We start from the raw sequence: 111,783 nt of genomic DNA, 5'->3' as shown, positions 1-111,783 counted from the left end.
TCGGCTTCTTGGAGGTCTGCGTGACGCGCCATCCCCAACTCGACCAGGACAGAATCTCGATGCCCTTTTCGGAAATCTTGTTGGCCAGCATGGTGCCGACCTCGCCGTCGATGACCTTCTCGGCGGCTTTCTCGTCCGAGAACATGAAGGGTAACCCGAGAACCCCGAGCTCGGGTACCATGCCTTCCGACATTGACGCCCCGCTGACGGTCATATCAATCGTGCCGGTTTGCAATCCGGTCAGAGCATTCGCGATCGTTCCGAGCTGACCGTCGGGGAAGATTCGAACCTTGATCGCGCCAGAGGTCCGCTGATCCACCAGATCAGCGAATTTCGTCATGATCACGTGATTGGGGTGGGTCGCGGAGTCGGGCGTTGCGATGCGCAAGGTGGTGGTCGCCGCGCGGGCGATGCCCGGAGTAAAGATGCCTGCCGAGGCCATAGCGGCCGTACCGGCGAGTGCCTTCCGACGTGTGATCGTTGCCATGTTTCGTCTCCCTCGATGTTTATTTTTGATTTGATTGCCGAGCTTAAGCTTCGGGTCGAATTACTGCGCGGCGGTCATCGCCTCCAACCCAGCGCCTTCCTTGCTAGCCGGCGCTTCCTGCAGATGCTCGCGCAAGGTGGCGCCGGCATAATCTCGACGCACCAGCCCGCGCGCTTGCAGGATCGGGACTACGTGGTCGACGAACTCCTCGATCATACCGGGTTTGGTCGGGGCGCTGAGGTTGAAACCCAACCCGCCGCTTTCACGCCAGTAACGCTCAAGCTCATCGGCGATCCGTTCCGGAGAACCCACGATCTGGGGCAGGCCGACCGTCAGGCCCATCTGAATGGCCGCTTCGCGGACGGTCACCTTCTTGCCCTTGTCTCCACCGATCTGGTTCATCGCCTCCATCATTCCGCGCGAGGCCTGGGTCGGGACCTCTTCCAGCGGCTGATCCGGATCGAGCTTGCTGCAATCGATACCGAGCGGCGCGGAGAGACGGCTGAGACCTGCCTCCAGCGGAACACGTTCGCGGAGCCGCTCCAGGCGCTTTTGGGCTTCTTCATCGGTGCTGCCGATGACATACTGGGTGCCGAAGAGGATGCCGACCGGATCACGACCGGCGGCACGGGCGCCGTCGTCGAAACGCGAGCGAAAAGCCTTCATTGCTGCCAGATGCGGCTGGATGGCAAAGATGGCGTCAGCGTGCTTCAGAGCAAATTGCATACCTCGCCCTGAGGAGCCGGCCTGAAAAATCACCGGCCGATTGCCCTGTGGCGACGGCAATGTCGAGGAGACGGCCTGGCAGCGGAAGTACTTCCCCTGATGGTCAATACGCCTGACTTTTTCAGGCACTGCCATGATGCCGGACTTCTTATCCATCGGCAGCGCGCCCGGGGCAAAACTATCCCAAAGCGCATAGCACACGTCCATGAACTCATCGGCGAAGTCGTATCGCTCGTCGTGCTCCATCAGCGCCTGGCCAATGGCACGATGCTCCGCTCGCATATGACCGGTCACGACATTCCAGGCGACACGCCCGCGGCTCAGATAATCGAGTGAGGAAATCCGTCGGTGAGCCAGGTACGGCGGCGTGCCGTTGACGGACAGCGTCACGCCGATACCGAGGCGCTCCGTTGCTGCGGCCATAGCAGCCACGATCGGCATTGGGTCGTGCGTTGGCCAAACGACTCCGTAACGCAGTGGTGTATCTTGGCTGTCCCGGAACTGATCGGATGCGGCCGGCGTATCCGCAAAGAAAGCGGCATCGAACCGTCCGCGCTCCAGCGTGCGGGCGATATGCTGCCAGTAGGCGAAATCACCCAGTCCTTCGAGCTGATGGTCGTCCTCGCTCGCCCAGCTCAGCGCGGTATGCGTGATCGGTGAAGGAAAGAACATGTGAACGAGATGCATGTGTGACATGGCGGCGTGTCCCGTGTCCTTGTCTGCTGATCTCAGCCGTTTCCGGCCGACCATTCCGCATCGACGATCCGCACACCCGCAGCGTCGAGCGTCTTCTGCATGTTGAGGATTTCAAACAGCGAACGGCCGGATCGAATCTGACGGCGGACATCAACCTCCGTCTCATTGCGCTTTCGAGCGAGGCGAACTGCGTCAGCCGCCAAAGTTACGGGGATGACCAGCACGGCATCGTCGTCCGCAACGATGATATCACCGGGCACGACCCGCACCCCGTCGCACACCACGGGGATATTGACGGCGCCGGGGCCGCGCTTCTCCGGATGAGAAGGGGAAACGATTGTCGACCAGACCGAACAACCCATTTCTCTGAGAGCAGCGGTGTCGCGGACCGGGCCGTCGACGACGATGCCTTCGATCCCTTTCTCAGCTGCGAAGGTCGCCGCTACATCGCCCCAAAGAGCGCCTTGCGGAAGACCGCCATTGCTGAGAACGAGTACATCGCCACGCTGCGCGACGTTCAGCGCAGCATGGATCATGAGATTGTCGCCAGGATAGTTGTTGGACGTCACAGCTGGGCCGACGATCCGCTGGCCATTGGCGATCGGACGCATCCGGGGGGTCATCAAATGGGCCCGCCCGTCCATGGCGCCCATTGCTTCGTGCAGGTCCGAAACAGGAAACTGCCGGATCTCTTCAATCAGAGACTGGGGACAGCGTGGGATGCGGGTATAGACGGTTGGCTGCATCACACGCCCTCGACCGCTTCGAAGCCGTAGAGCGCGGCCGGATTTGTGACCAAGAGTTGCCGACGCTTATCCACCTCGGGAACCCAGTCCAGCAGAGGATCGAGGAGCTCGGCGTATGCCGGAAGCGGACCGGAGAACGCAGGGTGGGGCCAGTCGCTTCCCCAAACGGCCCGATCGGGAGCCAAGTTCATCAAGGAAGTCACGAATGGCTTCAGATCGGAATAGGGCGCGGCTTGCTTCGAAACTCGATAGAATCCGGAAACCTTCACATAGCAGCGCCCGCCCCGAAGCAGGCGCAGCAATGTTTGAAACGCTGCCTGCGAAACGCCAGCAGCGGGATCAATAAGAGCGAGGTGATCGAATACGACCGGGCTGCGGAGCCTTCCGAGCAACTCTTCGTGCTCAATCAAATGCTCCGGCTTTGCAAGCAGCTGAAGATGCCAGCCGAGCTCGGAAATGCGCGCGGCCAAGCGTTCTAGATCAGCAAGGTTATCGAGGGACAACTGTTGCGGAAGGATTCGCCGGATTCCGCAGGCATTTTGAGCTTGTAGCTTGACCAGCTCCGAGTCGGACACATCGGTATCGATAACCGCGATCAGCCTCGTCGGAATCGGAAGTTCGCCAAGTGCATCAAGGTGTCGTCGATTATCGGTCCCGTAGACGCTTGGCTGGACTAAAACCGCACGGTCGACACCCGCTTGGCGAAAAACCTCTGCAATCGTGCTTGGGAGCGCGTCGTCGGGTGTGAAGCCGCGTGCCGGATCGTATGGATACCGGCTGACCGGCCCAAATACGTGAATGTGAGAATCTACCGTGCCTGCCGGCAATTGAAAACGCGGAATCCGCAGGCCGTCCGACTCCGCCTGGAGCATCTCGTTCAAACTATTTCCTCCCGCCTCACCAGCGGCTTCTGGTCCTCGCCGCCTCGTCATTCCGCCGAAGCGGACGCGGGAGCGATGGGTTGGGTACCAGCGACTGGCGCTACCAACTGCAAGCAGCTTGGCATGGGGAAGGTATCGGGTGAATGCGCTATATTATGATTGGACCTAACACATTATGCGATAGCTCCTTATGCTTGGATCATTGCCTCTAGCGGGTAAGGTATTGATTTTACGTCATCTTCTGGTTGAATGAAGACATCACGATAGTGTGTGATCCGGCTGCGAAGGTAGCCGATGAGCCATTCGCTGAGTCGGTCCATGGGCTGACTTTGCAGATGAACGAAGTAGAGCGGTAAACTAAAGGCCATTCCACTAGAAACCTCAAGATTCAATACTTTAAGATCACCGCGCTCAACCTGATTTTTAACAAAATGAAGCGGAGCGAACGACCACCCAAAACCGCTCTGAACATATTCAAGTCTGCTGTGTTGGTCGGCAAACATCCAATACCGAGAACTCAACACTAACCCCATGACGGCTTGAGCGCGATCGGTGAGCATGAGCTGAACATGCCGGCGGAGCTCCTTCCGGCTGATCGGCCCATCCTTTTTTGCGAGCGGATGCGAGCTGGCGACGACCGGTACGATCCGCACCTTCGCGAGGAACTCAACCCTCAAGTCCTTCGAGTCCGATAAGAGCGGCGAATAGATTGCGAGCCGCGCCTGATCGTTGCGCAGTCTTTGTTCTGTGGCACCAAGCCCCTCTGTAAATAGCGCCACCGGGACTCGGGGGAACCTCTCGCTGAATGATCGTAGGCCTTCCATCAGGAGCTCACTCGGAAAAACCTGATCTACGGCTAACGCTAATTGCGCGGGCAGCCCCTCCGCTAGCGTTTCAGCACGCTTCTTCAGCGCTTCGACATCTCCCACGATGTCGCTCGCATCGCGAAGCAGCGCAGCTCCGGCGGCTGTAATCTGGGGCGCCCGTCCTGATCGCTCGAATAGCTCCAAACGTAGCGCCTCTTCCATTGATCTGATCGATTGACTGATTCCTGATTGCACTCGGCCGAGACGCCGCGCGGTGGCTGAAAAGCTACCCGTTTCCGCGACAGTCAGGAAAATCCGAAGTTGATCTAGCGTGAGTGAGTCGAGCATATCGCACTCCCTTTGACCGCGGTCTTCACTTGCCGTCGGGCACGACCGACAAGCTGCGCTTCAGACACCGCAGCGCAAAACACGACCTCGTATGTCTGACGCCGGGAATTTTGTAGAGCTTGTCGCGCAAGAACTCCTCATACCCGCGCGTCCCGCTAACAGCGACTTTGATGAAGTAGTCGTACTCCCCGGTGGTCAGATAAGCCTCCAGAACTTCTGGGAACTCGGAGAGAGCAGCGCCGAAGCGCGCCAGAACGTCATCGTCGTGGTGCTCCAGGTTCACCTCGATTATGACGGTCTCGGAAAGCCCAAGCAGCGATTGGTCCAGGATGGCCGCGTATCCCTGGATGTATCCATCTTCCTCAAGTCGCTTGACCCTCTGCCAGCACTGACTGGCCGACAGGTGAACCTTTTCCGAAAGTTGGCTGCTCGTCAGCTTCGCATTTCCCAGCAATTCCCTCAGAATTTTTCGATCGATGGAATCAATTTCTCGTCTCACGTAACCCTCTCTCGCACAAATCGCCTATGCGGACTCTCGCATCATTGGCCGAGCATTGTATGGAAATCGATGCCACTGACAAAACGATTGCTTGAAAATCCGCGACAGCACCGACTTTTTCCGGAACATGTTTTGTCGGATCCCCACTATGATGCCGCCACAGTGGGAGAAGCGCGTATGTACCGAGCTGAGTTTGCGTCGAGCGATCCTCTAAACGACCTTCCTCGTGTTCTGGACGCGATGCGTAAGATGGGATTTCAGCTATGCCGAGCCTCAGTTGAGGCGCAGTTTGGAGACGCCGCCCATGTCAGCATTCAATTCTTGCCGCGTGGGCAACTTTCGGTAGCGACATTCATCGAGCGCATCAGCCTTCTGCCTGGTATCGAGAGCGTGACGCACAGCGCCATCGATCAGGCTGCAGCGGCGTGAGCCTGCAGCTTCATGAAAGCTTCGCAGCGCGCGTTAATAGCCAGCCTCGATCGCGAGAAATCCGAACGCCTCATGGCCGCTGGACGCCTGCAATATACTGCACGGCAGCGGCGCTGTTTTTCCCGCGGCTAGTGGGTTTGCACGTCAACTCAAAGCGTGGGTCACCGAATTCGGCCGGCGCTCGCCTTGCTATAGGGCGACTGCTTCTCGCTGCACGCAGGGGCGATGAGTTGGCCTACGTCGGCTGGGTCGGCACTGGCTTGAATCACACCAGCGGGTCCGCTCTGCGCAAGCAGATGGATATCCGAAACGTGCTCGCTATCAAGCCGAAGCCGCTTCGCTGAGATCAATCCGATAGCGTCCACCTGGTCGAGGCGCGGCACGCGTGCGGGGCCGCCGGTCTCGTCGAAGGCGGAGAACGGTTGTTGATGATGTCGCCCCGGCTCGAAGGACTGATATTGCAATCCTAGAATCGATAGAGGAATCTTGCCCAGTGCCAAGGATCAGCCGGGCTGAGTTTGGCGAAGTGGCGGTCGCCCGCAGGTGTCGATGTCTGATCCGATAGCATCAAAGCGCGTTCAGAAAGGGGCTCGCCCCACGGCTTCGCTAGCGCAGAATCTTGATCAGGATCCTTGTACCAACGAATGGAATTACAGCAGCGGTATCAGACTCTTTCATTTTGGCGATGGGCAGCCACCGCCACTGACGGCGACCGGCTTTCTCCCAATGCCCCCTGATCGCCAGCTTGCAGGCTGCGTGTGCCAAGCAGCACGGGCCCTTCTGGATGTCACTCAAGCTTGGTTGTGGCAAAACGCGAAAGTGTCGCGCAAGACCATAAACGACTTTGAAAACGGGTATGCTCGTCCCAAGGCGGCTCTCAATTTAAGAATGAGGCGAGCGCTGGAGCGTGCGGGTGCGCAGTTCGTCTACGGAGAGAACGTTGTCGGTGTGATCGTTTACAAAGCGAAGCCGGCCTCTGCCGCCCCATCCCATCAGCCGGCAAAAAGCGGCCCCGTTAACCATAATTGAGTCAAATTGTAGCGAATTTTTTATATCTGAGATATATTAGTTAACGTTCAGCTTGGGCAATGGCGACCCGAGTTGATCGCGACCAGCGGCAGAGAGTGCCGAGGATCGTAGGCGGCCTCCCATATCCTGGCCGGTTTCCCGCCCTCTTCCAGTCAAACGCAAAACTGCCCGTGCGCCTGGCGCATCTCGTTGTCGTCAATCATGGAGCCGCAAATGGCAATCCAGAGACACTTCGGCTTGGCCTATCGAGGATTCTACACATCTGCGGCGGGCATAAGCCGTATCGTCGACATCCATACCAGGGCCCGTCCTATGGCTGTGCGCTCGCACATGTGCCCTTTCGGAGATGATCCGGCCTCCGCCTTGCTGGACGAGGAATTCGACGACCTCTCCTGCGACCCTGGCGTTCTCTTGCAGCTAGCCAATCAGGCCTGATGCTCCTGAGCCGTCGTCGGCTCTCCACAGCGTACCGACCAAATCTCCGCCGAGGCCTATCCCTGATCGCGCTCCGTTGCGATGTCGTCCGATTCCTTGGGAGCTTTCATGCCGCAAAGAAAGCCGATCACCGGAGCGAAGAAACTCGCCCCGATGCCCCCCGACCTGCTAGCGCGCGCCTATCTCGATATCCTCGCCCGGGAGGCAGGAGCGAAGACCAGGCCGATGCTCCCTGGGGCGTACTCAGACGCAGCGTTAGAGCGTCTGATCGACGACCTCGAGGACTACGCGCGGGACACCGCCAGCGCCCGTCTCCGGCCGGATCTGGCAGCCGTGGCGATCTTGATGGCTCGGGCGATCGAAGCAGAGCCTGGTCTGGCAGGACAGCTCCGCCGTGACGCTCCCGTCGTCGTCATGACCATACACAGCCCCAACCTGGCCGAGACGGCAAAGGAAGTCGCGCAGGAATGCGTGCTCCCCCAGCACTCACGCGTTTTGGATGTTGAGAGCTCGACGTTGGTGAGTCCTCAGACGCGGGGGATTCTGCTGGTTCGCGACGGCACCGCCAAGCCAGATCGTCGCGACAAGGGGAGCAGGGAGGTCACCTCAGCGCTGCAGTATCGGATTCCCATCATGGGAATCGCTCCCGATCCCTTGCGACACCTGCCTCAAGCTCTGATCCGAACGGCCGCTTTCAAGCTCACGCTGCCCTCGCTCGACCAGGCAGGCGTTGCCTTGATCGTTGAAGCTGTCACGGGCCTCGCGCCGACGCGCGCGATGGATCCGAACCTCGTTCGCATGCTGGACATCGACGATCTCCCGCTGGCGTTCAGGTTCGGCCTGCGGGGAGACGAATGCCTCTCCGCCATCGAAGATGTTGTGAGGAAGCGCGGCGATTATCTCTTCGAAGGCCCGTCGCTTGAAGAGCTCACCGGCTATGGCGCAGCCAAGGATTGGGGGCTTCAGCTGGCCGACGACCTGACGGAATACCGTGCCGGTCGCCTCAGTTGGGCAGACGTCGATCACAAGGGCCTCTTGCTCTCCGGTCCGCCAGGAACGGGCAAAACGCAGTTTGCGCGGGCTCTGGCGAAGACAGCGCGGGTGCCGCTTGTCTCGACCTCGGTCGCGGAATGGAATTCCGCTTCATACCTTTCGGGCACGCTGCAGGCGATCCGGGACGCGTTCTCACGAGCTCGCCGCCAAGCTCCCTGCATCCTGTTCATCGATGAGGTGGACGGAATTTCGGATCGCGCGAAGCTTGGCGGGGACTACATCGAATATTGGACCCAGATCGTGAATCTGCTGCTGGAGCAGCTGGCCGCGATCGAGGAGCGCGCTGGGGTTGTTGTCGTCGCCGCGACCAACCACCCGGACCGCATTGACGCGGCCGTCAAACGCGCTGGCCGACTTGATCGGGAAATCCAGATCGAGAAGCCTGATACGCGCGAGCTGGTTGAGATATTCCGCTTCTATCTAGGCTCGCAGACCTTGAAGGATGCGGACCTCGTTCCTCTGGCTATGGCCTCACGCGGAGCGACTGGGGCCGACGTCGAGGCTGTGGTTCGGCGTGCAAAGGGCACTGCCCGACGCGCTCGTCGCGAGCTTACGATCGATGATCTTTTGGCCGTGCGGAATGGCGATGTTCCTGCATTGTCGCCGGAGGCCAGGTGGCGCATCGCGGTCCATGAGGCGGGGCACGCACTTGCTGCGATCGCCCTGGAGGCCGGGCATGTTGGTGGGGTCTCGATCCATCCTGCCGGCGGCTTTATGGAGTTCCGAAGCGATCTCTCGGGGTCTTCGACCTACGAGCGGCTGTTGACGGAGATGGCGGTCCTCATGGCTGGTAGGGCCGCGGAACGCTTGATCCTCGGAGATGTCGGCGCCGGGGCCGGAATGGCCCGTGAATCGGATCTTGGCCGTGCAACAGCGCTCGCGTTGCTGATTGAGGCCCAGTGCGGGCTCGGGCACTCAGGCGAAGCTTACATCGGGGATATCAAGGAGCTCGTCTACGCCCCGGCGCTGCATCTAGCCGTCAATCTGCAGCTCAAGGACGCTGAGGCTAAAGCGTCGCTCACGCTCGATCAAAAGCGCGGCCGGCTAGAGGCGCTCGCGAACGCGCTCAATCAGGAGGGATATCTGTCGGGCGATGAGATCCGTTCGATCGTCTGCGTCGCGCCTATCGACTTGAACGAAGCCGAAGAGGAATTCGCATGACCGAAGCTAATCACACCGCGCGCAAAGATCGGAAGTCCAGATCTCTCTCTGAGATCGAGGGGCGCCTCCTGGAGGCCACGCACGACCTCGCCGGCACACTCGGTGTTGAGCCTCACCAGGCGATTCGCGCGCTTGCGACTGTCGTGCAGCGCCGCGCTGACTTCGAGCGAATGCGACGCGATGCGAACCTCGGTGAGCCTTTAGTCAGCCCCTGACAGTATCCCGCCGCACGAACGGATCGGTCCGGTCTCGGCCGGACGGGTCCTGCCTGCCTTTATCGCAGCGAAGGGTGAGGCCATGCAGGAACTGGTTGAACGCATCAAGTTGGCTAGCGCCGATCTAGAGCGGCTGGAGCAGGGGTGGAGGCCTTCTGCCCTGGATCTGGCGGACGCGGTATCCCTCGACAACTGGATCATTGGCATCCAGCCCAACACGAACCAAACCGTCTTTTGGGGTGAAGCTGTCGGGCATCCGATCCTGGGCAATAGACATATCGTCACGAGCCCAGTCCTTTGGGTCAGCAAGGATCGTCAGATCGCGCGCACGTTGAGCCGCTGGTATCGCTTGGGCGAGCCGGCAGCGCTATCGCTTGACCCCTCATGTCGATCTGACGATTCAAACCTAGACGGCGGCCTCGAACCCTGAAGCGCAGAGCCCATCGACGCGGCTGTCATAGCTTGTTCTCGTCGCAATATAGCGCCGAGCGCCGGGTCGATGAATTGCTCCCTTGCGCCTTCCTTGTTTGAGGGATCCGGCTCTCAGTCCTTGGATGCGCGATGCACCCATCACCGAACACCCTGATTTTTCCTACGTTGGCCACGCTGCAGACCGGACGCGGTTGCCTGGCCCAACCGGCTATCGAGCCGCAGCTGTAAGGAATGCGAAACGATACCTTTGACTCGCGTCGCTCGCTCGCAAGTTGCAGCGACGCCATTAAGGATTCCGGCACATTCGAGATGATAGGCAACTATCAAAAGAACGGGAGCCGATCTTGAATACAAATGGCGCTCAACTCCGAAATACCAGACCGATTTCGGCCACTCACACGCTGATGCGAAATTTATCCGCTTCATGATGAGCCGATAAATCCAAAGACTGCTTCAGCAATCAACCCCAATCAGCGATGACGTAACGTAATTACCCTACAAATGGCGCGGGTGAAACGCGTGGCTAAAAAATCTGCTAGAAAAAGGAATGTCATTCCTTACAGCCGCGATGGATACCGCGGCGAGCATCCGGTCGGAAGATCGGGAGGCAAACTCGTGCAATGCGAGTCCTTGCTGGAACTCGATGCGCTGATGATGCTCGATGCGTTCGATCGGGCCATCACGAACGTCGAAAGCCAGCCATTCAAAGTGGAGTATCGGCACGACGGCAAGTTCCGGAATTGGACGCCCGATTTTCTTGTCGAGCGAACCGGCGTCCGGCCCGAACTCGTCGAAGTGAAGACGTTAGAGCGCCTCTATCCCGCGGACCCGCTCGCCCGTGCTGATGCTATTCACCGCTTCAGAGCCCTCCAGGACGCCACGGAACGAAAGGGCTTCAAGTTTCGACTTCTGTCTGAGGCGGAGATTCGGGTTCAGCCAGCCCTCTACAACGCAAAATTGCTCTGCCGTCACTCGCCTCTTCGGAACAATCCGGCTCTCGTCCTGCGCGGACGAATGGCTCTGCTAAAACTCAATCAGCACACAATCGACGCCTTCCAGGAAGAAATCGGCCCTGATGTCGATGGCTTCGCCATGGCCGTCGCTATGGATTGGCTGGGCCATGCCCAGTTGGATCGGCGATCGCGCTTTTCTCGCGCATCGACGTTTCGTCCCCTCTGATTTCATGGGTGTATGATGGACATTGCACTGCGTATGCAGTCCGGCGCACCTGTTCGGATCGATGGCCGCGCGTTCATCGTCGGGCCAATCGAGGAACATGGTCGCGTCTTTACCGAGAAAGCGACCGGTCACCAGATCAGGTTGCCCAACGCCGCGCAGCTTCGCATGGCGCGGGAGTCGCGCCTAACCAGCGAGGCTTCTTTCCGAGCGATCGAGGAAGACCGTCGGGAACTCCTGGAGACGGACTGGGGAACCTTCACCGCTGCGGAGCGGCAAATCGCGGAAGAGCGCCAGCGGTTAGTCGCAGCTTTGGATAAGGTGGTCGAAAGAGACCGATCCAAAAAGGCCGTCATTAAGGACGTCATCGCGGAGGTCGCCCGCACCAGGTCGTTCAACGGCGGGACTCCGTCGCCCAGAAGCGTCCGGGAATGGTACCGCAATTGGGTGATAGCCGGGCGGGACATCAGAGTGCTGGTTGCGCTCAACTTCAAGAAGGGCCGTCGGGAGCAACGCCGTCCGAAATGGATGGAAGAAGAGATCAATCGCGCGATCGACGAGGTCTATGCCGTAGGTACTCGTGGATCGGAAGCCGAAACGCGCCGGCGCGCCACCGATCGTATTCGGGCGCGTGCAACGCGCGACGGGCTTGTTGTTCCAGACCTCGGCCAGAAGAATATCGTCGGCAAGAATGCCATCAGCAAGGCGCTCAAGCGCCGGGAGCAATATGATCTGCTCAGCCGTCGGTATTCTCGCGAGGACGCTGATCGTATCCTTGCCGCAGTCGGCATCGGACCCCAAGGCGATTATCCGCTCGCCGAGGTCGAAATCGATCACACACCACTCGATGTTCAAGTCGTCGAGGACGAGGTCCTGCTCGGTCGACCTTGGTTAAGCGCTCTCATTGACCGATACAGCCGATGCATCCTCGGCTTCTCGCTGACCTTTCACCCGCCATCTTGGACCAGCACGATGATGGCCTTGCAACACGCCGTCATGCCTAAGGACCAAGCTCTCCAGGATTTGGGCGGCATCAACGAAACATGGGACTGCCAAGGCGTTCCTGACAAGCTGTTCACCGACGGCGGGAAGGATTTTCTCTCGGAATCAATGCGGGCCACCGAAGCCGCTCTGAATATGACCCTAGTACCGCTTCCTCGCAGGCGACCGCAGCTCAAGGGCAAGATCGAGCGTTGGTTCGGGAAGTTGGAGCATGAGGTTATCCATACACTTCCCGGGACGACCTTTTCGAACGTCATCCAGCGTAAGGGTTACAATTCCGGGGAAGAGGCAATCTTGTCGCTAAACGAGGTCAATTGGATCGTAACCAAGTGGATCGTCGATATCTATCACCAGGAACAGCACTCAGCCACGGGTGAAGCTCCAATGGAACGATGGAGACGCGGCATGAGTGCATGCGGCGTCAAGCTACCGCCGCCCCGCGAACTTCTCGCACCGCTAACAGGCGTTGTCGTCCCACGAACGCTTGATAGGCAAGGGATCCGCTTCAAGAATCTGCGTTGGAACTCGAAAGAGTTCTCGGCCTTGCGCAACCGACTAGGCGCGAACCTCGATGTCCGGGTCAGGCTCGATCCGCTCGCCATCCGAGAGATCTACGTTTTTGATCCCATGAACAGAAAGTGGGTCGCGGGGCAGCTCGACGGCGCTTATGACGACGACGTCACTCTCCATCAGTGGGAAGTCATCAAGAAGCGCGCGGATGAAATTCGCGAGGCCGATGAAAAGCAGCGAGATGCAATTTCGCGGGCGCGGCGCGAGCTTTTCGACTTCGTTAAAAAGCTGGTGAAAGAGAGAAAGAAGTCAAAAGCCACCAAAAACGTCGGCCGGTTCATGAAGGATGGCAGGAAGCCCTCAGCGCACCTTGCCCCGGAGCGGGTCGACTTAGACGCGAGCGAGCTCGGTATCGGTGGGCATATCCATGGGGAAGGCGCCCCTCCGCAGTCCAATCAGAAGCTTCCGCGAGCCCAGCGGCAATCCGCAGAGGATGCCCATAAAGAACAGTCTGACCGAGCGCTCCTGGCGGCATTGTCCATGGCTAGAACGAATGATCCAGATGAAGACACCACACACAAATTAGTGGTGCGAACGCGAATTACGGGAAAGTGAACGATGCCGAAATCAGATGCCTCGCGCGAAGATCGACTTTTGTCGATTAGCAACATGCTGGTGGTTACTAAGCCATTCCAAGAGGCGACCGACCTTATCAGTCGGACCTACAAAAACTGGAAAACGCGCCCCGAGGGAACTTGCGCGTTCGTAGTCGGAGAGTCTGGCGCGGGAAAGACCACGGTAGCGGACGATTTTCTTGCTGTCACAGCCCAGGATCTGGGGGCAGAATACATCGCGGAGACAAACCCCGACGAGAAGGGCCGGTGGGGCCTTATCAAGGAAACAGAGACCGGCTTCATACGTCCTGTTGTTAAAGTCTTTGCTGCCCCCCGTGTCACCCGCAAGGGGCTGTACTTCGATCTCCTTTTTGCCCTCGGCATAAGGCCTAAAAGGACCGCAACCGAAACCGAACTAATGGCGTTGGCCATGCGTCACCTCAACGCGCAGCAGGTCAAGCTCATCATCTTTGACGAGACCCATCACATCATCGACGGTCACCGGAGCGCCACCGCGGGCGAGGCAGCTGACCTGCTGAAGATGCTCCTGATCAAGGCTAGGGTGCAGGTTGTCTGCCTTGGATTGCCTCATACGACCGAAATTCTAACGTCCACGGAGCAGATCGGCCGTCGTTGTATTGGGCAGTACGAAATCCCGCCGTTTCGCGACAACGTTCACACGCAAGCCGGCGATTTCATGCAGTTCTGCAAGGCATTGGAGGGGGCTTTACCGTTCGACTTACCGTCCGAACTGGATCGACCCGAGATGGCACTGAGACTGCATGGCGCAGGGGCCGGTTATATCGGGCGGATCACACACATCGCTCTCACCGCTACGGAACTAGCCATCGACCGCGGCGTAGCCCGTCTTACCCAAGCCCTGCTGGGCGAAGCATACAAGAACATCAGCGATATTACCGACGATGAGAATCCATTCTTCGTTGAAGAGTTTAATCCAGAGCAATTCGCAATCATTCGAGCCAAGCTCGAAGCCAAGAACGCTCAGGATGCCATGGAAACCCGCCGGCGGGGGCGTAGGATTCCTGAACCGGACTTCACGAAATGAACATACCGGATATTGATGTTCTTGGCGTCCCCCTCTGGGACAAGCCGAAGCAGGAGGAACCTGCCCATGGGCTATTCCTGCGCCTTATCGAGATTAATGGCTACGACGTTTCAAAGGCCTTGGGTTTCTCGCTTGCAAGCCTCAGGCGTGGCGAAAACGTAGGTAAGCTGGCCGCCCTTATTCGCGCGGACGAAGCGGAGCTCCTTGAGAATTCATTCGCGTTCTCAGCAGGTGAAAAAGTCACAATCCGCGGGGAGCAAATTGGTCTTCGTGATCTGATGGCAGGCGCCCGCAGAGTTTGTCACCAGTGCATAGAATCGTCGCCCTATCATCGGTTCTGGTGGGACATCGACTTCATCGATTGCTGCCCGCACCACGAGGTAATGCTGACCGATAGGTGCTCCTGCGAACATGGAGGTCGCCTATCGTGGAGCGACAGCGCAGTCGGCAATTGCCTACGCTGCGACGATCCCGGGTCGGAGAATACGGTGGAGAAAATTGAGCCGCCGAACTCGTATATGCTGCAGGCTAACCGATACTTCCTTGGTCGACTTGGAGTATGCGGAAAAGAGGTATCTCCGGTACTGGATGCGCTCCCGCTTGACGAGGCCGTGGACACGACCGTCAAGGTCGGAGCGCTATTTCTCAAAGGATATTCGCTCAATTGGCCTCAACTTTCGGCTGCTGAAACACAGCATTGCCGAGCGTTGGGACACTTTATTTTGCAGAACGGCATTTTAGACAAATGCCTTCGTGGGATTTTTGATTCATTCATGGAATCGGCCCCCGACAAGGATGCATTTAACCCGAGCCGAGGGCGCTCATTTGGCTGGTTTTATCATTGGCTAAACGGAAAAGGCGGAGAGAAATACTCCCCTTCAATCGCATCGATTTTCGAGAAAGTCGCTCAAGAAACGGTCGACCGCATTTCTTGGGACCCTCCGTCGCGGCAGAACGTCGAGATAGAGGATTTTTACATGAATTTGAGCGAAGCCGCACTCGAATGCCGCCAAGGAAAGACAACGATGCGGCGCATATTGAGGCAATTTGGCAAAGATCGGAGCTTGCCGCGGCAAGGGGTACCTTTTCGATTAGAGCCTGCAGTGATTTCAGACTTGCGCAGCGTGCTTGAGGAACGATGCAACTACGCCGAGGTCAGGGGCATTCTGGGCACTGGTCATCTGATGGTTAGACGCTTTATTGAGCGCGGCTTCTTCTCTCCTGTCGTAAAAGGGGGTTGTGACCGGCATGAGTACGCTTTCCGTCGCGAGGACGTTGAGAAATTTCTCGAACTGCTCGGAAGGGACACGCCGGAATTGGACGCCTGCCCTGACGATGCTCTTCCGCTACAACAGGCAGCTCGGACCTACGCCGCCCCCCTGGACATGTTGTGCATGAGCATCCTCATCGGCCATTCGCAACTAGCCGGACGCCTCCAAGGCAAGTCGGGGCTGGCACAGTTTGCCATCTCGCGCGATGCCACCCGAACATTCAGGCGTTGGTACGTTGAAGAGGGAGAGAGCTATCTCCTGCAGGGTATGTTCCAGTTTCAGCGCATGAGGCAAATGAAAATCGATTTCGACGACAACGCCACCCAATCGGCTGCCTAGGCCGGAACATAGCTGGCGCTTCAAATGCAGAGGAACGAGTGCGGCAGACGCAAATTCAGCCGCCATCTGCACTGTTTGGGCCCGAAGCCTCTATGCCTCCGTTCGAAACAGGAGACTCGCTTTCCAGCGGTCAGATGTTAGCGTGAAGATGTTGGGTTGTGTAGCGATGAGGTGTTGTGATGCCGAACGCCGACGCCGTGACGATTTCGTCGTATCCACAGAGGAAAGCTGCGGTTCTGCGAGCCGCTCAGCTCCTCTCGTCCTCGCGGGGCTCAGACAGCGAGCGGGAGTTCGAGGAGCTAACCGAGGCTATGGCGAATTTCGATATCCGCGAGGAAGCGCTCGGCTACATTGAGATACCAAGAGCTTTCGCGCTGCTCCTCTCCAGCCGCCATCATGGCGGGCTCTCGACCAGTTTGCGCTAGGCCGGCTGTCGTTTGAATGTCGCGTGCCACTCTCTCGTCTTTCTGGCTGCACGCATCGGCGGCCGCTTGAGGTAACAGGAAATCGCTGCGTTACCTGTTACCCACTACCCAAAGTGCTGATACCCTTCCAGAAGCCTGAAAGCCGCGCGATCCGGCTCCTTCACAAAAAACCTCCTGTGCTTCGCCCTGGTCGTCATTCGACTGGAGAGAACACTCGCGTTCAGATTTTCATGACGCGCGACCGCCTCATCGAGAAGATGCTGCGGGAGATAAATCACCAGCTCAGCTGGGAGGAATGCCTCCTGCCTTTCCTGCGACAGACGTAGCATCAGAGCCTGAATCTCAATCATCACGCGATCCCAGAACTCGTTCGCCGCGCGACGCCTCGCCGCGGCATCAAGCGTTTTGCGCTCGTTGCTGTTACCTTCCGCCGCCTCCTCGGGTGCCTTGCTCGCTTCAGGCACAACTTCGCGATCGCTGAGTTGAAGCTCTGTAGAGCTGCCGCTGGTAACACCATTTCGGCCAGTTAATTGCTCGATTTTTGCGCGGGCCACGGCCAACTCGCACGCCAACTGCTCAGCTCGACGCTCTGCATCCTGAATGCGCGCCTCGGCAAGATCCGCGATGACAAGGCCCTCATCCCGCAGCCGTTCGTTTTCTGACCGGATACCTTCGATGCGGCTTCGCTCGGAATTGAATTGCCGAGCCGCCTCCTTCACTGCCTCGTCCCAAAGTGTCTTGCCCAACGTCGCCAACTGACGTCGCAGGGCCTCCGGAAGCTCGGGGGTCTCCAGAGCTGGCTGATAGCAGCGCTCGATCTTCCAATCGGCAAGGTGCTCCCCGATTGAGCGGTAGGAGCCGCCGTTCGTCAGCCTCTTTCGAACACTTCGGATCGAAATCCTCACCGCTTCCTTTCGCATCTCATCGGCGACACGGAAAACGTCTTCTCTCGTAGGCATAGGCTCCTCCAAAGCGAGCAATCGATGCCATCAAAATGTGAAGGCGGGATTGATCAGCTGTGGAGTGGGCGCCTTATAGCGCGATTAGCAGCCCATTTTCGTCGCGCTGGCGCGCTCGCTTCGGATTGAATCTGAGCTTACGCCTTATGGGGTGCAAATCCCAGTCGGTTTCGCCCTTTTGGGGTGTAATGCGACAAAGTTATGAGCGTAAGTGGCGACCAAATATCAATGACTTAGACGGTTAGCGCTGCTCACTTATGGGGTGCGGCACAGCAGCTGTATGCCTAGCCACCGGGGGCGTTTGTCGTATGCCCGCCTTCACCTGCCGGCTGCTTGAGGAATTGACTCAACAGATCCACCGGCAGCGGGAACACCACCGTCGAGGAGCGCTCGCCCGCGATGTCATGCAGGGCCTCGAAATAGCGCAGCTGCATGGCTTGCGGCTCCGCTGCCAGCATGTGGCCGGCTTCGACCAGTTTTGCCGCGGCCTGCTGCTCCCCGTCGGCGTTGATGACCTTGGCGCGCCGCAGCCGCTCCGCCTCGGCCTGCTTGGCGATGGCGCGGACCATGCTTTCGTTGAGGTCGACATGCTTGATCTCGACATTGGATACCTTGATGCCCCAGGCATCGGTGCGCTGGTCGAGAATCTCCTGGATGTCGCTGTTGAGCCTGTCGCGCTCGGCCAGCATCTCGTCGAGTTCGTGCTTGCCGAGCACCGAGCGCAGCGTGGTCTGGGCCAGCTGGTTGGTGGCGGTCATGAAATCCTCGACCTGGATGATCGCGCGCTCGGCATCGACGATGCGGAAATAGAGCACGGCATTGACCTTCACCGAGACGTTGTCGCGTGAGATGACGTCTTGCGGAGGCACGTCCTGCACCACGACGCGCAGGTCCACGCGCACCATCTGCTGGACGAAAGGCACGAGGATGATGAGGCCCGGCCCCATGACCCCCGTGAAGCGACCGAGCGTGAAGACCACGCCGCGCTCATATTCTCTCAGGATGCGGATCGCCGCCGACAGAAAGAAGGCCGCCAGCAGCGCAATGATCAGATAGGCCACGTAACCGACCATCGTCGTCATCGTCGTGCTCCATCGTTCGCCGCATCGCGCCGCCGGACGGTCAGGACGAGGTCGCGGACCGCGGTCACCTCGGCGCTGTCCCCGGGCGTGATGGGCTCGTTCGCTCTCGCCCGCCAGCGTTCGCCGAGCGCCAGCACATGGCCTTCGCGGCCGTCCCAGTCGAGGATGTCCACGGCAAGCCCGCGCATCGCCTCGCCGCCGACGCGGGGCGGGTTGCGCCGCGCCGCCCAGACATAGGTGCCGGCCAGCAGCGCGAGCCCCAGCGTCACCGCCGCAGCGGGGCCGATGATCGCCCAGGATATGGCGAAGCCCGGACCCTCGACCTGGAGCAGCATGGTCGCACCGAACAGAAAGGCGGCCGCGCCACCGAGCCCGAGCACGGCCGTCGGATTGAAGGCTTCCATGATGAGAAGGGCGACGCCGAGCAGCATCAGCGCGAGCCCGGTATAGTTGATCGGCAGCAGATCGAGCGCGTAGAGGCCAAGCAGCAGGCAGGTGGCGCCGACCACGCCCGGCGCCACCGCGCCGGGGCTGATGAACTCGAAGACGAGACCGTAGACGCCGACCAGCATCAGGACGACGGCGATGTTCGGATTGGTGATGACGGAGAGAAGCTGGGTGAACCAGTCCGGCTCGAGCGTCTCGACGGCTAGGCCCTTGGTGGCCAGCACTTCCTTCTTGCCGGCAACGTCGACGGTGCGGCCATCGGCCAGTTGCAGAAGCTCGGTCGTGTCGCGAGCGACGAAGTCGATGACATGCTGGTCGAGCGCCGCGCTGGCCGACAGGCTCGCCGCCTCGCGCACGGCCTTTTCGCCCCAATCGCCGTTGCGTCCGCGCAATTCGGCGAGCGAGCGGATCAGCGCCACCGCGTCATTGGTCACCTTGGCGAGCATCGCGTCGCCGGCCGGTCGCCCGCCAGCGTCCTTCCCGTTGCCGCCCGGGCCGTTATCCTTCTCGCCGCCGGGGAGCGAGGGTAGCCCGCCCATCTCCACCGGGGTGGCAGCCCCGATATTGGTGCCGGGCGCCATCGCCGCGACATGGGTGGCGTAGAGGATATAGGTCCCCGCACTCGCCGCATGGCCGCCCGCCGGCGCGACATAGCCGATGACGGGAACGGGCGAGGCCAGGATGTCGGCGATCATCTCGCGCATCGACGTGACCAGGCCGCCGGGCGTGTCCAATTGGAGGATGAGGACTTCGGCATTGCGCCTGGCCGCAACGCTCAGCGCTTCCTTGAGCTGGCGCGCGCTTCCCGGACCGATCGCGCCGTCGATCGAGATGCTCAACGCGACCCGTTCCGCCGCCGTTCGGGCCGGCGAAAAGGAAGAAGGAACCGCTGCGGCTAAGACGGCCGCTGCAAAAAGGGCCACCCGCACGAGTCTCACGGTCAGAACTCCGTGGAATCTATATGGGCTCGATTCCAGCGAAGTCCATGACGTCGGCGACAGCGGCGGAGATCACGACCTCTCCTGCCAGGAGATTGCGCCCTTGGACACCTTCGCCCATTCGGCTCGCGACCGCGGGCGAGTGACCGGCGCCCGATTCGCAAGGATCTAGCAGATCGAGCGGAGCGATCTAGGGAGCGCCGACCGCCTTGCCGCGCAGCAGCCCGAAGATTGCGAGCGCGAACAGCCCGGCCGAGACGAGCGCATTCCAGCCCGCAAGCGACAGGCCGAGGAAACGCCATGCCGCTTCCGAGCAGGCGACGATCCGGGCCGTCTGCAGTTGCTTCATGAAATCCTGCATCCCCGCTGCGGCTGGCGCCGCGCCCCCGCAATCATTCGGCCCGACGAACCAGCCCCATTCGACACCCGCGTGATAAACGCCGAGCCCTGTGCTCCAGGCCATCAGGCCCGCAAGTCCCAGCAGAGCAATCCACTGCAGCAGCGGCGAACGCGCGAGCACCAGCGCGGCCAGCGCCAGGCCGATGGCGGCATAGTGCGGCACGCGTTGCTCGAGGCATAGTTTGCAGGGCTGCAGATGGATGACCAGCTCGAAGAACCAGGCTCCTCCGATCAGGGCAAGGCTCGCAAGCCCGATCAGCGCGATCAGCCGCGGCAGGGTGAGCAACCGGCGGGGATCGGGGGACGCAATGGCTGAAGAGGCGGTCATGGCAGGGCTCAGCAGGAAAGCAGCTGGCCCGAACCTGCAACGAGCTTGAGGCCGAAATAAAGCACGATCAGCACGGCGGCGCCGAGGACCGCGATCACTTTCAGGCGACGTTCGATGAAGTGCCGGATCGAGACGCCATAACGACGCAGCAACAACGCCAAGGCGAAGAAGCGCGCCCCGCGCGCCAGCACGCAGGAGATGACGAAGAAGGCGAGGCCGATATGGACCGCGCCGGCCAGGATCGTCACGACCTTGATCGGCGGCAGATGCGCCAGACCCGAGGTCGTCAGCAGGATGAGCGTCATGTCCGGGCCTGCGCAGGCGCGCAGGGTCTCGAAGGCGTCAAGCTTGCCGTAGAAAGCGAGCACCGGCTTCGCCAGCGCCTCGAAGGCGTAGTACCCCAGCGCATAACCGGCGATGCCGCCGAGCACCGAGAACAGCGTCGCGATGAAGGCCAGCCGGTAGGCCCGCTGCGGCCGCGCCAGAGCCATCGGCACGAACAGCACATCGGCCGGGATCAGGAAGAACGAGCTCTCGACGAAGGCGACGATGGCCAGCCAGAGCTCGGCGCGCGGCCGGGCCGCGAGCGACATGGTCCATTCGTAGAGGCGCTTGAGCATGGCGCTCTAGACCATGGGGCGGCGCGTGACGCAACGGCCCGCGCGCTCCGGGAGGATTGTCGCGGCACCGGTGTGCCATCCTTGCAAGAGCCGTGCGTGAAACACTCCGCGACCTTCAGAGCACAGCGCACTGAAACCTGTCGCTGCTGCCGTTCCACCGATTGACCGGCATCGGCCGATCGGTATAGTCCGCCCGCCTGCATGGGCCCCTGTGGCGGAATTGGTAGACGCGCTCGACTCAAAATCGAGTTCCGCAAGGAGTGCTGGTTCGATCCCGGCCAGGGGCACCAAAAATCTGCTTCGCAGACAATCGAAAAGCGCTTCGACCCGCCGGTTTGGCGGGCCTTTGGCTTTTCCGGCCTTCTCTGGCGTTCGTCGATGGGCGCGAGAAGATGTTGGCCTCTGATGAGCACAGGCCAGCATCTGCCGCCGAGACGGGTTCGTGCCGCGTATGGATCGTCATCTCGACGGGCCCCGGCTCGATCAACTGATGCGGATGCCTTGGGCGGCTAGGGCGCTAGCTCCGATCCAAGTCGCCCCGGCCAATACAGAGTTCCCTCCGTCGGCGATCTTCAATTCACGTTCTTCGCGCCCGGCCCTAGCGAGAGTATTGTGGTTCGCTGACGACGCTGCGGGATCTGCGAGGCCATGTCGTTCGTTATGGCCATGCAGAGCGTCACAGCCGGAACTCAGGGCCGGCTCTGAGGAGAGAAGGCGATGTCGGGACATGCTCTTTTGACCGCACAGACGGTCGAGGACTGTATCATCGACCAGGGCTGGGAGCGGTACACCCCCGAGGACCACGCGATCTGGCGCATGCTGTTCGAGCGCCAGCAGCGCACCCTGAGAGGCCATGTGTGCCAGGAATATCTCGACGGCCTCGCCGCGCTGGGCATCGGCCCCGAGGGCGTGCCGAATTTCGCGCGCATGAACGAGCGGCTGCGGCGATTGACCGGATGGGAGGTGGTGGCGGTGCCGGGGCTCATCCCGTCGCGTCCCTTCTTCCAGATGCTGGCCAACCGCCAGTTTCCGGCCGGCACCTTCATCCGCAGCCGCGAGCAGCTCGACTATCTGGAGGAGCCCGACATCTTCCACGATGTCTTCGGCCACGTGCCGCTGCTGACCAATCCCGCCTATGCCGACTACATGAACGAATATGGCCGCATCGGGCTCGTCGCCGTCGAGACCAAGGGCGTGAAGTTCCTCGCGCGCCTCAACTGGTACACCATCGAATTCGGGCTGATCCGCAAGCCCGAGGGCGTCCGCATCTACGGCGCCGGCATCGTCTCGTCCTTCGGCGAGGCGAAATATGTGGTGGACGACCCTTCCGCCCACCAGCTGGCCTTCGATCTCGAGCGCGTGCTGCGCACCGGCTATTACATCGACGATTTCCAGGCGACCTATTTCGTCATCGACCGCTTCGAGGATCTGTTCGAGCTGCTCAGGAGCGAGGATTTCACCACCCGTTTCGAGGAGCTGCGCGCCCTGCCGGCCCATACGCCCTTCGAAATCCTGCCGCAGGATGTGGTCCTCCGACAGGGGACCGGCCATTTCTGGCGCGAATTCCCGGCCACGAAGACCAAGCTGAAGTGAGTTTGGGCTTGTCGCTGTCGAGAGAATGCAGCATCAGCCATTGCGCCTCGCACGGAGGACCGCAGGGGCCGGCCAATCCGATCGTCGTCACCATTCGCACGCGCCCCTTTGCCCGGACAACGCCGCGCAGTGCGAGCGACGGGCGAGCGTCCTGCCTGGCGTAGCGTTCGCAGCGCCGACGGGCCTTCGTTCGAGCGGCTTCCGCCTCGCACGACAACAGACGGCTCTTGCGCGGGAAACCGCGCTCCTTCATGGCATGGATGAGGCGTTACCGATGAGACTTGCCCTCTCGCCGGAGCGCGCTCTGCCGCTTCGAAAATCGGGAACCAGTCGCTTTGCGCATTCTCGTGATCAATCCCAACACGATGCCGGAAATGACGGCCCTGGTCGCGCGGGTCATCGAGCCCTATCTGCCGCCGGATACGACGATGGTGCCGGTGACCGGACGCTTCGGCGCGCATTACATTGCCAGCCGCAGCGCCAGCGTCGTGGCGGCCCATGCCGCGCTCGAGGCCTTCGCCGAGCACGGCCATGGCTGCGATGGTGTCTACCTCGCCTGCTTCGGCGATCCCGGCCTACTCGCGCTCAAGGAGATGGCGCGCGTTCCCGTCATCGGCATGGCCGAAGCCAGCAGCCGCCTCGCGGCGCAGAAGGCCGAGCGCTTCGCCATCGTCACCGGCGGGGAGCGCTGGGGGCCGATGCTGCGGGAGTTCGTCGGCTCGATCGGCCTCGGCGGGCGCCTTGCCGCCGTCGAGACCGTCGCGCCCACCGGCGCCGACATCGCCCGCGACCCGGACGGCTCCATCGCCATGCTGGCCGAGGCCTGCCGCCTTGTGGCGCGGCGTGATGGCGCCGGCGCGGTCATCCTCGGCGGCGCCGGCCTCGCCGGTCTTGCCGCACGGGTGCAGCCGCATGTCGACATCCCCGTGATCTGCTCGGCCGAAGCGGGCGTCCGGACGCTATTGGACGCGCTGGAGCAGCCCTTGCGCAAGCCCGGGAGCGGCGACCTCGCCTTGCCCGCCCCCGTCGCCAGCACCGGCCTGTCCGACGGCCTGGCCCGCCTGCTGGCGCAGCCCTGACACCCGATCGAGGCGCCCGCACAATCCCCGGACGCCCCGTTGTCCTCGCTCAACCCTTGCCGGCAAGCGAGACACCGTTGAGCCCGGCGATCCAGTCGGAGAGCATCGGCACATAGTCCTCCCCGTGCCCGCTCGCCACCGCCGCCGCATAGCTGTTCTTGACGGCGTTGCCGATCGGGTTGGCGATGCCTGCATCGTTGGCCACGCTCTCCAGATAGCGCACATCCTTCAGGGCGTTGCTGAGTGTGAACTTGTGGGCGTCGCGGTCGCGCTCCAGCACGTATTTCATGAAGGTCTGGTAGAAGCCGCAATCCATGCGGCTGCCGCGCAGCACGCTGTCGAAGGTCTGCGGCGTGATCCCGATTTTCTGGCCGAGCGTCAGCGCCTCCGCGTAGATCGCCGCATAGCCCAGCGAGAGGAAGTTGTTGATCAGCTTCATCTTGTGCCCGTCGCCGACAGGCCCGAGATGCACGATTTTCTGCGCCCAGGCCTCGCAGGCGGGCTTGATCCGGGCGAAGATCTCCGGCGCGGCGCCGACCATCGCAGAAAGCTGTCCCTGTGCCGCCTGAGCCGGGGTGCCGCCGAGGGGCGCATCGGCGAGATGCAAGCCCTTCGCCTCCAGCTCAGCAGCAAGCCGCACCGTCACCGTTGGGTCAGATGTCGAGCAATCGACGATCACGGTGCCCGGCTTGGCCCCCGCCATGATGCCGTTATCGCCCTTCACCACCGCCTCGACCTGGGCCGAGCCTGTGACGCACAGGAAGATGATGGAGGAGCGCGCAGCGAGCTCCTTCGGCGTCTTCGCCTCCACTGCACCGGCCGCGACCAGTTCCTCGACCGGCTTGCGGTTGCGGTGCCCGATCACGGTGAGCGGGAAGCCCTTGTCGACCAGATTGCGGGCCATGCCCTGCCCCATCAGGCCGACGCCGATGAAGCCCACCGACTCTTTGGTTGCAGTCATCTTCAAATTCTCCCGCTGATATGGTTGAGATGAAACGGAACGTGAAGAAAACGGCCCGACTCGCCGGCGATCGCGAGGTCAGCACTCACAGTGGACGAGACATGACTGCCGACGGCCCGCCCGAGACCAGCCGGACCAGAAGCCCCAACCCGGCGGGCATGGCCGGTCGCAGCCGTGTCACCCTGCAGAGCATCGCCGACCACCTCTCGGTCTCGACCGCGACGGTCTCGCTGGCTCTGCGCGGCTCGCCGCTTGTCGCCGAGGCAACGCGCGAGCGCGTACGCGAGATCGCCCGCTCGATGGGCTACAGCTACAACCGCAGCGCCGCCTCGCTGCGCACCGACCGGACCAACATCATCGGCGTCGTCTTTCACGACATCACCAACCCCTATTTCGCCGAACTGCTGGCTGCGATCGAGGAAACGGCAGGCCGCCATGGCCGCTCGATCCTGCTCGGCACCTATGCGGAAGATATCGAGAAACAGGCGCGCGTGCTCGGCAGCCTCGCCGAATACCGCCCCGACGGCATGATCCTCTGCTCGGCCGGCGGCAGCACGGCCGAGAGTCTGGCGCCGCTGATCGATGCCGGCGTCCCGATCGTGCAGCTCTCGCGCGAGGTTGCCGGGATCGATCTCGATTTCGTCGGCTCCGACGACCGGCACGGCACCACCCTGGCGATGGAACATCTCATCGGCCTCGGCCACCGCCGCATCGCCTTCCTCTGCGCGAATGAGAGCATCTCGACCGGGCGCAACCGCTACGCCGGCTATCGCGAGGCATTGGCCCGTGCCGGCCTGCCGCTTGATCCGGCGCTGGTCCATTTCGACTTCGGCACCCGCGAAACCGGCCATCAGGGCATCCTCAAGGTGCTCGACGCCGCTAACCCGCCGAGCGCGGCGGTCTGCATGAACGACCTCGCCGCCTTCGGCGCCATGCTCGGCCTGCGTCATCGCGGGCTCGAAGCCGGGCGTGATTTCTCGATCGTCGGCTGCGACGACGTGAAGGAGGCGGCGCAGTGGTTCCCCGCTCTCACAACTGTCTTCAATTTCCAGAACGACATGGGCGCCAAATCGGCGGAGTTCCTGCTGAACCGCATCGCCGATCCCGCTGCGCCGACCCAGCGCCTGCTGCTGACCCCGGCGCTGATCGTCCGCGGTACGACCTGCCCACCGCGCTAGGTCCTCCCCCCTCGAGCCCTCACTCCGAGGAGCGCTTCGCAGAAGCGCGTCTCGAAGGATGGGCGAGATGTCTCCAGAGCCTCCCGGAGCATCCCTCGAGACGCCGCTGCGAGGCTCCTCAGGATGAGGGCTGAAGTCTTCGACCACCGGATCAACACCGTTCAGGCATCGTTGGCAGGTTTGGCGTTGAGCGCGCGATAGGCTCTGACCACCTGCGAATCGTCGCGCCCGCCATGGCCGAGGCCGGAGGCCGCGAGGAACATCTGATGCGCGGCGGCCGCGAGCGGCAGCGCCGTCTTGGCCGCGCGCCCGGCATCGAGCACGATGCCGAGATCCTTGACGAAGATGTCGACGGCGCTGGCGACGGCCGGATCGGGCTCGTGCATGCGCGGCCCGCGATCCCGGAGCATCCAGGAGGAGGCTGCCGAGCCACCCATGATCTCGAACAGCAGCCGCCCGTCGATGCCGGCCTTCTCGGCCAGCGACAGCGCCTCGGCCGCCACCGCGATATGGACGCCGCAGAGGAGCTGGTTGACGGTCTTCACCGTCGCGCCCTGCCCCGGCTTGTCACCGACATGGAAGACCTTGTCGCCGAGCGCATCGAGCACCGGCTTGGCCCGCGCGAAGCCTTCGGGCGCCGCGCCGACCATGATCGTCAGCGTCCCGCCCTGCGCGCCTTTGACGCCGCCGGAGACCGGTGCATCGATGAAATGTCGGCCGGTCTTCGTGACCTCTGCCGCAATTGCTTCCGCCTCGCCCGGCGGGCAGGTCGCCATCAGGATCACCGTCGCATCCGGCGCCAGCGCCGCGAGCGCCCCGGCCTCGAACAGCACGGAACGCGCCTGAGCGGCATTGACCACCATGAGCACGAGCGCATCGGCACCTTTGGCTGCGTCGGCTGCACTCTCCGCGGCCTGCCCCCCAGCCGCGGCAAGCGCCTCCCGGGCCGCGTCCCGCATGTCGAAGCCGGTCACGCGGAACTGCCGCTTGACCAGGTTCTCGGCCATCGGTGCGCCCATCGCGCCGAGCCCGATGAAGGCGATGCTGGAAATCGTCATAACAATCCTCTGGTGGGCTCCACCGTCATGCTCGCCCTTGTGGCGAGCATCCACGTCTTGAACACCGGCCTCGCCGAAGAACGACGTGGATAGTCGGGACAAGCCCGACCATGACGGCCAGCCAGGGCGTGACCCGATCCTGATTCTACAGAGCCTATTCCTTCACCGCACCGGTCATCGACGCAACGTAGTAGTCGACGAAGAAGGAATAGAGGATCGCCACGGGAATCGAGCCGAGCAGCGCACCGGCCATCAGCGAGCCCCAATGGTAGACGTCGCCCTCGACGAGCTGAGTCAAAACCGCGACCGGCACCGTCTTCTTCTCCGCCGACTGGATGAAGGCGAGCGCATAGATGAACTCGTTCCAGGACAGGGTGAAGGCGAAGATGCCGGCCGAGATCAGGCCGGGCATGGCGAGCGGCAAGGTGATGCGCCACAAGGTCTGCAACCGCGTCGCCCCGTCGATCATCGCGCATTCCTCAAGCTCGTAGGGGATCGACTTGAAATAGCCGATCAGGAGCCAGGTGCAGAACGGAATCAGGAAGGTCGGATAGGTCAGGATCAGCGCGAGGGGCGAGTCGAACAGGCCGAACTGGAAGATCAAAGTCGCGAGCGGGATGAACAGGATCGAGGGCGGCACGAGATAGGCGAGATAGATCGCCAAGCCCACATATTGCGAACCCCTGAACCGCAGCCGCTGGATCGCATAGGCGGCAAGCACGCTGGAGAACAGCGAGAGCGCCGTCGCCACCGCCGCGACCATCATCGTGGTCCAGAGCCACTGCGGATAATCGGTCTGGAACAGCAACCTGTTGATGTTCTCGAGCGTCGGCGACTTCACCCAGAACGGGTTGTTGTTCTTGTAGTCGAGCAGCTCCGCGTTCGGTTTGATCGCGGTGATCGCCATCCAGTAGAACGGGAACAGCAACACCAGCAGGAAGAGCGACAGCGGCAAATAGAGCATGATGAAGCGCCGCGGGCCGGACGACCAGTCGATGACGCCTTCACGCTCCTTGTCCTTGAGCTGCGGACGCGCGCCGAGGGCTTGATCAGTCATTGTCTTCCCCCTGCTGCCACTTGCGCCGGGCAAGGCCGAAATAGCTGAACAGCGTCGCCATCACGAGGAACGGGATCATCGCCACCGCGATCGCCGCGCCCTCGCCTAGCTGGCCGCCGGGGATGCCGCGCTGGAAGGCGAGCGTCGCCATCAGATGCGTGGCGTTGACCGGCCCGCCGCGGGTGATGGCGTAGACGAGCTGGAAATCGGTGAAGGTGAACAGCACCGAGAAGGTAAGCACGATCGCCAGGATTGGCATCAGCATCGGGAAGGTCACGTGCCGGAAGCGCTGCCAGGCATTGGCGCCGTCGAGCATCGCCGCCTCGTACAGCGCCGGCGAAATGGTCTGCAGGCCGGCGAGAAGCGAGATCGCGACGAAGGGGATGCCGCGCCAGATATTCGCGGCGATCAGCGAGAACCGCGCCGGCCAGGGCTGGCCGAGGAAGTCGATATAGGTGTCGCGCCAGCCGAGCACGTCGACCAGCACATAGGAGATGATCGAGAACTGCGGATCGTAGATCCACCAGAAGGCGATGGCCGAGAGCACCGTCGGCACGATCCACGGAATCAGGATGATCGCCCGCAGCAGCGACTTCATCGGCAGATGGTTGTTGAGCAGCAGCGCCAGCCACAGGCCGAGCGCGAATTTCCCGATCGTCGCCACCCCCGTATAGAGCAGCGTATTCCAGACCGCGGTGATGAACACCCGGTCGTACCAGAGCGATTGGAAATTCTCGAAGCCGATGAAATGGCCGGCGCGGCCGATGCGCGTATCGGTGAAGGCGAGCCAGATGCCCAGCCCCAGCGGGTAGCTCAGGAAGACGAGCAGGAACCCGGCCGCGGGCAGCAGGCAGAGGAAGATCAGGAACGGTTTGTAGTCGAACAGACGCACCAGCCAGTTTTGCTGCAGGCTGTGGACGGTTCGCGATTCGGCGGCAGCTATGGCCATGGCGCCCTCGCGTTCGGGTCGGCAGTTGCATCGACCGAAAAGGGGAATCCACTCTTCGGAAACATCCGATGCGATAAGAACTCAAGAGGCCGTCGCTGTCGCCGATCGGACGCGCGACGATCCCGTCGGCCGCCGGACGAGCCGGCGGCCTTGAGAGGGCCGGATCAGGTCCGGTAGTAGCGCTTGGCGCGGCGCTCGGCTTCCGCGGCGGCTTCCTCAGGCGTCGCCTGGCCGGCGCAGACGGAGGCGACCATCTGGACGACGACATATTCGGCGTTGACCGTGCCGGCGGCCTCGTTGATCGAGCCCTTGTAGCCGCTCCACAGCGCCCGTTCCCAGGTGTCGCGATAGACCAGGATCTTGGGATCGGCCGACCAGACCTTGCTCTCGGCATAAGCCTTCAGCGGCTGCGTCCAGTAGCCGTAGCAGCCGGTCAGCCACTTGTCGTACTGCTCCTTCTCCATCATGAAGCGGAGATATTCCTTGGCCGCGTTCGGGAATTTGGTGTGCTTGAACGCCATGGCGTTGATCACCAGCGCCGGCTCAGACGGACGCCCGAACGGGCCGACCGGCATGGTCGCGTGGTTCAGATCCTTGGCGATCGCGGCGGTCTTCTCGTCCTTCGAGTTCTTGATCGAGAAATAGAGCGAGACGCCGTTCTGGGTGACGCCGATCTCGCCCGCCGTCAGCGCCTTGTTGTTGCTGATGTCGAGCCAGGAGAGCGTGCCGGGGATGAAGGTCTCGTAGAGAGCCTTGGCATATTTCAGCGCCGCGATCGTCTCCTTCGAATTGATTGCGACCTTGTTGTTCTCGTCGACCATGTAGCCGCCATGGGTCCAGACGAGCCAGTTGCAGAAGGCGTTGCCGTCACCCACCGCGTTGCCGAGCGCGAAGCCGGCGGGATGGCCGTTCGCCTTGAGCTTGCGGCAGAGATTGAGGAAGCCGTCGAGATCCTTCGGGAAGGTGTCGAAGCCCGCTTCCTTGACCCAGGATTCACGATAGACCGCCGGCGCGCCGGAAGCACCCATCGGGATCGAGATCCACTGGTTGGTCTTGTCCTTCTTGCCGTATTTCTCGGCGATCGGGTACCAGCCGCCATATTTCTTGCCGAGATCCTCGGCGATGCCAGTGAGGTCGATCAGCTTGTCCGAGAAGATGTGCGGGTCGTCGGCCCAGCCGACCACGACGTCGGGGCCGGCGCCGGTATTGGCGGTCACCGCGGTCTGCGGGCGCAAATCCTCCCAGCCGGCATAGTCGACGCGGACGGGCACGCCCGTCGCCTTGGTGAAGGCTTCGGTATTCTCGTTGAAGATCGCCTGGTCGGGATCGACGAATTTGGTGGGGCGCAGCACGCGCAGCGTCGCCCCCTGCTCGATATTGGCCTGCGCGATCGCCGGCGCGAGCGGCAGCGTTGCCCCGGCTGCAAGCCCGGCGCCGCCGATCAATACGTCTCTTCTGGAAATGCTCATGAAACCGTCTCCTCCGTGGGTGCGGCGGAGGCCTACATGGGACCTCCGTCCTGCATCGATTATGGGCACTGAACAGCCATTATCCACCGCCCGATCCAATGGGCGGCGAATTTCTGAGAGGCGGCACCGGCCGGAGCGCGTCAGCCTGCCCGGCGCCGGCTCTGAACGCGTGCCAGAGGACGCGTGGTCCGCCCGGGCCGTTGCGCGGCCCGAATGGCGCGAACTCTAGAGGCGCTTGCCGGTCGCAGCGTCGAAGAGATGCGTCACGCTGGTATCGGGCGTGATCCCGATGGTTTCGCCCGGTTTGGCTGTGATGCGCTCACGGAAGATGCAGGTCAGATCCTGCCCGCCGCAGCGGACGACGACCTGCGTCTCCGACCCCATCGGTTCGACAACCGCGACCTCGGCCTTCAGGCCATTCGGGTCGAGCTGGAAGTGCTCCGGGCGGATGCCCAAAACAGCCGCGCGCCCGTCGGAATTCGCCGGATGCTGGCCGATCGGCCAGACGACTCCGCCTTCGGTCTCGAAGCCATTGCCCGTGATCTTGCCCTTGAGCAGGTTCATCGACGGCGAGCCGATGAAAGCCGCGACGAACAGGTTCGCCGGATTGTCGTAGAGATCGAGCGGCGCGCCCATCTGCTCGACGATACCGTCATGCATCACCACGATCTTGTCGGCCATGGTCATGGCCTCGATCTGGTCGTGCGTGACGTAGACCGTCGTGGTCTTGAGGCGCTGATGCAGCTCCTTGATCTCGGTGCGCATCTGAACGCGAAGCTTGGCGTCGAGGTTCGAGAGCGGCTCGTCGAACAGGAAGACCTGCGGGTCGCGGACGATGGCGCGGCCCATGGCGACGCGCTGCCGCTGACCGCCCGAGAGCTGGCGCGGATAACGGTCCAGCAACTTGTTCAGGCCAAGGATCTGGGCAGCCTTGTTGACGCGCTCGTCGATCTCGCTCTTCGGCGCCTTCCGGAGCTTCATCGAGAAGGCCATGTTGTCGGCGACCGTCATATGCGGATAGAGCGCATAGTTCTGGAACACCATGGCGATGTCGCGCTCCTTCGGGGGCACGTCGTTCACCACGCGCGGTCCGATCCGGATCTCGCCGCCCGAAATATTCTCGAGTCCCGCGATCATGCGCAGCAGCGTCGACTTTCCGCAGCCCGAGGGGCCGACAAGGATGACGAATTCGCCGTCGTTGATGTCGATGTCGACGCCGTGGATGACCTGCGTCGACCCGTAGGCCTTGCGTACATCGGCGATCTGGACTGAAGCCATGCCGTCCTTCCCTGCTTTCCGTTCCCTCGTCGCACAGCCCGTCGTCCAGGCGTCACGACCACAATCGGCTTCTGATGACCGAATGATGAAAGCGGACCTCGCCTGCTTCGGGCGATTGTGTCCGCTCCAGTCTGCGATAAAGTCATACGATAGAAGCGGGCGTGTCAAGCGCCGCCATGGTCAGCGCCGTGCCTCGGAAGCGAGGCTGCGGCGAGACTGCAAAGGGAGGCCCTGACATGCGCGTGCGCGACTTCTCGCGTCCGACGACGCTTAACCCGGACCGGCTCTTCGGCCAGGTCGCGCAGAAGCTCGCGGTCGCTGTCATCACCGGCCGCATCAAGGCTGGCGAGGTCCTGCCCAACGAGGATGACCTGCGCTCGGACATCTCGGTTTCCCGCACCGCCTATCGCGAGGCGGTCAAGATCCTGACCGCCAAGGGACTGGTCGAGGCGCGCCCGAAGAGCGGCACCCGCGCCGCGCCGCGCGAGCGCTGGAATCTGCTCGACCCCGATGTCCTGTCCTGGCATTTCGAAGCGGACCCGAACGAGCGTTTCATTCGCGATCTCTTCGAGTTGCGCCGCTTCGTCGAGCCCAGCGCGGCCCGCCTCGCCGCCCAGCGCCGGACCTCCGCCGACATCGCCCGGATCGAGGCCGCCTATCGCGGCATGGTCGACGGCCGGCCCTATGCCGAGGCGACCATCCGCGCCGACCTGGCCTTCCACGAAGCGATCTTTGCAGCCGCACAGAATGCCCCGCTGCAATGCCTCGCCAGCGCCGTCATCGCGACGCTGCAATGGTCGATGCTGCTCAAGACCGGCGACGAGCAAGCCTATATCGAGTCGCTCCCCGACCACGAACATGTCCTGCTCGCCATCATCGACCGCGACGGCGACCTCGCCTCCGCCCGGATGGCCGGGCTCGTCATCGATAGCCTGAACACGACTCTCGCCTCGCTCGGCACGCATTACGCCACCGAGACGGGAAAAATCATGCGAATAAAGCATACTAAATAAGCGCCTCGCGCTCCGGCGCGAGGCGTCATCGGGTACCGCTCATGCAAAGGCGTCGCTACAATGCAACGCCGGGCAGCGTAGTCTCATTTTAATCGATTCAGAAGCAGCGAATCAACATTCCTTCCAGCCCTACGGACAATGTGACGATGACAGTCTCCTCCAAGCCCGAAATCATCCAGACGGGCCCGCTGATGGCCTATGCTGCCGATCAGTTGAAGGCCCGCTTCACCGTCCATGAGCTGTGGAATGCGTCTGATCGCGCCGCTCTGCTCCGCGAGGTTTCCGGCCGCGTACGCGGCGTCGCGGCCGGCGGCGGCCATAACCGCGTCGATGGCGCGCTGTTCGATGCGCTTCCCAAGCTCGAGATCGCCTCGAGCTTCGGCGTCGGCTACGACCATGTCGACGCAGCCGAGGCCGGCCGCCGCGGCCTTGTCGTCACCAACACGCCCGACGTGCTGACCGACGAGGTCGCCGATCTCGCGATCGGCCTCCTGCTCTCGACCGTGCGTCAGCTCCCGCAGGTCGATCGCTATCTGCGCGAGGGCAAATGGCTGAAGGGCAACTATCCGCTCACGACGTCGCTGCGCGGACGCAAGGTCGGCATCGTCGGCCTCGGCCGTATCGGCAAGGCCGTGGCGCATCGCATCGAAGCCTTCGGCCTGCCGGTCGTCTATCACGGCCGCTCGCGCCAGGAGGATGTGCCCTATCGCTACTATCCTTCGCTGGTGGAGATGGCAGCTGACGTCGACACGCTGATCTCGGTCGCGCCAGGGGGCACCTCGACGCATCACATCATCAATGCCGAGGTACTGAAGGCGCTGGGTCCCAACGGCATCGTCGTCAATGTCGGCCGCGGCACCGTCATCGACGAGCAGGCCCTGATCAAGGCGCTGCAGGACAAGACCATCCTCTCCGCTGGCCTCGACGTCTTCGAGGACGAGCCGCGTGTGCCGGCCGAGCTGATCGCGATCGAGCATGCCGTGCTGCTGCCCCATGTCGGCTCGGCCTCTGTCCATACCCGTGAGGCCATGGGCCAGCTTCTGGTCGACAATCTCGTTTCATGGTTCGATGGCAAGGGTCCGCTGACGCCCGTGCCGGAGACCCCATGGAAAAAGGCCTGATTCGCCGGCTTCTGCCGCTATTCCTCCTTGGCGCCGGCGCCCTGCCGGCCGCCGCCCAGCCGGCGCCGCTTCCGCGCGGCGCCGGCAAAGCCCCGGACGCGATCCGCCGCTGGCTCGGCGCCTGGGACCTTGAACTGGCCGGCGCGACCCGTAGCTGCACGATCACGCTCGGTGCGGACGCCTCCGGCAACGCGCGCCAGCTGCGCTTCCCGGCCACCTGCCGGCGCGCTCTGCCGATTCTAGACGATGCAAGGGGATGGGCATTGGCGGCGAACGGCCAGCCACAGCTGCTCGACGCCGGCGGCAAGGAACTCGTCGGTTTCCAGAAGGGCTCCCCCGAAGCAGGACTCGACGGGAAGGGCGGCGACGGCAAGGCCTATCGGCTGCTCTCCAAGGACCATCCGCGCGTAGCAGCCGCCGCGCCCGCCAATTCCCCCTCCGCCCTTGCGTCAGCGGCCCAGCGGCCGACCATCGTCGATCCCGCAAAAGCCCCTGCGATAGAAACATTGCCGGGGCGCTACGTCCTGATGCGCCAGCAGAACCGGGAGGCTTGTCGGCTCGTCCTGTCGCCGCCATCAGCCGGCGGACAGGCCCCCGCAGCGCTGGAGGGCGCCTGCCAGGATACGGGACTCACGATCTTCGACCCCGCCGGCTGGCGTTATGCCGGCGGCAGGCTCACGCTCGTCGCCCGCCGCGGCCACGGCACCGATCTGATTTTCGAGAATGGCCAGTGGCGCAAGGACCCCCCAGTCGGCGCGCCCCTCCTGATGCGCAAGCTCGTCCCATGAGACATGCCGCGCGGCGAAAGCTCGCGCGAAGCTGCCGCGTCCGCGGGCTTGAGCACGCCGCGGCGAATCTGGTCCTCTTCGATCGACTCGAACAGGGCGCGGAAATTGCCTTCTCCGAAGCCGTCATCGCCCTTGCGCTGGATGAATTCGAAGAAGATCGGTCCGAGGACGGTGCCCGAGAAGATCTGCAGCAGCACCTTGCTCATCCGGCCAGCTTTCTCGCCAAGCGCGACAGCGCCTTCGCCGTCGATCAGAATGCCGTCGGCCTTCAGCCGCTCGACCGGCTCGCCATGGTTCGGCACGCGCGCATTGACCTTCTCGTAGTAAGTGTCCGGCGGCGACGGCATGAAAGGCAGGCCGTTGCGGCGCAATTGCTCGACGCTGGCATAGATATCGCGCGCGCCCATCGCGACATGCTGGATGCCCTCGCCCTTGTAGAGGCGCAGATACTCCTCGATCTGGCTCTTGTCGTCGAGCGACTCGTTGATCGGAATGCGGATCTTGCCGCAGGGCGAGGTCAGCGCCCGCGAGATCAGGCCGGTCAGTTTGCCCTCGATGTTGAAGAAGCGAATCTCGCGGAAATTGAACAGCTTGCCGTACCAGCCGGCCCAATGATCCATGCGCCCGCGATGGACGTTATGGGTGAGATGATCGAGATAATAGAGCCCAGCCTGCTCGGGATGCGGGTCCTGTTCTCCGATCCACTCGAAATCGACATCCCAGATCGAGCCCTTCTCGCCGTAGCGATCGACGAAATAGAGCAGAGAGCCGCCGATGCCGCGCACCGCGGGAATCGCGAGTTCGCCCGGCCCGATCGTGCTCTCATAGGGCTCTGCGCCGAGCGAGACGGCCCGCTCGAAGGCATGCTTGGCATCGACCACCCGGAAGGCCATTGCGCAGGCGCAGGGGCCGTGCTCGGCGGCGAAGGCCTGGGCGAAGGAATCGGGCTCGGCATTGACGACGAAATTGACGTCGCCCTGACGATAGAGCGTCACCTGCTTCGAGCGATGGCGGGCGACCGGGCGGAAGCCCATCGTCTCGAACAGGGCGCCGAGCTTCTCAGGCTCGGGATGGGCGAACTCGACGAACTCGAAGCCGTCCGTGCCCATCGGATTCGCATCGGAAATTTCCGGCGGAGCCGCATCGTGCGGAAAGGGACCCATGGCATTCCTCCTGTTCTGTTGTGAGCACATGGTCACGCAGAAGGGAGGCAAGGGGCGTGCAAATCTGTACGCCGCCGAGTAAATGATGCATCATCCATGCGCCCACCGGCGAAATGGCGCATGATATGACCACGCTCGACACCCTCGACTGGCGGCTTCTCGACGCCCTGCAGCGGGATGCTTCGCTGACCAATGCCACGCTCGCGGAACAGATCGGCCTGTCCGCCAGCCAGATTTCGCGCCGCCGCCAGCGCCTCGAGCAGGACGGGGTGATCCGCGGCTACCGCGCAGCCCTGGAGCCGGCTGCCGTCGGGCTCGGCGTCATCGTCTTCATCCATGTCGCGCTCGACACCCATTCACGCGACAATGCGCGCCGCTTCCGCGATCTCGTCAGGCTCACCCCGGCGATCCTCGAAGCGCATGCCCTCACCGGAGAGGCCGATTACCTGCTGAAAGTGGCGGTCGGCGACCTCAAGGCGCTCGCCCGGCTCGTCAATGAAATCCTGATGCCGCATGAGAGCGTGGCGCGCGTCCGCTCCGAGATCGCGCTCGAAACACTGAAGGAACCGGGGCTCTTGCCGCTGCCGATGACATAGCGCGGCGCTTGTGCAAACTGCGCCTTCGTCAGGCCGCTTTCATGCGGCTGATCGATCCCGACCGCACGGCATTCCCCTGCGGCCACGACAGGAGGACTTCGATGTTCAATGCCAAATCGCTGCTTGATGCCCTGATCAGCGCGGGCAGCCAGGCAGGCGCACAGGCAGGACAGCAGGCGGGCCAGCAGGGCGGTCTCGGCGGCATGCTCGGCGGCCTCGCGGAGCAGGTGCAGCGCTCGGGCGGGCTCGGCGGGCTCGCCGGGCAGATCCTGACCCAGGCAAGCCAGGGCGTCGGTGACGCCGCGCGCCAGACCGGCGTGCAGCAGGGCGCGAATGATGCGCTCGGCCGGATCACCGGCGGCAAGACACCCGACCAGCTCATCGAGCAGGCGAAGGGCCTGTTCAACAGCAACCCTGCCCTCGCAACGGCCGTGCTCGGCGGTCTCGGTGCGCTCGTCTTCGGCACCAGCACCGGTCGCTCCGTCGCCGGCTCGGCAGCCAAGCTCGGCGGCCTCGCTCTGATCGGCGGCCTCGCCTACAAGGCCTACCAGAACTATCAGGCCGGCAAGCCCGTGCTCGACAGCCGCGAGCAGGAGTTGCTGCCCGCCCCCGCCGGAACCGGCTTCGAGCCGCAGGCGGCGAGCGAAGCGACCGCCCTCGTCCTCGTCCGCGCCATGATCGCGGCAGCGGCGACTGATGGCCATATCGACACCGAAGAACGCGATGCGATTCTCGGCGGCCTCAAGGAAGCCAGCCTCGATCAGGACACGCATGCCTGGCTGGCGCGGGAACTCGCCAAGCCTGCCACGATCGACGAGCTCGTCGAAGCCGCCGAAAGCCCGGAATTGGCCGCGCAGATCTATACGGCTGCGCGTGTCGCCATCAATCCGGACACTGCGCCCGAGAAGGACTTTCTGGCCGGCCTCGCCGGCTCGCTGGGGCTGGACGCCGAGCTCGTCGCCAATATCGACGCTGCCGCCAGCGCCGCCAAGGTCTGAACCGGGCAAAGCAGACCACAGGCACCACAGCCGGCTTTCGCGCCCATCGCGCAAGTCGGCTGATGGCATCACAGCCTCGCGAGCTGGAGGCCGCGGCAGCTCCACTTCCGCGTCCCCTGCTGCTAGGTGCGGGGCCATGTCTGATACCAAGAACGGCGGACCGGCCCCGAAGCCGGACGCCGCCCCCTCGCCGACGCGCCGCCAAGCCCTCGCCCTGACGCTGCTCTCGCCGATGGCCTCCGTGCCCGCTCTGGCGCAGCCACCGCTCTTTGCCGGACCCGCCTCGCAATTCGTGCAGCTCGATCCGCCGGAGGATGCCGGCTCCCTCGCGCTCACCGACCTTGCCGGCAAGAGCAAGCCTCTCTTGGCCTATCGCGGCAAGGCCATTCTCCTGAACTTCTGGGCGAGCTGGTGCCCGCCCTGCCGGCGCGAGCTGCCAATCCTGCGGCGCCTGCAGGCAAGAGCAGCGCATGAGCCCTTCGTCGTCCTCCCGGTATCGTTGGACAAATCGGCAGCGACCGTCACCGCCTATCTCAAGCGCCTTGGGCTTGCCGACCTCTCGACCTTCATCGATGCCGCCGGCACGGTGGCTTCCGGACCGAAATCGACCCAGCCAACGCCATTCGCCCTCTACGGCATGCCGATGACCTACGTGCTTGATCATGAAGCGCGCAGCGTCGGCTATCTCGTCGGCGAAGCGGATTGGGACAGCCCTGAGGGGCTGAAATTGCTGCGCTTCTACGCGAGAGCGGCGGGCTGATTTGCCAATGAAAACAGGACTTCCGCATTCCCGCGGATCGGACCCGATAAAATAATCGCCGCCGCCATTGAACCTCCCTGCTCAGTCCCGCGACCAATCGGCATGGAGGGCGAGCAGTTCGCTCTCGCACCAGTCGGGAGAGACGAGCATGACGACGTTCCGCAAGACGCTGACCGCCACCCTCGCGGCCGCGACCCTGGCCACCACCTTCTTCATCGCCTCCGGCGCCGAGGCGCGCCCGCGCTGGGGCTATGGCTACGGTGGCTGGGGCGTCGGAGCCGGTGTGGTTGGCGCGCTCGCCGCGGGCGCCATCATCGCCTCCGCCACTCGCCCGGCTTATGGCCACGGCTACTATGCCGCTCCCGTCCGCTCCTGTGATCTGGTCGAGCGTTTCGACCGCTGGGGCAACGTCATCGGCTACCGCCGGGTCTGCGGCTACTACTGAGCCTTCGGCGCCCCTGAGTTATCGAGACCAGACTGAAGCCTCTCACCGAGGGGCTTTTTTTCTTGCGTCTTGGCTGGTGTCGGGCGCCGTCCGTGACGCTGACACGGCGCCCATGCTCATGGCCCGGTGCCGAGCGCCACATGGGCCGCAGCTTCGTCGCGGATCCACCTGCGGAAAGCAGCGATCGCCGGCCGCTGCGCCGAGGCCTCCGGGCAGACCAGATAGTATTGGTGCGGCCCCTTGACCTGATGCGGGAACGGCCGGACCAGGCGGCCGGCATCGAGATAATCACCGATCAGGACATTGGTGGCGAGCGCCACCCCCTGCCCTGACGCGGCGGCCTGCAATGCCAGGAAGGTGTGCGAGAAGCGCGGGCCCCGGGTCGCATCGACCTCCGTCGCGCCGACGGCTGCGAGCCAGAGCGGCCATGTCACGAAATCGGGGATGCCCTCCGGAATCTCGTGCAGCAAGGTATGATGGCGCAGATCCGTGGGCTCGCGCAGCGGCCGCTCGGAATCGCCGAGCAGCGCGGCGCTGCAGACGGGAAAGAAATTCTCCTCCATCAGGAGATCCGTCTGCAGCCCCGGATAGCCGCCGCGGCCGAGGCGGATGGCGACATCGACATTCTCACGGGCGAAATCCGTCAGCCCCACCGAGATCTCGACCCGCACCTCCAGATTGGGTTCGCGCTCCTTCAGCGAGCCGAGCCTTGGGATCAGCCAGTTCAGGGCGAAACTCGGCAGGGTGCTGACCGTGAGCGCATTCGGCGCTTCCGGCCTCAGGGCTCTGGCCGTGGCTTCGTTGAGTTGGTCGAGCACCTGCGAAATCGTCGCCGCATAGCGTTCGCCGACCTCGGTCAAGGCGACACCCTTGCTCGGCAGCCGGTTGAAGAGCGGGCGCCGCAGCCAGGTCTCGAGCGACCGCACATGCTGGCCGACGGCGCTGGCCGTGACCGCGAGCTCGTCTCCTGCCTTCTCGAAGTTGCGATGCCGGGCGGCAGCTTCGAAGGCGCGCAGGGAAGCCAGTGGCGGAAGGTGTCGGCGGCTCATGTCCGGCCAAGTCCAGCTTGGGCAAGGCGAAGAACTTCGCATTTGCTTGCTTCCCAGGCAAGGCGCAGATTCGCGGGCAACCAGATCACTCGTGAGGCGCGCCATGTTCGCCAGCCCAGCCATAGCAGGACTTTCCTTCTCCGCCGCCCGCAGGCCGAGCAGCCGCGCCCTGGCGCTGTTGTTGCAGGTCGAGGCCTGGCTCGATGCCAGGAGCAGCGCCCGCACGCTCTATGCCATGGACGACAGGGCCCTCTCCGATCTCGGCCTGTCGCGCAGCGACGTCGAGCGCGTCAATGCGGATGCCAGCCGGACAGTCGGAGCCGCGTGAGGAGCCGCCGGAGCGAAAGCAGGCGGGCCAGAACGGAACCTAGTGGGGACTGGAGGTCGACAAAGACCGCCGGTCCCTTTTCTTTCCTGCGCGAGGTCGTCGCTCGGCCCTTCGCGGAGGCTCTGTCTCCTTCGGCGGATTGAGGGGAAGCTGTTACGATCGACGTCGCTGACACGATCTGACGCGCCGAGGCTTAAGCATGCCCGCACGCTCGCAACGGAGATCGGCCATGCCGCTGCCCAATCGCGTCAGGCCTGACGGCACGCTGTTCGCCGATCCGGCGCGTGGACTGTTCTTCGGCAATCGCGGCGGCCGCTTCCACGATCCCGACCGGCGCGAGGCACCCGCGCGCATTCAGGCGACGCAGCATTGGCTCTGCTGCGTTCTCTCATTCAAGGAGCGGCGCCGGAAGGTCTGGGGCCGCGGCTACACCGAGCTCTTCTTCTGCGACGAGGTGACGGCGCTCGCCGCCGGCCACCGCCCCTGCATGGAGTGCCGCCGCCGCGATGCCCTCGCCTATCGCGATGCGTTGGTGAAGGGGCTCGGGCTGACAGAGACGCCGCTCTTCCCGGAGATCGACCGCATCCTCGATGCCGATCGCCGGATCGGTCGGGTCAAGCGGATGCACCGGCTTCCGGCGGAAGAGCTGCCGGACGGCGCAGTGCTGCGCTCCGAGAGCGAAGGAGCGTTTCTGGCGTTGCGCGGAGACACCGCTTTGCTCTGGTCGCCGGCGGGCTACCTTTCGCCTCGACCTCGCCCGCGGGGGCCTGCAACGGTCCTCACGCCACCCGCCACGCTGGCGGCCCTAAGGGAAGGCTATAGCCCGGTCTGGCACCCGAGCGCCGCGGCCCTGGCTTCCTGCCCGCTTGCGGGCGAATAGGAACCTTCCTCCCTCCGCAGGCGTTGCCGCAGCATCATCCTTTCAATGAGGGGCTGCAAATGCGTTCGATCATCCTGTGGCTTGTGGGCGTTCCAATCCCCATCATCATACTGTTGTGGTTTTTCATGAAATAGGTCGAAGCCTCCTTCATGAGCGAGGCCGGGCGCATGCCCGGCCTCGTTGCGTTTGGGCAGGTTACCGCCACAAGCTGACGGACAATCATGCTTCCCCATCATGCCGCTCCCGTCGCAACCCCGAGCAATCTCGCCTATATGCCGTCCATGCATTCGCCATCGACACCGCCGATCATCTCGGTTTCGGGTCTCTCGAAGACCTATGCCACCGGCTTCACCGCGCTGAAGACCGTCGACCTCGCCATCCGGCGCGGCGAGATCTTCGCCCTGCTCGGCCCCAATGGCGCGGGCAAGACGACCCTGATCAGCATCATCTGCGGATTGGTGCGCCCCAGCACCGGCACGGTCCTCGCCGATGGCCACGACATCCAGCGCGACTATCGCGCCGCCCGCGCCGCCATCGGCCTCGTCCCGCAGGAACTGACGACCGATGCCTTCGAGACGGTCTGGGCTACGGTCAACTTCAGCCGCGGCCTCTTCGGCAAGCCTAGGGATCCGGCCCTGATCGAGCGAATCCTCAAGGACCTCTCGCTCTGGGACAAGAAGGACACGCAGATCCGCCGCCTTTCCGGCGGCATGAAGCGGCGCGTGATGATCGCCAAGGCGCTCTCGCACGAACCGCGCATCCTCTTCCTCGACGAGCCGACGGCCGGCGTCGATGTCGAGCTCAGGCAGGATATGTGGCAGATGGTTCGCCGGCTCAGGGAAGACGGCGTCACCATCATCCTGACCACGCACTACATCGAGGAAGCCGAGGAGATGGCCGACCGCGTCGGCGTCATCTCCAAGGGCGAGATCATCCTAGTCGAGGAGAAGGCCGAGCTGATGCGCAAGCTCGGCAAGAAGCAGCTCTCCCTGCAGCTCCAGCAGCCGATCAGTGCCGTTCCGGTTGCGCTCGCGGATTTCGATCTCACGCTCTCCGCCGCCGGCGACGAGATCGTCTACACCTACGACACGCATGCCGAGCGTACCGGCATCACCACCCTGCTCCAGGGCTTGTCGGAAGCGGGCATCCGCTTCCGCGACCTCAGCACCAGCCAGAGCTCGCTGGAAGAAATCTTCGTCAATCTGGTGAGGGAGCGGGCATGAGCGCCGCGAGCTTCAACCCGCGCGCCATCGCCGCGATCTATCGCTTCGAGATGGCCCGTACCTGGCGTACGCCGCTGCAGAGCATCGTCTCGCCCGTGCTCTCGACCTCGCTCTATTTCATCGTCTTCGGCGGGGCGATAGGCTCGCGCATGCAGTCGATCGACGGCGTGCCCTATGGCGCCTTCATCGTGCCCGGCCTGATCATGCTCTCGTTGCTGACGCAGAGCATCGCCAACGCCTCCTTCGCGATCTATTTCCCGAAATTCACCGGCACGATCTACGAACTGCTCTCCGCGCCGGTCGCCTGGTGGGAGGCGGTGATCGCCTATGTCGGCGCCGCCGCGTCGAAATCGATCCTGCTCGGCCTGATCATCCTGCTGACGGCCACTTTTTTCGTGCCGCTCAGGATCGAACATCCCTTCATGATGCTGCTCTTCCTGGTGCTGACCGCGACCACCTTCAGCCTGTTCGGCTTCATCATCGGCATCTGGGCGGAAGGCTTCGAGAAGCTGCAGGTCATCCCGCTGCTGATCGTGACGCCGCTGGCCTTCCTCGGCGGCTCCTTCTACTCGATCAGCATGCTGTCGCCGTTTTGGCAGACGGTGACGCTGTTCAACCCGGTCGTTTACCTGATCAGCGGCTTCCGCTGGAGCTTCTTCGGGCTCGCCGATGTCGGCCTCGGTGTGAGCCTCGGCATGACGCTGATGTTCCTCGCCGCATGCATCGCCGTGGTCGGCTGGATCTTCAAAACCGGTTATCGGCTGAAGAATTGAACCGCCCCTGTCATTCCGGGGCGGCCCGCAGGGCCGAACCCGGAACCCACGACCGGGTGAGACATTAGGGTTCTCCTCTGCCGGACATATCGATCCAAAACCATGGCCGCTCACCCGGTCGTGGGTTCCCGGTTCTTCGCTGACGCGAAGCTCCGGAATGACGAGCTGGGCAGCGCCAACCAATTGACTTCCGCCCCCCTTCCGTCTTCATGCGCGCCATGACCGATCTTTCGACCCTTGAAGCGTCCGCGGCCTCTGCCGCGCCGCATGCGCGCCGGCGCACCTTCGCCATCATCTCGCAYCCGGACGCCGGCAAGACGACGCTGACCGAGAAGCTGCTCTATTTCGGCGGCGCCATTCAGCTCGCCGGCGAAGTCCGCGCCAAGCAGGGCCGCCGCCAGACCTCCTCGGACTGGATGAAGATCGAGCGCCAGCGCGGCATCTCGGTCGTCACCTCGGTGATGACCTTCGAATACGGCGGCCATGTCTTCAACCTGCTGGATACTCCGGGCCACGAGGACTTCTCGGAAGACACCTACCGGACGCTGACCGCCGTCGACGCCGCCGTGATGGTGATCGACGCCGCAAAGGGCATTGAGGACCGCACCAAGAAACTCTTCGAGGTCTGCCGTCTCAGAGACATCCCGATCGTCACCTTCATCAACAAGATCGACCGCGAGACGCGCGACCCCTTCGACCTGATCAACGAGATCGAGACGACGCTGGCGCTCGACGTCGCACCTATGACCTGGCCGGTCGGCCGCGGCCGCGAATTCGTCGGCACCTACGATCTCAAGGCCAATACCTTCCGCCGCAACCAGAAGGGCGACGAGCGCGCCGAGGACCGCCAGGTCTCCGGCTGGGACGACCCGCTCTTCGACGAGTTGCTGCCGAACGGCGCCGCCGAGACCTGGCGCGAGGAGGTCTTCCTGGCCGCAGAAGGCTTGAAGCCCTTCGATCTCCAGGCTTTTCGCGAAGGCCATCTGACGCCGCTCTATTTCGGCGCGGCGCTCCGCGACTACGGCGTGCGCGACCTGATCGATGCGCTGGGCGCCTATGCGCCCAGCCCGCGTGCGCAAGCGTCCGACAAGCGCCCGATCGAGGCGGACGAGCCGAAGATGACCGGCTTCGTCTTCAAGATCCAGGCGAACATGGACCCGAACCATCGCGACCGCATCGCCTTCATGCGCATCTGCTCAGGCAAGCTGACGCGCGGCATGAAGGCCAAGCTCGTCCGCACCGGCAAGCCGATGCCGCTCAACGCGCCGCAGTTCTTCTTCGCCCGCGACCGCTCGATCGCGGAGGAAGCCTTCGCCGGCGACATCGTCGGCCTGCCCAACCACGGCACTTTGCGCATCGGCGACACGCTGACCGAGGGCGAGGACATCGTCTTCAAGGGCGTGCCGAGCTTCGCCCCGGAAATCCTGCGCCGCGTCAAGCTCAAGGATGCGATGAAGGCCAAGAAGCTGCGCGAGGCCTTGCAGCAGATGGCAGAGGAAGGCGTCGTCCAGCTCTTCCTGCCGCATGACGGAGCGCCGGCCATCGTCGGCGTCGTCGGAGCCCTCCAGCTCGACGTGCTCAAGGAGCGCATGGACGCCGAGTACTCGCTTCCCGTCGATTTCGAGCCCTGCCAGTTCTCGATCGCCCGCTGGGTTTCCTCCGACGACAAGGCGGCGCTGGCGAAGTTCGTCGGCCTGAAGCCCTCCGCAATGGCCGATGATCTCGACGGCGACCCGGTTTTCATGGCGTCCAGCCAGTTCACGCTGAAATACGATGCCGAGCGCGCGCCGGACATCACCTTCTCGGACGTGAAGGACTATCAGAAGGTCACGAAGGCCTGATTCAACGCTGTGGCCTGAAAGAGACAGGCCTCTGCGCGCTCCCTTGGGGTTGATCCGCATCAATTCGCATCGCGCGAATCCGGCGCTGATGGAGACATGAGCCTGGCGGCGCACCCTGCGTCGCGGGCTCGCGACTCCGGGGGCTGCTGCCTAAATGTCTCGCTCGATCCGACTTTCTCTCGCCGCTGTACTGCTCGGCGCAACCGCTCTGACCGGTGCCCATGCAGCCGATCTGCCCACGACCAAGGCGCCGTCTCTTGCGCCGGTTCTGTCCGCCTGGAGCCCGTGGATGATCCGCGGCCGGGCCCTGTTCGTCATGCCGCAGGAAGATGCAAGCCTGACGCTCGGTGGCGCCCCGATCGTCGGCGGCAAGGTCGACATCTCCAACTCGGTCGTGCCAGAACTCGACATCACCTATTTCTTCACGAAGAACATCGCTGCCGAACTCATCCTCGGCGTCACCCCGCATAATGTGAAGGGCGCTGGCAGCCTTGCCGGTGCGCGCATCGGTTCGGCCTGGCTGCTGCCGCCGACGTTGATGCTGCAATACCATTTCACCGATCTCGGCGCCTTCAAGCCCTATCTCGGCGTCGGCGTGAACTACACCGTCTTCTTCGACGAGAAGGCCAAGGGCGGCTTCACCGATTTCGATCTGAAAGATTCATTCGGCTTCGCCCTCCAGGCCGGCTTCGACTACATGATCGACCAGCACTGGGGCATCAACTTCGACGTCAAGAAGATCTTCCTGGAGCCCAAGGTGAAGGTGAACAACGGGCTCATTGCCGGCAAGGTCAAGATCGATCCCTGGCTGATCGGCGCAGGCGTCACCTACCGCTTCTGAGGCCCGGTACGGCCTCGGTCGATCGGGCTCGCGGAGAAGGGAGCGCTTCGCCGCTCCCTTTTTGCTGTCAGCACTCAAACCTCGGCAAAGCCCAGCGGGATCGCCGAGGTGGATTTGAGTTCCTCCATCGCGAACATCGAGGTCACGTCACTGAGATCGATGCGCGAGATCAGCTTCTTGTAGAGCGCGTCATAGGCGGCGATGTCGGAGACATAGGCCTTGAGCAGATAGTCGATCTCGCCGCTCATCCGGTAGAAATCGACGATTTCCGGCAGGTCGTGCACGGCCTGATGGAAGCGTTCGAGCCACTCCATCGAATGACGGGCCGTCTTGATCGCGATGAAGACGGTGACACCCGCCTTGAGCTTGTCCCGGTCGAGCAAAGCGACGCGGCGCTTGATGTAGCCGCCTTCCTCCAGCTTCTGGACCCGCCGCCAGCAAGGCGACGACGACAGCCCGACCGCCTCCGCAAGCTCTGCGAGCGGCAGGCTCGCATCCTCCTGGAGCCGCGCCAGGATGCGCAGATCGAAAGCATCGAGCTTGGCCATGATACCTCAGCTGGTTCGAAATCAGCTTCTTTCCAGAAGACCGAAATGGGGAATATTTTCCACATATGATCTCACGTCGGGTACGCGCTTCCAATAAGGGAAGAAAATTCTCCAACTCCGCAAACTGATGCCTGCACGCCTCCCGTATGATTTTCGCGCAATCGAAAGGGGAATGGGATGCAGGGATTTCTGAGCGAGGAGCGGCGCGGGGCCGTGCTGCAGAGCCTGCGGACCGATGCCGGCACCCTGTCGCGCGACTACCTCACGGCGGCGCGCGAAGTCCTGCGGGAGCTCGTCGATATGCCCGATTTGGTTCAGCGCCTGCCGCTGGAGCGCAAGACGGGCGCCTACAGCCGCAATCTGCTGGCCGGCAATGAGGATGTCAGCGTCTGGGCCATCGTCTGGGGCGAAGGCTCGGCCACCTCGATCCATGATCATCATTGCTCATGCTGCTTCGGCGTCGTCTCCGGCACCGTGACCGAGACGTGGTATCGCGCCATCGACGCCGCCCGCGCCGTGCCCACCGAGGAGCAGGAGCGAAAGCCGGGCTATGTCGCCTGCATGCTGCCCTCGGGCCCGAATATCCACCGGATGCGCAATTTCGGACCGGGCGAAGCGATCTCGATCCACATCTACGGCTTCGACCACGAGGTCCACGCCTCGTCGATCGAGACCGAATACACTGCTGTCAGCGGCTGACATTCGCGCGCCACGCTGCGGGGACAAAGCAGCAACCATGTCCCCGGTTCTGACGGCGGCGGCATACTCGCCGGCTCGATCCTCTGGGGAGCCGCGCAGATGTCGATTTTTGGCTGGACGGGTGCGTCTCTCGCGATCGTGTCGCCAGCGCCCTTGGCCGTCACCGAACCAAAGCTTCGTCAGCTCGCGCCCAATGGTAACGCCGCGATCCTCGTCGGCATTGCCGGCGGCTTCGACGGGCTGGCGCCCGGCTATGGCGTGACGACTGCGCTGCGCATCTGCCATTTTCTCGCACAGGCCGCGCATGAGACCGACGGTTTCCGCACGCTCGAGGAATATGGCGGCCCCGCCTATTTCGCCCGCTACGAAAGCCGGCGCGATCTTGGCAACACCTTGCCGGGCGATGGCATTCGCTACCATGGCCGCGGCATTTTCCAGCTCACCGGCCGGGCGAATTATCGCCGCCTCGGCCAGATTCTCGGCGTCGATCTCGAAGACGAGCCCGAGCGCGCGAAGGAACCCGCGATCGCTCTCTCCATCGCCTTCGCCTACTGGCGCGAGCGCGGCATCGGCGCGGCCGCCGATGCCGACGACCTCGAGCGCGTGACAAAGCTCATCAATGGCGGGCGCAACGGCCTGGCCGAGCGGGCGCGCCATCTCGCGAAGGCGAAGGAGATTTGGGTGTGAAGCCAGCCGTCTTGCTCGGGCTTGACCCGAGCATCTCGGAAACCAGCACCCTTCTGGTCATGAGATGGTCGGATCAAGCCAGGGCATGACGGCAAACAACCTCAGCCGTGTCCCGCCTTCAACGCCTGATCGAGATCGGCATAGAGGTCCTCGACGTCCTCGATACCGGTCGAGAGGCGCAGCAGGTCGGTCGGACAGGGCGAGCCGGCCCCCTCTATCGAGGCGCGRTGCTCGATCAGGCTCTCGACGCCGCCSAGCGARGTSGCRCGCTTRTAGAGCCCGACATGGGCCGCAGCCTTGACTGCCGCGGCCTCGCCGCCGGTAACCTGGACCGACAGCATGTAACCGAAGCCGTTCTCCATCTGCCGCGCGGCGATGTCGTGCCCGGGGTGCTGCGGCAGACCCGGATAGAGCACGCGCGCGACCAGCGGATGCGCTGAGAGGCGCCGCGCCAGCTCCATCGCCGAGGCGGACTGGCGCTCCTGCCGCAGATGGAGCGTGCGCATSCCGCGCATCAGCAGATAGGCCTCGAACGGGCCGAGGATGCCGCCCTGCCCCTTGCGCACCGTCTTGATCCGGTTCCAGAACTCATCGTCGGCATTGGCACAGAGCGCGCCGGCGACGACGTCGGAATGGCCATTGAGAACCTTGGTCGCCGCATGCATCACGATGTCGGCGCCCAGCGTCAGCGGCCGCGTATGCACGGGCGAGGCGCAGGTCGAATCGACCGCGAGCCGGGCGCCGGCCTTGTGCGCGATTTCGGCCGCCGCCGCGATGTCGGTGATGGTCCAGAGCGGGTTGGAGGGCGTCTCGACCCAGACGAGCTTGGTCGCACCGGGTTTCACAGCGGCCTTGAGGGCAGCGAGATCGTCGGTCTCGACGAAGTCGACCTTCAGACCCCAGCGCGTGGCTTCGTTGAGCAGCCAGGCCCGCAGCGCCCAGTACATCACCTTGGAAGCGACGACATGGTCGCCGGGCGAGAGCGCCTGGAAGACGGAGGTCGCCGCCGCCATGCCCGAACCGAACAGCAGCGCGCCGGCTTTGGCTTCTTCCAGCATGCCGAGCACGGCCTGCGCCTCATGCACGGTCTCGTTGTCGGGCCGGCCATAGATGAAGCCGGAGGAATAACCGTTGTCCTCGTCGCGGATGAAGGTCGTCGAGACATGGATCGGCGGCACCACCGCTCTGGTCAGCGGGTCGACCTTGCCCATCGCCTGCGCTGCGAGGCTCCGCGGGCTCCAGCTCTTCCTGCTCATGTTCTCTCCAACCGTCATGCTGCTGTATCGACACGATCTCGCATGATCGGTCGGAAGCACTCTAGCGATCGGCAAAAATTTAAGTTGGTGTTTTTCACCGCAGAGCGACTATTTTCGTCGCCAGGAAATTTATGATGCTGAAAATCGCCGATCTCGATCATTTCGATCATGCACTGCTCGAAGAGATGCAGCGCGACAACCAGACGCCGGCCCGCGTCCTGGCGGAGCGAGTCGGGCTGTCTCAAAGCGCGGTGCTGCGCCGCCTGCGTCGGCTCCGAGCGGAGAAGGTCATCGCGGCCGACATCTCCATCGTCAACCCCGCCGTGCTCGGCGTTCCCGTCACGATTCACGTGCTGGTGTCGATCGACAGGGGCTCTCAGCTCGCCGATGCCTTCGCACGCAAGCTGCGCGCGCGCCCGGAAGTTCGGCACGCCTCCTATGTGACGGGAGGCGCCGATTTCGTCCTCCACCTTCAGGTCGAGAGCATGGAAGCCTATGCTGCTTTCGCGCGCGAGGTTTTCCACGACGACCCGAACGTCTCGTCATTCTATACCTATGTCGCCATGCGCGAAGTGGTCGGGCCGGCGCAAACCGGCCGGCCGAAGCGCGCCACCGCGCCGGCCCGCCCTGAGCGACCGGTCTAGCGCCCGATTTCGCAAGCGGGCCGGCCTCGGCTCCTCCGGAAAAGTTCCATGACCGGAAGACATGCCATGCGGGGCAGGATGCATGCCCGCGGCGGCCCGGCGGCCTTGCCGACCGATGCCGCCGGCCTCATCTTCCGGACATGAACACGCTTACCGGGTCCCCCTCACAACGCCGCTCCCCGCTTTGGGCGGCGCTGATCATCGCGATCCTGCCGGTGGTTGCGGCGTCGCTGCTCGGCAGCGCGGCCACGGTTCCGCAGATTGCCGGCTGGTATGCCGGTCTCGCAAAGCCGCCCTTCAATCCGCCGAACTGGATCTTCGCACCGGTCTGGACCGCGCTCTATGCGCTGATGGGGCTGGCCGCCTTCCGCATCCTGCGCATTCCTGTCGGAACGCCCGGGCGGCGACGCGCGCTGCTGGTCTATCACCTGCAGCTGCTCATCAATATCGGCTGGTCCTTCGCCTTCTTCGATGCCAACAGCCCTCTTGCCGGGCTGATCGTCATCCTGCCGCTGCTCGTCCTGATCCTCGCGACCATCGCCGCCTTCAGGCCGCTAGACCGGCTCGCCGCCAATCTGCTCTGGCCCTATTTCGCATGGGTCGGCTTCGCGACCCTGCTCAATGCCTCGATCTGGTGGCTCAACCGCTGAGGATCATCCGCCGATCGAGCGCTCGATCACCTTCATCACGGTCGCACGCAGCTCTGCGATGGTGAAGGGCTTCGACATCACCTCCGCGACGATCGTCTCCAGGCTCTTCGCCCGTTCGCGCTGCTCGGCATAGCCGGTCATCAGCATGATCGTCAGCTCCGGGAAGCGCTGCTTGGCGGCGAGCGCCAGCGCGATCCCGTCCATCAGCGGCATGCGGATATCCGTCAGCAGCAGGTCGAAGCGCCCTTCCTCCGCAAGGAGGATGTCGAGCGCCTCGGCGCCATCGGCAGCAGTGAGGCAGCTATGGCCGTCCAGGCTGAGGCCGCGCGCCACCAGCACGCGCAGCGGCTCCTCATCGTCGACGACCAGAATACGTGACATCGTAGTTCCCTAGAGCATTTTTCGGCGAAGTGGACACTGCTTCGCGCGAAGAAAATGCGACAAAACAAAAATTCTAGATGCCCGGCAGCCCGGCCTGATCTTCCGTCTCGATCACGCCGACGAAGGGCAGCTGCCGATAGGAATGCGCGACATCCATGCCGTAGCCGACCACGAAGTAGTCCGGGCATTCGAAGCCGACATAATCAGCCTGGATGTTGACGGCGCGCTTGTGCGGCTTTTCCAACAGGACCGCGGTGGACACCTTCGCGGCGCCGCGTGCGGCCAGTAGATCCTTGGCGAACGCCAGCGTGCGGCCGGATTCCAGGATGTCGTCGACCAGAAGCACGTCGCGCCCGCGCACCTCGCTCTGCACATCGCGCAGGATCTCGACCTGGCCCGTAGAAACCGTTCCGGTCCGATAGCTCGACAGGTGAATGAACTCGACCTGCGGCGCGAGGCCGATGCGGTGCATCGCCCGGATCAGGTCGGCCGCGAACATGAAGCTGCCCTTGAGAACGGCAACGACGAGCAGATCTTTGGGATTGCTGGCGGCGATGGCCTCGGCCATCTCCTGGTTGCGCCGCGCGATCGCAGCCTCGTCGTAAAGAACCCTGATCCGCCGTTCGGGCATAATCTCTCCGTCGTCGTTTCCGGCCGCAACCGGCCCCGCGCAAGCTGGATGCGCCGGGCCCCGCAGCAATGAGTCATGAACGCCGTCCGGCCGAATGGGCCCGATCGACAGGCACCCGTCCTAGCAGCATCAGTGCGTGCTGGCGATATTGGCGGTTGTCGCGGCCGAAGTGAAGCGCACCTGCACGGACCGCCCGCTTTCCGGGGGAGAAGCCAGCCGGGCCCGGAAACGGATCAGTTCGGCGGGCTCCAGGCTCGCCCGCGGTGGCTCCGTCGTCCAGCTGTAGAGCGTCGCGCCGGCCGCATCCTTCACCGCGACCTCGATCAGCGGCACCCTCGCCTTGCTCTTGGTGACGTTGGTGACATCGCCCTCGACCACCAGGAAACGGTTCGCGCCATCCTCGATCAAACCGCTCTCGATGGCGCCCAGGCTCAGGCCTCGCACATTCACCGGCAGCCCGACCGTCTCGAAGACGCTTGCGAGCTGCGGCGCAGCGCGGACGACTGCGTTGCGCTGCCATGCGGCGAAGCCGAGCAGGGCAAGACCCGCGACAGCGGCGGCCGCAGGCAACGCGACGGCACGCTCCCGCAAGCCTTTCGTCGTCGATGCCCCGGCCGAACCACGCCTGGCCGAACCACGCTTGCCGCGTCTCGCGGAAGGCTGGCTGTCGGCGGCAGCTATTTCAGCTTCCGCACCCGCCTTTTCACTGGTTTCGGCGGCAAGCGCCGTGATCTCGGCGTCGATGGCGGCGGCGCGCTCCATCTCCTCTGCCAGCAGGGCTTTCGTCTCCTCCTCGCTGGGTGCGTCAGGAAAGACGGCGACTGGCGCGACATGCCATGCGGTCTTGCAGCTCGCGCAGCGCACCTTTCGGCCTTCCGGCCCCAGTTTGGCCGCGTCGAGTTCATACTGGCTGGCGCAGGATGGGCAGACGATCAGCATGGGCTTTCGGGCAATCTCTTCGCAACGATGGCCGGGTGTCTCCGGTACGCTTCGGTCCGGGATCCGCTCTTCGGAGCCTGGCGCAACGACAGGCGCTGAAGCACGGATGACGGCGAACGGAAATGCCCGCTGCTATTGGCACGATTTATGGTTAACGCCCCGTGAAGAATCTGTAGCGCAAACTGCTCCCCTCGTGCGGTTCCGGGCCGGCTTGCTTGCGGTGTAGGATCGGCCCGGATACGCGTTTCGCTGAATGAGGAAGACCGCTTGGTTCGGTTCGAAAATGTCGGCCTGCGTTATGGCATGGGACCGGAGGTGCTGAAGGACATCAACTTCAGCATCGCACCGCGCTCGTTCCAGTATCTCACCGGCCCTTCCGGTGCCGGCAAGACGACGTTGATGCGCCTTATCCTGATGGCGTTGAAGCCGACACGCGGGCTGGTGAACCTGTTCGGCCAGGACGTCTCGCGCCTCGATGCCGACACGCTCACCGCCTTTCGCCGCCGCATGGGCGTGGTCTTCCAGGATTTCCGCCTGCTCGATCATCTCACCGTCTACGAGAATGTCGCGCTGCCCTTGCGCGTGCTCGGCAAGGAGGAGGCGAGCTATCGCGCCGAGGTCGTCGAATTACTGCGATGGGTCGGGCTCGGCGAGCGCATGCATGCCGTGCCGCCCGTGCTCTCAGGCGGCGAGAAGCAGCGCGCCGCCATCGCCCGCGCCCTGATCGGCCGTCCGGAACTGTTGCTTGCCGACGAGCCCACCGGCAATGTCGATCCCGGTCTCGGCCGGCGGCTGCTCCGGCTGTTCATGGAGCTGCAATCGCTCGGCACCGCAGTGATCATCGCGACGCATGATCTCAACCTGATGGAAATCTACGACGCGCCGCGCCTCGTGCTGGCCGATGGGCAGCTGCATGTCGATGCCTGAGCCCGGCCATCACGAACCGGAGCATGCGGAAAGGGCGCTGCCGCCCAATCTGCGGCGCGACCTGCCACTCGTGCCTGTCGACACCGTTGCCGGCCGCGCGCTGATGGCGGTGATCGCGATCCTGACCTTCCTCGCTGCGCTCAGCGCCGGCGCCGCCGTGCTCGCCGCGCGCGCTTCCGATCAGTGGCGGGGAGCCATTTCCAACGAGATGACCATTCAGATCCGGCCTGATTCGCATCGCAGCATCGATGACGATGTCGCGCGCGCCGTGGCGATGGCGCAGGCGCTCGACGGCATCGACAGCGTGCGCGCCGTTCCCAAGGCCGAATCGGACAAGCTGCTCGAACCCTGGCTCGGCACGGGCCTCGACCTCGTCGAGCTGCCGATTCCGCGCCTGATCGTGCTCAAGCTCAAGGGCGGCGCCAGCCCGGATCTTGCGAGTTTCGGGCCGACGCTGCGCCGCGAGGTGCCGACGGCGATCCTCGACGATCACCGGCTCTGGGTCCGGCGCCTTTCGGCCATGGCCGGCACCATCGTCGCCTCCGGCTTCGCGATCGTGCTGCTGGTGCTGACGGCGGCCGCGCTCGCCGTCGCCTTCGCCACACGCGGCGCGATGGCGGGCAGCCGCGACAGTGTCGAAGTGCTGCATTTCGTCGGCGCCGATGACGGTTTCATCGCGCGCGAATTCCAGAGCCGCTTCATCAGGCTGGGACTCAAGGGTGGCGCATTCGGCGGCCTCGCAGCGATCCTCGCCATCGCCCTCATCGGCTTCATTGTCTCGCGCTGGCGCACGGCACCGGAAGCCGAGCAGTTGCAGGCTCTGTTCGGTGCCTTCGAGATCGGCTGGGCCGGCTATGCCGCAGTGCTTCTTGTCGCGGTTGTGGTCGCCGCGATTGCCGGCCTCGTCTCGCGCTTCACCGTCCGTCACTATCTGCGGATGCTGTCATGAGCGAGCGCGGAGCGGCGGCCGGTCGTCAACCGATCCTTCACTCCTGCGGCGGGAGCCGGCATGTTGCCGCCGCCGTTATGCCCGAATGCCGGGTTATGCCAGCAATATCATGGCCATGATCGGCAGCACCAAGCGCGATCTCTCGATCGAGCCGCCGGATTCAGCGGCCCGGCGCTCGACGCCGGCCGCAGGCCTGTCCCTGCGTCGCATCCTGGCACTGGCCGTGGCTGCACTCGCCGCCGCCGGCACGCTGCTGCTCGGCCTCGGCTATGTCAGCTTCGCCTCGGGCATCGACGCGCAGGAGCCGGCGGCGACGCCCCGCACCGACGCGATCGTCGTGGTCACCGGCGGCGCCCAGCGCATCGGCGATGCCATCGGCCTGCTCGGGGCCGATCGCGGCGCCCGCCTCCTGATCAGCGGCGTCAACGAGAAGACGAGCCGCGAGGAACTCGCCAAGCTCAACCCCGCCTCGCGCGACCTGCTGAATTGCTGCGTCGACCTCGATTATCGCGCCCGCAACACCATCGGAAACGCCATCGAGGCCCGGCGCTGGGTCCGTCAGCATGGTTTCCGCTCGCTGCTGGTCGTGACCTCGAACTACCACATGCCCCGCACAGTCGCGGAATTCGCCCATGCCATGCCGGGCGTGACGCTGATCCCCCACCCGGTCGTGACCGAGCATCTCGACACGACGGGCTGGTGGTATCGCTGGGCGACGATCAAGGTTCTCGCGCCGGAATATGTGAAATATCTCGTTGCGCGTCTGCGCAGCCTCATCGAACGCGATCCCGAGAATTCGCGGCTCTCGGTGATCACCGGCGGCCGCAAGCCTGTCTCGTCGAAGCCGGCGGAGCTTCTGGGGCCAGCGGCCGAGAAGCGGTCGCGGCTGCCGGGCCATTTCCGCCACGAGGGCTGAGCCCCGAAAACCGCGCAGGCGCTTGACCGGAGCCGCATCTCAGGCTCATTGCGCAGCATGCTCGTTCTGCGCTCCCTCGCCTTCAACACGCTGTTCTATGCCAATCTCGTCCTGTGGCTGATCTTCATCATCCTGCCCGCGCTGTTTCTGCCCAAGCGGATCCTGCTGGCCGCGGCGATCGCCTGGTCGCGTTCCTCGCTCTGGCTGCTGCGCGTGGTCGCCGGCACGCGCTACGAGGTCACCGGCATCGAAAACATTCCGCAGGGCGGCCTGATGGTGGCGGCGAAGCATCAGTCCTTCGTCGAGACCTTCACACTCATCACCTTATTCCCGGACCCCGTTTTCATCCTGAAGCGCGAGCTGACCTGGATCCCGCTCTTCGGCTGGGCTCTGAATCGGCTGCGCATGATTCCCGTCAATCGCGGAGCCCGCGCCCGCGCCCTGTCCGATGTGACCCGCCGCGCCAAGGTCGAGCTGGGCCAGAACGGCCGTCAGCTGCTGATTTTCCCGGAAGGCACGCGCCGCCCTCCCGGCGCGCCACCGGCCTACAAGTTCGGCGCCGCCCATCTCTACGCCGAGCTCGGCGTTCCCTGCGTCCCCGTCGCACTCAACACCGGTCTCTATTGGCCACGCCGAAAGTTCCTGCGCCGCCCCGGCACGATCCGCATCGAGATCCTGCCACCGATCATGCCCGGCCTCGGCAAGCTCGCCTTTCAGCGTGAGCTGCAGGAACGAATCGAAACGGCCTGCGACAGGCTGCTGGCGCAGGGGCGTGCGGAGCTCGCCGCGCTCGGCCTCGACCCGCTCGCGACGCAGGCTCCTGACAAGCCCTGACAGCAGAGATGACGCCGTCCCGGAGGCTGCCGGGTCCGACGCTTGACTTATCCCCATGTCGTTCCCATTTTGTTCCCATCACGGAGGAACGGACATGGCCGCTCTCGCCTATCGCTACACCCCCGATCTCTTCGACGAGCCGCTGGAGCGTCGGGCCGAGAAGCGAAATCGTCTTTTCGGAGAGATTCGACGCTCGAACAAGGAGATGGATCGCCGCTTCGCGCCCGAGGAGACGCAGGACGATCTGGTGGCGCGCGAGATGCCGCTGCGCAGCACAGCCGGCCTCGGCGAGCGCCGCTTCACCGCCTGGCGCGGCCGGTCCGGCCGGCGCTATGTCGCGTCGGTGTTCTCCATCGACGATGTTCATGCGCTCGGCTTCATCGACGCCGTGCTGCTCGCAGTCTCGCCCGATCGGCGCATCATCGCGGCGCGCGATTCCGGCCCCTTCGGCGTCGAGGCGGCCCTGAGCCGCTGGCAGCGCGCGATTATGGCTGCGGGCGCCGCCGAGATCCATGTGCACCTTCTCGCCGAGGATGGCCTGAGCCGTCGCGCCGCGCTGCTCGACCTGATGCCGGAAGCCAGCCCGGAGGGCTGATCAGCCGCGCGCCAAGGGCGGATGCGGGGCGCCCAGGCCGGGCGCCAGCTCCTGCGCGAGGCAGGCCAGGACCGGGTCGTAGATCCCCATCTTGCGCAGATGCTCATGCGTCCGCAGCACATAGTCCGGGTTCTCGCCGGACTGGCCCTTTCCCTCCCTAACGAGCTTGAGCAACTGGGCGGGCGGCAGCTTGCCGGCATATTGCAGATGCTTGCGATCGGCCACATAGACCAGCCCGCGCGCCTGGCGGCCATCCTCCAGCCTGAGCGGAACATGGCGCTCGAGATAGACGGCCGTCGCCTGCTCGCGCGCCCTCAGATAGTCCACGGTCTCCTTCGCCTGCGCCGCAGCGACCCGGAAGGCGAGCCCCCGGCAGACACCGCCGCGATCGAGCCCCAGCACCAGGCCCGGCCGCTCGGGCGTGCCGCGATGCACATGCGAGAAGACGCAGAGCGAGCGGTGATAGCCGTGCAGCCGCGCCTGTACGCTTTCTTCGAAGGGAAAGCCCGGCCGCCAGATCAGCGAGCCGTAGCCGAAGACCCAGAGATCGGTCGCGCCGAATTCGGTCGTCATCGCCATCCCATAATTTAGCCGCGCCAGCCTGCTTGCTGGGCCCCGCAGTCCAGCAAGGCCCTCGCCGCTCTGGCGCCGGTTCCTGCGGCGAGCTAAGGCATCGGACCGAAAAGTGAAACTCGGTTTTCGGACGAAAACGATGCCACATTGAAGAGCGATATCGCCAGGGCCGTCTTCGCCCTGGCGATATCGCGCGCCGCCCGCCTCCGCGCAAGGAACGCCTGCCGCATGACCGATCCCCTTCCGACGCGCCGTCACAGCCGCTTCTGGCTCTACGGTCCCACGCTTCTGCTCGTCATCCTGGCCGCCGCCTGGTCCGCCTTCTGGTTCTACGCGCGGGGCCGCGCCACGGCCGAGATCGATGCCGCCCTGGCGCGCGAGGCCGAGCGCGGCCGCACCTGGACCTGCACCGATCGCACGATCGGCGGCTATCCATTCAGAATCGAGCTGCGCTGCAATGCGCTCGCGCTGACCTCGACGCGCTGGGGAGACGCCGTCCGCGTCGAGACCGGTCCCGCCGTCGCCGTCGGCCAGATCTATTCGCCCAGCCTCGTGATTTTCGAGCTCACCAGCCCCGCCAAGGTCACCCTGCCGGAAGGCCGCTCGCTCGCGCTCACCTGGAGCAATCTCGATGCCAGCCTCGCCTGGCGCAATCCCGAGCGCTTCGCTCTCGTCGCCAGCGACCTGACAGCCGTTCAGACGGCGCCCGGCCTGAATCCGGAGACCTGGAGCAGCAAATCCCTGGAGACCCATCTGCGCCGCAATCCATCTCGGCCAGCTACCGACCAGGCCGTCGACATCGCCCTCACGGCCAAGGGGACGGTCCTGCCGCCGATCGACGCGCTGCTCGGCAACACCGATACCGGCGAGATCGCGCTGGATGCGACGCTGACCCAGGCCGAGGCCTTCCGCAAAGGCTTCAACCCCGATGCGCTGGAAAACTGGCGCGGCGCCAACGGGGCCTTCGAGCTGACCCGCCTCGTCTCGACCAAGGGCAAGGCCCGCGTCGACGGCAGCGGTGTGTTGCAGCTCGACCCGATGCGTCGCGTCTCCGGCGACCTCCGGCTGGCCGCAGCAGGCATCGAGCAGATCGGCGGGATGCGCATCGGCAACCTGCTCGGAGGGCTCGGCGGCCTTCTCGGCGGCCGCGGCGCGGAGAAGTCGGCGGCACCCGGCCTCACCCCGCTGCCGCCGGTGTCGCTGCGCGACGGCCGGGTCTTCATCGGGCCCTTCCGGCTGCCGCTCCAGCCGCTGCCGCCGCTCTACTGAGCACAAAAAAGGGGCGCCGAGGCGCCCCTTGCTCGTTCTGTGATGCGGCGCCGGCTCAGGCGGCCGGCAGGGCCGCACGCGGCGCCTCGATGCGGGTGATGGCCTTCTTGACCGCCTCCTGCACCTTCTCGAAGGCGCGCACTTCGATCTGGCGCACGCGCTCGCGCGAAACGCCGAACTCCTCGGAGAGCTGCTCCAGCGTGATCGGATCCTCGGCGAGACGACGCGCCTCGAAGATCCGGCGCTCGCGCGGGTTCAGCACTGCGAGCGCCTCGTGCAGAGCCGTATGACGGTTGCTGCTCTCCTGCGAATCGGCGAGGCGGCGCTCCTGGCTCTCGGAATCATCGACCAGCCAGTCCTGCCATTCGCCCTCGCCATCCTCGCGCAATGGTGTGTTGAGCGAAGCGTCGCCGCCGAGGCGGCGGTTCATCTCGACCACATCCTGCTCGTTGACGCCGAGCTTGGTCGCGATCTGCTTGACCTGATCGGGGCGCAGATCGCCCTCGCCCAGCGCCGAGATCTTGCTCTTGGCCTTGCGCAGGTTGAAGAACAGCTTCTTCTGGTTGGCCGTGGTGCCCATCTTCACCAGCGACCAGGAGCGCAGGATGTACTCTTGAATCGAGGCTTTGATCCACCACATCGCATAGGTGGCGAGGCGGAACCCCTTGTCAGGCTCGAAGCGCTTGACCGCCTGCATCAGGCCGACATTGCCTTCGGATACGACTTCGCCGATCGGCAGGCCGTAGCCGCGATAGCCCATGGCGATCTTGGCGACGAGGCGAAGATGCGAGGTAACGAGCTTGTGCGCCGCATCGCGGTCGCCATGCTCGCGCCAGCGCTTGGCCAGCATGTATTCCTCGCTCGGTTCCAGCATCGGGAACTTGCGGATTTCGTCGAGATAACGTGACAGCCCGCCTTCGGCGGACAGGACAGGCAGCGAAGCACTCGCCATGCGCGTGTCTCCTCATCAAGGCTCCCGCTGTGCGGCAGGCCCACCGCGCGATCAACCTTCGCGCAGGTTTCGGATGATGCGAGTAAATCCAACGCAGCAACTGCTGTGGAGTTCGGCTGGACTGATCGCGTGCGGCGCCCCCTTGGCCATCCGCATCCGACAACCCCAGTATATGCGAACTCAGTCTGGCGGAAAGGTGGCAGAGAAGCCAGATTGACTCACAGCGTCGCGAGCGCGGTTTGCAGATTCGCAAAATCCCTGGGCGGCTCGGACTCGAACAGCATTTCCTCGCCCGTGGCGGGATGCGCAAAGCCCAGGATGGCGGCATGCAATGCCTGGCGCCCCAGCGCGGCGAGCGCCGCCCGCGCGTCCGCGGGCAGTCGCACCGCCTTGGTGACGAATCCCGAGCCGTAGAGCTGGTCGCCGAGCAGCGGGTGGCCGATATGGCTCATATGCACGCGGATCTGATGCGTGCGCCCAGTCTCCAGCCGGCACTCGATCAGGCTCGCCAGCGGCTCGGTCTCGTCGAGCCCCTTGAGCAGGGGCGGGTAGCGCTCGATCAATTCTATGTGCGTGATCGCCTCGCGGCCACGCCCCTCCTTGACCACCATCATCTTCTCGCGATTGCGGTTCGATCGCTCGATCGGCGCATCGATCGTGCCCTGGTGCAGCCTCGGCACGCCCCAGACGATGGCGAGATAGGCCCGCTGCAGCGGGCCGGTGCGGCCGTGATCGGCGAACTGCTTGGCGAGCTTCTGATGCGCCTGATCGTTCTTGGCGACGACGAGCAGTCCGCTGGTATCCTTGTCGAGCCGGTGCACGATGCCCGGCCGCCGGACGCCGCCGATGCCGGAGAGGCTCTCGCCGCAATGCGCGATCAGCGCGTTGACGAGCGTACCATCCTCATGGCCCCCCGCCGGATGGACGACCAGCCCCGCCGGCTTGTCGATGACGATGAGATGTTCGTCCTCATAGACGACATCGAGCGGGATATCCTGCCCGATGGGCTCGGCCGGCTTGGCCTCGGGCATGATGAGGGCGAGTTCGTCGCCTTCGACAACCTTGCGGCTCCCGTCGCTGACGACGGCGCCGTTGAGGCGGACGCCGCCCTCCTTGATGACGTGCTGCAGCCGCGCACGTGAAATCTCGCCCGCGAGCAGCGCGAGTGCCTTGTCGAGGCGTTGGCCGGCCTGTTCGGGGCCGACCTGCAGGGTCACGCTGGCATTCGGATCGAGAACGGATGTCATCGCGCCGCTATACGTTGCATGCGGCGGGACCGCACGCCTTTTCCGCGTCCGTGACAAAACCTCCGCAGTCATCCTGGGTCGAACTGGGGGCAACCGGGATGCTTGCGGAGGGTAGCGATACGAACTGGCTCAGCCGAACAGGCGGAAGCCGCTCTTCTTCGGCTCCGGCGGCGGCTCGTCGTCCGGCCCCGGGTCATCAGGCGCATGCGAGACCGGGAAGATCACCGGCTTGGGCGGCGCGGCTTCGCGCGCAACCGCCGCAGGCTTGACCGTTGGGGCCGATGTGACTTCGGCGGCACGTGCTTCGGCCGGCTTCGCGGCCTCCACCACCACGTCGACCGGTTTCGCCGCGGCAGCCGGCTTCAGCTCCTCCTTGGGAGGGGGCTGCACCACCGCTGCGGCCGGCTCCGGCTTCGGTTCTTCCTTCGGTCCGGGCGCAGCCGGGGGCGCAACCGCCGCGGGCTCGATCGTCGTCGCCGAGACCGGCTTGATCTCGATCAGCTTGGTCGAATCGTCGAGGTCGACCAGCACGTCGTCGAGTGCCTGAGGCGGGCTCCCCAGCGTCGCCGGCGGCACGGTCCAGACGAAGGCGTCGAGCCGTCCCGTAATCGGCGAGACCGGCATCCAATGGTCGGAGACCAGCCCGTCCGCGACCCAGGCCGCATCATGCGGTGCCCGCGTCGCCCGCGCCAGCCATTCGCGAACCCGGCCAGCGGCGCCATGCTCGGCTTCCTCAAGCTCCGCCATCAGCAGGCAGGCGCGCACCGAGGCGCCGCCGGCTAGCAGCGGCTTCAGGGTCTCGCGCGCCTTCTGGAATTCGCGCGCCTGGATCGCGGCGCCGGCCAGCGCCAACACGCTTTCGGGGTCGGCCGGCCGCAGCTTCGACAAGGTGGTCGCACGGTTGAGCCGGTCGAGCGCACTGTCACCCGGCCGCGCGTCGAGATAGGCGGCCGCGATATCGGGATGCGGAGCTTCGCGCCAGGCGGCCTCCAGCAGCCTGGACGCCTTGCGGACATCTCCGCGCTCCGACAGCATCCGTCCGGCAAGCGCGGCGGCCGGCGTCAGCGACGGCGCGAGCTTCACCGCCTCGAGAGCGGCAGCGAGCGCCTTCTCCGGCTCACGGTCCCGCTCCTGCAGAGCTTCGGCCGCGAGCAGCACGGCGCGCTGGCGTCGCGCCTCCGCCTTGTCGGCAAGCCGCAGCGCGGCGCGGCGCTCGACGGCCGTGCGCGCCGCCTGCCAGTCGCCGGCATTGGTATGAAAATCGAGCAGCGCATCATTGGCCCAGGCGAGCGAAGGAGAGCGGCGCACGGCGTCATCGGCGAAGGCGCGGGCCGCCGCCATGTCGCCGCGGCGCTTGGCCTCGACGAAGAGACCGCGCAGGCCGAGCACGCGCGTCTCCGGCTTGTCGAGCATGGCCTTGAAGGCAGCCTCCGCCTGACCGCGATCGCCTGAGAGCTGCGCCGTCTGCGCTTCCAGCAGCAGCGTCAATGGCTCGTTCGGCACGAAACGGCGCGCTTCGCTGGTATAGCGCCCGGCCGCGACGGGATCGCCCGCGCCGATCGCGACCATGCCGCGCGAGACGGCCTCGAAGCCGCGCGCCCGACGCCTGGCGCGCGAGGACAGGCTGAAGGCCGAGGGCAGGCCGAAGACGAAGCGCAGCACCGCCCAGACCAGCAGCACGATGAACGCAAGCGCCACGACGCCGACCGCGGCAATCGCGACGCTGGTCTCGATACGGTAGCCCTGCCAGAGCACCGAGACCTCGCCCGGACGATCCGCAAGCCACACCGCGCCGAAGGCAAGGCAGGCGAAGACGGCGAGATAGATGAGAACGCGAACCATGGACCCTCTATCCTCCGTCAGCCGGCGGCGCCGAGCGCCGCGACCGCATCCTGCGCGATCTTGGCGATCGCCGCATCCGCCGCAGCCCGTTTCTGTAGATCGGCGCCGAAATCCGCACTGGCACGGCGCGCCGGCTCGGGCAACTGTCCCCACAGTGCCGCAGCCTTCGGCATGTCGCCGGCCGCAATGGCGGCATCGAGCCGGATCGGCAATGTCGCCGGATCGTTCGAGCCGTTATCGCCGACCGGGCGGACCGTGACGATCCGGCTGGCGAGGCCGAGGAGTTTGTCCGACCAGCTGCCGGATTGCGGCGTGACCTCGCGCTGGAACATCACACCATGCTTGCGGAAGCCCGTAAGCAGGGCCTGTTGTGTCGGCGCACCTGAAGAAGCGACGGCGGCTAGAGCCGTCAGATCGGCTTGCGCGACGCCGCTCTTCGCCAGCGCCGCGACGTCGCCGACGAAAGGACGTCCGCCGGCGAGCGCACGCTGCACCCGCTCGGCCAAGACGACCCGCGCCGCGGCGGTCGCTTCGGGGCCGATCGCGGCCGCGCTCTTCGCCTGCGCCTCGACCGCGCCGACGCGACCCGTGATCTGGTCGAGTCGCTGCCCGAGCGCCGCTGTCGCCGCCTCTGCCCGCTGGGCCTGGGCCGCGAAGGCGCTCGTATCGGGCGCAGATGCGTTGCCGAGGGCCCCCAGCTTGCCGGCGAGCGCTTGCATCTCCGAGCCCGCTTTCGTCACCGCGTCCGACGCGGCGGTCGCCTTGCGGTCGGCCAGCGCGATGCTGGTCTGCACGGCATCGATCCGGTTGCGCAGCTCGGCGATCTGCTCGCCGGTCGCCGCCGGGCTGACCCGATTCAGCGCCAGGAACACGCCGCCCGCTCCGATGATTCCGCCGACAAGCCCGGCTGCGATCAAGTGCAGCCAGGGCGTTCCCGCCGGCGGCTGGCGCTCGCCGGCATCTCGCTGCGGCTCGACGGGCGGCGGCCTGAATTCCTGCGGCAGCGCCTCCGTCGGCGCAATCGCTTCCGGGGGATGGGCGTCTGCATGAGCGGTATCAGGCGCTGCTGCAGGCGCTTCCTCCTCGGCCTTGAGCTCGATGGTCGGCGGGGTGCGTTTGAGGCTGCCGTGCGGCTCCGGCCGGGCGGGGTCGGATGCGCCGGCCCGCGCGGAAACCTGTTCCAGCGCGGCAAGCATCCCCGCCTCCTCCGGGTGCTCGGCGACAAGCACCGTGCTGGCACCCGCCGCGATCAGCGGTGCCGCAACATCAGCCGACATGACGACATGGGTGAGCTCGAGCGCCGCGTCCGAGACACCGGCGGCCTGTGCCAGTGCGATGAAGGTGCGGGCCCCGCGCGCCGAATAGTGGAGAGCCGCATCGCCCGGCTGACCATGCCGCAGCGCGGCTTGCGTATCCTCGGGCAGGACGGTGACGGGCTCGGCCGCATAGGCGGTCCAGAGCGTCACCGCGTAGCCGGCTTCCTTGAGCCGGTCCGGCACATCCTCCTTGCGATCGCGCCCGACGATCATCAGCAGCTTCGCTGGAGCCGGAAGCGTCCGCTTGATCAATTCGATCAGGTCGTCGCGGTCGCCATCGGCACTGCGCGCATCGTCGAGTCCGGCTTCGCGGACCCTGGCCGCCGTTCGCGCACCGACGGTGAAGACCGGCAGGTCACGCCAGCCGGCCGGCCCTTCGGTGAGTGCCGGGATGGCGTTGCCGCTCGTCAGCACGATCGCGTCGAACGCAGCCTCCGGTGCTGCTCCGGGCAGCCGCACTACGTCGAAGAGCGGCGCGAGCACAGGCTCGAAACCATGATCGGCAATGGCGCGCGCGGTCCGTTCGGCATCGGGGCGGGGACGGAAGACGAAAACGCGCATTCACAGCTCCTGACAAGAAGGGCAACGACCACCGGACGATGCGCAAACGATGCAGCGAACCGCGTTCGATCCGCATTGAGGCGGAACAATGATGCCGTGCATGCCGTCTCCGTTTTTGTCTCTGCAGCAAAGGTCGTGGCCCACGCCCCTTGGCCTTGCACCGTACCGCGCACTATACGAAGGAATGGCCGGCGAGGAACTGCCGGACATGACCCCTCGTCCCGTTCTTCCGTTCCGTGAGGTTAATCGAACGATCATGCGTGTCCTTGGGATCGAGACGACCTGCGACGAAACAGCGGCCGCGATCGTCTCCGTCGAGCGCTCGGGCGAGAGCAAGATCCTGTCGAACGAGGTGCTGAGCCAGATCGCCGCCCATGCGGCCTATGGCGGCGTCGTCCCGGAGATCGCGGCGCGCGCCCATGTCGAGGCGATCGACCGCATCATCGCGCGCGCCTTCGCGACGGCAGGCATGAAACCCGGTGAGATCGACGCCGTTGCGGCGGCGGCCGGTCCCGGCCTGGTCGGCGGTGTCATGGTGGGCTTGACCGCCGGCAAGGCGATCGCGCTCGCGACCGGCAAGCCCTTCATCGCGATCAACCATCTCGAGGCGCATGCGCTGACCGCCCGCCTCACCGACAACCTCGCCTTCCCCTATCTCCTTCTGCTGGTTTCCGGCGGCCACACCCAGTTGCTGGCGGTGCGCGGCGTCGGCGACTATCTCAAGCTCGGCGGAACCATCGACGACGCGGTCGGCGAGGCTTTCGACAAGATCGCCAAGATGCTGGCCCTGCCCTACCCCGGAGGCCCCTCGGTCGAGCGCGAGGCGTTGAAAGGCGACCCCGAGCGCTTCGATTTCCCCCGCCCGATGCAAGGCCGCGCCAATCCGGATTTCTCGCTCTCCGGCCTCAAGACCGCCGTGCGCCTCGTCGCCGAGCGGATCGCACCGCTTTCCGACAATGACGTCGCTGATCTCTGCGCCTCCTTCCAGGCTGCCATCGTCGACGTCATGGTGGACCGCACCCGTGCCGGGCTGCGCGCCTGCCGCGAGGCAGGCATCACGCCCTCGACGCTCGTCGTCGCCGGCGGCGTCGCAGCCAATCAGGCGATCCGTAGCGGGCTGACGCGCCTCGCCACCGAAGCCGGCCTGCCGATGGTCGCCCCACCGCAGGCGCTCTGCGGCGACAATGGCGCGATGATCGCATGGGCCGGGCTCGAGCGTCTCCGCCTCGGCCTCGTCGACGACATGACGGTTGCCGCCCGCCCGCGCTGGCCGCTCGACGAGCTCTCGGCCAAGCCTACGACCGCCGCATGAAACGCGCAGCGGCCTACGCGACCATCGGCGTCGTCGGCGCCGGTTCCTACGGCGCGGCGCTGGCGCTCGCCGCAGCCCGCGCCGGGGGCAAGGTCCGGCTTTGGGCGCGCGACCCGGAGACCGTCGCGGCCATCGAGCGCAGCGGCCAGGCGCCGCGCCTGCCCGATGTCGTGCTGCCCGAAACGATTCGCGCCACGGCCTCTCTCGACGACCTCGCGGATTGCAGCGCGCTGATCATCGCCGTACCGACCCAGAATTTGCGTTCGGCCTGCCAGAATCTGGCTGGGCATCTGCCGGCGGGCGTGCCGATCGTCTCCGCCGCCAAGGGCATCGAGCAGACGAGCGGCCTGTTTCCGACTGAGATCATCGAGAGCGTGCTACCCGGCGCCCGCACCGCGATCCTGTCTGGCCCGAGCTTTGCCGCCGATATCGGGCGCGGCCTGCCGACGGCGGTGACGCTCGCGGCGGCAGAACCGGAGCTGGCGCAGGCGCTGGCCGAGGCGCTCAGCTCGCCAGCCTTCCGCATCTATCACTCCGGCGATCCGCTCGGCGTCGAGATCGGCGGCGCTGCCAAGAACGTGCTCGCCATCGCCGCCGGCATCACCATCGGCCTCGGCTACGGCGAGAGCGCGCGCGCGGCGCTGGTCGCGCGCGGCTTCGCGGAACTGCGTCGCTTCGGCGAGGCCTATGGCGGCGAAGCGGAAACCCTGATGGGGCTGTCGGGCCTCGGCGACGTCGTGTTGAGCTGCGCCTCCCCGCAATCGCGCAATTTCGCCTATGGTCTGGCGCTCGGGCAGGGTCGCAGCCCGGCCGAGGCGGCAGGCGGCAAGCTCGCCGAAGGCGCCTTCACCGCCCCGATTCTGGTCGAAATGGCGCGCTCCCGGAGCATCGAGACGCCGATCGCCGAGGCCGTCGCCGAGATCATCGCCGGGCGCATCGGCGTGCGGGAGGCCGTGGCCGCCCTGCTCGCCCGCCCGATTCGGGCGGAACGATAGGGAGAGGGACATGGCAAACGACTGGTCCGACCTCACCAAGCGCGTCGCGCGCGGCATCGCCGAAGTCCGCAAGACCACGGGCTCGGAGCTCGTCGCCGAAGGCCAGCCCGTGCCGCTGGCCGGGCGGATCGCCGGCCCGGTGCTCCAGCATCGCCGGCGCAAGGCCGAGGGCACGCATCGCTTCGTGCTGATCCTGCCCTTCGGCGAGGGCGAGGTCCGGATCGAGCTCGACCCCAAGGATTACGCCGCACTGACGCGCGAGATGGTGCGGTTCTGGAATGAACAGGGCGAGGCGGCGTCGCAGCCGCCGGTGCCGCACAAGGAGGACGAGGCCTGATGGCTCACTGGCTGATCAAATCCGAACCCTCGGTCTGGTCCTGGGACGACCAGGTCAAGGCCGGCGTCAAAGGCACGCCTTGGGACGGAGTGAAAAATCATACCGCCAAACTCAACCTGATGGCGATGAAGAAGGGCGATCAGGTCTTCTTCTATCACTCCAACGAGGGGCTCGAGGTCGTCGGCATCGTCGAGGTCATCAGGGAAGCCTATCCCTGGGAAGACGCCGGGCCGCCCTGGGTGCTCGTCGATTTCAAGGCGGTGAAGCCGCTGCCGAAGCCCGTTTCGCTCGCAGCGGTCAAGGCCGAGCCGAAGCTCGCCAAGATGTCGCTCGTCACCTCCTTCCGCCTCTCGGTCCAGCCGGTGACGGACGAGGAATGGGCCATCGTCTGCAAGATGGGCGGCCTCTGACCGCTCAGCCGCGATAATATCCGGCGAAGGGCGGATAGGTCGCCAGGGCCCGTGGCCTGTAGGGCAGCTTCTCATCGAGGATCGGCACCGCCTGCGCCTGCAGGCGCGTCTCGACGGCCGGCGCCATCCGTGCCGGTTGCGGCTGGAACCCGTGCAGCACGAAACTTTCCCGCGTGCCCTCGCTCCAGGGCAGCCACGATGTCTTGCGCTCGTCATGCTGCAGGCCGAGCGCATCCGGTCTGAGCTCCGCGACCAACCCCGGCTCGACCATGAGCGGAGGCATGGCCGCCCGCGCTTCCGCGATCATCCAGCCGAGCGTCAGGTCCGACAGCCCCATCTGCAGGCCATAACCGCCGCCGATGTCGGTATGGACGCCGGCGAACCAGACCTGCCTGATTTGTCCCGGCGGCGCCTGCGTCTCGTCCCAGAGCTCGGGCGCGAAGACCTGCCGGTTCTCGTCGATGGCGAGCGCCTGGCGGCCATGGGCGACCTGCCGGTTGAGGATCGCGTCGTGGAATTTGTGGCGCCCCGGCAGGCTCCCGATAGCCGGCAGGCCGAGCGCGCGCACCGTATCCCAGACGCCGACGAAGAAGGGGGGCGCCGGCTGGGTAGCATGGCGTTGCCGGAACGCCGCCGCGGCCTCGATCCGCGCTGCGCGGTCGCGGATCATGTAGACATCCTTCACCGCGCTGGCCGCAAGCGCCCGCACCTCGCGCGCCTGAATCGCGTCGGTGAAACCGTCCCAGCGCAGGACATTGATAAAGCCGCCCGGCACGCCGCAGAGCGCAAGCACCCCGCCGAGGCTGCGCACCGTGTAGGCGCCGCGGCTGAAGCCGAACAGGAAGATGCGGTCGCCCCGCCTGTAGGCGCAGAGCAACGCGGCGTAGCAGTCGATGATGTTGTCGGTGATGCCGTAGCCGGTTGCCTGGGCGAGGAGGTCCTTGAAGCGCCGAAACGGCCCGCGAATCTCGCCCTCGTCGGGGTTGGAGCCAAGGCCGGGGTCGTAGAAGCAGATCTGGCGGGCGGGATCGACCTCCCGCGTCGCCATGAACAGGCGATAGATGCTCGTCCAGTTGATCGGGTTCGCGCCTCCGGCCTGCCCCGTCCCATCCGAGAAGATGCAGACATTGCGCGCCATGGAGCCCCTCCTGCCCCCGCACCCTACCATGTGATGAGACGCTCCGGGGACAATTTGGCCCGGAACCATGCTTCCAGCGCCTGCCCCTGCCACGAAAGTGCGACGCACAATGGGTTGCCGCGCCGCGCTCGCATCCTATGATGCGCGGAATTCAAAGGAAGCGATGTCCCCGACAGCTCGCGAGAGCCGAGGGACCAACGCAACACAGACGGCCTAAGTCTGGGGAGACACCCGAATGTCCGAGACGATCTACGACGTGCCCGCCGGCTGGTCCGAGAAGGCCTGGGTCGACAACGCTCGCTATCAGGAGATGTATGCGGCCTCGGTCGCGGATCCCGAGAAATTCTGGGGCGAGCACGGCAAGCGGATCAACTGGTTCAAGCCCTACACCAAGGTCAAGAACACCAGCTACGAGCCGGGCAAGGTCTCGATCAAATGGTTCGAGGACGGCACCACCAATGTCGCCCATAACTGCGTCGACCGGCACCTCGCCACGCGCGCCGACCAGACCGCGATCATCTGGGAAGGCGACAACCCTGCCGAGTCGAAGACGATCACCTACGGCCAGCTCCATGCCGAGGTCTGCAAGTTCGCGAACGTGCTCAAGGCACATGGCGTTGCGAAGGGAGACCGCGTCACCATCTACCTGCCGATGATCCCCGAGGCGGCCTATGCCATGCTCGCCTGCGCGCGCATCGGCGCTGTCCATTCGGTGGTCTTCGGCGGCTTCTCGCCCGATTCGCTGGCGAGCCGCATCGAGGATTCCGATTCCAAGATCGTCATTACTGCCGATGAAGGCCTGCGCGGCGGCCGCTCGGTCCCGCTCAAGAAGAACGTGGACCTCGCCGACGACAAGGTGAAGGGCGGCATCGGCACCGTCATCGTCGTCAAGCGCACCGGCGGCAATGTCGCGATGAAGGACGGCCGCGACGTCTGGTATCACGACGAAGCCGCCAAGGTTTCCGGCGATTGCCCGGCGGCCGAGATGAATGCGGAGGACCCGCTCTTCCTGCTCTACACCTCGGGCTCGACCGGCAAGCCGAAGGGCGTTCTGCACACCACGGCCGGCTATCTGGTCTACGCAGCGATCACCCACCAATACGTCTTCGACTACCATGACGGCGACGTCTACTGGTGCACCGCCGACGTCGGCTGGGTGACCGGCCACAGCTACATCCTCTATGGCCCGCTCGCGAATGGCGCGACGACGCTGATGTTCGAGGGCATCCCGACCTATCCGTCGATCTCCCGCTTCTGGGAGGTGATCGACAAGCACAAGGTCAACACCTTCTACACSGCGCCGACYGCSATCCGCTCGCTSATGGGCGCMGGCGAGGAGCCGGTGAAGAAGACCAGCCGCCCSTCGCTGCGCCTGCTCGGCTCGGTCGGTGAGCCGATCAATCCGGAAGCCTGGGAGTGGTATCACCGTGTCGTCGGCGAGCGCCGCTGCCCGATCGTCGACACCTGGTGGCAGACCGAGACCGGCGGCATCCTGATCACGCCGCTGCCGGGCGCCACCAAGCTCAAGCCCGGCTCGGCCACCCGGCCCTTCTTCGGCGTCAAGCCCGAGATCGTCGATGCTGCCGGCCAAGTGCAGGAAGGTGCTTGCGAGGGCAACCTCGTCATCGCCGACAGCTGGCCGGGCCAGATGCGCACGGTCTATGGCGACCAYMAGCGCTTCRWGGAWACCTATTTCGCSACCTAYSCGAACAAGTATTTYACCGGYGACGGCTGCCGGCGCGACGCMGACGGCTATTACTGGATCACCGGCCGCGTCGACGACGTSATCAACGTSTCCGGCCAYCGCATGGGCACGGCGGAGGTCGAATCGGCGCTGGTCGCTCACCCGTCGGTCTCGGAAGCTGCGGTCGTCGGCTATCCGCACGACATCAAGGGCCAGGGCATCTATGCCTATGTCACCCTGATGGCCGGCGAACAGCCCAGCGACACGCTGCGCAAGGAACTCGTCGCCTATGTCCGCAACGAGATCGGCCCGATCGCCTCGCCGGACCTGATCCAGTTCGCGCCCGGCCTGCCCAAGACCCGCTCCGGCAAGATCATGCGCCGCATCCTGCGCAAGATCGCCGAGGACGAGTTCGGCGCGCTCGGCGACACCTCGACGCTGGCCGACCCGGCCGTCGTCGACGACCTCATCGAGAACCGCCAGAACAAGCGCAAGGCGGGCTGATGCCCTTGGTGGCGGCGCTCAATGGGCAGCCGCCACCACTTCGATCTCGACCTTGAATTCCGGCCGGGTGAAGCCCGAGACGATCATCAGAGTCGAAGCCGGCGGCGGCGCACCGACATGGCCGTCGCGCGATTCCATATAGCCCTTCATGTAGGCGCGGTCGGTGACATAGGCATTGACCCGCACGATGTCGGCGAGCGTCATCCCGGCCTCGGCCAGAATCGCTGCGATATTGGCAAAGCACAGGTCGGCCTGCGCCCGGACATCCTCGGGCACGCTCCCATCGGCGGCGATCCCGAGCTGGCCGGAGCAGAAGACGAGCCGCTTGCCCACCGGCAATTCCATACCATGGCTGTAACGGGCGAAGGGCGGCGCAATCGCGGCGGGGTTGAGCGGCTTCATATCGCGAGGTCTCCGGGAATCGCCCGGACTATGCCTGCCCACATCTGTTGGAACCAGAGCATCTGTCACGGGTTCGCATCGCGCCCGGCCTGCGCTAGATCATGCTCATGCCGCGTTCATTGCGTTCCTGTGTTAATGACGCAAAGTTCGGCTGACCGAGATCGGAACCCGCGCCGCATGACGACGACGAAGATTGCCACGCCTGCCGCCCTCGCCCGCGCGGCCGCCCTTCTGCCTCTGCTGGTTCTGACCGCCTGCGCAGGTTCTCAACGCTTCACCGGCCCGGTGATGAATTCGCCATCCTACGGTCAGCCGGTGCTGCCTTCCGCGCCTCCGGTCAGCTCGGCACCGATCACGTCGGAGCCGCTGCCGCCGCCCCCCGGCTCTCCGATGGCCTCCGCTCCCCCGTCGGCAGGCGGTGGCCTGCCCGCGCCGCAGGACCCGTTCTTCAATCCCGGCGCCGGCGCGCCGCAGGGCCAGCCGCTGCCGCCAGGCGGCCAGCCCTTGCCGCCGACAGGCCAGCCGGAGCAGTCGCCCGGCCTGCGCGGCAGCAGCAACCAGGTCGCAGGGCTCGGCTCAAGCGCCACCGCGCCGCGCGCGGCCGGAAGCCGCGACGGCATGGTCGGCGGCTGGACGGCACGGGAGGCGACCGGCGGCTCCTGCCGGATTCAGCTGTCAAGCACGCCGACGCTCGATCTCTATCGCGCCAGCTCGTCGGGCTGCGCGAATAGGGATCTCCAGAAGATCACGGCGTGGGACTATCGCGACGGCGAGGTCTATCTCTACCAGCAGGGTGGCACCGTTGCGGCCCGTCTGCGCGGCGGCCCCAGCTCGCTCGATGGGGCAGTGACCAAGTCCGGTGCGGGGCTGTCGCTCAGCCGGTAATCCGCGGCCCCGCATCTGGATCGCGGGCGGAAGGATGCCAATCCGCCCTCGCCGCATTCGACCGACAAGGAATTAGGGTCTGAGCGCGCGTGCAAGCAGGGTCGTCGGCCAGAAATTCTTCTGGATCGACAGGGCGAGCGTCGCAAAGCCGGTCGCATTGTCCAGCGCCTCGTCGAGAATGGTGAAGGGTGTCGGCCCTCCCGTCATGATCACGCCTTCCACATCCGCGTAGCCGCCGACGAGATCCGCTTCGAACTTGGCGGCGAGCCGGCGCATCGCCGCGTTGCCGGGCAGGCAGGTCATGTAGAGCGTGCGGATGCTGCGATTGCGCGCCGCGGTGATCAATCGGTGAAAAAGGTCCGAGCCGATACCGCGGCGGCGCCAGCCGCTCTCGACGCTGAAAGCCGCCTCGCCGGTCTGCGCGACGATGTCGTCGAGACCGCGCAGCTCGGCCGCACCGCGCACGATCCCGTCTTCGACATAGGCATAGACCAGTCCGCCCACGCCGAAGGTCGTCGCCGCGTAGTTCTCGAGAAAGGCATCATTGACCGCGGTGCCGAACCGCTGATGGCGTGTCACGGGATCGAGCCGTAGCAGATGCTCCCGCAACAGATCGCGTTCCGTCGGCCAAAGCCGCCGGATCATGCCGGTGCCGGCCTTCACGCCGGCGAGTTTCGAACGAGCCAATTATCATCTCCTGAACAGCGCGAAGCGCGCACTGCCGACCAGGAGCGTATCTTCCCTAAAGCGTTCTCCAGATTGTGCGGGATTCGGGCGAATGCAAGGCGCCGACCTGCGGCATTTTTGCCGGGTCTGACCAAGATTTAAGCCTGAAACGCAAAACATCATGCAGAAAAGACATGATGACCGGCTCTCCACAGCCTGGGGATGCCACGAAAAAAAGCACTACAACCGCGGATATCGTCGTGCGATAATTTCGCACGTACCCCGATGACGGCGCGTCCGGCATGAGCTAAGTTGCGTGCTCCCGGTCACTCATACTTGAAGCTCCATGTTCGATCGTCGCAAGCCTCCTGCTGCCCAGCCTTTCGTCACGCACGAAAATATCGAAGCCAAGGTTAAGTGGTTCGACCCCGAGAAGGGGTTCGGTTTCGCATCGCCCTCCGATGGTTCGGGCGATGTCTTCCTGCACGTCTCGGCGATCGGCCCGCTCGATCAGCAGGACCTGCTGCCCGGCGCCACCATCGTCGCCGATCTCGGCGAGGGACGCCGCGGTCTCCAGGTCGTTGCGATCCACGAGATCGATGCCTCCACCGCGACCCAGACCGCGCCGGCTCCGCGCGCCTTCTCGCCGCGCCCGCCGCGCGATGATTTCGGTGGCGGCTACGGCGATCGGGATCGGGGCGGATTCGGCGGCGATCGTGATCGCGGCTTCGGCGGCGGCGACCGCGGTGGCTTCGGTGGCGGCGGCTTCGGCGGCGGCGATCGCGGCCCTCGCGGCGGCGGCTTCCAGGACCGCGACAGCGGCCCGGTCGAAGGCCCCTTCGACGGCGCCGTGAAGTTCTTCAACTCGGATCGTGGCTTCGGCTTCATCGCCCCCGACAAGGGCGGCCCGGACGTGTTCCTGCATGTCTCGTCGCTGAGCCGCAGCGGCCTCCAGCCGCCGGTCGACGGGCAGCGCGTGCGCTTCTCGATCCGCGCCGGCCGCAAGGGCCCGGAAGCTGCGAACGTCAGCTTCATCTGACCCGAATCGGATCGCTCCAAACGTCAAAGGCCCGCCGATGGCGGGCCTTTTCTTTTTCTCGCTTGAGCAGCAGCCAAACGGCAGCATAGACCGGGAAACGCGCCAAAGGCGCGCTCCCCGCGCCATTCTCAATGGTCGTGATCGCCTTCGAGACCGCCGATGTGCTTCTGGGTGTAGAGTTCGAGGCCGACGCGCTCAATCAGGTCGAGCTGCGTTTCGAGGAAGTCGATATGGCCCTCCTCATCCTTCATCAGCGCCTTGAACAGGTCTTCGGACGGGTAGTCGCCGACGTCACGGCAATACTTCGCCGCTTCCTGATAGAGCGCGCGCGCCTCGACCTCGGCCTTGAGATCGCACTCGATGACTTCTTTGACGTTCTCGCCGATGCGCAGTTGGTCGAGCGTCTGCAGGTTCGGGAATCCTTCGAGGAAGAGGATACGGTCGACGAAACGGTCGGCATGGACCATCTCCTCGATCGATTCCTTCTTCCAGGTCTTGGCCATCTCCTTCAGCCCCCAATTGTCGAGCATCCGGTAATGCAGCCAGTACTGGTTGATGGCTGTGAGCTCCGAGCGCAGCCCCTTGTTGAGATATTCGATGACCTTCTTATCGCCCTTCATGGCGGAGCCCCTCAATCAATTACATTAGAATGATACTAATGTAGACAGGGTAGCCTCAGAAGGGAAGAGGGAAAACCGTCTTCGCTGCGCGCCCGATGCGAGCGGGCAAAGCAAAAAAGCCCGCAGCGACTCAGGCCGCAGCGGCATCCTCGGAGAGGGCGATGCCTTCAAGCATGCGCTCGACGGTGACATGCACCGCGCATTCGATCTCGCGGCTGGCACAGCTATGGCACTGCGTTGCGCAAGCGGCACGCGCCTCGGCCAGGAGGGTCCGCACCTCGCGGGCGCAGCGCCCGCAATCCGGGCTGCAGCCGAGGCAGTCATAGGCCTCGCCCGCCGTCCGCGGACCGCTGCCGTCAGCAGCGACGGTGCCCTTGATCTGACGGCAGGAGATAACGTTGCAGGAGCAAACAATCACGCGTGATGGCCCACCACACGCTTGGTCTCGATCTCTTCGCCATCGGCGCGGCGCAGACGCACGATCACCTCGACCGAGGAGATCACCATCCCTTCCGGCGCCTCCGGCAGGCCGGCGACATGGATCGTCGAGCCCGGGATATCCGTGACCGTCTCGTCGTCCTCGTTGTAGAAGTGGTGGTGCTCCGACACGTTGGTGTCGAAGAACGTCTTGGGCCCGGACACCGAAACCTGGCGCAGCAGGCCGGCTTCCGAGAACTGGCGCAGCGTGTTGTAGACGGTCGCCAGCGACAAGGGCTCGCGGGCGCGGATCGCCTCCTCATAGAGCATCTCGGCGCTGACATGGCGGTCGCCCTTGGCGAAGAGCAGCCAGCCCAGCGCCATGCGCTGGCGCGTCGGCCGCAGGCCGGCGGAGCGCAGACGGGCCTTCACCGAGCTGATCGGGCAGGAGGCAGGGTTCTTCTGCGGCCACGGAATATGGTCGCCTGCCACCGGCTTGTGATCCTGATCCTTGTTCGTCAGAACGCCCATCGATAACGCCTTCCACCACGCCGGTCGCCCGGCCGCGCAGTTTAGAAATCCTCTAAACTACTGATATTACTAACATATTTGCCAAGGTCGGCGTCGGTTGTCAATCTTCGCGGCTGCGACATCCGGCAGCGACCACAGTTTGCCGATCACGAAATCGTACGCTCGGAGACGTCTGCGAGACCTGGCGCGGGGCAGCGGGGCCCGGCCGGCGGCCGCGCTCGCAATCGGCCAGGGGGTCAGTGACCGCCGCCGCCCCCGGCAGCCGCCTTGGGCGGCTTGCGCAGGAAGAGCGACAGCACGACCAGGCTCGCGAAGATCAAGGTCAGGGCAAGGAAGACGTCGCTGAAGGCCATGACCAGCGCCTGCTTGTGGACGCGCTGGTTGATCAGGGCCAGCGCCATCTTCTGCGCTGCGTCGCCATAGTCGCCGAAGCGCTGCACCGTATTGGCGAGCGCCTCCTCCGCCACGCCGCGGCCGGCCACCACCATCTCGTGCAGCCTGGTGATGTGCAGGTCCGTGCGAGTGTTCAGCATCGTGTTGATCACCGCGAGCCCGACGGCGCCGCCGAGATTCCGGGTCAGATTGTAGAGGCCGGAAGCGTTCTTGAGCTGCTGCGGCGGCAGCCTCCCCAACGCGATATTGTTGATCGGCACCATGCACAGCATCAGCGAGCAGCCGCGCAGGATCTGCGGGACGAGAAGCTCGTAGAAGTCCCAGTCCGCGGTGATGAAGGAGGCCCACCAGGTGCCGAGCGCGAACCCTGCGAAGCCGATCATCATCATCACGCGCGGATCGAGCTTGGCCGAGAGCCGCCCCGCGATCGGCGCCGTCAGGAACATGGCAAGGCCGGTAACGAACATGGTCTCGCCGATCATCAGTGCATCGTATCCGCGGATGCGCCCGAGATAGACCGGGTAGAGATAGGTCAACCCGTACAGGCCGATGCCCATGCAGAAGGAGAACAGCGAGCCGAAGGCGAAGTTGCGGTCCTTGAAGGCGTAGAGATCGACCAGCGGGTCGTCGCGCGTCAGTGCCCGCCAGAAGAACAATACGGCGCCGAACACCATCACGACCGAGAAGAGCACGATCTCATGGCTCTGGAACCAGTCGAGCCGCGTCCCCTCCTCGAGCACATATTCGAGGCTGCCGAGGAAAGCGGCCATGCCGGCCAGGCCCAGCCAGTCGAAGCGCTTGATCAGGCTGTGGTCGGGCTTGTCGAAATCGATCAGCGTCCAGGCCGCGATCGTGACGCCGATGCCCGGCACGACGTTGACGAGGAAGAGCCAGTGCCAGGAGAAGGCGTGGCTGAGATAGCCGCCGACCGTCGGGCCGATCGTCGGCGCCAGCGTCGCGACGAGGCCGATCAGCGGCGAGACCACCGGGCGCTTCGACGGCGGAAAGATGGTGAAGGCTGCGGCGAAGACGCCGGGGATCATGCCGCCGCCGATGAAGCCCTGCACGGCGCGCCACAGGATCATCTCGTTGATCGAGGAGGCCTGGGCACAGAGCACGCTGGATATGGTGAAGCCCGCTGCGGCGATCGAGAAGAAGACGCGCGTCGACAGCGCCCGGCTGAGATAGCCGGAAAGCGGGATCATGATCACTTCCGCGATCAGATAGGCCGTCTGCACCCAGGCGATCTCGTCGGCCGAGGCGGACAGGCCGGCCTGGATCTCCGCCAGCGAGGCCGAGACGATCTGGATGTCGAGGATCGCCATGAACATGCCGAAGACCATCGCCAGGAAGGCGAATATCCGGCGTAGGGGGATGGCGTCCGTTGCCGGCGGCGCTCCCGCCGGCGCATTCAGGGTCGCGGTGGCCATGGCGGCCTCCTCGATAGGGGGTCAGCGCTGGCTGGCGGGACGGGGATCGATCGAGACCACGACTGACATCCCCGGCCGCAGCACATGCTGACCGGCCGATTCCTTGTCCAGCGCGATGCGCACCGGAACGCGCTGCACGATCTTGGTGAAGTTGCCGGTCGCGTTGTCGGGCGGCAGCAGCGTGAACACCGAGCCCGTGCCGCCGGCGATGCCGCTGACCGTGCCATGGAAGACCTTGCCCGGCAGGGCATCGACGGTGACGCTCGCCTTGTCGCCGACCTTCAGCGGTCCGACCTGGGTCTCCTTGAAATTCGCATCGACATAGACCTGATCGAGCGGAACGATCGACATCAGGCGCTTGCCGGCGCTGACGAGATCGCCGAGCTGCAGATTGGTGTTGGCGACGACGCCGTCGATCGGCGCGGCGATCTTGGTGAAGGTGAGGTCGCGCTCGGCCTTCTGCTCGGCGACCTTGAGCTCGTCGATCTGGCGGGCGGCCTCGACGCGCTGCGCCTCCAGCACCTTGATATTGGCCTGCGCCTGCACGATGCCGGCCTTGGCGCTCGCGACCGAAGCCACCGCCTGGTCGCGCGCAGCCGTCGCCGCATCGAGTGTTGCCTGCGAGCCGTAGGACTTGGCCGCGAGGCTGTTGGCGCGCTCGAAATCGGCGACCGTGCGGGTCACCGCCGCCTCGGCGGAGTTCTGCTGGGCCTGGGCCTGGGCAAGTGCGGCGCGCGCCGCCTCGACCTGGCTGTCGATGCGCGCCAGCGTGGCTCGCGCCGTGGCGGTCTTGGCCCGGGCACTGTCGAGCGCGATCCGCCAGTCGCCATCATCGAGCGCGACCAGCGGCTGGCCGGCCTTGACTTCCTGGTTCTGCGTCACTGAGACCGCTGCGATATTCGCCGCGAGCTTGGCCGAGATCGTCGCCATCTCGGCGCCGACATAGGCGTCGTCGGTCGAGACGATGAAGCGGCCATTCCGCCACCAGTCGATGCCGTACCACAGGCCGGCGCCGACGACGGCAGTCGCCGCGACCATCATGAGGCCACGCTTCAGCGGGCTCTTGCCGCCCTTGGCCTTCGCAGGCTCGGCAGCAGGCGGGGCGTCCCTGACCGGCGCTTCACGCGCCTCGCGGGCGGTGACGGGCTCGGCCGGCTGGGCGGTCTCGGCCTTGGCATCGACCAGCTTCAGCCGGTCGCGGCGGGGTTCTGATGCGGTTTCAGCAGACATCGTGCGTCCTGCATGTCAATTCGAACCATGCGGTTCGATTGCGCTTGAAATAGCGCGAGAGATATTGCATATCAAGTCAAATCGAACCGATTGGTTCGATTCTTTTTCGCAGCTGCCATGCAGAGCCCGCAGGTCGGGCCAGAGTATGATGACGGAAACCTCTGAAGTCCCGGTAAAGACGGGCCCGCGCAACCGCCGGATCGCCGGCGCGGATCCGGACAAGCGCCGCCAGATCCTCGATGGCGCCTTGCAAATCTTCACCTCGCGCGGCTTCGACGCAGCCAGCATGAGCGACATCGCCGCGGCGGCGAACGTCTCGAAGGGTACGCTCTACGTCTATTTCCAGGACAAGGAGCATCTCTTCGTGGCGCTGATCCAGCGCGAGCGCGAGACGCAGAAGCGCGGCGCCATCGAGGCCCTGAACGAGGATTCCGATCCGGTACGGGCGCTGGGCAATTTCGGCCGCTGCATCGTGCGAATGATCAATGGCGATCTGGCCGTCAGCGCGCATCGCGTCGTCATCGGCGTCGCCGAGCGCATGCCGGATCTCGGCCGGGAATTCTACGAGAACGGGCCGATGCTCGGATCGCGGCTGATTGCGGGTTATCTCGACCGCATGGTTGCCGAGGGCAAGCTCGCGATCGACGATACCTATCTGGCCGCCGTCCAGTTCCTCGATCTCTGCCAGGCGACGCTGACGCGCCCACGCCTGTTTAATGCCGTGCGCATGCCGCCGAGCGACGAGGAGGTCCAGCGCGTCGTTGCCGAGGCGATCGCGATGTTCATGGCGCGCTATGGGCGCGGGACCGGCGCCGAGCCGGCCCCACGCTGATCGCGACGCCTTATTTCAGCGCCTTCAGGCTGTCGATGATCGACGCCAAATCCTTGAGGTTCTCCTTCTCGCCCTCGGGCGAGGCCCAGTAGGTCACCACGAGGCCCTTGGTCTCGGTGGCCTGCAGCAAGGTTAGGCTGACATGGGTAGGGCCGTCCTCGTCCTTGCCGGTCCACTGCACCTGGACGCCTTCCATGCCATTGTTGGAGAACGGCTTCTTCTCCTGCGTCGCGGGATCGACGACGACGCCCTTGCTCTTCAGCCAGGTGACCGCTTCGGCGATGGCCTGTGCGGCGTCCTTCAGCTCCGTCACCTCGACCGAGATGTAGACGGCTTCGTCGTCGGACGTCGATTCGACACCTTTGGCGATCTCGGTGGATTCCCAATCGTCCGGCATCGTGATCACCGCAACGGGGTTGGGATCGGGAATCGAATAGGTCTTGGCGCTTGCGAGCCCGGGCAGCAGGACAAGGCTGGCGGCGAGAACCGCGCGTGCGAGATGGATCGGCATAGGTCGTTCCTGGGAAGAAGACGCCGGATGGCGTAACGTCATCCTATAGCAACATTGCCGCCATGCCGCGCATCCTAAGGCGAAGCTGAGTCTCTATCGCGATCCTTGGTTACCGACCGTCAGCCGGCGACCTGCCTGGCGCGGATGCGCTCGCGATGGGCCGTGTATAGTCCTGACGCCGCGATGATGCTGGCGCCGACATAGGTCCAGATATCCGGGATCGCTGCGAAAACCAGATAGCCGAAGATCGAGGACCAGAGCAGTTGCGAATAGGCAAAGGGCGCTAGCAGCGAGGCATCCGCATACCGGAAGGCCTGAATCAGAAAGATATGCCCTATCGTCGAGATGCCGCCAATGAAGACGCCGATCATGACGGCCTTGAGATCGAGCGCCTGCCAGCTGAACGGCGCCGCCAACGAAAGCAGGATGAAGCCGATTGTGGCGGAATAGGCCAGCGTCACCACTGGAATCTCGGTGCGGCTCATCATCCGGGTCATGATCAGCGAAAACGCCCAGAAGAACGACGAGCCGAGAACGAAGAACGACGCGCCATGAAAGCCGGCGCCACCGGGGCGCACCACAACCATCACGCCGATCAGCCCCACGATCGTGGCCAGCCAACGCCGCCAGCCGACGACCTCGCCCAGAATGGGAATGGAGAGCGCCGTCACGAAGAGCGGCGAGACGAAGGAGGTGGCGGTGGCGTCCGCCATCGGCAGGTCGTGCAGCCCCGCCACGAACAGGATCGAGGAAATCGTCACGCCCAGCGCCCGCAGCACCTGCAGGCCCGGCCGCCGCGTGCTCATCCTGCGAAAGCCGCCGGTGAAACAGACGGTGGCGAGCATGATCGCGGCAAACGTGCCGTAGCGCATCCAGGTGATCTGGAGCGCGGGCAAGGTGGTCGCGAGATATTTGGAGGCGATATCGCCGCTGCACATGAAAATCGATGAGAGCAGCAAGAGCGCGATGCCGCGCGCGGAATTGTCGATGCGAAGCGATCTGCCTTCCTGCGGAGGGGCGACCGGTTGCTCAGGAAGGGGAGCGTTGGGCAAGGGCTCGATTCACGGGCAGGGATGCTCAAGCCTTAGCCGTTTTGCCCTGCATATTCACACGCAAAGACGGTCACCCGCCCATGCGCGTGGACATTGCCCGTGACCCTGCCCGGTTTCCGGACAGGGTGGGCTGCGCAGTCTGCTTTAGGCTGCCTGCTTGCGCGGCTGGATCAGCTTGCGGTTGACCAGCACCTCGGCGATCTGGATCGCGTTCAGCGCGGCGCCCTTACGCAGATTGTCGGAGACGCACCAGAAGGCGAGGCCGTTCTCGACCGTCGCATCCTCGCGGATGCGCGAGATATAGGTCGCGTCCTCGCCGGCCGCCTCATGCGGGGTGATGTAGCCGCCGGGCTCGTGCTTGTCGATGACGAGGATGCCTGGCGCGGTGCGCAGCACCTCGCGCGCCTCGTCGGCGGTAACAGGCTTCTCGCACTCGATATTGACGCTCTCGGAATGGCCGATGAAGACCGGCACGCGCACGCAGGTCGCGGTCAGCTTGATGTTCCTGTCGAGGATCTTCTTGGTCTCGACCATCATCTTCCACTCTTCCTTGGTGAAGCCGTCCTCCATGAAGACGTCGATCTGCGGGATGAGGTTGAAGGAGATGCGCTTCGGAAACTTCTTGGTGGTGACCTCGCCGGCCGAGAACACGGCGCGGGTCTGGTTGAAGAGCTCGTCCATGCCTTCCTTGCCGGCGCCGGAAACCGACTGATAGGTCGAGACGACGACGCGCTTGACGCCGAACTTGTCATGCAGCGGCTTCAGCGCCACGACGAGCTGCGCTGTCGAGCAGTTCGGATTGGCGATGATGTTCATCTTGGAGAAGCCGGCGGCGGCGGCGGCGTTTACCTCCGGCACGATCAGCGGCACGTCGGGATGCATGCGCCAGGCCGAGGAGTTGTCGATGACGACGGCACCCTGCGCGCCGATCTTCGGCGACCAGGTCTTCGAGATCTCGCCGCCAGCCGACATCAGGCAGATGTCGGTGTCGGAGAAATCGAAATGCTCGAGCGCCTTCACCTTCAGCGTCCTGTCGCCGAAGGAAACCTCGGTGCCGACCGAGCGGGACGAGGCCAGCGCCACGACCTCGCCGACGGGGAAGGCGCGTTCGGCGAGAATGTCCAGCATCTCGCGGCCTACATTGCCGGTTGCACCGACCACTGCGACCTTGAAGCTCATGATGTGATCCTTTGCGGATAGGGCGGTTCGGATCTCCCTTTGGGGGCCGCCCCGCGCCGGGCTCGGGGCGGGTTCGGCGATCTGCCCCCGCCGGGGGGAGATGGACCCGGAACCGAGGCGAAGCGTCAGCGCGACGTACCGGCTTTCCCGGTCGTCGTTTTGGTCGTGAGTTTCGTCGTCGTCAGACGGACAGTCACAGAGCCAATCCCGAAGGGCTGCAAAACTTCGCAAGCAGCGCATCGCTGCACCGCGCCATGTCAGAACACCCGCGGCGCGAAAAAGTCAATTCCCCCCAACGGCCAACCTGAATCTCCGCCATTAACCCTGCTCGTTGACCGGTCGTTCACGCTGCCGAGCGATCGGCGCCAGGCGGTAACCTGCCGGCGACTCTTCGCAGCCAGCCTGCCCCGTTGAAGGTTCAGGCGCCAAGGCCAGTGGCGCGGGAGTTGCGTGTTGCGTTTGCGATCGGTCGATGTGGTCCTGACAGTGCAGGCCGGGCTTCGACGGCTCAGGCCGTGGCTTCTGCGCGCCGTCGCCTTCTGCCGCAGCATCGCCGCGCGTCTTGCCGGCATCGACATCATCAGGGTCGTCATCGCTTGCGCCGACCGCGTCGAGGCGGGCTTCCGCCGGGGCGCGCGTGTCGCTCGCCACCTTGTGCCGCACCGCGGGATCGGCTTGACGAGGGCGCTTGCCTGGCGCAGCGCAGCCGCGCTGAGCGGCATCGGTCTGACAGCGGCGCTGATCACCGGCCTTTCCGCCAAGGACGAAGCTCCGCCCCAACTGGCCGGCCTCGCGCCGGCTGCGGCAAGCTTATCGGCTCAAGCCGGGACATCTCCGCATCGACCGCGCAGCTCGGTTACGGCTGAGGATTGGGTCGCGATCGCCCGCCCCGCCGCGAGCTTCAGTTTGGAGACGTCCGAGCTCGGCCGGGAAGCGCCCGCCCTAGAAGCACGGCGCAGTCAGGACGGCAGCCGTCGCGAGGATCTGTTGAGTTTCGGCAGCTTCGCCGAGCCGAAACCGCATCTCGTGCTGCGCCTGGCAACTGGAGACGGCGCAGCCCCCGGAGCCCGCTCCTTCATGGTCGCCCTGGTGCATGAGGCCGCGCAGCGCAGCCTGGCGGTGGAGCGCAGCAGCACGCCGGCCCCGACCGAGACCCGTTTCGGCCCGCTGGAGACCTCCGATGTCGTTCTCGGGGAAGGCACGCAGAGCCGCAACTGCATCGCCTTTCGTTCGCCTCCCGGCGGGGCAACCTTCGCCATGAGCGGGTGGTGGTGCGCAGGATCGAAGCCGAGCGACCGCCGGCAGTTGGCTTGCCTGATCGACCGGCTCGATCTCGCCGGCCCGGTCGATCCGGAATTGCGTGGCATCTTCGCCCGCAGCGAGCTCAATCGCGAGCCGGCCTGCGCACCTCCGCGTCTCTCCGCGACCGGCCGCAAGGCATCCTGGCTCGATGTCGACGGCAACCTGCCGGCCCTGCGGGTGAAGACGGCCAGCGCCGAACCGGTACGCGCCGTTGCCGAGCCCGGCAAGCGTCGCGACAAGCCGAATCGCCGCCAGCCCTGACACTCTCCCGAGACGCCGCCGTTCTAACAAAATTGTTAACGACGGCGTGCTACTCTTTGCGTCGGATTTCTGATGCCTACATGGAGTGGGTGCATCCACTACCGGAGATTGCCGCCATGATGCCGTTCAAGCGTGTTGCCACTGTTCTCGCCATCACCCTGGCGGCGTCGACCGTCTTGGCGACGATGGCCGAAGCGCAGAACCGCCGCGCACCGCTGCGGATCACGATCCAGAAGCGCAGCTATTTCGATGCCGGCAACGTCGTGCCGGTCGGTTCGCTGAACCGCTACGCCACCCAACAGGTTTACGCCTCGCCGGTCTATTCCAACACGGGCGAGTTCTATGGCGAAGGCGCCCTGCCCCCACGCATCGGCGCCGGCGTCAACCCCTTCGCCAATACCTTCTCAACGCCGGGCTACTGACGAGACGCGTCATGGTCGGGTCGAGCCCGACCATGACGGATCGCTTTAAGGCAAAGCCTTGAGATAGCGCACCGGACGCCCGGGCGACGCGGCATTGGCGGCATGGACGATCGCGTTCGCGTCGATACCGAAATGCCGGTAGAGGTCGGCGACCGTCCCGGTCTGGCCGAAATGCTCGACGCCGAGCGCCTTCTGCCTATGGCCATGGACGCTGCCGAGCCAGGCCAGCGTTGCCGGATGCCCGTCCAGCACTGATACGATACCGCAATCGCGGGAGAGATCCCCGAGCAGCCGCTCGATATGGCTCGTCGCCGCATGGTTGCCGCGCTGGCGCGCCCGTTCGGCCGCCTGCCAGCCGGCATTGAGCCGATCAGCCGAGGTAATGGCGAGCAGACCGACATCGCGCCGGTCTTCGCCCAATAGCCCGACAGCCTCGATCGCCTCCGGCGCGACCGCGCCGGTATAGGCGATGACGACCGAGGCGTTCGGCCCCGGCTTCCTCAGCCAATAGGCGCCGTCGATGATCTCGCGTTCCAGCTCCGGCGTCATGGTGCGGCTCGGCTGCTCGACCTGCCGGGTCGAGAGACGCAGATAGACCGAGCCGCCGGTCTCGTCGCGCAGCCAGGTCCGCTCGTCCGGATCGCCCTCGCCGTCGCGCTGCATGTAGTCGAAGGACCAGCGCATCATCACCGCGAGTTCGTCGACGAAGGCCGGCTCGAAGGCGCACAGGCCATCCTGGCTCATGCCTATCAGCGGCGTCGCGATCGACTGATGCGCCCCGCCCTCCGGCGCCAGCGTCACGCCCGACGGCGTCGCCACCACCATGAAGCGGGCATCCTGGTAGCAGGCATAGTTCAGCGCATCGAGCCCGCGCGAGATGAAGGGATCGTAGAGCGTGCCGATCGGGATCAGCCGCTCGCCGAAGATCGAATGCGACAGGCCGAGCGCCGAGAGATTGATGAACAGGTTCATCTCGGCGATGCCCAATTCGATATGCTGGCCCTTCGGCGAGAACTCCCATTTCTGCATCGAGGGAATGCGCTCGTCCTTGAAGGTGTCGGCCATCGAGGCCCTGGCGAAGAGCCCGCGCCGGTTCACCCAGGGGCCGAGATTGGTCGAGACCGTGACGTCCGGCGCCGTCGTCACGATCCGGTCGGCGAGCGGACCGCCGGTCTTGGCGAGATCGTCCAGCACCTTGCCGAAGCCCATCTGCGTCGACATCACCGGCTGGATGCCGGCCTCCAGCTTCACCGGCACCGGCAATTTGTCGGCTGAGAGGCGCCGCCGCCCCTTCGAAAAGAACGGCACCTTGTCGAGGAAGCCGCGGATCTCGCCCTCGGGTAGGTCGAGCCCCTCGAACAGATCCCATTCATGGCCCGGACGGATATTGTTCGCCTTGCGGAAGCCGTCGAGCTGCTCCTTGGTCATCARCCCGGCATGGTTGTCCTTGTGCCCGGCGATCGGCAGCCCGAATCCCTTGACGGTATAGGCCAGGAAACAGACCGGCCGGTCATGGTCGATGCCCTCGAAGGCTTCGAGGATCGACGGCAGATCGTGGCCGCCGAGATTGCACATCAACTTTGAGAGCTCGGCGTCGGAACGGCTCTCGATCAGCTTCGTCACAGGCCCCTGATCGCCGAGATCGTCCATCAGGCGCTTGCGCCAGGCAGCGCCGCCCTGGAACGTCAGGGCCGAATAGAGCTGGTTCGGGCAGGAATCGATCCAGGCTTTCAGCCGCTCGCCGCCCTTCTCCTTGAACGCCGCCTGCTGCAGCGAGCCGTATTTCAGCGTCACGACATCCCAGCCGAAATTGCGGAACATCGTCTCGAAGCGGTCGTAGAGGCCCTCGCGGATGACGGCATCGAGCGACTGGCGGTTGTAGTCGATGATCCACCAGGTATTGCGCAGGCCGTGCTTCCAGCCCTCCATCAGGGCTTCGAAGATATTGCCCTCGTCGAGCTCGGCATCGCCGATCAGCGAGACCATGCGGCCTTCGGGGCGATCCTTCGCCCAGCCATGCGCCTTCACATAGTCCTGCGTCAGCGAGGAGAAGAGCGTCTGCGCGACGCCGAGTCCGACGGAGCCGGTCGAGAAATCGACGTCATCAATGTCCTTGGTGCGCGAGGGATAGCTCTGCGCACCCTTGTAGCCGCGGAAATTCTCAAGCTTCTCGCGCGTCTGCAGCCCCATCAGATAGTTGATGGCGTGGAAGATCGGCGAGGCATGCGGCTTCACCGCGACGCGGTCCTGCGGGCGCAGCGCGGCCATATAGAGGGCCGTCATGATGGTGGCGAGAGAGGCCGACGAGGCCTGATGCCCGCCCACCTTCATGCCGTCGTCGTTCTGGCGGATGTGATTGGCGTTATGGATCGTCCATGATGCCAGCCAGAGGATCTTCTTCTCCAGCTCGGCGAGGTACGGCAGGCGCTGATCTGTTGTCATGAATTTGGCCCGAACTCCCGGTGCTTCCGATCATGCACGGAAGCACTGGCAGAACGAGCCAAATTTCTGTGTCCAGCCGCCCGGCTTTGGCGGCTTTCGCCAATGACCAGCGAAAACCTGCAGGAAATCGCCAAACCGTCCCGCCGGGACGTGGGTCGGATTGCCGGCTACTTGTCGATCTGCGCGATGCGGTCGAAGGCGGCGGCGAAGCCGGTCAGGGATATGTTGAAGGGAACCGGCTCGTTATTCGACAGGTTGAGCGCCGCAACCGTCAAAGCCTTGCCGGCCTTCATCGCGTCGGTCGCGACCGTCGGGAAGGAGATCGGCAGCAGGCAGCCCTGCGCCATGCAGGTCGAGAAGCGCAGCCCCTGCCCCAGATCCTTGTCGTCGAGCCGCAGCACCGCGCCGTTCTCGAGCTTCATGCCGAACGGGAAGAGGATCGTGCCCTCCGCCCGCCCGTCCTTCGGCGTGCGCAGCTCGATGGCAAAGACGCGCTGCCCGGTCTGGCTGTTGCCCTGCGACTGAAGGAGGACGCAGAGCCGCTGGCCATTGGCGATGCGGCAATCGACCGTCCAGTCGCCATAGGTCTCGTTGATCGCGCTCGCGCCGTTCGGCAGCGTCGCATTCTGAGCCGCGGGCTGGCCCACGGCCGGAGCAGCCTGGTTCTGCGCGAGTGGCTGGGCGGGCTTCGGCGCGGGACGGGCTGCTGGAGCCGGTGCTCCCTGCGCCATGACCATAGGCGCGGCGGCAAGAGCAGCGATCGCAAAGACGAGAGCGGCGACGGGGGCGTTGCGGAAACGATGACGGGGCATGGCGCTACAATCTAGTGACTATATCGCCAGCGATATTGCAGAAACCTGTAGCCAGAGGAAGAGCAAATCGTCCTGAAAAATCCAATAAAACGGCAAAATATCCATGCATTCAAATCGAAATAAACAATAGAATGATTTCAATCTGAAAGACTCGCACCGCATCCGCGACCGGCTGCTACGGTCGCTTCATCTCAGCTTTTGCAGAGCGCGGCATGAATTTCTTGCGGGCGGCGGCCCCGGCGGATCGCTTCGCGAACCTCCGGCCGCTGCAGGCGCCGGGCGACGCAGGCGAGCGCGTTGAGGTGCTGCCCTTGCCCGGCTTCCGGCGTCAGGATCAGGCAGAGGATATCGACCGGCGCGCCATCGACCGCTTCGAAATCCACCGGCTTGACCAGGTTGGCCAGCAGAACGAAGGGCGTGGCGAGGCCGGCAAGCGGCGCATGCGGCAGGGCGACGCCGCCGCCGATGCCCGTCGAGCCCAGCGCTTCCCGCCGCTTGAGGACGGTAGCGATGACATCGGCCGGTATCCCCGTGCATCCCGCCGCATGGCGGGAGAGCAGATCAAGGCACTGCTCCTTCGACGTCGGCTTGAGCCCGGTCAGCACGGCGCCGGGGGTGATCAGCTCGGAAATGTCCATTGTGATCAGTCGCTTTCGCGCAGCCTGTAGCCGACGCCGGGCTCGGTCGTGATGTAGCGGGGCTGCTCGGGGATCGGCTCGATCTTCTGGCGCAGCTGCCGAATATAGACGCGCAGATACTGCACATCCTCGTTGCCGCCCCAGACTTCCTTCAGCAGATGGCGATGCGTCAGCACCTTGCCGGCATGCTGCACGAGCGCGCGCAGGATGTCGTACTCCTTCGGCGAGAGCTTCACCTCGGCGCCGCCGACCTGGACGATGCGGCGGACGAGATCGACCGAAAGCTCGCCGGTCCGGAAGACCGGCTTCTCACCCTGCTGGTGCAGCTTGTGGCGCAGCGCGACGCGCAGCCGCGCAGCCAGTTCGCGCATCCCGAACGGCTTGGTGAGGTAATCGTCCGCGCCCGCCTCCAGCGCCTGGACGATGCCCGCCTCGTCGGTGCGGCTCGACAGGATGACGATGGGCAGGGTGCGCCCCTCGCTGCGCCAGAGACGCAGCAGCTCCTGCCCGGTCATGTCGGGCAGGCCGAGATCGAGCAGCACCAGGTCGGGCTCTTCCGCGTCGATCCGTGCAATGGCGTCCTTCGCGTTGCCGGCCTCGCTGATCGTGTATCCCTCGGTGCCGAGCCCGACCCGCAGCAGCTTGCGGATCGGCGGTTCGTCGTCGACGACGAGTACCCGGACGGCCATCGTTGTCATGGCAATACCCTCATCTGCTGGGCCTCGGGCGGGATCGGCATGCGGATCGTGAACACCGCTCCCTGCCGATCGCGGCGGTTGGCGGCGGTGATCGTCCCGCCCATCGCCTCGACGAAGCCGCGGCAGATCGCAAGGCCGAGGCCTGTTCCGGCGCGGACCTGATCTCCCTTCCCCACCCGGTAGAAACTGTCGAAAATCCGTTCGAGGTCGTCCGGCGGCAGGCCCGGCCCTTCGTCGAGAATGTCCAGAACCACCGTATCACCATCCGCGCAGGCATGGACGCCGAGCGTGGTGCCCGTCGGCGCGTATTTCGCGGCGTTGTCGACGAGATTGAACAGCACCTGATCGAACAATACGGGGTCCAGTCGCAGCATCGGCAGGCCGGCGGCCAGCGACAGATCGATCATGTGGCCGCGCGTGATACTTTCTGCGCGTCGCAACGCTGCGCCGACGACATCTCCGACGTCGAGCAGGGCATAGTTCGGCTCCATCGCACCGGCCTCGATCCGCGTCATATCCAGCAGGTTGGCGATGAAGCGGTTGAGGCGTTCGGATTCCTCGACGACCGTCCCCAGAAGCTCGGATCGATCCGCTTCGGGGATAGCCTTCCCATAGTCGCGCAACGTGCCGGCCGCGCCCATGATGCTGGCGAGCGGCGTCTTGAGATCATGCGAGATCGAGGTCAGCAGCGCCGAGCGCAGCCGGTCCGCCTCCGCCGCGAGCTTCGCCTTGTCGACATCGGCAGCGAGTTGCACGCGCTCGATCGCGATCGCGGCCTGGTCCGCCAACGCGTCGAACAGGCGCTGCTGCTCGGGCGTCAGAAGCGCGCCCGGCCGGTCGGAATCGAGCCCGATCACGCCGATGGCGCCGCGCCCGGTCCGCAGCGGGAGATAAAGCCGCTTCGCGCCCGGCAGCGTGTCGGCTCCCCGCCCGGCCGGACGGTCATGCTCCCAGGCCCAATGCGCCGCCGCGATATCGGCATCGTCGAGCGTATCATCGGGCGGATAGCCGGCCCGGACCGCGATGCTGGTTTCCTCCGGCAGCAGGATCACAACGCGCACGCGCAGCATCGCGGCAATCTGGTAGGCGCTCGCCCAAAGCACGTCGTCGAGCGTGCCCGTGCCGGCGAGCTTGCGCGAAAACAGATAGAGGTCTTCCGTCGTTCGCGCGCGCTGGCGCGCCGCCGTGGCCTGGCGCTGGACGCGGGCCGTGAGATTGCTGGCGATCAGCGCGACCAGAAGGAAGAAAAAGAAGGCGAGCACGCTTTCGGGGTCGCCGATGACGAGCGTGTAGAGCGGCGGCAGGAAAAAGAAGTTGAACGCCAGCGCCCCGATCACGGAGGTGAACAGCGCCGGCCAGAGCCCGGCCGTCACCGCCGAGGCCAGCACCGCCATCAGGAAGACGAGCGCAATGTTGCGCACGTCGAGCACGAGATGCAGCAACATGCCGAGCCCTACGGCCACAGCCACGAAGGCCACGCCCGCCAGATAAGCGCCTGGCTCGAAACGCTGCTCGCCTGAAGAGCCGGCGGCGCGAACCTCCCCGGCGCCGGCTTCCTGCCCGGGAATCACATGGATACTGATGTCGCCGGCCTCGCGGATCAGCGTCTGCGCCACCGATCCGAAGAGCAGCTCGCGCCAGCGCGTAGCGCTCGACGAGCCGATCACGATGTGGCTGACATTCTTGGAGGCGGCATAGCGCAGCACCTCGTCTGGCACGGTCTCGCCCGGCAGGATCACCGCCTCGCCGCCGAGCTGTTCAGCGAGCCGCATCGCCGCCGAAAGCCGGTCCTTCTCTGCCTCCGACGGCCCCGCGCGGCCCGGCGCCTCGATATGCAGCGCCGTCCAGGAGGCCTTCAGCTTTTCGGCGAGGCGCCGCGCATGGCGCACCAGTGAGGCTGCGCGCGGGCTGCCGTCGATGCAGACGATCAGCCGGTCGCTGGCACCCCAGGGCCCCTGAATTGCATGGGCCTGCATATGGCTGAGCAGTTGCTCGTCAACGCGCTGCGCGGTGCGCCGCAGCGCCAGCTCGCGCAGCGCCGTCAGGTTGCCGGGCGAGAAGTAGTTGGAGACGGCGCGCTTGGCGGTCTCCGGCAGATAGACCTTGCCCTCGTTCAGCCGCTGGATCAGGTCCTCGGGCGTGAGGTCGATGATCTCGATCGCATCGGCCCGGTCGATGATGGAATCGGGCACTGTTTCGCGAACGCGGATGCGGGTGATCTGCGCGACGACGTCGTTGAGGCTCTCGATATGCTGGATGTTGAGCGTGGTGAAGACGTCGATGCCGCGCTCGATCAGCTCGAGCACGTCGAGATAACGCTTGGGATGGCGGCTGCCGGGCGCGTTGGTGTGGGCGAGCTCGTCGACGAGGACGAGTTCCGGCCGCCGCGCCAGCACCGCGTCGAGATCCATCTCATCGACGCTCTGGCCGCGATAGGCGACATGCGCCCGCGGCACCACCTCGTAGCCCTCCATCAGCGCCTGCGTCTCGCGCCTTCCATGCGTCTCGACGACGCCGATGACCACGTCGACGCCTTCGACACGGCGCGCCCGGCCCGCGAGCAGCATCTCATAGGTCTTGCCGACGCCGGGGGCGGCGCCGAGGAATATCTTTAGCCGGCCGCGTGTCTCGCTGCGCACCTTTTCCAGCAGCGCATCCGGCGACGGCCTTGGCGGCTCGGTACGAAGCTCGTCGGGCATGGCTGGAATTCGGTCCCCAAACGGCGCGACGGCAGGATCGCTCCAGCCGCCGCGCTCTTCTTAGCGTCATTTCGTGGTCGCCGCATCGAGAGCGAGGTTCAGTTTCAGCACGTTGACGACGGGCTCGCCGAGGATGCCGAGCTGGCGTCCCTCGACATGGCCCGCGATCAGATTGCGCAAATCGGCCTCGCTCAGGCCGCGTGCCTTTGCGATACGCGGCGCCTGGAAATGGGCCGCCTCCGGCGAGACATGCGGATCGAGCCCGCTGGCCGAGGTCGTCACCAGATCCATCGGCACGGCGGCCTGCGGGTTCTCCTGCTTCAGCGCCACGACATCGCCCTTGATGCGCTCGACCAGCTTGGGATTGGTCGGGCCGAGGTTGGAGCCCCCGGAGCCGGCGGCATTGTAGGGCGCATCGATGGTCTTGCTGCTGTCGTTCGGGTCTGCGCCGACCGTCGCCGAGGGCCGGCCATGGAAATAGCGCTCGCCGGTGAAGGACTGGCCGATCAGTTCGGAGCCGATCACCTTGCCCTCCTTTTCGATCAGGCTGCCATTGGCCTGGCGCGGGAACAGCGCCTGGGCGAGGCCGGTCATCGCCAGCGGATAGGCGAGGCCGGTGATGGCGGTGAGCGCGACGATCATCACGATCGCGGGGCGGAGTTGCTTCAGCATGGTTCAGATCCTTCAGATCAGGCCGACGGCCGTGACGGCCATGTCGATTGCCTTGATGCCGATGAACGGGACGACGATGCCGCCGACGCCGTAGACCAGCAGGTTGCGCGAGAGCAGCGCCCCTGCGCCGACCGCCCGGTACTTCACGCCGCGTAGCGCGAGCGGGATCAGCGCGACGATGATCAGCGCGTTGAAGATGATCGCGGAGAGGATCGCGCTCTGCGGCGTGGCGAGCTGCATGAAGTTCAGCGCGCCGAGCTGCGGATAGAAGGCGATGAACATCGCCGGGATGATGGCGAAGTATTTCGCGATGTCGTTGGCGATCGAGAAGGTCGTCAGCGCGCCGCGCGTCATCAGGAGCTGCTTGCCGATCTCGACGATCTCGATGAGCTTGGTCGGATCGCTGTCGAGATCGACCATGTTGCCGGCCTCGCGCGCGGCGACCGTGCCGGTGTTCATGGCCACGCCGACATCGGCCTGCGCCAAGGCCGGCGCATCGTTGGTGCCGTCGCCGCACATCGCGACGAGCTTGCCCTTGCCCTGCTCCTCGCGGATGAGCGCGAGCTTGTTCTCAGGGGTCGCCTGGGCGAGGAAGTCGTCGACGCCCGCTTCGGCTGCGATGGCGGCAGCGGTCATCGGGTTGTCGCCGGTGATCATCACCGTGCGGATGCCCATGCGGCGCAACTCGGCGAAACGCTCGCGAATGCCACCCTTGACGATGTCCTTGAGCTGGATGACGCCGAGCAGCCTGCCGTCGCGCGCCACCGCTAGCGGGGTGCCCCCCGTCTTGGCGATCTCCTCGGCGATGGCCTGCACCTCGCGCGCGGCCTCCCCGTCTCCGCCGGTGGCACGCACATGGGCGAGCACCGCATCGACCGCGCCCTTGCGGATGCTGGAGCCGTCATGGTCGACGCCGCTCATCCGGCTCTGCGCAGTGAAGGGCACGAAATGAGCGTTGAGCCCGACGAGATCGCGCGCCCGGATGCCGTGCTGCTCCTTGGCAAGCACGACGATGGAGCGACCTTCCGGCGTCTCGTCGGCGAGCGAAGCGAGCTGCGCCGCATCCGCCAGATCAAGCTCGTTCACGCCTTTGACCGGCCTGAAGGCCGTCGCCTGGCGGTTGCCTAGCGTGATAGTCCCGGTCTTGTCGAGCAGAAGCGTGTCGACGTCGCCAGCCGCCTCGACGGCGCGGCCGGACATGGCGAGAACGTTGAAGCGCACCAGCCGGTCCATGCCGGCGATGCCGATGGCCGAGAGCAGCGCGCCGATGGTGGTCGGTATCAGCGTCACGAACAGCGCGACGAGGACGATGACGGGAATGGCGCCGCCGGCATAGCTGGCGAAGCTCGGGATCGTCGCCGTCGCCAGCACGAAGATCAACGTCATGCCGGCGAGCAGGATGTTGAGCGCGATCTCGTTCGGCGTCTTCTGCCGCTCGGCGCCTTCGACCAGCGCGATCATGCGGTCGATGAAGGTCGAGCCCGCGGTCGCGGTGATGCGCACCCGGATCCAGTCCGACAGGACCTGCGTGCCGCCGGTGACGGCTGAGCGGTCACCGCCGGATTCGCGGATGACCGGCGCCGACTCGCCGGTGATCGCAGCTTCGTTGACCGAGGCGATGCCCTCGATCACCTCGCCATCGGAGGGGATGATGTCGCCGGCCTCGACCAGCACGACGTCATTGAGCTTCAGGCTCGGCCCCGGCACCAGCGTGTATTTGCTGCGGTCCGCGCTACTGAGCAGCTTGGCCTGCGTTTCCGCCCGCGTACGGCGCAGCGAATCCGCCTGCGCCTTGCCGCGCCCTTCGGCGACGGCTTCGGCGAAATTGGCGAACAGCACCGTGAACCAGAGCCAGAGCACGATCTGGAAGGAGAAGCCGAGATGGGCAGCGCCAGCGAGCCAGTCGCGCAGCAGCAGGATCGTGGTCAGCGCCGAGACGACGGCGACGACGAACATTACCGGGTTTCTGGCAAGGCTGCGCGGATCGAGCTTGCGGAAGGCGCCGCCGAGCGCCGGGACGAGAATACGGGCATCGAGGATGCTGCCGGACCTGGGATGACTCATGACGAAAGCTCCGTCGTGGCCTGCGAGCGGGACCCTTTCGGGTCAGACCGCGGCAAGCAGGAAAGAAAGGGCCTGGAAGACGATGGCGATCAGGAGAACCGCGATCGTCGCTCCGCAGATGAGGGTGGAAGGGCGAGGTCCCGTTTCGGTGCGCATGACACCCTCCTCAGAAGCTCTGGCCGGCCAGCATCGCGAGATGCTCGACGATCGGGCCGAGCGCGAGCGCCGGGAAGAAGGTCAGGCCGCCGACGATGATGATCACGCCGGTGAGCAGCCCGATGAAGAGCGGCCCATGGGTCGGGAAGGTGCCGGCCGATTCCGGCACGGTCTTCTTGGCCGCGACCGAGCCGGCCAGCGCCAGCGCCGGGATGATGACGAGGAAGCGCCCCATCAGCATGGCCACGCCGATCGTCAGATTGTACCAGACCGTGTTGCCGGAGAGCCCGGCGAAGGCCGAGCCGTTGTTCGCAGCCGCCGAGGTATAGGCATAGAGCACCTCGGAGAAGCCGTGCGGGCCGGCATTGGCGATCGAGCCGACGGCGTCCGGCAGCACGATGGCGACGGCGGTGAAGCCGAGCATGGCGAGCGGCAGGCAGAGCACGGCGAGCATCGCCATCTTGACCTCCTTCGCCTCGATCTTCTTGCCGAGATATTCCGGCGTGCGCCCGACCATCAGCCCGGCGACGAAGACGGCGATGACGACGAAGAGGATAATGCCGTAGAAGCCGGCGCCGACGCCGCCCACGATGATCTCGCCGAGCATCATGTTGATCAGCGGGATCATCCCGCCGAGCGGCATCAGGCTGTCATGCATCGCATTGACCGCGCCGCAGGAGGCGGCCGTGGTGATGACAGCGAACAGCGCCGAGAGGCTGATGCCGAAGCGCGCCTCCTTGCCTTCCATATTGCCGCCGTCGAGTCCGAGCGCCTGGACGAGCGGATTGCCGGCCGCCTCCGCCCAGTAGCAGACGACCACGCCCGCCACGAACAGCAGGCCCATCACCGCCAGGATCGCCCAGCCCTGCTTCTCGTTGCCGACCATGCGGCCGAAGACATTGGTCAGGGCCGCCCCGATCGCGAAGATCGCGACCATATGGATCAGGTTGGTGAAGGCCGTCGGATTCTCGAAGGGATGGGCCGCATTGGCATTGAAGAAGCCGCCGCCATTGGTGCCGAGATGCTTGATCATCATCTGCGAGGCGACCGGCCCCTGCGCGATGATCTGCTGCGCGCCTTCCAGCGTCGTGGCGGCGGTGTAGGGGTTCAGGTTCTGCGGCACGCCCTGCCAGACGAGGACGAGCGTTCCGATCACGCAGATCGGCAGCAGGACATAGAGCGTCGCGCGCACGAGATCAGCCCAGAAATTGCCGATCGTCCAGACCGAGCGGCGCGCGAAGCCGCGGATTACGGCGACCGCGATCGCGATGCCGGTCGCGGCCGAGACGAAGTTCTGCACCGCCAGCCCCGCCATCTGGGTGAAGTAGGACATCGTGCTTTCGCCGGCATAGTTCTGCCAGTTGGTGTTGGTCACGAAGCTCGCTGCCGTGTTGAAGGCGAGATCGGCCGGCACCGCGCCCATCCCTGCCGGGTTCAAGGGCAACGCGCCCTGCAGCCGCTGCATCCCGTAGAGCACGAGGAAGCCCGCGAGGTTGAACAGCAGCATCGCGGCGACATAGGCCGTCCAGTGCTGCTCCTCTTTCTCATACGTGCCGGCGGCGCCGTAGAGCAGCCGCTCGACCGGGTGCAGGATCGGCGAAAGCAGCGTGCGCTCGCCTGCGAAGACGCGCGTCATGTAGCCGCCGAGCGGCCTGACGAGGGCAAGGACGATCCCGCAGTAGAGCAGGATCTGGATCCATCCGTTGAGGGTCATGGATGAGGTTCCGAATCTGAGGGGCCGCCGCCGTCAGAACCGCTCGGGGCGGATCAGCGCGTAGGTGAGGTAGGCGAGCAGGAACAGCGTCACCGCTCCGCCCAGGGCGTAATCCAGAAGCATCCCGGCCTCCCCTAGAGCGCGTCGCAGGCGGCGACATAGGCGAAGGAGAGCCCGAAGAAGACGAGCCCGATGGCGAGTACGATGGTGTCCATCATCGAATAACCCCGACGGTCTGGGCTGCCGGACCGACCGCCCGGCAGCGAGCACCGGTTCCATTGGGGCGGGACCGGCCGTTCGGGGCGAATATCGCGCCGAGGCCATAGCCGTTCGAGAGAAGGAGGCAGGCGCGGAAATAAAGATTTTATAGGAATTTTCCGACCGCCCGCGGCGCGAATATCAAACGCCGGAGCCGCGAAAAGCAGTCTGCCCTGCCGCGAACGCAGGGAAACCCTCTCGCCGGACCGCTTGTGAGCCACATGCACGCCGTGCCAGAAGCTGGCGCGAATTCGGGCAGAACGGCCCGTGCAGGAGGAAGCCTTCCATGAGCAACAGCAAGGACGTTTGGCGTCTGGTCGACGACAAGGCCCCGGCCTATTTCGAGCTCTCCGACCGCATCTGGCACATGCCCGAGCTGAACTATCAGGAGGTTCGCTCGGCCGCCGAGCATCGGACCATGCTGGAGCGCGAGGGTTTCCGCGTCACCACCGGCGTCGCCGGCCTGCCCACGGCCGTGGTCGGCGAGGCTGGCGAAGACGGCCCGGTCATCGCGATCATGGGCGAGTTCGACGCACTGCCCGGGCTGAGCCAGGAAGCCGGCATCGCCAGCGAGACACCGGTCGAGAAGGGCGGCAACGGCCATGGCTGCGGCCACAACATGCTGGGCTCGGCCTCCCTCCTCGCCGCCACGGCGGTGAAGGACTACCTCGCCGCCAACGGCATCAAGGGTCGCGTGCGCTATTATGGCTGCCCGGCGGAGGAAGGCGGCTCGGCCAAGGGCTTCATGGTGCGCGCCGGCGCCTTCGACGATGTCGATATCGCGCTGTGCTGGCACCCGGCCTCGTTCAACGGCGTCAACCGGCCCTTCTCGCTCGCCTGCGTCGAGATCGAGTTCACCTTCAGCGGCCGCGCCTCGCATGCCGCCGCGGCGCCGCATCTCGGCCGCTCGGCGCTCGACGCGGTCGAGCTGATGCATATCGGCGTCAACTACATGCGCGAACACATGCCTTCGACGGCGCGCGTCCACTACGCCATCATCAATGCTGGCGGCATCGCCCCCAACGTCGTCCAGGCCACGGCGACCACGCGCCAGTTGATCCGCGCAGCGACGCTCGCCGAGATGTGGGAGCTCGTCGCCCGCGTGAAGAAGATCGCCGAGGGCGCCGCGCTGATGAGCGAGACCACCGTGGCGATCAAGCAGCTGTCGGGCGATGCCAACCTCGTCGGCAACCGCCCGCTTGAGGAAGCGATGCAGGCCAATCTCGAGGCGCTCGGCGGTCCCGGCTTCGATGCCGCCGACCACGCCTTCGCCGCCAACTTCCAGAAGACGTTGAGCGCGCAGGACATCGCCGCCGCCTATGGCCGCTTCGACCTTGAGCCGAAGGACGGTGAGGCTCTGAGCGACGAGATCTACCCGCTCGGCGCCGGCAACGACACTTCGGTCGGCTCCACCGATGTCGGCACGGTGAGCTGGGTCGTTCCGACCGTGCAGTGCCGAACCGCATGCTATGCGGTCGGCACGCCCGGCCATTCCTGGCAGCTCGTCGCGCAGGGCCTCGCGCCCGCCGCGCATAAGGGCCTGGCGCTCGCCGCCAAGGCCATGGCCGGCGTCGCCGCCGATGTGCTGAACGACCCCGCCTTGCTCAAGGCGGCGAAGGACGATTTCGCGGCGTTCCGCGCCAAGAACCCCTTCGCCAACCCGATCACCGACGATGTCGAGCCGCCGCTCGACATGGCGGCACATTGACGCTGTTCCCAACGGAAATGCGCGATGCATGTGAGCAAATCCGCTCGATGACTTGCGCATTCGCTCTGCTGCGGGAAACAAGCGCCTCGTCACACCGCTCGGATGGGCGGGGCTTCCTGCCCCTCCCATCCGGCGGCTTTCTTTTTGTCGAAAGCAGGGGCCGATGAACCAGCCTGGCTTCTTCGAGATCATCGGCTTCGGCGCCAATGGCTGGGGCCCCGCCCTGCTGGCCGCCACCGGCATGACGATCGCCGTCGCAATCTGCGGCTTTGCGCTCGGCGCCATCATCGGTGCGCTCGGCGCCTGGGCCAAGCTCTCCGGCGGCCCGGTCACGCGCCGCCTCGCCGACGGCTACACCACCGTGCTGCGCGGCATCCCCGACCTGCTGGTGATCTACCTGTTCTATTTCGGCTCGAGCGCGGTGCTGACCCCGCTCGGCCGTCTCTTCGGCGCGACCGGCTTCATCAGCCTGCCCGGCTTCCTGGCCGGCGCACTCGCCATCGGCTTCGTCTCCGGCGCCTATCACACCGAGGTCTTCCGAGGCGCGTACCGCGCCGTCTCGCGCGGCGAGATCGAGGCCGCCATCGCCTGCGGCATGAGCCCGTTTCTGAGGCTCAGGCGCATCATCGCCCCGCTGGTGCTGCGCTATGCCCTGCCCGGCCTCGGCAATGTCTGGCAGCTCGTGCTGAAGGAAACGGCGCTGATCTCGGTCACCGGCCTGGTCGAGATCCTCCGCCAGGCCCAGATCGGCGCGGGCTCGACCCGCCAGCCCTTCACCTTCTTCTTCATCGCCGCGATCCTCTACCTCGTCATCTCCTCGGTGTCGGGCTGGGGGCTGCGCGCGGCCGAAACGCGCTTCACGCGTGGCCTCCGGAGGGCGTGATGGATTTCGCCTTCATGTATGAGACGCTGCTGACGCTGATCGGCGGCATCCCACTGACGCTGAAGCTCGCGCTCTCCTCGGTCGCCTGCGGCTCGGTGCTGGCACTGCTGCTGGCGTGGCTGCGAATGTCCGGCATCGCGCCGTTGGAATGGTTCGCGCGCTTCTACGTCTTCATCTTCCGCTCGACGCCGCTGCTCGTGCAGATCTTCATCATCTATTACGGGCTGAGCCAGTTCCGCGAGGTCCGCGCCAGCTTTGCCTGGCCCTTGCTGCGCGATCCCTATTGGTGCGCGCTGCTGGCGCTCTCGCTCAACACGGCTGCCTATGCCAGCGAGATCTTCCGCGGCGGGCTCCAGGCGGTGCCAGCCGGGCAGATCGAGGCGGCCCGTGCCGCCGGCATGACGCGCTTCCTGATGTTCCGCCGCATCGTGCTGCCGCTCGCCATCCGCCAGGCCCTGCCGGGCTATGGCAACGAACTCATCCTGATGATCAAGGCGACCTCGCTCGCCTCGATCATCACGCTGATGGAGATTACCGGGCTCGCCGCCAAGCTGATCTCGGAAACCTACCGCGCCATCGAGGTCTTCATCGTCGCCGGCGCGATCTACCTCGTCATCAACTTCGTCGTGACGCGGCTCGTCCAATACGCCGAATACCGGCTGACGCCGCATCTGCGCCCCGCCCCCGGCGCCGCCCCGACCATCGAATCCGGAGCTTCCGCATGAGCGCCGCCTCAGAACGCCCGCTGGCCGTCTCCGTCACCAATCTGCGCAAGACTTTCGGCTCGCTCGAAGTGCTGAAGGGCATCTCGCTGGAGGCGCGCGAGGGCGACGTCGTCTCGATCCTCGGCTCGTCGGGCTCGGGCAAATCGACCATGCTCCGCTGCATCAACATGCTGGAGGTGCCCGATAGCGGCGACGTCACCGTCGCCGGCGAGACGATCCGCCTGCAGCAGACGGCGAACGGCACGAGACCGGCCGATCCGCGCCAGGTCGACCGAATCCGGACCGAGCTCGGTATGGTCTTCCAGAACTTCAATCTCTGGTCGCACATGACGGTACTGGAGAACGTCATCGAGGCGCCCATCCATGTGCAGGGCCGTCCGCGCGCCGAATGCATCGAGGAAGCCGAGGCGCTGCTCGCCCGCGTCGGCATCGCCGACAAGCGCAACCACTATCCGGCGCATCTCTCCGGCGGCCAGCAGCAGCGCGCGGCCATCGCCCGCGCGCTCGCCCAGCGCCCGAAGGTCATGCTCTTCGACGAGCCGACTTCGGCGCTCGACCCCGAACTCGTCGGCGAAGTGCTGCGCGTGATGCGCTCGCTCGCCGAGGAAGGCCGCACTATGCTGGTCGTGACGCATGAGATGGGCTTCGCCCGCGACGTCTCCAGCAAGGTCGTGTTCCTGCACAAGGGGGTGATCGAGGAGGAAGGCCCGCCGCAGCAGGTCTTCACCGCCAGCCGTTCCGAACGCTTCCGCCAGTTTCTGGCGGGCTGAACTTCAGCCGCGCGCCGCTCGTGGCCGCATCATCAGGGAAGAGACCATGAAGACCATCGCAAAGCTGTTCGCGCTCGCCGCGCTCGGCGCCACCGCATTCGCCGCGCCCGTCCTCGCCCAGGCGCCGCAGAAGGTGCGCATCGCCACCGAAGGCGCCTTCCGTCCGTGGAACTGGACCGAGGCCAACGGCACTCTCGCCGGCTTCGAGATCGACCTCTACAAGGACCTCTGCAAGCGCGCGAACCTCGACTGCTCGATCGAGGCCCAGGCCTTCGACGGCATGATCCCGGCCCTCAATGCCGGCAAGTTCGACGCGATCATGGCCGGGATGTCGGTCACCCCGAAGCGCGAGGAGGCAATCCTCTTCTCGACCCCCTACGGCTCAACCGGCCAGACCTTCGCCGTCATCAAGGGCAGCCCGCTCGCCGACCTGCCGGACACCGGCAAGGTCTTCCATCTGGGCAATGACGAGGCCGGCGCGCTCGCCGAGATCGAGAAGCTGAAGCCCCTGCTCAAGGGCAAGATCATCGGCGTGCAGACCTCGACGATCAACGGCGCCTTCCTCGAGAAGTACTTCAAGGGGCTCGTCGAGATCCGCGAGTACAAGACCACCGAGCAGCACGACCTCGACCTCGCCGCCGGCCGCGTCGACCTGATCATGGCCTCGATGGCCTATCTCTCCACCGTCTCGAAGAAGGCGGGCAACGAGGACATGGTCGTGGTCGGCCCGCGCTTCCAGGGCGGCATCGTCGGCAAGGGCAGCGCCATCGGCCTGCGCAAGAGCGACACCGAACTCAAGGCCAAGTTCGACAAGGCGATTGCCGAAGCCAATGCCGACGGCACCATCAAGACGCTGGGCGAGAAGTATTTCGGCTTCGACGTCACGGTGCGCTGAAGCGCCTTATCCTGCGCGATCGTCCGATGCGGCGATCGCGCAGATCTTTTTTGAGTGAGCCTCAGCCGTCCTGCCGCCCGGCGATCTCGATGCGCATCGCCGGCTTGGTCGCCTTGAACTCGGCGACGGCCGCGGCCGAAAGATCGGAAATCGAACCCGGCCCGCGCGACATCGCCTGCAGGATGATGCGCCCGAGACGATCGCGCGCTTCCGCTTCAAGCTCCGCATCCGTGCGCGCGTCATAGTCCAGCGCGGCCCAGGCTCTGGCGAGCACGGCTTCTGCGACGAGAAGCTCCTGGGAATTCAGGACACCGGGAAAGCGGAAGTTCTGGGCGGGCATCATCGATTCGAGCATGGCGGCGCAACGGATATGGGGGCGGCGAGGTTCCCCACAAGGCGGGCGGAATTGCGGCCATGCCCTGAACACCCGCCGCAAGAACGGCATCACCCACAAAAACAACGAGCCGAGCATAGGCGAGGATATCGAACCCGGCTTCGACGCTGCTGCGGGCCCTGGCGGTGCAGGCCGGTCGCTAACCGACGCCGCAACACGGAGTAAATAAACAACAAGTCCAAATTGGACTTATTGTCCAAATTTGACTTGACCCCTCGGCCGCCCGGCCTCACAGATCAGGCAAACGCGCTGCCCTACGATAGCGGGGCTCGGTGCGGCATTGCCGGAGGCTCCCGTGAAGTTCGACATTTTCCAGATGGAGCGGAATCAGACGCTCTTCGAGAACGACGTCGAGATCAATCTGACCGAAAGCGGCGTCCATCCCTGGGCGATCGAGGATATTCTGGGCGAACAGGCGGCGCGCGACCTGCTCAAGCAGCCTCTCGGCTATGGCTGGACCGACGGCCGGCCGGACCTGCGCGCCAACATCGCCTCCTGGTATCCGGGCGCCACCGCCGCCAATGTGCTGGTGACCAACGGCTCCTCCGAGGCGACGATGATCGCGTTGATGGCGCTGTTCGAGCCCGGCGACGCGCTGGTCTTCGCCCTGCCTAACTTCATGCAGATCGACGGCCTCGGCCGCGCGCTCGGCTTCGACATTCGCCGGCTCGAACTCTCCGGCGAGAGCGACTGGCAGATCGACGCAGAGCAGCTCGCCGCGGTCGCTGCCGGCGCCAAGGCCATCGCCGTGACCAACCCGGCCAACCCGACCGGCAGCGTGCTTTCTGCCGCGAGCCGCGCCGTTCTCATCGAGGCCGCCGAGCGTAACGACGCCTGGCTCATCGTCGACGAGATCTACCGCGGCGGCGAGATCGACGGCGCGGAGACGCAGACGCTCTGGGGCAGCTACCCCAAGGTGCTCGTCACCTCGAGCCTGTCGAAATCCTTCGCCTGCCCGGGCCTCCGTCTGGGCTGGATCGTCGCTCCCGCGGAGGTCGTCTCCGCCGCGGCCGAGCGACAGGACTACACCACCATCGGCAGCGGCATCCTCAGCCAGATCCTCGCGGAAGAGGTGATGCGGCCGGAAACGCGCGGTCGCCTGCTCGCGCGCGGTCGCGATTTGCTGCGCAGCAATGCCGATCTCGTTGCGCAATGGATGGCGCAGCATAACGACTGGTCATGGCGGCGTCCTCAGGCCGGCGGCATGGCCTTCCTGCGCTATTCGCTCAACATGTCCTCGGAGGTCTTCTCGCAGAAGCTGCGCGAGGAAGAGAGCGTCTTCGTCGTCGCCGGAAGCTGGTTCGGCATCGAGAACCACATCCGCATCGGCATCGGCGTGCCGACCGAGGTGCTGCGGGACGGGCTGGCGCGGATGGATCGCTTTCTGGCGCGTCACAAGGGCTGACGAGCCTTTCCGCCTCGCCATCATGCTCGGGCTTGACCCGAGCATCTCCGAAGAAGACTCCCGTGCCTCACTGTCCAGAGATTCTCGGATCAAGCCCGAGAATGACGGCCGGAACGAGTCTTCAGCGCCCAATCCCCTCCAGCACCACCCGCGTGATCGCGATGTCCTGCACCGCGATCCCCGTGAGGTCGGCGATGGTAATGTCGTCGTCGGAGCGCCGCGCCGGCACGTCCCCCGCCAGCACCGCCCCCAGTTCGACGCAATCGCCTGCATCGATCAGCCCGACAGCCGCAGCGGCGGCGAACTCGCCATGGTCGAGGCTCTGCTCTAGCGAATCCGCGATCCGGATGTCGGCGAGCGCCACCAACGCGGTGTCCAGCTCCTGCTTTCCCGGCGCATCGGCTCCGAGCGCGGTAATATGCGTCCCCGGCTTGACCCAGTCGTCGCGGATGATCGGCGCAGCGGCCGGGGTCACGGTGATGAGCGCATCCGACTGTGCGCAGAGCGCTTCCAGCTCCGCCGCCGTCTCGACGACGATCCCCTCCCCGTCAAGATCGCGCCGCAACGCCTCCAGCTTTTCAGGCGAGCGCCCCCACACCGCAAAGCGCGGCTCGCGCTCCCGCAGCAGATGCGCAGCAGCGCGGATCTGGAAACGCGCCTGCGTGCCGGCGCCCACGATCCCGATCCGGCGCGCATCGGCCCGCATCCCCGCCCGCGTCGCGATGGCCCCGGCCAGCGCCGTCCTGAGATCGGTCAGCCAGCCCTCGTCCCGCAGGATGGCGACGACAGCGCCGGTCTCGGCCGAGAGCGCGATCATCATCCCGCTCGTCGTCGGCAGCCCCTTGGCCGGGTTGTCGTAGAACCCCGTCGCGATCTTCACGACGAAGATGGAATCGCCGGCGATATGGCCAAACTTGATATGGCAATCGCCATGATGCGCGGGGAAGCCGAGATAACCGACCGGCGGCATCTGCACCTGGCCGGCAGCAGCCGCCTTGAACCCCTCCTCCAGCGCGATGAAGGCCCGGTCGAGATCGACGGCGGCCTCGATCTCAGCGCGCGACAGGTCAAGCATCCGGGGCCTCGTTGGCCTGGTTGAGGTAGTTGTAGACGGTTGCGCGGGCGAGCCCGAGGATGCGCGAGATATAGGCGGCCGCATTGCGCCCACCGAAGGCGCCGTTGGCGGCGAGATCCGCCACCAGTTCGCGCTTCTCGGCCCGGCTAAGGCTGGTCACGGCAAGGCCACGGCTTTGCGTCCATTGCTGCACGAACTCGTTAATCCGCTCGTGCCAATCTTCCTTGAACAGCGCCTGCGGCTTCTCCACGCCGGCCGGTACAGTCGCCAGTGCGGACAGCGTCTGCATCAGCGCGTGGAACTGCGAGACATCGACATTGATGCAGAGCACGCCAATCGCTTTGGTTCCGGCCGAAAGCACGATGCTGATCGACTTCAGCCGCCGCCCGTCCCAGTTCACCTTCTCGTAGGGGCCGATGATCGTTTCGTCGGGATCGAAGCCGATCTCGTGGAGCAGGGACGGCTCGCCCAGCACGCGCTGCGAGAAATTCCCGGCGATATGCACGACGCTCTGCGACGCCAGGTCGTGCAGCACGACTTCGGCATGCGGCCGGAACAGCAGCGCCACCGCATCGCAGACCGGCAGATAGGGTGCGAGTTCCGGCGTCATGCGCGCGGCGTCAGCGCGGCTGCGACTTGAGATAGTCGCTCAGTCGCTCCAGCCCGGCGGAGAGGTGGTCCCCCGGCGCGCCGATGCCGATGCGGATATAGCCGTCCATCCCGTAGACATCGCCCGGCAGCAGCATGATGCCGCGCTCCTCGCGCAAGCGATGCACCAACTCGGTCGAGTTCATCGAGTGGCTGTATTTGATGAAGGCCATGCCGCCGGCCTTGGGCGGCACGAAGGAGAAGAACTCGTCATTCGCCTTCACCCAGTTCGAGAGCAACGCGAGATTCTCCCGCAGGATGGTCTTGCTTCGCTGCAGAATCTCGGCGCGCTTCGCCGGCTGGATGACGATGCGGGCGATATGCTCGCTCAGCGCGCTCGTCGTGATCGAGGTGTAGTCCTTGTTCTGCCAGGCCGTGTAGATGTCCTTGGCCGGCCCGACCAGCCAGCCGATGCGCAGGCCCGGCAGCGCCATCGCCTTGGAGAGCCCGCTGGTGATGATCGCCTTGTCGTAGAGATCGGCGAAGCTGGGCGGCTCGTCGGTTTCGAGCTCGGCGCCCTTGTAGACCTCGTCGGCATGGAGGTAGCAGCCCTGCGCCCGGGCAATCTCGACAAGCGCGTCCATCGTCTCGCGCGAAAGCAGGCTGCCGGTCGGGTTGTTCGGGTTGCAGATCGTCATCAACTTGGTGCGCGGCGTGATCGCCTGGCGGACCTCGTCGAGATCGGGCGTCCAGCCCAGCTCCTCGCGCAGCTTCACTTCCTTGACCGTGGCGCCGATCGCCCGCGCCCAGCCCCAGATCTGCAGGTAGTTCGGCACGAAGACGACGATCTCGTCGCCYGGCTCGATCAGCGACATCACCATCAGGAAATTGGCTTCAGCCGAGCCGTTGGTGACGATCACCTCGTCCGCGGTCCGGTTGCGGTAGAGCTTGGCGATGTCCTCGCGCAGTTCGACCGCGCCATTGGTCCAGCCATAGCCGAGCTCGACCTCCATCAGTTTGGCGCGCTGCTCGGCGCTCAGCAATTCGTTCAGCGAGTAGGGATGGACGCCGCTATCGGATAGATTGAACTCGACAGTGTTCTCGTAGAGCGACTGGATACGCTCCAGGCTGAATTCTTCGATCTTCATGCTGCCCATCCCGCAACGGCCGATCGGCCGCATCTCCCGCAAGTATGATGGGCATCATTTGGACGTCAAGGTCGATTTTGGAATTTACAGTCCAAATCTCGATTGCTATCACTTGACGACGACGTCGCAGCCGCTCCCGGAGAGCCCATCATGTCCGACCAGAAACCCGGTGCCAACAAGATGTGGGGCGGTCGCTTTACCATGGCTCCGGCCGATGTGATGCGCCGGATCAATCCCTCGATCGGCTTCGACTACCGGCTCTACCGGCAGGACATCGCGGCGTCCAAGACCCATGCCGCAATGCTCGCCCGCCAGGGCATCATCGCGAGCGCGGACAACGAGCGCATCCAGGCCGGTCTCGACCAGATCCGCGGCGAGATCGACCGCGGCGAACTCCAGTTCAGCATCGACCTCGAGGACATCCACATGAACGTGGAAGCGCGTCTCAAGGAGATCATCGGCGAGCCCGCTGGGCGCCTCCACACCGCCCGCAGCCGCAACGACCAGGCCGTCACCGATGTCCGCCTCTGGATGCGCGACGCCATCGACGGGCTGGACGGCGTGATCCAGGACCTGCAGCGCGCGCTGATCGAGCGCGCGGGCGAGCATGCCGAAACGATCATGCCCGGCTTCACCCATATGCAGGTCGCCCAGCCCGTGACCTTCGGCCACCACCTGATGGCCTATGTCGAGATGTTCGGGCGCGACCGCGAACGACTGGCCGGCGCACGCCAGCGCACCAATATCTCGCCGCTCGGCGCCGCCGCGCTCGCCGGCACCGCCTTCCCGATCGACCGGGAGTTCACGGCTGCCGAACTCGGCTTCGCTCGGCCGACCGAGAACTCGATGGATTCGGTCGGCTCGCGCGATCATATCTGCGAGCTTCTGTTCTGCTGCTCGATGCTCGCCGTGCATCTCTCCCGTATCAACGAGGAGATCACGCTCTGGTGCAGCGACGGCTTCCGCTTCATCGCGCTGTCGGACGCCTTCACGACGGGATCCTCGATCATGCCGCAAAAGCGCAACCCTGACGCCGCCGAGCTAGTGCGCGGCAAGACCGGCCGCGTCGTCGGCTCGCTCACCGCCCTGCTGATGACGGTCAAGGGCCTGCCGATGACCTTCATGAAGGACATGCAGGAGGACAAAGAGCCGATGTTCGACGCGCTCGAAACCGTCGAGCTCTGCGTCGCCGCCACCACCGGCATGGTCCGCGACCTGACGGTGCGCCCGGGAAACATGCGTGCCTTCCTCGATCGCGGATTCCCGACCGCGACCGACCTCGCCGACTGGCTGGTGCGCGAGGCCGGCATCCCCTTTCGCGACGCCCATCACATCACCGCCCGCGTCGTTGCTCTCGCCGAGGACAAGGGCTGCACCCTGCAGGCACTCGACCTCGATGCCATGCGCTCGGTCGATCCCCGGATCAGCGCCGCGGTCTTCGAGGTGCTGGCACCGGAGCATTCCGTCCGCAGCCGCCGCAGCTATGGCGGGACCGCCCCCGACACCGTGCGCGAAGCGATCGAGCGGGCGAAAGGGCGTTGGTTATCCAGCAAGCCGATCCAGGATTGAATTGTCATTCCGGGGCTTCGCGCAGCGAAGAACCCGGAATCCACGACTGGGTGAGCGGCCAGCAACCGAACACAGGATGTCTCACTCGGTCGTGGGTTCCGGGTTCGCGCCTTTGGCGCGCCCCGGAGTGACAATCGCCCTCGCCCCACGCATCCCGGCAGCCGCCGTCACGCAAACTTTGCGGGATCAAACCGGCTGCCTTTCTGGCTATGGATGACGGCGCCGGTCGATTCGACCGGGCCTGAAGAAATGAGCGCGGAGCCCGTGTAGCTCTGCCGCGGGGAGGCGAGATGGAACACGTCTGGTTGCGTGGGGTGGCCGAGCGGTTCGGCATCGATGGCGGGCTGCGCCAACTCGGCGGCGAATACGATCTCAACTTCCGCGGCAGGACCGCCGAAGGCGACGTCATCGTCAAGGCGATGCGTCCGCAAGGTGAGCCGGCTCTGGTCGACCAGCAATGCGCCGCGATCAGCCATGCCCTCGCCGCCGATCCCACGCTGCCGCTGCCCCGCCTGATCCCCGCCGAGGGCAACCGCTTCTGGCAGAACGTTCCGGATGCTCAGGGCCAGCAGCGCATGGTCTGGGTCCAGCGCGCCTTCCAGGGCATCCCGATGGGCGAAGCCGGGCCGCAGCCGCCCGCCGTCCTCGCCGAGCTCGGCGCGCTGACCGCGCGCCTCGACCTCGCCCTGCGTGATTTCGAGGTCACCGCCGCGCCGGATGCTGCGAAATGGGATCTGACCGAGGCCGCTTGGATCAAGCCGCATCTCGATGTTCTCGAAGGCGCGCGTCGCCCGCTCGTGGCGGGGATCGTTGCAGCCTACGAGGGGCTGAAGCCCGCGCTCGACAAGCTGCCGTGCCAGACCATCCATAACGACCTCAACGACTTCAACATCCTCGTCGAGCCGCGTCTCGGCGAACCCACCCGGATTAGCGGCCTGATCGATTTCGGCGACATGACCAATGGTCCACGTGTCTGCGAGATCGCCATCGCCGCCGCCTATGCCATTCTCGACCACGAGACTCCCGAAGCCGCGCTCGCCGCTTTAATCGCCGGCTATCATGGCGTCTCGCCGCTGAGCGCCGAAGAGATCGGCCTGATCTGGCCGCTCGTGCGGATGCGGCTCGCGGTCAGTGTCGTGAACTCGACCATCGAGGCCAAGGGCCGCCCGAACGACCCCTATGTGACGATCTCGCAAGCCCCCGCCTGGCGCCTGCTGGAGAACCCCGCCATCGACGGCGAATTGATGGGCGCGCGGCTACGCAATGCCTGCGGCCTGCCCGTCACCGACGCTGCCGGTCGCATCGCGAGCTGGATCGCCGGACAGCGCGGCAGCTTCGCGCCCGTGCTTGGCCGCCCGCTCGACGGTCTCCCGGTCGGCTCGCTCGGCGTCGCCGAGGCGACGATCCCGCAGAACCCGTTCGAACTGCGTGCCGACGAGGCCCGCAATCTCGGCACCGGGCTCGGTATCACATCCGAGTGGTGGCTCGGCCAGTACGGTGAGCCGCGGCTGGTCTATACCGACAAGGCCTTCCGCAAGGGCCGCTGGCTGGCCTCGAACCGCCGCACCATCCACATGGCGATCGATGTGTTCGGCCCGGCAGGCGAGCCGGTTCGTGCGCCCCTCGCCGGCAAGGTCGCGCTGGCGGAGAACCGCAACGGCCATCTCGATTATGGCGGCGTCGTCATCCTCGAGCATAGCACGCCCGCAGGCGACGTCTTCCACACGCTCTACGGCCACCTCGCCGCCGATGGCGCGGCCAAGTTGAAGCAAGGCCAGGAGATCGCCGCCGGCGAGGCTTTCGCCAGGCTGGGCCCGGCCGAAGAGAATGGCGGCTGGGAGCCGCATCTGCATTTCCAGCTGGCGCTGACGCTGGACGGCATGGGACATGATTGGCCGGGCGTCGCCGATCCCGACGACTGGGCGCTCTGGCAGGCGATCTGCCCGAACCCCGCCGCCCTGCTCAACCTGCCCGACGAGGTCGTCGCCTATCAGGCGATCGACGAGGCCGCGCTGCTGGCCGAGCGCAAGGCTCGCTTCGGCGCCAATCTCAAGCTCAGCTACAAGAAGCCGGTCACCTTCCTGCGCGGCTGGCGCCATCATCTCTTCGACGCGATGGGCCGGCCCTATCTCGACGCCTATAACAACGTGCCCCATGTCGGCCACGCCCATCCGCGCATCCGCAAGGTAGCGATGGACCAGCTCGCGCGGATGAACTCCAATACGCGCTATCTGCACCCAGCGCCGATGGCGCTGGCCGAGCGCCTCACCGCCAAGCTCCCCCAGGAGCTGGAGGTCTGTTTCTTCGTCAATTCCGGCTCGGAAGCGAACGAACTGGCGCTGCGCCTCGCGCGGGCCGCCAGCGGCGGTTACGACATCGTCACGCCCGATCACGGCTATCACGGCAACACCACCGGCGCGATCGACATCTCCGCCTACAAGTTCAACAAGCCGAACATGGGCGGCCGCAAGCCCTGGGTGCAACTCATCGACGTCGCCGACGATTATCGCGGCCGCTACCGCCGTGACGATGCCGACCGGGCGCTGCATTACGCTGAGCAGGTCGACGGCGCGCTGACGGCCATCGCGGAGCGCGGCGGCAAGGTCGCCGGCTTCATCGCCGAGACCTTCCCGAGCGTCGGCGGCCAGATCATCCCGCCGCCCGGCTATCTCGCCGCGGTCTATGAGCGCATCCGCACCGCAGGCGGCATCTGCATCGCCGACGAAGTCCAGACCGGGCTCGGCCGCCTCGGCGACTATTATTTCGGCTTCGAGCAGCAGGCCGTGCGGCCGGATATCGTCGTGCTCGGCAAGCCGCTCGGCAACGGCCACCCGATCGGCGCGGTCATCACCACCCGCGCCATCGCCGAGCGCTTCGCGGAAGGACCGGAGTATTTCTCGACCTTCGGCGGCTCGAACCTCTCCTGCCGCATCGCCTCCGAAGTGCTCGACATCGTCGAGGAGGAAGGGCTCTCGGCCAATGCCAAGGCGATGGGCGACAAGCTGCTCGCAGGCATGCGCGCGCTGATGGCGGACTATCCGAGCGTCGGCGACGTGCGCGGCATCGGCCTCTTCCTCGGCCTGGAGCTGGTCACGGACCGCGAGACGCTGGAGCCCGCGACGGACGCGGCGGCGCATGTCATGAACCGCCTGCGCGACATGCGCATCCTCGTCGGGCGCGAAGGCCCGGCCGACAATATCCTCAAGATTCGCCCGCCGCTGACGGTCGGTGCGGATGATGTCGAGATGATCCTCGACCGGCTGAGGATCTGCCTGCGCGAGGTCGAGGCGGCGCGCTGAGCCGCCTCAGCCGGCCTTCGGCTCCTGCTGCAGCGTGTAGCGAAAGTTGCAGTGGGTCGCGCCGCCCATGATCGTCTGCGTGCGTTCGAGCGTGATGCGCGGGTCGTAGCCCGTGCAGAACACGCCGTCGCGGTTGCAGGAGAGCAGGTGGCCGATCTTGCCGAGCCCCATCTCGCGATAGGTCTCGGCATAACGGCAGCGATGGACATTGTAGTCGAACTCGGTGTCGGTCGCCTTGACCACCTCGATGACGAGCGCGTCGTCCTGCGTCCACAGCGCCTGCAATTCCTGGAAGCTGCGCAGGCTGGTGCCGCCCGGCGTCTTGTCGGCGAAGGATTGCCCGGCCGCGATCGCCGCCTTGCGGATCGCCCGATCGAGGATCGACTGCGCCATCTCCTCGCCCAGGCGCTCGCGCATCTCCTCATAGATCGGCGCGACGATGCCGGCCTCGATCCGCCTGCGGGCGAGGATGCCGATCTCGCCGTCGAAGACCGGGCTATCGCCTGGCTCGGCCGGTTGCTCCGTCTCGCTCATCGCTTTCCTCCGTCTGTCTGCATGCGGCGGCGCAAGTTTAGAACATGCGGGGCGTCGCGGAAAACCGGTGGTCAGCTCGGCCGAAGCACGCGGCGCGGTGGCGACGGCAGGAAGTCGAGCTTCTCCTCGATCACGGTGCCGTCGTCGGAGACGATCGCGAACCAGCGCCGGTTGCCGCAATGCACCGAGAGCCGCCAGCGGCCCTGATCCTCGCCTTCGCCGCGTTCGACGCGGCTGGTCACGAGGCCGCGGCGCTGCATCTCCAGCCATTCCGCCGACGACCAGCCGAAGCGGGCCGCGATACGCTCCGCATCCAGCACGAAGGCTCCGCTGGCATCGCGGATGATCGGAGCCCCGGCCGGCTCAGCGCGCTCCTGTTCCATCGCTCACTTCCGGAGACGTGGCCGATGGCGGCGGCATGATCCGCAGCGTTTCGGCCAGAGACAGGAAGAGATGATAGAGGACGCGGGACGGCAGCGATACCGGCAGGGGCCCACCTGCACGGTCGAGCTGGTTGTGCCAGAGCCCGGTCCGCGCATCGACGAAATGGCGGAACATCAGGTCGAGGTGCTGCGGCAGCCGCGAGCCGGCATCTTTATCCCCGGCGAATTCGAAACGCGCGCCGAGCGCCTTGATGAACTCGGTCTGCGGCCAGAGCAGCTTCGTCGAGGCGACGACAGCGCCCTCGGGGTCAACGCCATCGAGCACCAGCGCCGGGAGCCCCCGCGCGCGGTCGAGCCCGTGCACGAGACCGAAGCTGTAAAGCCCGTCGGCAAGCGCACGCGCCTTCTCCCAGCCGGTCAGCCGATGATGGTGATGCAGCAGCCAGACCCATTCGAACTGATGCCCGGGCTCGCGCAACCGGCCCGCATCGCCCGCGACGGGTTGCCAGTCCGGCGTGAAGAACTCGCCGAGCGTACCCCTGACGTCGATGAAGCGTTCCGCCGCCAGCCGGACGATGCCCTCGGCGGCATCGAACCAGCGCTGGTCGCCGGTCGCTTCCGCAAGCGCATGGAAGGCTTCGAGCAAATGCATATGCGGATTCTGGCGGCGCGGCAGCGTGCCGAGATCGTCCTCGGCATAGCCGCCAAGCGGAGCAGAAAGCTCCG

At 65.1% G+C, this 111,783-nt stretch carries 107 protein-coding genes, 1 tRNA gene and 3 pseudogenes (2 of these 111 running past the window's edge); 55 read left to right on the top strand and 56 right to left on the bottom strand.

Translation table 11 applies throughout. The features are described from left to right. The 6 genes from AC1DEZ_RS19635 to AC1DEZ_RS19610 form a co-directional block, all read right to left on the bottom strand. Positions 1-487, bottom strand: the 5' end (the start) of a protein-coding gene (locus AC1DEZ_RS19635) for a TRAP transporter substrate-binding protein (protein ID WP_476780502.1). The gene continues 512 nt to the left of window position 1, outside the view; 487 of the gene's 999 nt are visible here — the first part of the coding sequence; it begins with the start codon at positions 485-487; its stop codon lies off the left edge, out of view. A gap of 60 nt (positions 488-547) precedes the next feature. After that, positions 548-1,909 carry an NtaA/DmoA family FMN-dependent monooxygenase gene (locus AC1DEZ_RS19630; RefSeq protein ID WP_476780501.1) on the bottom strand — a complete coding sequence of 454 codons (1,362 nt, stop codon included), beginning with the start codon at positions 1,907-1,909 and terminating at the stop codon, positions 548-550. 32 nt (positions 1,910-1,941) lie between these two features. After that, positions 1,942-2,655, bottom strand: coding sequence for a 4-carboxy-4-hydroxy-2-oxoadipate aldolase/oxaloacetate decarboxylase (locus tag AC1DEZ_RS19625; RefSeq protein ID WP_476780500.1), 714 nt, complete (start codon positions 2,653-2,655; stop codon positions 1,942-1,944). Beyond that, positions 2,655-3,527: an amidohydrolase family protein gene (locus AC1DEZ_RS19620; RefSeq protein WP_476780550.1), complete on the bottom strand. Its 873-nt coding sequence runs from the start codon at positions 3,525-3,527 to the stop codon at positions 2,655-2,657. Before AC1DEZ_RS19620 ends, AC1DEZ_RS19625 begins: the two co-directional genes overlap by 1 nt. Before the next feature lie 197 nt (positions 3,528-3,724). Further along, the gene (locus tag AC1DEZ_RS19615; protein ID WP_476780499.1) at positions 3,725-4,690 is read right to left on the bottom strand and encodes a LysR family transcriptional regulator; all 966 of its coding nucleotides are present in this window, start codon (positions 4,688-4,690) and stop codon (positions 3,725-3,727) included. 25 nt (positions 4,691-4,715) lie between these two features. Then, on the bottom strand, positions 4,716-5,189 hold the full coding sequence (locus tag AC1DEZ_RS19610) for an Lrp/AsnC family transcriptional regulator (protein WP_476780498.1): 474 nt from the start codon (positions 5,187-5,189) through the stop codon (positions 4,716-4,718). 69 nt (positions 5,190-5,258) lie between these two features. Here AC1DEZ_RS19610 and AC1DEZ_RS19605 point away from each other — a divergent pair, with 69 nt between their 5' ends. The 10 genes and pseudogenes from AC1DEZ_RS19605 to AC1DEZ_RS19560 all read left to right on the top strand — a co-directional run bounded on the left by AC1DEZ_RS19605 (position 5,259) and on the right by AC1DEZ_RS19560 (position 15,921). Then, positions 5,259-5,618: a hypothetical protein gene (locus AC1DEZ_RS19605; RefSeq protein ID WP_476780497.1), complete on the top strand. Its 360-nt coding sequence runs from the start codon at positions 5,259-5,261 to the stop codon at positions 5,616-5,618. A 185-nt stretch (positions 5,619-5,803) separates the two neighbouring features. After that, positions 5,804-5,920, top strand: a pseudogene (locus tag AC1DEZ_RS19600) (non-homologous end-joining DNA ligase); the annotation flags it as partial. A 247-nt stretch (positions 5,921-6,167) separates the two neighbouring features. Beyond that, a complete protein-coding gene (locus AC1DEZ_RS19595; protein WP_476780496.1) occupies positions 6,168-6,647 on the top strand; it encodes a helix-turn-helix domain-containing protein in 480 nt (159 codons plus the stop codon). 543 nt (positions 6,648-7,190) lie between these two features. Beyond that, positions 7,191-9,296 carry an AAA family ATPase gene (locus AC1DEZ_RS19590; protein WP_476780495.1) on the top strand — a complete coding sequence of 702 codons (2,106 nt, stop codon included), beginning with the start codon at positions 7,191-7,193 and terminating at the stop codon, positions 9,294-9,296. After that, positions 9,293-9,511, top strand: a complete 219-nt coding sequence (locus AC1DEZ_RS19585; protein WP_476780494.1) for a hypothetical protein — start codon at positions 9,293-9,295, stop codon at positions 9,509-9,511. The genes AC1DEZ_RS19590 and AC1DEZ_RS19585 overlap by 4 nt, the downstream gene beginning before the upstream one ends. An 82-nt stretch (positions 9,512-9,593) precedes the next feature. Next, positions 9,594-9,941, top strand: a complete 348-nt coding sequence (locus AC1DEZ_RS19580) for a DUF6634 family protein (protein ID WP_476780493.1) — start codon at positions 9,594-9,596, stop codon at positions 9,939-9,941. 521 nt (positions 9,942-10,462) lie between these two features. Beyond that, positions 10,463-11,122: a TnsA endonuclease N-terminal domain-containing protein gene (locus AC1DEZ_RS19575; protein ID WP_476780492.1), complete on the top strand. Its 660-nt coding sequence runs from the start codon at positions 10,463-10,465 to the stop codon at positions 11,120-11,122. Positions 11,123-11,137: 15 nt separating this feature from the next. Then, positions 11,138-13,246 (top strand): Mu transposase C-terminal domain-containing protein, encoded by a 2,109-nt coding sequence (locus AC1DEZ_RS19570; protein ID WP_476780491.1) that lies wholly within the window; start codon positions 11,138-11,140, stop codon positions 13,244-13,246. Positions 13,247-13,249: 3 nt separating this feature from the next. Beyond that, positions 13,250-14,311, top strand: coding sequence for a TniB family NTP-binding protein (locus AC1DEZ_RS19565; protein WP_476780490.1), 1,062 nt, complete (start codon positions 13,250-13,252; stop codon positions 14,309-14,311). Further along, positions 14,308-15,921: a TniQ family protein gene (locus tag AC1DEZ_RS19560; protein ID WP_476780489.1), complete on the top strand. Its 1,614-nt coding sequence runs from the start codon at positions 14,308-14,310 to the stop codon at positions 15,919-15,921. Before AC1DEZ_RS19565 ends, AC1DEZ_RS19560 begins: the two co-directional genes overlap by 4 nt. A 529-nt stretch (positions 15,922-16,450) precedes the next feature. Here AC1DEZ_RS19560 and AC1DEZ_RS19555 read toward each other — a convergent pair. The 5 genes from AC1DEZ_RS19555 to AC1DEZ_RS19535 all read right to left on the bottom strand — a co-directional run bounded on the left by AC1DEZ_RS19555 (position 16,451) and on the right by AC1DEZ_RS19535 (position 21,119). Continuing rightward, positions 16,451-17,305, bottom strand: coding sequence for a DNA-binding protein (locus AC1DEZ_RS19555; RefSeq protein ID WP_476780488.1), 855 nt, complete (start codon positions 17,303-17,305; stop codon positions 16,451-16,453). A gap of 284 nt (positions 17,306-17,589) precedes the next feature. Beyond that, a complete protein-coding gene (locus tag AC1DEZ_RS19550; RefSeq protein WP_441514007.1) occupies positions 17,590-18,387 on the bottom strand; it encodes a slipin family protein in 798 nt (265 codons plus the stop codon). Then, the gene (locus AC1DEZ_RS19545; protein WP_476780487.1) at positions 18,384-19,772 is read right to left on the bottom strand and encodes an NfeD family protein; all 1,389 of its coding nucleotides are present in this window, start codon (positions 19,770-19,772) and stop codon (positions 18,384-18,386) included. The genes AC1DEZ_RS19550 and AC1DEZ_RS19545 overlap by 4 nt, the downstream gene beginning before the upstream one ends. Positions 19,773-19,962: 190 nt before the next feature. Then, positions 19,963-20,499, bottom strand: coding sequence for a disulfide bond formation protein B (locus AC1DEZ_RS19540; RefSeq protein ID WP_476780486.1), 537 nt, complete (start codon positions 20,497-20,499; stop codon positions 19,963-19,965). An 8-nt stretch (positions 20,500-20,507) separates the two neighbouring features. Then, positions 20,508-21,119 (bottom strand): YqaA family protein, encoded by a 612-nt coding sequence (locus tag AC1DEZ_RS19535; protein ID WP_476780485.1) that lies wholly within the window; start codon positions 21,117-21,119, stop codon positions 20,508-20,510. 205 nt (positions 21,120-21,324) lie between these two features. Here AC1DEZ_RS19535 and AC1DEZ_RS19530 point away from each other — a divergent pair. The 3 genes from AC1DEZ_RS19530 to AC1DEZ_RS19520 all read left to right on the top strand — a co-directional run bounded on the left by AC1DEZ_RS19530 (position 21,325) and on the right by AC1DEZ_RS19520 (position 23,791). Beyond that, positions 21,325-21,409 (top strand) — tRNA-Leu (locus AC1DEZ_RS19530). 427 nt (positions 21,410-21,836) lie between these two features. Beyond that, positions 21,837-22,712: a phenylalanine 4-monooxygenase gene (gene phhA, locus AC1DEZ_RS19525; RefSeq protein WP_476780484.1), complete on the top strand. Its 876-nt coding sequence runs from the start codon at positions 21,837-21,839 to the stop codon at positions 22,710-22,712. Between the two features lie 335 nt (positions 22,713-23,047). Further along, positions 23,048-23,791 carry an aspartate/glutamate racemase family protein gene (locus AC1DEZ_RS19520; RefSeq protein ID WP_476780483.1) on the top strand — a complete coding sequence of 248 codons (744 nt, stop codon included), beginning with the start codon at positions 23,048-23,050 and terminating at the stop codon, positions 23,789-23,791. A gap of 49 nt (positions 23,792-23,840) precedes the next feature. On the opposite strand, the pseudogene AC1DEZ_RS19515 reads toward AC1DEZ_RS19520, so the two are convergent. Then, positions 23,841-24,779: pseudogene (locus AC1DEZ_RS19515) on the bottom strand (NAD(P)-dependent oxidoreductase); the annotation flags it as partial. A gap of 74 nt (positions 24,780-24,853) precedes the next feature. Between AC1DEZ_RS19515 and AC1DEZ_RS19510 the strand changes: the two are divergent. Continuing rightward, positions 24,854-25,930, top strand: coding sequence for a LacI family DNA-binding transcriptional regulator (locus AC1DEZ_RS19510; RefSeq protein ID WP_476780482.1), 1,077 nt, complete (start codon positions 24,854-24,856; stop codon positions 25,928-25,930). Positions 25,931-26,091: 161 nt separating this feature from the next. Here AC1DEZ_RS19510 and AC1DEZ_RS19505 read toward each other — a convergent pair whose 3' ends face one another. From AC1DEZ_RS19505 to AC1DEZ_RS19485, 5 genes are all read right to left on the bottom strand, one after another. Beyond that, complete coding sequence (locus tag AC1DEZ_RS19505; RefSeq protein WP_476780481.1) at positions 26,092-26,988, bottom strand: NAD(P)-dependent oxidoreductase; 897 nt, start codon at positions 26,986-26,988, stop codon at positions 26,092-26,094. Positions 26,989-27,142: 154 nt separating this feature from the next. After that, positions 27,143-28,045, bottom strand: a complete 903-nt coding sequence (locus AC1DEZ_RS19500) for a carbohydrate ABC transporter permease (RefSeq protein WP_476780480.1) — start codon at positions 28,043-28,045, stop codon at positions 27,143-27,145. After that, a complete protein-coding gene (locus AC1DEZ_RS19495; protein ID WP_441513998.1) occupies positions 28,038-28,994 on the bottom strand; it encodes a carbohydrate ABC transporter permease in 957 nt (318 codons plus the stop codon). The genes AC1DEZ_RS19500 and AC1DEZ_RS19495 overlap by 8 nt, the downstream gene beginning before the upstream one ends. Positions 28,995-29,158: 164 nt before the next feature. After that, positions 29,159-30,463 (bottom strand): ABC transporter substrate-binding protein, encoded by a 1,305-nt coding sequence (locus tag AC1DEZ_RS19490; RefSeq protein ID WP_476780479.1) that lies wholly within the window; start codon positions 30,461-30,463, stop codon positions 29,159-29,161. Between the two features lie 225 nt (positions 30,464-30,688). Beyond that, positions 30,689-31,741 (bottom strand): ABC transporter ATP-binding protein, encoded by a 1,053-nt coding sequence (locus tag AC1DEZ_RS19485; protein WP_441513996.1) that lies wholly within the window; start codon positions 31,739-31,741, stop codon positions 30,689-30,691. Between the two features lie 236 nt (positions 31,742-31,977). Between AC1DEZ_RS19485 and AC1DEZ_RS19480 the strand changes: the two genes are divergently transcribed. The 3 genes and pseudogenes from AC1DEZ_RS19480 to AC1DEZ_RS19470 all read left to right on the top strand — a co-directional run. Continuing rightward, positions 31,978-32,754, top strand: a complete 777-nt coding sequence (locus tag AC1DEZ_RS19480; protein WP_476780478.1) for a FadR/GntR family transcriptional regulator — start codon at positions 31,978-31,980, stop codon at positions 32,752-32,754. 146 nt (positions 32,755-32,900) lie between these two features. Further along, a complete protein-coding gene (locus tag AC1DEZ_RS19475) occupies positions 32,901-33,875 on the top strand; it encodes a 2-hydroxyacid dehydrogenase (RefSeq protein WP_476780477.1) in 975 nt (324 codons plus the stop codon). Further along, positions 33,815-34,588, top strand: a pseudogene (locus AC1DEZ_RS19470) (AprI/Inh family metalloprotease inhibitor); the annotation flags it as partial. The gene AC1DEZ_RS19475 and the pseudogene AC1DEZ_RS19470, both read left to right, overlap by 61 nt. Here AC1DEZ_RS19470 and hppD read toward each other — a convergent pair. Then, positions 34,534-35,826, bottom strand: coding sequence for a 4-hydroxyphenylpyruvate dioxygenase (gene hppD, locus AC1DEZ_RS19465; protein WP_476780476.1), 1,293 nt, complete (start codon positions 35,824-35,826; stop codon positions 34,534-34,536). The pseudogene AC1DEZ_RS19470 and the gene hppD sit on opposite strands and share 55 nt — an antisense overlap. A gap of 125 nt (positions 35,827-35,951) precedes the next feature. Here hppD and AC1DEZ_RS19460 point away from each other — a divergent pair, with 125 nt between their 5' ends. From AC1DEZ_RS19460 to AC1DEZ_RS19445, 4 genes are all read left to right on the top strand, one after another. Then, positions 35,952-36,422, top strand: coding sequence for an Lrp/AsnC family transcriptional regulator (locus AC1DEZ_RS19460; protein ID WP_476780475.1), 471 nt, complete (start codon positions 35,952-35,954; stop codon positions 36,420-36,422). 101 nt (positions 36,423-36,523) lie between these two features. Next, entirely contained in the window at positions 36,524-37,420 is an 897-nt protein-coding gene (locus AC1DEZ_RS19455) for a tellurite resistance TerB family protein (protein WP_476780474.1), read from the top strand. Between the two features lie 136 nt (positions 37,421-37,556). Beyond that, on the top strand, positions 37,557-38,180 hold the full coding sequence (locus AC1DEZ_RS19450; RefSeq protein ID WP_476780473.1) for a TlpA family protein disulfide reductase: 624 nt from the start codon (positions 37,557-37,559) through the stop codon (positions 38,178-38,180). 148 nt (positions 38,181-38,328) lie between these two features. Next, entirely contained in the window at positions 38,329-38,625 is a 297-nt protein-coding gene (locus tag AC1DEZ_RS19445) for a hypothetical protein (RefSeq protein ID WP_441513988.1), read from the top strand. Positions 38,626-38,741: 116 nt separating this feature from the next. Here AC1DEZ_RS19445 and gcvA read toward each other — a convergent pair whose 3' ends face one another. Next, positions 38,742-39,674: a transcriptional regulator GcvA gene (gcvA, locus tag AC1DEZ_RS19440; RefSeq protein ID WP_476780472.1), complete on the bottom strand. Its 933-nt coding sequence runs from the start codon at positions 39,672-39,674 to the stop codon at positions 38,742-38,744. Between the two features lie 103 nt (positions 39,675-39,777). On the opposite strand from gcvA, the gene AC1DEZ_RS19435 reads away from it, so the two are divergent. From AC1DEZ_RS19435 to AC1DEZ_RS19410, 6 genes are all read left to right on the top strand, one after another. Then, the gene (locus AC1DEZ_RS19435) at positions 39,778-40,002 is read left to right on the top strand and encodes a DUF1127 domain-containing protein (protein ID WP_476780471.1); all 225 of its coding nucleotides are present in this window, start codon (positions 39,778-39,780) and stop codon (positions 40,000-40,002) included. 229 nt (positions 40,003-40,231) lie between these two features. Then, positions 40,232-40,882, top strand: a complete 651-nt coding sequence (locus tag AC1DEZ_RS19430; RefSeq protein ID WP_476780470.1) for a hypothetical protein — start codon at positions 40,232-40,234, stop codon at positions 40,880-40,882. A gap of 281 nt (positions 40,883-41,163) precedes the next feature. Further along, on the top strand, positions 41,164-42,105 hold the full coding sequence (locus AC1DEZ_RS19425) for an ABC transporter ATP-binding protein (RefSeq protein WP_476780549.1): 942 nt from the start codon (positions 41,164-41,166) through the stop codon (positions 42,103-42,105). Then, positions 42,102-42,878: an ABC transporter permease gene (locus AC1DEZ_RS19420; RefSeq protein ID WP_476780469.1), complete on the top strand. Its 777-nt coding sequence runs from the start codon at positions 42,102-42,104 to the stop codon at positions 42,876-42,878. The genes AC1DEZ_RS19425 and AC1DEZ_RS19420 overlap by 4 nt, the downstream gene beginning before the upstream one ends. Positions 42,879-43,096: 218 nt before the next feature. Next, positions 43,097-44,719 (top strand): peptide chain release factor 3, encoded by a 1,623-nt coding sequence (locus tag AC1DEZ_RS19415; protein WP_476780468.1) that lies wholly within the window; start codon positions 43,097-43,099, stop codon positions 44,717-44,719. Positions 44,720-44,873: 154 nt separating this feature from the next. Then, complete coding sequence (locus AC1DEZ_RS19410) at positions 44,874-45,560, top strand: OmpW/AlkL family protein (RefSeq protein ID WP_476780467.1); 687 nt, start codon at positions 44,874-44,876, stop codon at positions 45,558-45,560. 74 nt (positions 45,561-45,634) lie between these two features. On the opposite strand, the gene AC1DEZ_RS19405 is transcribed toward AC1DEZ_RS19410, so the two are convergent. Beyond that, entirely contained in the window at positions 45,635-46,108 is a 474-nt protein-coding gene (locus AC1DEZ_RS19405; RefSeq protein WP_476780466.1) for an Lrp/AsnC family transcriptional regulator, read from the bottom strand. 177 nt (positions 46,109-46,285) lie between these two features. On the opposite strand from AC1DEZ_RS19405, the gene AC1DEZ_RS19400 reads away from it, so the two are divergent. Beyond that, positions 46,286-46,807 carry a cysteine dioxygenase gene (locus tag AC1DEZ_RS19400; protein ID WP_476780465.1) on the top strand — a complete coding sequence of 174 codons (522 nt, stop codon included), beginning with the start codon at positions 46,286-46,288 and terminating at the stop codon, positions 46,805-46,807. Positions 46,808-46,906: 99 nt separating this feature from the next. After that, positions 46,907-47,494: a glycoside hydrolase family 19 protein gene (locus AC1DEZ_RS19395; RefSeq protein ID WP_476780464.1), complete on the top strand. Its 588-nt coding sequence runs from the start codon at positions 46,907-46,909 to the stop codon at positions 47,492-47,494. Between the two features lie 101 nt (positions 47,495-47,595). On the opposite strand, the gene AC1DEZ_RS19390 is transcribed toward AC1DEZ_RS19395, so the two are convergent. Next, the gene (locus tag AC1DEZ_RS19390; protein WP_476780463.1) at positions 47,596-48,750 is read right to left on the bottom strand and encodes a trans-sulfuration enzyme family protein; all 1,155 of its coding nucleotides are present in this window, start codon (positions 48,748-48,750) and stop codon (positions 47,596-47,598) included. 134 nt (positions 48,751-48,884) lie between these two features. Between AC1DEZ_RS19390 and AC1DEZ_RS19385 the strand changes: the two genes are divergently transcribed. Both AC1DEZ_RS19385 and AC1DEZ_RS19380 read left to right on the top strand, forming a co-directional pair. After that, a complete protein-coding gene (locus AC1DEZ_RS19385; RefSeq protein WP_476780462.1) occupies positions 48,885-49,394 on the top strand; it encodes an Lrp/AsnC family transcriptional regulator in 510 nt (169 codons plus the stop codon). A 140-nt stretch (positions 49,395-49,534) separates the two neighbouring features. Next, on the top strand, positions 49,535-50,044 hold the full coding sequence (locus tag AC1DEZ_RS19380; RefSeq protein WP_476780461.1) for a TspO/MBR family protein: 510 nt from the start codon (positions 49,535-49,537) through the stop codon (positions 50,042-50,044). 3 nt (positions 50,045-50,047) lie between these two features. On the opposite strand, the gene AC1DEZ_RS19375 is transcribed toward AC1DEZ_RS19380, so the two are convergent. The 3 genes from AC1DEZ_RS19375 to AC1DEZ_RS19365 all read right to left on the bottom strand — a co-directional run bounded on the left by AC1DEZ_RS19375 (position 50,048) and on the right by AC1DEZ_RS19365 (position 51,995). Next, on the bottom strand, positions 50,048-50,425 hold the full coding sequence (locus AC1DEZ_RS19375; protein ID WP_476780460.1) for a response regulator: 378 nt from the start codon (positions 50,423-50,425) through the stop codon (positions 50,048-50,050). A 73-nt stretch (positions 50,426-50,498) separates the two neighbouring features. Further along, complete coding sequence (hpt, locus tag AC1DEZ_RS19370) at positions 50,499-51,056, bottom strand: hypoxanthine phosphoribosyltransferase (RefSeq protein ID WP_441513974.1); 558 nt, start codon at positions 51,054-51,056, stop codon at positions 50,499-50,501. Positions 51,057-51,185: 129 nt separating this feature from the next. After that, positions 51,186-51,995 carry a zinc-ribbon domain-containing protein gene (locus AC1DEZ_RS19365; protein WP_476780459.1) on the bottom strand — a complete coding sequence of 270 codons (810 nt, stop codon included), beginning with the start codon at positions 51,993-51,995 and terminating at the stop codon, positions 51,186-51,188. A gap of 303 nt (positions 51,996-52,298) precedes the next feature. Here AC1DEZ_RS19365 and ftsE point away from each other — a divergent pair, with 303 nt between their 5' ends. The 5 genes from ftsE to AC1DEZ_RS19340 all read left to right on the top strand — a co-directional run bounded on the left by ftsE (position 52,299) and on the right by AC1DEZ_RS19340 (position 56,216). Further along, positions 52,299-52,922, top strand: a complete 624-nt coding sequence (ftsE, locus tag AC1DEZ_RS19360) for a cell division ATP-binding protein FtsE (RefSeq protein ID WP_441514015.1) — start codon at positions 52,299-52,301, stop codon at positions 52,920-52,922. After that, on the top strand, positions 52,909-53,871 hold the full coding sequence (locus AC1DEZ_RS19355; RefSeq protein WP_476780458.1) for a cell division protein FtsX: 963 nt from the start codon (positions 52,909-52,911) through the stop codon (positions 53,869-53,871). Before ftsE ends, AC1DEZ_RS19355 begins: the two co-directional genes overlap by 14 nt. Positions 53,872-53,986: 115 nt before the next feature. Further along, positions 53,987-54,787, top strand: coding sequence for a YdcF family protein (locus AC1DEZ_RS19350; RefSeq protein ID WP_476780457.1), 801 nt, complete (start codon positions 53,987-53,989; stop codon positions 54,785-54,787). 57 nt (positions 54,788-54,844) lie between these two features. Further along, the gene (locus tag AC1DEZ_RS19345; RefSeq protein ID WP_441513970.1) at positions 54,845-55,621 is read left to right on the top strand and encodes a lysophospholipid acyltransferase family protein; all 777 of its coding nucleotides are present in this window, start codon (positions 54,845-54,847) and stop codon (positions 55,619-55,621) included. Positions 55,622-55,715: 94 nt separating this feature from the next. Beyond that, on the top strand, positions 55,716-56,216 hold the full coding sequence (locus tag AC1DEZ_RS19340; protein ID WP_476780456.1) for a hypothetical protein: 501 nt from the start codon (positions 55,716-55,718) through the stop codon (positions 56,214-56,216). Here the strand turns inward: AC1DEZ_RS19340 and AC1DEZ_RS19335 are convergent, their stop codons facing one another. Then, positions 56,217-56,789, bottom strand: coding sequence for a gamma-glutamylcyclotransferase (locus AC1DEZ_RS19335; protein ID WP_441513968.1), 573 nt, complete (start codon positions 56,787-56,789; stop codon positions 56,217-56,219). Between the two features lie 228 nt (positions 56,790-57,017). On the opposite strand from AC1DEZ_RS19335, the gene AC1DEZ_RS19330 reads away from it, so the two are divergent. Further along, positions 57,018-58,058: a DUF2125 domain-containing protein gene (locus AC1DEZ_RS19330; protein WP_476780455.1), complete on the top strand. Its 1,041-nt coding sequence runs from the start codon at positions 57,018-57,020 to the stop codon at positions 58,056-58,058. Between the two features lie 55 nt (positions 58,059-58,113). Here the strand turns inward: AC1DEZ_RS19330 and rpoH are convergent, their stop codons facing one another. The 4 genes from rpoH to AC1DEZ_RS19310 all read right to left on the bottom strand — a co-directional run bounded on the left by rpoH (position 58,114) and on the right by AC1DEZ_RS19310 (position 63,976). After that, positions 58,114-59,010, bottom strand: coding sequence for an RNA polymerase sigma factor RpoH (rpoH, locus tag AC1DEZ_RS19325; protein ID WP_441513966.1), 897 nt, complete (start codon positions 59,008-59,010; stop codon positions 58,114-58,116). A 218-nt stretch (positions 59,011-59,228) separates the two neighbouring features. Then, complete coding sequence (locus AC1DEZ_RS19320) at positions 59,229-60,257, bottom strand: RluA family pseudouridine synthase (RefSeq protein ID WP_476780454.1); 1,029 nt, start codon at positions 60,255-60,257, stop codon at positions 59,229-59,231. A 129-nt stretch (positions 60,258-60,386) separates the two neighbouring features. Next, positions 60,387-62,099 (bottom strand): heme biosynthesis HemY N-terminal domain-containing protein, encoded by a 1,713-nt coding sequence (locus tag AC1DEZ_RS19315; protein ID WP_476780453.1) that lies wholly within the window; start codon positions 62,097-62,099, stop codon positions 60,387-60,389. A 17-nt stretch (positions 62,100-62,116) separates the two neighbouring features. Then, positions 62,117-63,976, bottom strand: coding sequence for a uroporphyrinogen-III synthase (locus tag AC1DEZ_RS19310; protein WP_476780452.1), 1,860 nt, complete (start codon positions 63,974-63,976; stop codon positions 62,117-62,119). A 256-nt stretch (positions 63,977-64,232) separates the two neighbouring features. Between AC1DEZ_RS19310 and tsaD the strand changes: the two genes are divergently transcribed. The 4 genes from tsaD to AC1DEZ_RS19290 are packed head-to-tail and all read left to right on the top strand — an operon-like array spanning position 64,233 to position 67,030. Beyond that, positions 64,233-65,288 carry a tRNA (adenosine(37)-N6)-threonylcarbamoyltransferase complex transferase subunit TsaD gene (tsaD, locus tag AC1DEZ_RS19305; RefSeq protein WP_441513962.1) on the top strand — a complete coding sequence of 352 codons (1,056 nt, stop codon included), beginning with the start codon at positions 64,233-64,235 and terminating at the stop codon, positions 65,286-65,288. Next, positions 65,285-66,283, top strand: a complete 999-nt coding sequence (locus tag AC1DEZ_RS19300) for an NAD(P)H-dependent glycerol-3-phosphate dehydrogenase (protein ID WP_476780451.1) — start codon at positions 65,285-65,287, stop codon at positions 66,281-66,283. Before tsaD ends, AC1DEZ_RS19300 begins: the two co-directional genes overlap by 4 nt. Positions 66,284-66,293: 10 nt before the next feature. After that, positions 66,294-66,620, top strand: a complete 327-nt coding sequence (locus AC1DEZ_RS19295; RefSeq protein WP_476780450.1) for a hypothetical protein — start codon at positions 66,294-66,296, stop codon at positions 66,618-66,620. Continuing rightward, on the top strand, positions 66,620-67,030 hold the full coding sequence (locus AC1DEZ_RS19290; protein WP_476780449.1) for an EVE domain-containing protein: 411 nt from the start codon (positions 66,620-66,622) through the stop codon (positions 67,028-67,030). The genes AC1DEZ_RS19295 and AC1DEZ_RS19290 overlap by 1 nt, the downstream gene beginning before the upstream one ends. A 4-nt stretch (positions 67,031-67,034) precedes the next feature. On the opposite strand, the gene AC1DEZ_RS19285 is transcribed toward AC1DEZ_RS19290, so the two are convergent. Then, positions 67,035-68,168, bottom strand: coding sequence for a DUF2235 domain-containing protein (locus AC1DEZ_RS19285; protein ID WP_476780448.1), 1,134 nt, complete (start codon positions 68,166-68,168; stop codon positions 67,035-67,037). Positions 68,169-68,403: 235 nt separating this feature from the next. On the opposite strand from AC1DEZ_RS19285, the gene acs reads away from it, so the two are divergent. Beyond that, positions 68,404-70,356, top strand: coding sequence for an acetate--CoA ligase (acs, locus tag AC1DEZ_RS19280; protein ID WP_476780447.1), 1,953 nt, complete (start codon positions 68,404-68,406; stop codon positions 70,354-70,356). Positions 70,357-70,374: 18 nt separating this feature from the next. Here the strand turns inward: acs and AC1DEZ_RS19275 are convergent, their stop codons facing one another. Beyond that, the gene (locus tag AC1DEZ_RS19275) at positions 70,375-70,758 is read right to left on the bottom strand and encodes a RidA family protein (RefSeq protein ID WP_476780446.1); all 384 of its coding nucleotides are present in this window, start codon (positions 70,756-70,758) and stop codon (positions 70,375-70,377) included. 177 nt (positions 70,759-70,935) lie between these two features. Here AC1DEZ_RS19275 and AC1DEZ_RS19270 point away from each other — a divergent pair, with 177 nt between their 5' ends. Continuing rightward, a complete protein-coding gene (locus tag AC1DEZ_RS19270) occupies positions 70,936-71,643 on the top strand; it encodes an AprI/Inh family metalloprotease inhibitor (RefSeq protein WP_476780445.1) in 708 nt (235 codons plus the stop codon). A gap of 72 nt (positions 71,644-71,715) precedes the next feature. Here AC1DEZ_RS19270 and AC1DEZ_RS19265 read toward each other — a convergent pair whose 3' ends face one another. Continuing rightward, positions 71,716-72,330: an N-acetyltransferase family protein gene (locus tag AC1DEZ_RS19265; RefSeq protein ID WP_476780444.1), complete on the bottom strand. Its 615-nt coding sequence runs from the start codon at positions 72,328-72,330 to the stop codon at positions 71,716-71,718. Between the two features lie 325 nt (positions 72,331-72,655). Between AC1DEZ_RS19265 and AC1DEZ_RS19260 the strand changes: the two genes are divergently transcribed. Then, positions 72,656-73,348, top strand: coding sequence for a cold-shock protein (locus AC1DEZ_RS19260; protein WP_441513953.1), 693 nt, complete (start codon positions 72,656-72,658; stop codon positions 73,346-73,348). 128 nt (positions 73,349-73,476) lie between these two features. On the opposite strand, the gene bfr is transcribed toward AC1DEZ_RS19260, so the two are convergent. The 5 genes from bfr to AC1DEZ_RS19235 form a co-directional block, all read right to left on the bottom strand. Beyond that, positions 73,477-73,968 (bottom strand): bacterioferritin, encoded by a 492-nt coding sequence (bfr, locus tag AC1DEZ_RS19255; RefSeq protein ID WP_441513952.1) that lies wholly within the window; start codon positions 73,966-73,968, stop codon positions 73,477-73,479. A gap of 130 nt (positions 73,969-74,098) precedes the next feature. Further along, the gene (locus AC1DEZ_RS19250; protein WP_476780443.1) at positions 74,099-74,386 is read right to left on the bottom strand and encodes a (2Fe-2S)-binding protein; all 288 of its coding nucleotides are present in this window, start codon (positions 74,384-74,386) and stop codon (positions 74,099-74,101) included. Further along, positions 74,383-74,916 (bottom strand): iron response transcriptional regulator IrrA, encoded by a 534-nt coding sequence (gene irrA, locus AC1DEZ_RS19245; RefSeq protein WP_476780442.1) that lies wholly within the window; start codon positions 74,914-74,916, stop codon positions 74,383-74,385. Before irrA ends, AC1DEZ_RS19250 begins: the two co-directional genes overlap by 4 nt. Before the next feature lie 236 nt (positions 74,917-75,152). Next, positions 75,153-76,739: a DHA2 family efflux MFS transporter permease subunit gene (locus AC1DEZ_RS19240; protein ID WP_476780441.1), complete on the bottom strand. Its 1,587-nt coding sequence runs from the start codon at positions 76,737-76,739 to the stop codon at positions 75,153-75,155. A gap of 21 nt (positions 76,740-76,760) precedes the next feature. Beyond that, positions 76,761-77,969 (bottom strand): HlyD family secretion protein, encoded by a 1,209-nt coding sequence (locus tag AC1DEZ_RS19235; protein WP_476780440.1) that lies wholly within the window; start codon positions 77,967-77,969, stop codon positions 76,761-76,763. A 148-nt stretch (positions 77,970-78,117) separates the two neighbouring features. Here AC1DEZ_RS19235 and AC1DEZ_RS19230 point away from each other — a divergent pair, with 148 nt between their 5' ends. Next, on the top strand, positions 78,118-78,801 hold the full coding sequence (locus AC1DEZ_RS19230; protein WP_476780439.1) for a TetR/AcrR family transcriptional regulator: 684 nt from the start codon (positions 78,118-78,120) through the stop codon (positions 78,799-78,801). A gap of 10 nt (positions 78,802-78,811) precedes the next feature. Here the strand turns inward: AC1DEZ_RS19230 and AC1DEZ_RS19225 are convergent, their stop codons facing one another. The 3 genes from AC1DEZ_RS19225 to AC1DEZ_RS19215 form a co-directional block, all read right to left on the bottom strand. Further along, positions 78,812-79,312 (bottom strand): histidine kinase, encoded by a 501-nt coding sequence (locus AC1DEZ_RS19225; RefSeq protein WP_476780438.1) that lies wholly within the window; start codon positions 79,310-79,312, stop codon positions 78,812-78,814. A 119-nt stretch (positions 79,313-79,431) separates the two neighbouring features. Next, positions 79,432-80,364, bottom strand: a complete 933-nt coding sequence (locus AC1DEZ_RS19220) for a DMT family transporter (protein WP_476780437.1) — start codon at positions 80,362-80,364, stop codon at positions 79,432-79,434. A gap of 144 nt (positions 80,365-80,508) precedes the next feature. Next, positions 80,509-81,543, bottom strand: a complete 1,035-nt coding sequence (locus tag AC1DEZ_RS19215; protein WP_476780436.1) for an aspartate-semialdehyde dehydrogenase — start codon at positions 81,541-81,543, stop codon at positions 80,509-80,511. Between the two features lie 453 nt (positions 81,544-81,996). Here AC1DEZ_RS19215 and AC1DEZ_RS19210 point away from each other — a divergent pair, with 453 nt between their 5' ends. After that, on the top strand, positions 81,997-83,106 hold the full coding sequence (locus tag AC1DEZ_RS19210; RefSeq protein ID WP_476780435.1) for a hypothetical protein: 1,110 nt from the start codon (positions 81,997-81,999) through the stop codon (positions 83,104-83,106). A gap of 116 nt (positions 83,107-83,222) precedes the next feature. Continuing rightward, positions 83,223-83,528 (top strand): hypothetical protein, encoded by a 306-nt coding sequence (locus tag AC1DEZ_RS19205; RefSeq protein WP_476780434.1) that lies wholly within the window; start codon positions 83,223-83,225, stop codon positions 83,526-83,528. 45 nt (positions 83,529-83,573) lie between these two features. Here the strand turns inward: AC1DEZ_RS19205 and AC1DEZ_RS19200 are convergent, their stop codons facing one another. The 9 genes from AC1DEZ_RS19200 to AC1DEZ_RS19160 form a co-directional block, all read right to left on the bottom strand. Then, positions 83,574-85,970, bottom strand: a complete 2,397-nt coding sequence (locus AC1DEZ_RS19200; protein WP_476780433.1) for a transketolase-like TK C-terminal-containing protein — start codon at positions 85,968-85,970, stop codon at positions 83,574-83,576. A 167-nt stretch (positions 85,971-86,137) separates the two neighbouring features. Further along, entirely contained in the window at positions 86,138-86,782 is a 645-nt protein-coding gene (locus AC1DEZ_RS19195; RefSeq protein WP_476780432.1) for an invasion associated locus B family protein, read from the bottom strand. A gap of 191 nt (positions 86,783-86,973) precedes the next feature. Further along, positions 86,974-87,420: a PTS sugar transporter subunit IIA gene (locus AC1DEZ_RS19190; RefSeq protein WP_476780431.1), complete on the bottom strand. Its 447-nt coding sequence runs from the start codon at positions 87,418-87,420 to the stop codon at positions 86,974-86,976. Positions 87,421-87,425: 5 nt separating this feature from the next. Beyond that, entirely contained in the window at positions 87,426-88,118 is a 693-nt protein-coding gene (locus AC1DEZ_RS19185; RefSeq protein WP_476780430.1) for a response regulator transcription factor, read from the bottom strand. After that, positions 88,115-90,817, bottom strand: coding sequence for a DUF4118 domain-containing protein (locus AC1DEZ_RS19180; protein WP_476780429.1), 2,703 nt, complete (start codon positions 90,815-90,817; stop codon positions 88,115-88,117). The genes AC1DEZ_RS19185 and AC1DEZ_RS19180 overlap by 4 nt, the downstream gene beginning before the upstream one ends. A gap of 66 nt (positions 90,818-90,883) precedes the next feature. Further along, the gene (locus AC1DEZ_RS19175; RefSeq protein ID WP_476780428.1) at positions 90,884-91,489 is read right to left on the bottom strand and encodes a K(+)-transporting ATPase subunit C; all 606 of its coding nucleotides are present in this window, start codon (positions 91,487-91,489) and stop codon (positions 90,884-90,886) included. 12 nt (positions 91,490-91,501) lie between these two features. Continuing rightward, positions 91,502-93,553, bottom strand: a complete 2,052-nt coding sequence (gene kdpB / locus AC1DEZ_RS19170; RefSeq protein WP_476780427.1) for a potassium-transporting ATPase subunit KdpB — start codon at positions 93,551-93,553, stop codon at positions 91,502-91,504. A gap of 166 nt (positions 93,554-93,719) precedes the next feature. Next, complete coding sequence (kdpA, locus tag AC1DEZ_RS19165; protein ID WP_476780426.1) at positions 93,720-95,423, bottom strand: potassium-transporting ATPase subunit KdpA; 1,704 nt, start codon at positions 95,421-95,423, stop codon at positions 93,720-93,722. A gap of 33 nt (positions 95,424-95,456) precedes the next feature. Then, a complete protein-coding gene (locus AC1DEZ_RS19160; protein WP_476780425.1) occupies positions 95,457-95,546 on the bottom strand; it encodes a K(+)-transporting ATPase subunit F in 90 nt (29 codons plus the stop codon). Between the two features lie 421 nt (positions 95,547-95,967). On the opposite strand from AC1DEZ_RS19160, the gene AC1DEZ_RS19155 reads away from it, so the two are divergent. From AC1DEZ_RS19155 to AC1DEZ_RS19135, 5 genes are all read left to right on the top strand, one after another. After that, a complete protein-coding gene (locus AC1DEZ_RS19155; RefSeq protein ID WP_476780424.1) occupies positions 95,968-97,389 on the top strand; it encodes an amidohydrolase in 1,422 nt (473 codons plus the stop codon). 163 nt (positions 97,390-97,552) lie between these two features. After that, positions 97,553-98,272, top strand: a complete 720-nt coding sequence (locus AC1DEZ_RS19150; RefSeq protein ID WP_476780423.1) for an ABC transporter permease — start codon at positions 97,553-97,555, stop codon at positions 98,270-98,272. Continuing rightward, on the top strand, positions 98,272-98,997 hold the full coding sequence (locus AC1DEZ_RS19145; RefSeq protein ID WP_476780422.1) for an ABC transporter permease: 726 nt from the start codon (positions 98,272-98,274) through the stop codon (positions 98,995-98,997). The genes AC1DEZ_RS19150 and AC1DEZ_RS19145 overlap by 1 nt, the downstream gene beginning before the upstream one ends. Beyond that, complete coding sequence (locus AC1DEZ_RS19140) at positions 98,994-99,767, top strand: ABC transporter ATP-binding protein (protein ID WP_476780421.1); 774 nt, start codon at positions 98,994-98,996, stop codon at positions 99,765-99,767. The genes AC1DEZ_RS19145 and AC1DEZ_RS19140 overlap by 4 nt, the downstream gene beginning before the upstream one ends. A 46-nt stretch (positions 99,768-99,813) precedes the next feature. Then, positions 99,814-100,662 (top strand): transporter substrate-binding domain-containing protein, encoded by an 849-nt coding sequence (locus tag AC1DEZ_RS19135; protein ID WP_476780420.1) that lies wholly within the window; start codon positions 99,814-99,816, stop codon positions 100,660-100,662. 61 nt (positions 100,663-100,723) lie between these two features. Here the strand turns inward: AC1DEZ_RS19135 and AC1DEZ_RS19130 are convergent, their stop codons facing one another. After that, entirely contained in the window at positions 100,724-101,017 is a 294-nt protein-coding gene (locus AC1DEZ_RS19130; RefSeq protein ID WP_441513926.1) for a hypothetical protein, read from the bottom strand. Positions 101,018-101,351: 334 nt separating this feature from the next. Here AC1DEZ_RS19130 and AC1DEZ_RS19125 point away from each other — a divergent pair, with 334 nt between their 5' ends. Continuing rightward, complete coding sequence (locus AC1DEZ_RS19125; protein WP_476780419.1) at positions 101,352-102,461, top strand: aminotransferase class I/II-fold pyridoxal phosphate-dependent enzyme; 1,110 nt, start codon at positions 101,352-101,354, stop codon at positions 102,459-102,461. A 121-nt stretch (positions 102,462-102,582) separates the two neighbouring features. On the opposite strand, the gene AC1DEZ_RS19120 is transcribed toward AC1DEZ_RS19125, so the two are convergent. From AC1DEZ_RS19120 to AC1DEZ_RS19110, 3 genes are read right to left on the bottom strand one after another with little or no spacing between them, the layout of a single operon-like run. After that, positions 102,583-103,536 (bottom strand): Rossmann-fold NAD(P)-binding domain-containing protein, encoded by a 954-nt coding sequence (locus AC1DEZ_RS19120; RefSeq protein ID WP_476780418.1) that lies wholly within the window; start codon positions 103,534-103,536, stop codon positions 102,583-102,585. Beyond that, on the bottom strand, positions 103,529-104,146 hold the full coding sequence (locus AC1DEZ_RS19115; protein WP_476780417.1) for a helix-turn-helix transcriptional regulator: 618 nt from the start codon (positions 104,144-104,146) through the stop codon (positions 103,529-103,531). The genes AC1DEZ_RS19120 and AC1DEZ_RS19115 overlap by 8 nt, the downstream gene beginning before the upstream one ends. A 10-nt stretch (positions 104,147-104,156) precedes the next feature. Then, positions 104,157-105,272 carry an aminotransferase class I/II-fold pyridoxal phosphate-dependent enzyme gene (locus AC1DEZ_RS19110; protein WP_476780416.1) on the bottom strand — a complete coding sequence of 372 codons (1,116 nt, stop codon included), beginning with the start codon at positions 105,270-105,272 and terminating at the stop codon, positions 104,157-104,159. Positions 105,273-105,422: 150 nt separating this feature from the next. Here AC1DEZ_RS19110 and argH point away from each other — a divergent pair, with 150 nt between their 5' ends. Both argH and AC1DEZ_RS19100 read left to right on the top strand, forming a co-directional pair. After that, entirely contained in the window at positions 105,423-106,841 is a 1,419-nt protein-coding gene (argH, locus tag AC1DEZ_RS19105) for an argininosuccinate lyase (RefSeq protein WP_476780415.1), read from the top strand. Between the two features lie 290 nt (positions 106,842-107,131). Then, complete coding sequence (locus AC1DEZ_RS19100; RefSeq protein ID WP_476780414.1) at positions 107,132-110,140, top strand: aminotransferase class III-fold pyridoxal phosphate-dependent enzyme; 3,009 nt, start codon at positions 107,132-107,134, stop codon at positions 110,138-110,140. A 6-nt stretch (positions 110,141-110,146) separates the two neighbouring features. On the opposite strand, the gene AC1DEZ_RS19095 is transcribed toward AC1DEZ_RS19100, so the two are convergent. The 3 genes from AC1DEZ_RS19095 to AC1DEZ_RS19085 all read right to left on the bottom strand — a co-directional run. Continuing rightward, on the bottom strand, positions 110,147-110,674 hold the full coding sequence (locus tag AC1DEZ_RS19095; RefSeq protein ID WP_476780413.1) for an L-2-amino-thiazoline-4-carboxylic acid hydrolase: 528 nt from the start codon (positions 110,672-110,674) through the stop codon (positions 110,147-110,149). A gap of 71 nt (positions 110,675-110,745) precedes the next feature. After that, on the bottom strand, positions 110,746-111,057 hold the full coding sequence (locus AC1DEZ_RS19090; RefSeq protein ID WP_476780412.1) for a DUF6522 family protein: 312 nt from the start codon (positions 111,055-111,057) through the stop codon (positions 110,746-110,748). After that, positions 111,038-111,783, bottom strand: partial view of an AGE family epimerase/isomerase gene (locus AC1DEZ_RS19085; RefSeq protein ID WP_476780411.1) — the 3' portion only. Its footprint extends 436 nt past the window's final position; the window shows 746 of its 1,182 coding nt (coding positions 437-1,182); the start codon falls outside the window, past its right edge; the stop codon is at positions 111,038-111,040. Before AC1DEZ_RS19085 ends, AC1DEZ_RS19090 begins: the two co-directional genes overlap by 20 nt.

The organism is Allobosea sp. 10L422, assembly GCF_056395345.1.
Note: the sequence above shows the minus strand (reverse complement) of the source record. Positions and strands in the feature narration are given on the sequence as shown.

Bases quoted from the DNA above. Each gene is read 5' to 3' on its own strand.
- AC1DEZ_RS19630 (WP_476780501.1), bottom strand. From the start codon at position 1,909: ATGTCACACATGCATCTCGTTCACATGTTCTTTCCTTCACCGATCACG.
- AC1DEZ_RS19625 (WP_476780500.1), bottom strand. From the start codon at position 2,655: ATGCAGCCAACCGTCTATACCCGCATCCCACGCTGTCCCCAGTCTCTG.
- AC1DEZ_RS19620 (WP_476780550.1), bottom strand. From the start codon at position 3,527: ATGCTCCAGGCGGAGTCGGACGGCCTGCGGATTCCGCGTTTTCAATTG.
- AC1DEZ_RS19615 (WP_476780499.1), bottom strand. From the start codon at position 4,690: ATGCTCGACTCACTCACGCTAGATCAACTTCGGATTTTCCTGACTGTC.
- AC1DEZ_RS19605 (WP_476780497.1), top strand. From the start codon at position 5,259: ATGCCACTGACAAAACGATTGCTTGAAAATCCGCGACAGCACCGACTT.
- AC1DEZ_RS19595 (WP_476780496.1), top strand. From the start codon at position 6,168: ATGTCTGATCCGATAGCATCAAAGCGCGTTCAGAAAGGGGCTCGCCCC.
- AC1DEZ_RS19590 (WP_476780495.1), top strand. From the start codon at position 7,191: ATGCCGCAAAGAAAGCCGATCACCGGAGCGAAGAAACTCGCCCCGATG.
- AC1DEZ_RS19585 (WP_476780494.1), top strand. From the start codon at position 9,293: ATGACCGAAGCTAATCACACCGCGCGCAAAGATCGGAAGTCCAGATCT.
- AC1DEZ_RS19580 (WP_476780493.1), top strand. From the start codon at position 9,594: ATGCAGGAACTGGTTGAACGCATCAAGTTGGCTAGCGCCGATCTAGAG.
- AC1DEZ_RS19570 (WP_476780491.1), top strand. From the start codon at position 11,138: ATGGACATTGCACTGCGTATGCAGTCCGGCGCACCTGTTCGGATCGAT.
- AC1DEZ_RS19565 (WP_476780490.1), top strand. From the start codon at position 13,250: ATGCCGAAATCAGATGCCTCGCGCGAAGATCGACTTTTGTCGATTAGC.
- AC1DEZ_RS19560 (WP_476780489.1), top strand. From the start codon at position 14,308: ATGAACATACCGGATATTGATGTTCTTGGCGTCCCCCTCTGGGACAAG.
- AC1DEZ_RS19555 (WP_476780488.1), bottom strand. From the start codon at position 17,305: ATGCCTACGAGAGAAGACGTTTTCCGTGTCGCCGATGAGATGCGAAAG.
- AC1DEZ_RS19550 (WP_441514007.1), bottom strand. From the start codon at position 18,387: ATGACGACGATGGTCGGTTACGTGGCCTATCTGATCATTGCGCTGCTG.
- AC1DEZ_RS19540 (WP_476780486.1), bottom strand. From the start codon at position 20,499: ATGACCGCCTCTTCAGCCATTGCGTCCCCCGATCCCCGCCGGTTGCTC.
- AC1DEZ_RS19535 (WP_476780485.1), bottom strand. From the start codon at position 21,119: ATGCTCAAGCGCCTCTACGAATGGACCATGTCGCTCGCGGCCCGGCCG.
- phhA (WP_476780484.1), top strand. From the start codon at position 21,837: ATGTCGGGACATGCTCTTTTGACCGCACAGACGGTCGAGGACTGTATC.
- AC1DEZ_RS19510 (WP_476780482.1), top strand. From the start codon at position 24,854: ATGACTGCCGACGGCCCGCCCGAGACCAGCCGGACCAGAAGCCCCAAC.
- AC1DEZ_RS19505 (WP_476780481.1), bottom strand. From the start codon at position 26,988: ATGACGATTTCCAGCATCGCCTTCATCGGGCTCGGCGCGATGGGCGCA.
- AC1DEZ_RS19500 (WP_476780480.1), bottom strand. From the start codon at position 28,045: ATGACTGATCAAGCCCTCGGCGCGCGTCCGCAGCTCAAGGACAAGGAG.
- AC1DEZ_RS19495 (WP_441513998.1), bottom strand. From the start codon at position 28,994: ATGGCCATAGCTGCCGCCGAATCGCGAACCGTCCACAGCCTGCAGCAA.
- AC1DEZ_RS19490 (WP_476780479.1), bottom strand. From the start codon at position 30,463: ATGAGCATTTCCAGAAGAGACGTATTGATCGGCGGCGCCGGGCTTGCA.
- AC1DEZ_RS19485 (WP_441513996.1), bottom strand. From the start codon at position 31,741: ATGGCTTCAGTCCAGATCGCCGATGTACGCAAGGCCTACGGGTCGACG.
- AC1DEZ_RS19480 (WP_476780478.1), top strand. From the start codon at position 31,978: ATGCGCGTGCGCGACTTCTCGCGTCCGACGACGCTTAACCCGGACCGG.
- AC1DEZ_RS19475 (WP_476780477.1), top strand. From the start codon at position 32,901: ATGACAGTCTCCTCCAAGCCCGAAATCATCCAGACGGGCCCGCTGATG.
- hppD (WP_476780476.1), bottom strand. From the start codon at position 35,826: ATGGGTCCCTTTCCGCACGATGCGGCTCCGCCGGAAATTTCCGATGCG.
- AC1DEZ_RS19460 (WP_476780475.1), top strand. From the start codon at position 35,952: ATGACCACGCTCGACACCCTCGACTGGCGGCTTCTCGACGCCCTGCAG.
- AC1DEZ_RS19455 (WP_476780474.1), top strand. From the start codon at position 36,524: ATGTTCAATGCCAAATCGCTGCTTGATGCCCTGATCAGCGCGGGCAGC.
- AC1DEZ_RS19450 (WP_476780473.1), top strand. From the start codon at position 37,557: ATGTCTGATACCAAGAACGGCGGACCGGCCCCGAAGCCGGACGCCGCC.
- AC1DEZ_RS19445 (WP_441513988.1), top strand. From the start codon at position 38,329: ATGACGACGTTCCGCAAGACGCTGACCGCCACCCTCGCGGCCGCGACC.
- gcvA (WP_476780472.1), bottom strand. From the start codon at position 39,674: ATGAGCCGCCGACACCTTCCGCCACTGGCTTCCCTGCGCGCCTTCGAA.
- AC1DEZ_RS19435 (WP_476780471.1), top strand. From the start codon at position 39,778: ATGTTCGCCAGCCCAGCCATAGCAGGACTTTCCTTCTCCGCCGCCCGC.
- AC1DEZ_RS19430 (WP_476780470.1), top strand. From the start codon at position 40,232: ATGCCGCTGCCCAATCGCGTCAGGCCTGACGGCACGCTGTTCGCCGAT.
- AC1DEZ_RS19425 (WP_476780549.1), top strand. From the start codon at position 41,164: ATGCATTCGCCATCGACACCGCCGATCATCTCGGTTTCGGGTCTCTCG.
- AC1DEZ_RS19420 (WP_476780469.1), top strand. From the start codon at position 42,102: ATGAGCGCCGCGAGCTTCAACCCGCGCGCCATCGCCGCGATCTATCGC.
- AC1DEZ_RS19410 (WP_476780467.1), top strand. From the start codon at position 44,874: ATGTCTCGCTCGATCCGACTTTCTCTCGCCGCTGTACTGCTCGGCGCA.
- AC1DEZ_RS19405 (WP_476780466.1), bottom strand. From the start codon at position 46,108: ATGGCCAAGCTCGATGCTTTCGATCTGCGCATCCTGGCGCGGCTCCAG.
- AC1DEZ_RS19400 (WP_476780465.1), top strand. From the start codon at position 46,286: ATGCAGGGATTTCTGAGCGAGGAGCGGCGCGGGGCCGTGCTGCAGAGC.
- AC1DEZ_RS19395 (WP_476780464.1), top strand. From the start codon at position 46,907: ATGTCGATTTTTGGCTGGACGGGTGCGTCTCTCGCGATCGTGTCGCCA.
- AC1DEZ_RS19385 (WP_476780462.1), top strand. From the start codon at position 48,885: ATGCTGAAAATCGCCGATCTCGATCATTTCGATCATGCACTGCTCGAA.
- AC1DEZ_RS19380 (WP_476780461.1), top strand. From the start codon at position 49,535: ATGAACACGCTTACCGGGTCCCCCTCACAACGCCGCTCCCCGCTTTGG.
- AC1DEZ_RS19375 (WP_476780460.1), bottom strand. From the start codon at position 50,425: ATGTCACGTATTCTGGTCGTCGACGATGAGGAGCCGCTGCGCGTGCTG.
- hpt (WP_441513974.1), bottom strand. From the start codon at position 51,056: ATGCCCGAACGGCGGATCAGGGTTCTTTACGACGAGGCTGCGATCGCG.
- AC1DEZ_RS19365 (WP_476780459.1), bottom strand. From the start codon at position 51,995: ATGCTGATCGTCTGCCCATCCTGCGCCAGCCAGTATGAACTCGACGCG.
- ftsE (WP_441514015.1), top strand. From the start codon at position 52,299: ATGGGACCGGAGGTGCTGAAGGACATCAACTTCAGCATCGCACCGCGC.
- AC1DEZ_RS19355 (WP_476780458.1), top strand. From the start codon at position 52,909: ATGTCGATGCCTGAGCCCGGCCATCACGAACCGGAGCATGCGGAAAGG.
- AC1DEZ_RS19350 (WP_476780457.1), top strand. From the start codon at position 53,987: ATGATCGGCAGCACCAAGCGCGATCTCTCGATCGAGCCGCCGGATTCA.
- AC1DEZ_RS19345 (WP_441513970.1), top strand. From the start codon at position 54,845: ATGCTCGTTCTGCGCTCCCTCGCCTTCAACACGCTGTTCTATGCCAAT.
- AC1DEZ_RS19340 (WP_476780456.1), top strand. From the start codon at position 55,716: ATGGCCGCTCTCGCCTATCGCTACACCCCCGATCTCTTCGACGAGCCG.
- AC1DEZ_RS19335 (WP_441513968.1), bottom strand. From the start codon at position 56,789: ATGACGACCGAATTCGGCGCGACCGATCTCTGGGTCTTCGGCTACGGC.
- AC1DEZ_RS19330 (WP_476780455.1), top strand. From the start codon at position 57,018: ATGACCGATCCCCTTCCGACGCGCCGTCACAGCCGCTTCTGGCTCTAC.
- rpoH (WP_441513966.1), bottom strand. From the start codon at position 59,010: ATGGCGAGTGCTTCGCTGCCTGTCCTGTCCGCCGAAGGCGGGCTGTCA.
- AC1DEZ_RS19320 (WP_476780454.1), bottom strand. From the start codon at position 60,257: ATGACATCCGTTCTCGATCCGAATGCCAGCGTGACCCTGCAGGTCGGC.
- AC1DEZ_RS19315 (WP_476780453.1), bottom strand. From the start codon at position 62,099: ATGGTTCGCGTTCTCATCTATCTCGCCGTCTTCGCCTGCCTTGCCTTC.
- AC1DEZ_RS19310 (WP_476780452.1), bottom strand. From the start codon at position 63,976: ATGCGCGTTTTCGTCTTCCGTCCCCGCCCCGATGCCGAACGGACCGCG.
- tsaD (WP_441513962.1), top strand. From the start codon at position 64,233: ATGCGTGTCCTTGGGATCGAGACGACCTGCGACGAAACAGCGGCCGCG.
- AC1DEZ_RS19300 (WP_476780451.1), top strand. From the start codon at position 65,285: ATGAAACGCGCAGCGGCCTACGCGACCATCGGCGTCGTCGGCGCCGGT.
- AC1DEZ_RS19295 (WP_476780450.1), top strand. From the start codon at position 66,294: ATGGCAAACGACTGGTCCGACCTCACCAAGCGCGTCGCGCGCGGCATC.
- AC1DEZ_RS19290 (WP_476780449.1), top strand. From the start codon at position 66,620: ATGGCTCACTGGCTGATCAAATCCGAACCCTCGGTCTGGTCCTGGGAC.
- AC1DEZ_RS19285 (WP_476780448.1), bottom strand. From the start codon at position 68,168: ATGGCGCGCAATGTCTGCATCTTCTCGGATGGGACGGGGCAGGCCGGA.
- AC1DEZ_RS19275 (WP_476780446.1), bottom strand. From the start codon at position 70,758: ATGAAGCCGCTCAACCCCGCCGCGATTGCGCCGCCCTTCGCCCGTTAC.
- AC1DEZ_RS19270 (WP_476780445.1), top strand. From the start codon at position 70,936: ATGACGACGACGAAGATTGCCACGCCTGCCGCCCTCGCCCGCGCGGCC.
- AC1DEZ_RS19260 (WP_441513953.1), top strand. From the start codon at position 72,656: ATGTTCGATCGTCGCAAGCCTCCTGCTGCCCAGCCTTTCGTCACGCAC.
- bfr (WP_441513952.1), bottom strand. From the start codon at position 73,968: ATGAAGGGCGATAAGAAGGTCATCGAATATCTCAACAAGGGGCTGCGC.
- irrA (WP_476780442.1), bottom strand. From the start codon at position 74,916: ATGGGCGTTCTGACGAACAAGGATCAGGATCACAAGCCGGTGGCAGGC.
- AC1DEZ_RS19240 (WP_476780441.1), bottom strand. From the start codon at position 76,739: ATGGCCACCGCGACCCTGAATGCGCCGGCGGGAGCGCCGCCGGCAACG.
- AC1DEZ_RS19235 (WP_476780440.1), bottom strand. From the start codon at position 77,969: ATGTCTGCTGAAACCGCATCAGAACCCCGCCGCGACCGGCTGAAGCTG.
- AC1DEZ_RS19230 (WP_476780439.1), top strand. From the start codon at position 78,118: ATGACGGAAACCTCTGAAGTCCCGGTAAAGACGGGCCCGCGCAACCGC.
- AC1DEZ_RS19225 (WP_476780438.1), bottom strand. From the start codon at position 79,312: ATGCCGATCCATCTCGCACGCGCGGTTCTCGCCGCCAGCCTTGTCCTG.
- AC1DEZ_RS19215 (WP_476780436.1), bottom strand. From the start codon at position 81,543: ATGAGCTTCAAGGTCGCAGTGGTCGGTGCAACCGGCAATGTAGGCCGC.
- AC1DEZ_RS19205 (WP_476780434.1), top strand. From the start codon at position 83,223: ATGATGCCGTTCAAGCGTGTTGCCACTGTTCTCGCCATCACCCTGGCG.
- AC1DEZ_RS19195 (WP_476780432.1), bottom strand. From the start codon at position 86,782: ATGCCCCGTCATCGTTTCCGCAACGCCCCCGTCGCCGCTCTCGTCTTT.
- AC1DEZ_RS19190 (WP_476780431.1), bottom strand. From the start codon at position 87,420: ATGGACATTTCCGAGCTGATCACCCCCGGCGCCGTGCTGACCGGGCTC.
- AC1DEZ_RS19185 (WP_476780430.1), bottom strand. From the start codon at position 88,118: ATGACAACGATGGCCGTCCGGGTACTCGTCGTCGACGACGAACCGCCG.
- AC1DEZ_RS19180 (WP_476780429.1), bottom strand. From the start codon at position 90,817: ATGCCCGACGAGCTTCGTACCGAGCCGCCAAGGCCGTCGCCGGATGCG.
- AC1DEZ_RS19175 (WP_476780428.1), bottom strand. From the start codon at position 91,489: ATGCTGAAGCAACTCCGCCCCGCGATCGTGATGATCGTCGCGCTCACC.
- kdpB (WP_476780427.1), bottom strand. From the start codon at position 93,553: ATGAGTCATCCCAGGTCCGGCAGCATCCTCGATGCCCGTATTCTCGTC.
- kdpA (WP_476780426.1), bottom strand. From the start codon at position 95,423: ATGACCCTCAACGGATGGATCCAGATCCTGCTCTACTGCGGGATCGTC.
- AC1DEZ_RS19160 (WP_476780425.1), bottom strand. From the start codon at position 95,546: ATGCTTCTGGATTACGCCCTGGGCGGAGCGGTGACGCTGTTCCTGCTC.
- AC1DEZ_RS19155 (WP_476780424.1), top strand. From the start codon at position 95,968: ATGAGCAACAGCAAGGACGTTTGGCGTCTGGTCGACGACAAGGCCCCG.
- AC1DEZ_RS19150 (WP_476780423.1), top strand. From the start codon at position 97,553: ATGAACCAGCCTGGCTTCTTCGAGATCATCGGCTTCGGCGCCAATGGC.
- AC1DEZ_RS19145 (WP_476780422.1), top strand. From the start codon at position 98,272: ATGGATTTCGCCTTCATGTATGAGACGCTGCTGACGCTGATCGGCGGC.
- AC1DEZ_RS19140 (WP_476780421.1), top strand. From the start codon at position 98,994: ATGAGCGCCGCCTCAGAACGCCCGCTGGCCGTCTCCGTCACCAATCTG.
- AC1DEZ_RS19135 (WP_476780420.1), top strand. From the start codon at position 99,814: ATGAAGACCATCGCAAAGCTGTTCGCGCTCGCCGCGCTCGGCGCCACC.
- AC1DEZ_RS19130 (WP_441513926.1), bottom strand. From the start codon at position 101,017: ATGCTCGAATCGATGATGCCCGCCCAGAACTTCCGCTTTCCCGGTGTC.
- AC1DEZ_RS19120 (WP_476780418.1), bottom strand. From the start codon at position 103,536: ATGCTTGACCTGTCGCGCGCTGAGATCGAGGCCGCCGTCGATCTCGAC.
- AC1DEZ_RS19115 (WP_476780417.1), bottom strand. From the start codon at position 104,146: ATGACGCCGGAACTCGCACCCTATCTGCCGGTCTGCGATGCGGTGGCG.
- argH (WP_476780415.1), top strand. From the start codon at position 105,423: ATGTCCGACCAGAAACCCGGTGCCAACAAGATGTGGGGCGGTCGCTTT.
- AC1DEZ_RS19100 (WP_476780414.1), top strand. From the start codon at position 107,132: ATGGAACACGTCTGGTTGCGTGGGGTGGCCGAGCGGTTCGGCATCGAT.
- AC1DEZ_RS19095 (WP_476780413.1), bottom strand. From the start codon at position 110,674: ATGAGCGAGACGGAGCAACCGGCCGAGCCAGGCGATAGCCCGGTCTTC.
- AC1DEZ_RS19090 (WP_476780412.1), bottom strand. From the start codon at position 111,057: ATGGAACAGGAGCGCGCTGAGCCGGCCGGGGCTCCGATCATCCGCGAT.